Genomic DNA, 110806 nt, shown 5'->3' with positions numbered 1-110806 from the left:
GCGCGACCCTCTACATGGTCAACCACGGCATCTCGACGGCCGCGCTGATGCTGGTCGCCGGCTTCCTGATCTCCCGGCGCGGCTCCCGGCTCATCGCGGACTACGGCGGTGTGCAGAAGGTCGCCCCGGTGCTCGCCGGCACCTTCCTGATCGGCGGCCTGGCGACCCTGTCGCTGCCCGGACTCGCGCCGTTCGTCAGCGAGTTCCTGGTGCTGGTCGGCACGTTCAGCCGGTACCCGGTGATCGGGATCATCGCCACCGTCGGCATCGTGCTGGCCGCGCTGTACACGCTGGTGCTGTACCAGCGCACGATGACCGGGCCGGTGAAGCCGGAGGTCTCGGCGATGCCGGACCTGAAGGTGCGTGAGGTGCTGGTGGTCGCGCCGCTGATCGTGCTGCTGGTCCTCCTGGGTGTCTATCCCAAGCCCCTGACGGACATCGTCAACCCGGCGGTCAAGCAGACCATGTCCGACGTACATCAGAAGGACCCCAAGCCTGCGGTGGAGGCGGCCAAGTGAGCGCAGCAGCCGTCCACAGCCTGTGGACAACGGCGGCCGATCCGATCTCGAAGATCGACGCGCCGAAGATCGAATACGGACAATTGTCGCCGACGCTGATCGTCTTCGGCGCCGCCCTCATCGGGGTGCTCGTCGAGGCGTTCGTACCGCGCCGCTCCCGCTACTACGCCCAGGTGTTCGTCTCCGCCGTCGCGCTGTGCGCGGGCTTCGCCGCGGTCGTCGCGCTCGCGGCGGGCGGGTACGGCACCACCAAGGCGCACATCGCGGCCATGGGCGCGGTCGCGGTGGACGGACCGGCGCTGTTCCTCGAGGGCACGATCCTGCTGGCCGCACTGGTCGGCCTGTTCACCTTCGCCGAGCGGCGGCTCGACCCGGCGGCGCACGGCAACCGGGTCGACTCCTTCGCGGCGCAGGCCGCCTCCGTACCGGGCGGTGAGGGCGAACAGGCTGCGGTGAAGGCCGGGTTCACCACCACCGAGGTCTTCCCGCTGCTGCTCTTCGCGGTCGCGGGCATGCTGGTCTTCCCCGCGGCGAACGACCTGCTGACGCTGTTCGTCGCCCTGGAGGTGCTCTCCCTCCCGTTGTACCTGCTGTGCGCGCTGGCCCGCCGCAAGCGGCTGATGTCGCAGGAGGCCGCGGTCAAGTACTTCCTGCTGGGCGCGTTCGCCTCGGCGTTCACCCTGTTCGGCATCGCCCTGCTGTACGGCTACGCGGGCTCGGTGTCCTACGCGCGCATCGCGCAGGTCGTGGACGGCACGGTCAGCGGGGTCGACCCGGCGCTCGCGGACACCATGGGCAACGACGCGCTGCTGCTGATCGGCATGGCGCTGCTGGTGATGGGCCTGCTGTTCAAGGTGGGCGCGGTGCCGTTCCACATGTGGACCCCGGACGTGTACCAGGGCGCGCCGACCCCGGTGACCGGCTTCATGGCGGCCGCGACCAAGGTGGCCGCGTTCGGCGCGCTGCTGCGGCTGCTGTACGTGGTGCTGCCGGGGCTGCGCTGGGACTGGCGGCCGGTGATGTGGGGCGTGGCGATCGTCACCATGCTGGCCGGTGCGATCGTCGCCATCACCCAGACCGACATCAAGCGGCTGCTGGCGTACTCGTCCATCGCGCACGCGGGCTTCATCCTCGCCGGTGTGATCGCCACGACGGAGGACGGCGTCTCGGCGGTCCTCTTCTACCTCGCCGGGTACTCCTTCGTGACGATCGGCGCCTTCGCCGTGGTCACCCTGGTCCGCGACGCGGGCGGCGAGGCGACCCACCTCTCCCAGTGGGCCGGCCTCGGCCGCCGCTCACCCCTGGTCGCCGCGGTCTTCGCCGTCTTCCTGCTCGCCTTCGCCGGCATCCCGCTGACCAGCGGCTTCGCGGGCAAGTTCGCGGTCTTCCGGGCCGCGGCGGAAGGTGGCGCGGCTCCCCTGGTCGTGGTCGGCGTCATCTCCTCGGCCATCGCCGCCTTCTTCTACATCCGCGTCATCGTCCTCATGTTCTTCAGCGACCCCCAGCCCAACGGCCCCACGGTCGCCGTCCCGTCCCCCCTGACCATGACCGCCATCGCGGTGGGCGTGGCGGTAACGGTGGTCCTGGGCGTGGCTCCCCAGTACTTCCTGGACCTGGCGGGGCAGGCGGGGGTGTTCGTCCGCTGATTCGACCCCGGCTGCCCGGCACTCCTCTGGGGGTGCCGGGCAGTGCTGTGCAGGAGGTCCGGTCTGTCTGGGTTGTGGATAACTCGGGGGGCTGTCCGTGTGGGCGCCTATGGTGGAGGCGGTGGTCGAGGGACGGCGCACGGGGTATGGCGATGAGCGGGACAGGTGGATCAGCGAGATGACGACGGTGACCGAGGGGCCGGGCGCGGACCAGAGTGAGGCGCTTGCCACGCTGCATCGGGTGTTCGGGTATGACGCCTTCCGGGGTGAACAGGAAGCGATCATCGAGCATGTGGTGGCCGGCGGGGACGCGCTGGTGCTCATGCCGACCGGTGGTGGCAAGTCGCTGTGCTACCAGATCCCGGCGCTGGTCAGGCCCGGTACGGGCGTGGTGGTCTCGCCGCTGATCGCGCTGATGCAGGACCAGGTGGACGCGCTGCGCGCGCTCGGTGTGCGGGCGGGGTTCATCAACTCCACGCAGGACTTCGACGAGCGCCGCACGGTGGAGGCCGAGTTCCTCGCCGGCGAGCTGGACCTGCTCTACCTGGCCCCGGAGCGGCTGCGCGTGGACGCCACGCTCGACCTGCTCTCCCGCGGCAAGATCTCCGTCTTCGCCATCGACGAGGCGCACTGCGTCTCCCAGTGGGGCCACGACTTCCGCCCCGACTACCTGAACCTCTCGCTGCTCGGCGAGCGCTGGCCGGACGTGCCCCGGATCGCCCTGACCGCCACGGCCACCCGCGCCACCCACCAGGAGATCACCCAGCGGCTGAACCTCCCCGAGGCCCGCCACTTCGTCGCGAGCTTCGACCGCCCCAACATCCAGTACCGCATCGTCCCCAAGGCCGATCCCAAGAAGCAGCTCCTCGCCTTCCTCCGCGAGGAGCACGCGGGCGACGCCGGCATCGTCTACTGCCTCTCCCGCAACTCCGTCGAGCGCACCGCCGAGTTCCTCACCGCCAACGGCATCGCGGCCGTCCCGTACCACGCGGGTCTGGACGCGGCCACGCGTGCCCGCCACCAGTCCCGGTTCCTGCGCGAGGACGGCCTGGTGGTCGTCGCGACCATCGCCTTCGGCATGGGCATCGACAAGCCCGACGTCCGCTTCGTCGCCCACCTCGACCTGCCGAAGTCCCTCGAGGGCTACTACCAGGAGACCGGCCGCGCGGGCCGCGACGGACTGCCCTCCACGGCCTGGATGGCGTACGGCCTCAACGACGTCGTGCAGCAGCGCAAGCTGATCCAGTCCGGCGAGGGCGACGAGGCGTTCCGCCGCCGCGCCGCCTCCCACCTGGACGCGATGCTCGCCCTGTGCGAGACCGTCCGGTGCCGCCGGGGCCAGCTCCTCGCCTACTTCGGCCAGGACCCCACCGAGGCGGGCTGCGGCAACTGCGACACCTGCCTCACCGCCCCGGAGACCTGGGACGGCACGGTGGCCGCGCAGAAGGTGCTCTCCACCGTGGTCCGGCTCCAGCGCGAGCGCGGCCAGAAGTTCGGCACCGTGCAGATCGTGGACATCCTGCTCGGCAAGCGCACCGCCAAGGTCATCCAGTTCGACCACGACCAGCTCTCCGTCTTCGGCATCGGAGACGACCTCGCCGAGGGCGAATGGCGGGGCGTGGTACGGCAGTTGCTCGCCCAAGGGCTGCTGGCCGTCGAGGGGGAGTACGGCACACTGGTGCTCACCGAGGCCAGCGGCGAGGTGTTGCGCCGGGAGCGCGAGGTGCCGCTGCGCAAGGAGCCCAAGCGCCCGACCACCGCCCGAGCCGCCGGCCGGGGCGAACGCAAGGGCAAGACCGCCGCGGCCGAACTGCCCGCCGAGCTGGTCCCGGTCTTCGAGGCGCTGCGCGCCTGGCGCGCGGAGCAGGCGAAGGAGCAGGGCGTCCCGGCGTACGTCATCTTCCACGACGCCACGCTCCGCGAGATCGCCACCAGCCACCCCCGCTCGGTGGCCGAGCTGGGCACGCTCAACGGGGTCGGCGAGAAGAAGCTCGCCACGTACGGGGAGGGGGTGCTCGCGGTGCTGGAGGCCCAGTCCGCCCCGGCCGGCGCACCGGAAGCGGCACCGAAGGCCCCGGCCGCCACTCCTGCCCCCGTCTCGGCCCCCGCCGCCGATTCCCCCGACCTGCACTGGCCCGAGGGCGAGGAGGAGCCCGACTGGTCCTGACCGGCAGGCTTACGCCAGTGCCGTCAGCCCCGGCGCGAACGTGATCAGCAGCGGCAGCAACGGCACCAGCGCCGCCAGAGCCGTGGTCAGCGCCCGGTGTCCGCGCGGCAGCCGGGGCGGCGGCTCCAGCAGCCGGTCGACCCGCTCCCCGAGCAGGCGCCGGCTGGAGGCACAGGACAGCACGCCCCGGTGCTGGTTCAGCTCGATCAGGGCCAGCGCGGTGGTGACGTGCCCGCAGCGCCGGGAGGCGGTGTCGTCGGCGGCCAGCTCCACCAGCCGGTGCGTCTGGTCGCAGAAATGGGCGAAGAGCGGGATGCGCGGAAAGCCCGTGGCGAGCGCGCTGGACAGATGCAGCAGCCAGTCGTGGTGGGCGCGGGCGTGCCCGCGCTCATGGGTGAGGACCGCATCGACCTGATGCCCGGTGAGCCGGTGCAGCGCGCCTGTGGTCACCACCAGTTGGGCCGGGTGACCGGGCATCCACCAGGCGTCCGGGTACTCGTCCTCGAGCACCAGCAGCGGACCGCGCGCCGGGGGCAGGCCGCCGGGCAGGTCCGGCGCCCGCTCCCGCAGTTGCGCGCGGGCCACCCCGCGCCGCCGCCGTGCCTCGGTCCACTCGCGGCCCAGCATCGCCGTGGTCCAGGCCGCGCCGGCGGCCAGCAGCAGGGTGAGGGCGGCAGCCCAGGCGGGCGCGGCCGACAGATCGTAGGCGGCGGTGACGGCGGGCGGGGCCGGGGCGAAGACATGGTCGCGGACGGTGTGGAAGACGGCCGCCGCGCCGAGGACCAGCGCGGTCAGGCAGCACAGCAGCACCGTGGCGACCAGGCACTGCCACACCCACAGCGCCACCACCGGCTCCCGCTCCGGCCAGTCGGCACGGGTCAGCGCCCTGGGCGCCGGTACGGCGGCCGTCAGGGCGAGGACGGTCAGCAGGAGCAGGCAGACGATCATGCCGGGGCTCCGGTTCCTGTCGGACGTGCCTGGTCGGAAGGGGGGTACGGTCCGCTGGGCAGCGGGTGCGTGCCGCCCGGTTCGTATGCCGTCAGTATGACGGCCCGGGCCCGCCGAAGACAGACATACGGCACACCCGCACCCCGCCGTCCGCACCCGTCGCCCGGCCGGCTTCAGCCGCTGACGATCCGCCCCTCCACCTCCCCGAGCCCGATCCGCCCCCCGTCCTTCCCCGGCGCCCAGGCCGTGAAGGTCACCACGTCCCCGTCCTCCAGGAACGCTCGCTTGCCGTCGGGGAGTTCGAGTGGATCACGCCCGTTCCAGGTCAGCTCCAGCAGCGACCCCCGCTGCCCCTCCCCGGGCCCGCTGACCGTGCCGGAGGCGTAAAGATCGCCGGTGCGCAGCGAGGCCCCGTTCACCGTGAGGTGGGCGAGCTGCTGGGCGGCGGTCCAGTACATGGTGGAGAAGGGCGGCTCGGCCACCACCTGGCCGTTGATCGCGACCGAGATCCGCAGGTCGTAACCGCCGGGCTCGACACCGGGCGCGGAGTCGTCGAGGTAGGGCAGCAGCGGGTGGGTGCGCTCGGGCGGGGCCACCCGCGCGTCCTCCAGCGCGGCCAGCGGGGTGATCCACGCGGAGACCGAGGTGGCGAAGGACTTGCCCAGGAAGGGCCCGAGGGGAACGTACTCCCACGCCTGGATGTCCCGCGCCGACCAGTCGTTGAGCAGGCACAGCCCGAAGACGTGGTCCCGGAACCCGGTCAGCGGGACCGGGGTGCCCTGCGCGGAGGGCACGCCCACCACGAAGCCGACCTCCGCCTCGATGTCCAGCCGGATCGAGGGCCCGAAGACCGGGGCCGGGTCGGCTGGGGCCTTGCGCTGGCCGGAGGGGCGGACCACATCGGTTCCGGAGACCACGACCGTGCCCGCGCGGCCGTGGTAACCGATGGGCAGGTGCTTCCAGTTGGGGGTGAGCGGGTCGGGGGAGTCGGGGCGGAAGATCTGCCCGACGTTCCGGGCGTGGTGCTCGGAGGCGTAGAAGTCGACGTAGTCGGCCACCTCGAACGGCAGGTGCAGCGTGACCTGCGACAGCTCGTGGAAATGAGGCTCGACGGCCGCCCGGTGCGCGGGCAGCGTGACCCAGTCGGTGAGCGCCGCGCGCACCTCGGACCAGACGGCGGGCCCGGCGGCCAGCAGCGGATTGAGGTTCGGCGCCGTGAGCAGGTCCGCGTGCGGGAAGTCCAGCGCGCCGGCGGCGGCTCCCGCGTCCAGGACATGATCGCCGAGGCGTACGCCGACCCGGCGATCGGCGCCGGTGCTGCCGGAAGGCGAGAACACGCCGTAGGGAAGGTTGTGCGGACCGAAGGGGTCGCCCTCGGGAACGTCGAACGGTGGCACGGGGGGCATGGGGTGCTGCCTCACTCTCATCCGCGTCGGCCTGGGTTGATGATCCATAGCGTCGGGCCACACGTTACGGCCGTGAGCGGTGTGTTGGGCAGGGTGCGGCGGTCGATGGGGGTCGTGTCTAAAGAGTTCGCAATGTCCGAATAGCACTTGTCGGAGGGAAGTGTTCCGGCTTAGCGTCCTTCGGGGGACACGGACGGGGTGGGTCCGGTCCAAAGGGGGGACACGTGGGGGGACCCGTGGCCGGCAGACGCTTTGGCGCGCCCATCGAGGCGGACTGCGAAGTGCCCGGCCTGATAGTCAAGTTCGGCGGATATCCGCTGCACCACGGCGGTGTCGGCGCGATCCGCAGCCTGGGCCGGCTGGGCGTGCCGATGTACGCCATCACCGAGGACCCGTACACCCCGGCCGCCGCCTCCCGGTATCTCACGCGGGCGTTCGTCTGGCCGACGACCGGCGCGGAGGACCCGGAGCACCTGGTCGAGGGGCTGCGCAGGATCGGCCGCCGCATCGGCCGCCCGGCGGTCCTGATCCCGACCGACGAGGAAGCGGCCGTCCTCATCGCCGAGCACCAGGACGAGCTGTCCGGCGCCTTCCTCTTCCCGCCCGTCGACCCGGCCCTGCCGAGGCGGCTGGCCAGCAAGCAGGGGCTGCACGAGCTGTGCGAGGAGCACGGCGTCGCCAGCCCCACGACCGTCTTCCCGACCTCGTACGACCAGGTCGTGGCCTTCGCCGACCAGGCGCTGTTCCCGGTGGTGGCCAAGAACCGGGAGGCGTTCGTCCGGCGCAGCCGCCCCGCCGTGGGCGGCACCACCCGGATCGGCAGCCGCGCCGGTCTGCTGGCCCTGGCCCGCGACTGGGGCGACGACCCCGGCGTGATCCTCCAGGAGTACCTGCCGAGGGAGGCGGCCGAGGACTGGATCGTGCACGCCTGCTTCGACGCGGACGCGAACCCGCTCGCCGTCTTCACCGGCGTCAAGGTCCGCTCCTGGCCCCCGCACGCCGGCATGACGGCCCACGCGTACGTCGTCGACAACCCCGAACTCGCCGACCTGGCGACCCGGTTCGTCAAACAGCTCGGCTTCGCCGGGGTGGTCGACCTCGACCTGCGCTTCGACCGCCGCGACGGCCAGTACAAGCTGCTGGACTTCAACCCCCGCATGGGCGCACAGTTCCGGCTCTTCGAGAGCGAGTCGGGCGTGGACGTCGTACGGGCCCTGCACCTGAACCTCACCGGCCGGGCCGTCCCCGAGGGCGAGCAGCAGGCCGGGCGGCGGTTCGTCGTGGAGAACATCGACCTGCCCGCCCTGCTCGCCTACCGGCGCAGCGGCTACACCACGCCCTCCGCCCCCGCGCGGGCCGAGGGCACGGAGCTGGCCTGGCTGGCGGGCGACGACCCGATGCCGTTCCTCACGATGCTCGCGCGCTTCGGCCGCCCCGGCGCGAAGCACCTCTACCAGCTCTGGCGGACCAGCCGCCGGGGCGGCGGCACCTCGCACTCCACGAAGTAGGCAAGGCCACGCACGTGGCGCACCGCGTCCTGGGAGGGACTTCGTGATCCGACCGGTTGCAGTCATCGGGGCCGGGCCTTACGGCCTGTCCACCGCCGCCCATCTGCGGGCGCGCGGCATCCCCGTACGGGTCTTCGGCGACCCCATGGTGAGCTGGCGCGAGCACATGCCGGAGGGGATGCTGCTGAAATCCACTCCGGCCGCCTCGAGCCTCGACTGCCCGCAGCCCGGCCACACGCTCGCCGACTACTGCGACGCGGCGGGCGTGCGGCGCCTGGTCACCGACGAGGACATCATCCCGGCGGAGACCTTCATCGCCTACGGGGAGTGGTTCCAGCAGCGGCTGGTGCCGGACCTGGAGCAGGTCCGGGTGGTGTCGGTCGAGCGGGGGCGGCCCGGCGGGTTCGAGCTGAAGCTGGACTCGGGGGAGCAGTTCGCCGCCCGCGCGGTGGTCGTCGCCACCGGTCTCTCCGGCTTCGCCCACCTGCCCCCCGAGCTGGCCGGAGCGGCCCTCGGCGGGCCCGCGCTGGTCACGCACAGCTCCCTCCACCACGACCTCGGCCGGTTCGCGGGCAAGGAGCTGCTGGTCGTCGGCGCCGGCCAGTCCGCGCTGGAGACCGCCGCCCTCGCCGCCGAGGCGGGCGCGCACGTACGGGTCGTCTCGCGCGGCCGGGGAAAGGTCGCCTTCGGCGCGCCGCCCTGGAAGCAGCCGAGGTTCCGGCCCGAATCGCCGTTCGGCCGTGCCTGGTCGCTGTGGGCGCTCAGCTACTACGCCCAGCCCTACCGCTTCCTGCCCGAGGGCGCCCGGCACCATCTGGTCCGGCGGGTGCTCGGCCCGCTCGGCGCCTGGTGGCTGCGCGACCGCTTCGAGGGGCGGGTGCAGGTGAAGGAGGTGGCGCGGGTGGTGTCCGCCGAGGCGGTGGACGGCGCGCCGGTGCTCACCGTGCGCACCCACGGCGGCCGTACCGACCGGCTCACCGCCGACCACGTCATCGCGGCCACCGGCTACCGGGTCGACCTGGCCGCGCTGGACTTCCTCGGCCCCGGCCTGCGCACGGACCTGGCGGTCACCCGGGGCGCGCCGCGCCTCGGTCCCGGCTACGTCTCCTCCCTGCCCGGTCTCTACTTCACCGGCCTGCCCGCGGCCGCGTCGTACGGCCCGGTGATGCGCTTCGTGTGCGGCACCGAATTCGCCTCCCCGAGGCTGGCGAAACACCTGGCCGCGGCCCACGGCGCGCGGAGCTGAGCGACGCGCCAACTCCGGTGCGCGGGGGGTGAGTCGGGAGGACCGGTGATCCGTATTCTCTGATCATGGCCGCACCCTCCCCTCCTTCTCGTCCCGCCCGTCCCTCGCTCATCGCCACCGACCTGGACGGGACGCTGCTGCGCGGCGACGACACGGTCTCCGCGAGGTCGCTCGCCGCGCTCGCGGGGGCGGCACGTGCCGGGGCCCGGCACCTCGTGGTGACGGGCCGCCCCGCGCCCCGCGTACGCCCCCTGCTGGCCGCGCTCGGCGGCACGGGGCTCGCGGTGTGCGCGCAGGGCGCCCAGGTGTACGACGCCGCCACCGGCACCCTGCTGTGGTCGGTCCGGCTGGACCGGGAGCTGGCCGAGACCGCGCTCGGCAAGATCGAGGCCGAGGTCGGCCAGGTGTACGCGGCCGCCGACCAGGACGGCGTGGACGGGCTCACCCTGATCGAGTCCGGCTACCGGATGCCGCACCCGACCCTGCCCGCCGTACGGGTGGAGCGGCGCGAGCAGCTCTGGCGGGCGCCGATCAGCAAGGTGCTGCTGCGCCACGACCGGCTGTCCGACGACGAACTGGCGGCCACCGCCCGCTCGGTCGTCGGCTCGCTGGCCACGGTCACCATGTCGGGGCCCGGCACGGTCGAGCTGCAGCCGTGCGGGATCACCAAGGCGACCGGTCTCGCGCTGGCCGCCGAGCACCTGGGCCTCGGCCGCGCGGACACCGTGGCCTTCGGTGACATGCCGAACGACATCCCGATGTTCCAGTGGGCCGCCCACGGCGTCGCCATGGCCGGCGCCCACCCGGAACTGAAGGCGGTCGCCGACGAGGTGACCCTCTCCAACGAGGACGACGGGGTGGCCGTCGTCCTGGAGCGCCTGTTCGCCCCCTGACGCCGACGGCCCCCGCCGTACGCGCGAGGCGTGCGACGGGGGCGCGGTGCACAGGGACCGTGCGGGGGCTTAGTACGGGCCGTTGACGTTGTCGATCGAGCCGTAGCGGTGGTACGCGTAGTTGCAGGCGGCGGTGATGTTGGCGACCGGGTTGTACGGGTCGAAGGACGTGCCGGCGACGTGGTACGTCCGGAAGGTCGGGTCGATCACCTGGAGCAGGCCCTTGGACGGGGTGCCGTTGATGGCGTTGATGTCCCAGTTGTTGATGGCCAGCGGGTTGCCCGAGGACTCGCGCATCACGTTGCGGTGGATGCCGTTGTAGGTGCCCGGGATGCCCTTCTCGGCCATGATCGCCAGGGACTGGCGGATCCAGCCGTCCAGGTTGTTCGGGTACACGGTGGAGGCGGCGGCGGGCTTGGCGGCCGGGGCGGCGGAGGCGCTGGTGGCGCCGATGAGGGGGAGCGCGAACATCGCGGCACCGGTACCGGCGACGGTGAGCGTGCGGACGATGCGCTTGGTGCGGGCACGGCGCGGCTGAGCAGCAGCAGACATGTCGGTGTTTCCTCTCCGTCGCCTGCGAGGTGAGCTGTCGGGTTCGGGCGGGGAGGTGCCCGGCCGCGTCGTCCCCGGTGCCCGTCGGACACCGGGGACGAGTTGGCTTCACCCCGAGCCGTCCCGGCGCGACATCTGTCGTCCGGTCCGGCGGCTTACCTGGGTCCCCCGCTCCTGCCGTACGAATGAGTTCGTGAGTGGGTGTGCCAGGCGCGGCAGGATTCGGCGTTCGCCTGACAGGGCGGGAACGTATGCGACCGCACATGTCCGGAACAAGTAGTGGATTCACCCAAAGCGCTAGTTGACCTTGGTCTGTCCCAAATGGCCTACTTGATCCTTTGCGTCCGCCAATCCTCAACTTCCTTACCGGGCACGGTAAGAAGGGGGTGAGAGGGGGACTTGTGGGGGTACACGCGACAGGGCGGTCCGCGTGAGCCAACTCACGGAATCGCAAAATACGCAAAATCAGACATGGGGGATTATGTGGATTTGCGCCGTCTGTGGGTATTAGGGAGTGTCGGTCCCCCGCGGGCGGAACCTCGCGGCCCCTCCCGTTCGTTGGCCCGGTGTGACCCCCGGAGTGTCGGATCGTCCGACCGACTCCCCCTATACCGACCGTTGTCCACCCATCCGGTACATGCCGGACGAAATCTGATACCTCACGAGCTGGACCGGTGGGTGCGATCGGTGATCGAAAGAGGACCGGATACGCTGACTTGACTGATGGCAGCGACCTATCGACAAGCCGTGAAGTCGCCAGCAGACACCAGCAGACAGGAGAACCTCGTGACCGTCGTCGGGCCGTTCGGGCTGAGCGTGCGGGACCAGGCACTGGAAGCCGATGTCCAGGCCGGACTGGCGGCTGTCGAGGCGGGCCTGCTAGAGGCCACCAAGAGCGAGGTCCCCTTCATCACCGGGTCCGCCCAGCATCTGGTGCGGGCCGGCGGCAAGCGGTTCCGTCCGCTGCTCGTGCTGCTGTCCGCCCAGTTCGGCGACCGGCACGCCCCGCGCATCGTCCCCTCGGCCGTCGTCGTCGAGCTGACCCACCTGGCCACGCTCTACCACGACGACGTCATGGACGAGGCGGCCGTGCGGCGTGGCGTGGACAGCGCCAACACCCGCTGGGGCAACTCCGTCGCGGTGCTCACCGGCGACTTCCTCTTCGCCCGCGCCACGCAGATACTCGCCGATCTCGGCCCCGAGGCCGTCCGGGTGCAGGCCCTCGCCTTCGAGCGCCTCGTCACCGGCCAGATAATGGAGACCGCGGGTCCCCAGGACGGCCGCGACCCGGTCGAGCACTACCTCGACGTGCTCTCCGGCAAGACGGGCTCGCTGGTCGCCGTGTCCTGCCGGTTCGGCGCCATGATGTCCGGTGCCGAGGAGAGCGTGGTCGACGTGCTCACCCAGTACGGCGAGCGGCTCGGCGTCGCCTTCCAGCTCGCCGACGACGTGCTGGACATCGCCTCCGACTCCGACGAGTCCGGCAAGACCCCCGGCACCGACCTGCGCGAGGGCGTGCCCACGCTGCCCGTGCTGCGGCTGCGCGAGCGCGCCGCCCGGCTCGGCGAGCCCGCCGACCTCGCGCTGTGCGAGCTGCTGGACTCCGACCTCAGCGACGACGCCCGGCTCGCCGAGGCGCTCACCGCGCTGCGCGCCCACCCCGCGCTGGACCAGGCCCGCCGCGACGCGGTGCGGTACGCGGAGGAGGCCCGCGCGGCCCTCGCCCCGCTGAAGGACTGCACCGCGAAGACGGCGCTGATCGAGCTGTGCGACGCCGTGGTCCACCGGGCCGGCTAGGACGCCCCTGCCCGACCCCTACGGGTCGGTGCGGGTGCCCGGTCCGTACGTCATACCGCAGGTGTACGCCGAGTTGGCTCCGTGGGCTGACGCTTCAGGACTGCGGAATTGGTCTGATGGGAACCAGGGAAACCACCACTCCTCACCGATCCGGGTGAGAATGGCGGCTCAGGTGGACCCCATAGAGCGCAGCCGCCGCCGACGACGGAGGTAAGGCAGACATGGCACCGTACGAATCCGACCACGCGACCGGCACCGGCCCCGACGAGGACCCGAGTACCGGACGCCGCAAGGCCGCCCGGTACGTCGTGCCCGTCGCGGTGGTGGGTGTCGCGGCCGCCACCATCGGGCTGGTCCCGGCGCTCGCCGCCTCCGGCGACCCGGACCTGCCGAAGATCACCGCGCAGCAGCTCGTCGAGAAGATCGCCAAGTCCGACGTCCAGCGGATGTCCGGCACCGTCAAGGTCAGCACCGACCTCGGCCTGCCCGACCTCGGCAGCCTCCAGAGCGGCATGGGCTCCGCCCACGACGGCGACGGCTCCTCCGCCGACCCGCGGACCAAGCTCACGGAGCTGGCCTCCGGCACCCACACCCTGCGCGTGGCCGCCGACGGCCCGGAGAAGCAGAAGGTCTCGCTCCTGGAGCGCGACGCCGAGTACAGCCTCATCCACAACGACAAGAACGTGTGGGGCTACGACAGCGCGAGCAACGAGGTCTTCCACACCACCGCCCAGCACACCGGCGAACCGCGCGAGCACCGGCCCAGCGCCACGCCCGACGACTTCGCCGAGGAGGCACTGAAGTCGGTCGACTCCACCACCTCGGTCACCGTCGACGGCACCGCCCGGATCGCCGGCCGTGACGCCTACCAGCTCGTGATCAAGCCCAAGCAGTCCGGCTCCACGGTCCGTGACGTCACCATCGGCGTCGACGCCAAGACCGGCCTGCCGCTGAAGTTCACCCTCACCCCGAAGAGCGGCGGCGCCCCCGTCCTCGACGCGGGCTTCACCAAGGTCTCCTTCGCCGCTCCGCCCGCCTCCACCTTCGACTTCCGCCCGCCCAAGGGCGCGAAGGTGACCGAGGAGAAGCCGGGCAAGGACGGCCGGCGGGAGCACGCCCCCGACTTCGGCGAGCAGTTCGCACCGGGCGGCCTGAGCGGCGCCGACACCATCGGCGAGGGCTGGACCACCATCGCCAAGTTCGACACCGGCGCAAAGGGGGACAAGACCTCCGGCTCCGAGCAGGGCGGCGCGATGGGCGGCTTCCTCGGCTCGCTGGGCGACCAGGTCTCCGGCGACTTCGGCAAGGGCACCGTCTTCTCCACCCGCCTGGTCAACGCCCTGATCACCGACGACGGCAAGGTCTACGCGGGCGCGGTCACCAAGGACGCCCTGGTCAAGGCGGCCGACGCGGACAAGTGACCGCCCGCCGGAACCGCCCGACACACGAGGGGAACCGATGGAGCCACCGTCCGCCGCCGGGAACGAGGCCGCGCCGGTCATCGCCACGCGCGGCCTCACCAAGCGGTTCCGGGGCGGACAGCTCGCCGTGGACGGTCTGGACCTGACCGTCCCGGCGGGCAGCGTCTTCGGCTTCCTCGGCCCCAACGGCTCCGGCAAGACCACCACCATCCGCATGCTGATGGGCCTGATCGAACCGACCTCGGGCACCGCGCACGTCCTGGGCCGCCCCATGCCGGGCGCCACCCGCGCCGTACTGCCCGAGGTCGGCGCCCTCATCGAGGGCCCCGCGCTCTACGGCTTCCTCTCCGGCCGGGACAACCTGCTGCGCTACGACGCCGCCGACCCGGCCGCCGACCCCCGCACCCGGCGCGCCCGCACCGCCGCCGCGCTGGAGCGGGTGGGGCTCGCCGCCGCCGGGGGCAAGAAGGCGAGGGCGTACTCGCTCGGCATGAAGCAGCGCCTCGGCCTGGCCGCGGCCCTGCTCCGGCCGCGCCGCCTGCTCGTACTGGACGAGCCCACCAACGGGCTCGACCCGCAGGGGATGCGCGAGATCCGCGGTCTCATCCGGGAGCTGGCCGCCGACGGCACCACCGTCTTCCTCTCCTCCCACCTCCTCGACGAGATCGAGCAGGTCTGCACCCATGCGGCGGTGATGACCCGCGGCCGGCTCGTCATCCAGGGCGCGGTGGCCGACCTGTCCGCCGGGGCGCGCGGCCGGCTCGCCGTGGCCACCCCGGACCCGGCGGAGGCGGCCCGCGTGCTCAAGGAGCAGGGCGTCACCGACCTCACCGTGACCGGAGAGACGGTCACCGGGGAACCGCCCGCCCGCGACCTCGCCGAGCTGAACGCCGCCCTGGTCGCGGCGGGCGTGCGGGTACGGGGGTTCACGCTGGAACGGGCCTCGCTGGAGGACGCGTTCGTGGCACTGACCGGAGAGGGCTTCGATGTCGCGGGCTGAGACCACGTACCCCACGGCGCCCCGGCCGCTGTGGACCTTCGGGCTGCTGCGCAGCGAGCTGGTCACCACCCTGCGCCGCTGGCGCACCCTGGTGCTGCTCGCGGTGCTGGCCGCGGTGCCGGTGCTGATCGGGATCGCGGTGCGGGTCGAGACGGGGGGCGGCGGGGACGCGGACCGGGGCGGCGGGGGGCCGGCGTTCATCGCACAGGTCACCAACAACGGCCTGTTCCTGGTGTTCACCGCGCTCGCGGCGACCCTGCCGTTCTTCCTGCCGCTGGTGGTCGGGGTGATCGCCGGGGACGCGGTGGCGGGGGAGGCGGGCGCGGGCACGCTGCGCTATCTGCTGGTCGCCCCGGCGGGCCGTACCCGGCTGCTGCTGACCAAGTACGCGACCGTCCTGGCCTTCTGCCTGCTGGCCACCCTGGTCGTCGCGGTGTCCGCGCTGGCCGTGGGCGCGCTGCTGTTCCCGCTGGGGGAGGTCACCACGATCTCCGGCACCCGGATCGGCTTCGGCGAGGGCCTGCTCCGGGCGTTGCTGATCGCCCTGGCGGTGGCGGCCTCGCTGGTCGGGGTGGCGGCGCTCGGGCTGTTCGTGTCGACGCTGACCAACAGCGGGATCGCGGCGATGGCGACCACCGTGGGGTTGCTGATCACGGTCCAGATCCTCGACCAGATCCCGCAGCTCCACGCGATCCAGCCGTACCTGTTCTCCCACTACTGGCTGTCCTTCGCCGACCTCCTGCGCGACCCGGTCCTCTGGGACGACCTCCGCCGCAACCTGGTCCTCCAGGGTGTCTACGCGGCGGTGTTCGGCACGGCGGCGTGGGCGCGGTTCACGGCGAAGGACATCACGGCCTAGCGGCCCCGGAAGCGGGCGAGGGGTGTCTCACCCTCGAAGAAGGTCTTCGCGCGGGCCAGCGCCTCGGTGTCGTCGCGTACGTCTCCCGGGCCGCTGCCGTTGCCGAGCAGCACCCCGCCGAAGCGCATCCTCAGGTAGGCGGCGGAGTTGTTCAGGCTGCCGATCAGAGGCTCGGCGACGGAGGGGTCCCGGTCCGCGAGCGCCGTCACGCCCCACAGGGTCCGGCCCGCCATCGCGCCCTTGAAGCCGGTCTCCGGGATGCGGAGCCAGCCCGACCAGTGGTCCAGGTACCGCTTGGTGAGGCTGGAGAGGGAGTACCAGTACAGCGGCGAGGCGATCACCACGTCTGTGGCGGCGAGGGTGGCGTCCAGCAGCATCCCGGCGGGGGTGTCGGAGGCGGGGCGTACGTGGTCGCTGTCGTGCCGCAGGTCCTCCGCCTCGGGCAGCGGCAGCCCGGCCAGCCTGATCCACTCCTGCTCCACCCCCGCCGGCAACTGCTCGGCGGCGGTACGGGCGAGGAACTCGGTGTTGCCCTGGCTGCGGGCGCTGCCCAGGACGAAGAGGAAGCGACGGCTCATGGGGACCCCTGGGGCGAGAGAAGTTGAATCCACATGCATCTTATGCACATGCAAGTACTGTCCCGCAAGGGCGGCTGGTGCGAGGCTGTGACGTCGTGGTGACGCGCGGGAGCGCCGTGGGCGGCGAGACTGGTCGCAGGAGGCGTACGACCGGGCGCGGCGCCGGGGGGAATGAGGGAAAACGGATGTCTCGACTCAGCTTCGAGAAGCGGCGCGGGGACCGGCCGGTCGAGGTCCGCGTCTCGGCCACCGGCACGGCGTCGGTCGCGGGCACCCCCGTCCTCCGGGCCCCGGACGAGGACATCCACGACGCCGTCCTCAACCACCTCCACCACCTGGCCACGTCCCACGGCACCCCCATACGGGTCACCATCCACGACGACGCGGCGGGGTGCCTGGTCCCACTGGAGATCTCGCCGGACGGCACGACCCGGATGACGGGGGTTGCGACGAGGTTGCCTGCGGCGCCGGGGACTGTGCAGCCGCCTCGGGGGGTTTTCGGTCCGCCGCCGGTGATGGGGGGTCCGGAGGAGGAGCCCGTGGCCGCGGCCGGGCCGGCGCCGGAGCGGATACCCCGGGCCGCTTCCGGCACTGTCAACTTTGCCAAGCCCAGGCCCGGTTCGAAGCCCGAGGCCGCCCTCGGGCCGGGACCCGAACTCGTCCTCGGCCCCAAGCCCACCCCCGAAGCCGAGCCCGAGCCCATCCCGCCGAGCCGTTTCGACGCCATCGCGGAGGAGATGCTCGCGGAGGTGCCGGTGGGGGAGACGTCGGACGGGGCCCAGGTGTGGACGGCGGCGCTGGGACGCGTCGGGGACGCCGTACGGGACGGAGAGGTCGAGCGGGCGGCCGAGTTGGCGAGCCGGGCGGTGGCGAAGGCGTCCGGTGCGTTGGGTCCCCGGCACCCCGAGGTGCTGCATCTGCGCGAACTGTGCGCGTACATCGCGTACTTGACCGGCGACCCGGCGCGCGCCTTCGACCTCTCGCTGGACCTGGCCCGTAAGCGCGCCGAGTCGGGCGACCCGGCGGCGGCCTACAGCAACGTACGCAGCGCGGCGACCGCGTGGCGTGCGGTGGGCGAAGCGGAGCAGGCCCTCCGGATGGGCCGCGAGCTCATCGAGGTATGGACTGCGTTGGCCTCGAAGCCCGGCCCGGCCGCTGCGGACCCCCGCCCCCTGGAGTCGGCCCACACCCGCATGACCCGCCTGACCGCACGCGCGGCGGCGGCCGACGCGTGAGGTCACCTCACTTCAGGGCCGTACCCGCGCAGCTCTCCGCGACCCGCACCACGCCGAGGATCACCGGGTAGTCGGTGATCTGCTGGTTCGGCCCCGGCCGGGTGTGGCAGATCCTCCACTCGGCCGGGTCGTCCACCGAACGGCCCTTCCCGCTCACGTCCTTGAAGGCCACCTCGGTTTCGGGGCCCATCTGCTCGGCCGCACGTCCGGCGTTGCCGCCGATGATGTCCGGCATGGAGGCGGTGACCGGCTGGGGGTTCGCACTGGCGGACTTGGAAGCGGCGGGGCTGGCCACCGGGCGATCCGGCACGGACGCCCCGGCGCAGGCGCTGACCGAGGCCAGCAGGGCGACGGCGAGGGCGGGTCTCAGAAACTCACGGATGGTCATGCCCCTGTCTACTACTGGACGCAGAACTCGTTCCCCTCGGGGTCCGCCAGTACGGTCCACGCCCCCGCGGGCTCACTCACCTCACGCAGCACGGTGGCCCCCAGTGCGGTAAGCCGAGCCACCTCCTCGGCCCTTCGCTCCGGCCCGGCATGAAGGTCGAGATGAAGCCGGTTCTTGCCGCTCTTGGCCTCCGGCACCCGCTGAAAGAGCACCCGCCGCCCCAGCCCGGTCCCCGTCTCGGAGTCGTACGGATCATCGGGATGCCGCACAGCCACAAGATCCCGGAACGCCGGCCGCCCGTGATACTCCACCGTCGCCTCACCGGACAACGCCCCGAACGCCAACAGCCGCTCGATCAACGCACTGTTGTCCTCAGGCTCATAGTGCAACGCGGCCCCCCAGAAATCGGCCTGCGCATGCGGATCAACCGCATCCACCACAACCTTCCAATGCAACGGCTCAGCCCGCGATGAAGAAGTCACCATGCAGCCCTTTATATGGCCGACGACCGCCCCACATGGCGAGTTACACCACTTCCGCGCGCCTAGATGCGTTGCCCGACCACACGTACGTACCCCACACCCCGAGTGACCTCGCGGACATCGTCGATGGACGTCCCGGACCAAGAGGGGTCGTCGACCAAGTGGACGTGCTGGGGCAGCGTCGCCACCCAGGCCCGCCACGCTCGCTCGTCGGCGTAGTCGGTCCTGACGACCACCGCATCGAACTGCCCCCGTCCGACCAACCCCTCAGACATCCACCGCGTCCACCGCAGCCGCAGCCGGGTCCGTTCGGAGGGACATCGCCACCACCCGGGCCCGGTGCGCGGAGCGCATCGCGTCCCAGGTCAGCAACACCAACGCCAGCCAGACCAGGGCGAAGCCCGCCCAGCGTTCCGGGGGCATGGCCTCGTGGAAGTAGAGGATGCCGAGGAGGAACTGGAAGACGGGGGCCAGGTACTGGAGGAGGCCGAGGGTGGAGAGGGGGACTCGGATCGCGGCGGCGCCGAAGCAGACCAGGGGGAGGGCCGTGACGATGCCGGTGGAGGCGAGGAGGGTGGCGTGGGCGGGGCCCTGCGTGGCGAAGGTGAGGTCGCCCTGGGTACTGAGCCAGATCAGATAGGCCAGGGCGGGGAGGAACTGGATGGCCGTTTCCGCGGCCAGGGATTCCACGCCGCCCAGGCCGACCTTCTTCTTCACCAGGCCGTACGTCGCGAAGCTGACCGCGAGACAGAGGGAGATCCACGGGGGCTGGCCGTAGCCCACGGTCAGGACGACGACGGCGGCGAAGCCGACGGCGACCGCCGCCCACTGCACCGGCCGGAGCCGTTCCTTCAGCAGCAGCACGCCGAGCGCGATGGTCATCAGCGGGTTGATGAAGTACCCGAGCGACGCCTCCACCACGTGGCCGGAGTTCACGGCCCAGATGTAGACGCCCCAGTTCACCGTGATGACAGCGGCAGCCACCGCTATCAAGCCCAGCTTGCGCGGCTGCCGCAACAGCTCGCCCGCCCAGGCCCACCGCCGCACGAACACCAGCGCGACGGCGACGAAGACCAGGGACCACACCATCCGGTGGGCCAGGATCTCCATGGCCCCCGCCGGCTTCAGCAGCGGCCAGAAGAGGGGGACCAGCCCCCACATGCCGTACGCCGCGATGCCGTTCAGCAGCCCTATTCGGTGTTCACCCTTGGACGTCCCGGCCACGGGATCCTCCTTCTCGCAATCCGCCACGCGAGAACGAAGGTAACGCCGCCCCGCCCCGCCTGTCATGTCCGTATCGCCATACGGTCATGACCGGAGAAGAGGGGGCGGCGCACCCGGCCCGGCGCAGCCCCTCAGCTCGCCTCCGCCGCCTTCAGCCCCTCCTCCACCGCCACCGCCAGCGGCGTCGTCGGCCGGCCGATCAGCCGGGACAGCTCCCCGCCCGCCACGACCAGCTCCCCCTGCTCGATCGACGCGTCCACCCCGACCAGCATCTCCGCGAGCGCGTCCGGCAGCCCCGCGCCGGCCAGGATGCCCTTGAGGGTCTCCCCGGAGACGGGCTGGTAGCTGATCGTCCGCCCGGTCCGCGCGCTCAGCTCGGCCGCGTACTCGTCGAAGCCCCACGCCACGTCGCCGCCCAGCTCGTACGTGGTGTTCTCGTGGCCCTCGCCGGTCAGCACGGCGACCGCCGCGGCGGCGTAGTCGGCACGCGCGGCCGAGGAGACGCGGCCCTCGCCCGCCGCCGTGACCACCGCGTCGTGGGCGAGCACGGGGGCCAGGTTCTCGGTGTAGTTCTCGTGGTACCAGCCGTTGCGCAGCAGCGAGTACGGCAGCCCGGAGGCGAGCACCGCCTGCTCGGTGGCCCGGTGGTCGTCGGCCAGCGTCGCGGTCAGGGTGCCCGGCGCGCTGGTGTACGCGAGCAGCGCCACCCCCGCCGCCTTCGCCGCGTCGATGACGACCTGGTGCTGGGCCACCCGGCCCTTGTCGAACTCGTTGCCCGAGATCAGCAGCACCTTGTCGCCGGCCGAGAAGAGGCCGTCGAAGGTCTCGGGGGCGTTGTAGTCGGCGACGGCAAGCCGCACACCGCGCTCGGCGAACTCGGCGCCCTTGGCCTTGTCCCGCACGACGGCGGTGATCTGCTCGGCCGGGACCCGCTCCAGCAACTGGGCGACGACGTGGCGGCCGAGGTGTCCGGTGGCTCCGGTGACGACGATGCTCATGGGGTTCTCCTAGGGGAACGTCGGGGTATGTCGCTAACCCTAGGAGGGGCGCTAACCAAAAGACAGTACCCACTTTCAAGTAAGGTACTGCTATGACGGTAAGCAACGAAGTCCGCGACGCCCTGTGCCCGCAGAGGCTGGTGCTTGAGCATGTGACGAGCCGCTGGGGCGTGCTCGTCCTCATCGAGCTGCTGGACCGGTCCTACCGGTTCGGGGAGCTGCGGCGGGCGGTCGGCCGCTGGGGCGGGCGCGAGGTCAGCGAGAAGATGCTCACCCAGACCCTCCAGACCCTGGAGCGCGACGGCCTGGTCCACCGAGACGCCAAGCCGGTCATCCCGCCCCGCGTCGACTACTCCCTCACCGACCTCGGCCGCGAGGCCGCCGAGCAGGTCAGGGCGCTGGCCGTGTGGACCGAGGACCGCCTGGAGCAGGTGGAGAAGGCCCGCCGCACCTACGACGAGGTCCGGGAGGCGCGCTCCCGGACCTCGTGAAGAGGAACCTCAGCCGACGACCGTCCAGGTGTCCCCGCCCGCCAGCAGCGTGGCCAGGTCGCCCTTGCCCTGCTGCTCGATCGCGGTGTCCAACTGCTCGGACATCAGGCTGTCGTAGACCGGCCGGTCCACCGCCCGGAACACCCCGATCGGGGTGTGGTGCAGGGTGTCGGGGTCGGCCAGCCGGGACAGCGCGAACGCCGTGGTGGGGGAGGCCGCGTGCGCGTCGTGGACCAGGAGGTCCGCCTCGTTGTCCGGGGTCACGGTGACCACCGTCAGCTCACCGGTCCGGTCCCGGACCACCCCGCGCGAGCCGTCGGCGCCGAACCGCACCGGCTGCCCGTGCTCCAGCCGGATCAGCGCCTCCTCGGCCCGCTGCTTGTCCTTGAGGGCGTCGAAGGCACCGTCGTTGTAGATGTTGCAGTTCTGGTAGATCTCGATCAGCGCCGTGCCCGGATGGTCGGCGGCCGCCCGCAGCACCTCGGTCAGATGCTTGCGGTCGGAGTCGATGGTCCGGGCGACGAACGACGCCTCCGCGCCCAGTGCCAGGGAGACCGGGTTGAACGGCGCGTCCAGCGACCCCATCGGCGTCGACTTGGTGATCTTGCCGAGTTCGGAGGTCGGCGAGTACTGGCCCTTGGTGAGGCCGTAGATCCGGTTGTTGAACAGCAGGATCTTGAGGTTCACATTGCGGCGCAGCGCGTGGATCAGATGGTTGCCGCCGATCGACAGGGCGTCCCCGTCACCGGTGACCACCCACACCGACAGGTCCCGCCGTGAGGACGCGAGCCCGGTGGCGATGGCCGGCGCGCGGCCGTGGATGGAGTGCATCCCGTAGGTGTTCATGTAGTACGGGAAGCGGGACGAGCAGCCGATGCCCGAGACGAAGACGATGTTCTCCTTCGCCAGCCCCAGTTCCGGCATGAACCCCTGCACGGCCGCGAGGATCGCGTAGTCACCGCAGCCGGGGCACCAGCGGACCTCCTGGTCCGACTTGAAGTCCTTCATCGACTGCTTGCCCTCGGCCTTCGGGACAAGCTGCAGCAGCTCGCGTGCGGAGTCAGTCATCGATGGCCTCCTTGAGCGCGGTGGCGAGCTGTTCCGCCTTGAACGGCATGCCGTTGACCTGGTTGAACGAGCGGGCGTCGACCAGGTACTTCGCCCGGATCAGGGTGGCGAGCTGCCCCAGGTTCATCTCCGGGACCACCACCTTGTCGTAGCCGCGCAGCACCTCGCCGAGGTTGGCGGGGAAGGGGTTGAGGTGGCGCAGATGCGCCTGCGCGACGGACTCGCCGGCCGTGCGCAGCCGCCGTACGGCCGCCGTGATCGGCCCGTACGTCGAACCCCAGCCGAGCACCAGCGTCCGCGCGCCTTCGGGATCGTCCACCTCGATGTCGGGGACGTCGATGCCGTCGATCTTGGCCTGGCGGGTGCGGACCATCAGGTCGTGGTTGGCCGGGTCGTAGGAGATGTTGCCCGTGCCGTCCTGCTTCTCGATGCCGCCGATGCGGTGCTCCAGACCCGGTGTGCCCGGCACCGCCCAGGGGCGGGCCAGGGTGTGGGGGTCGCGTTTGTACGGCCAGAAGACCTCGGTGCCGTCCTCCAGCGTGTGGTTCGGGCCCTGCGCGAACTGGACCTGGAGATCAGGGAGTTCGTCGAGGTCGGGGATGCGCCACGGCTCCGAGCCGTTGGCCAGGTAGCCGTCGGAGAGCAGGAACACCGGGGTGCGGTAGGTCACCGCGATCCGGGCCGCCTCCAGCGCCGCGTCGAAGCAGTCGGCCGGGGTGCGCGGGGCCACCACCGGGACCGGTGCCTCGCCGTTGCGCCCGTACATCGCCTGGAGCAGGTCGGCCTGCTCGGTCTTGGTCGGCAGACCCGTCGACGGGCCGCCGCGCTGGATGTCGATCACCAGCAGCGGCAGCTCCAGCGAGACCGCGAGCCCGATCGTCTCGCTCTTGAGCGCCACCCCCGGCCCCGACGTCGTCGTCACCGCGAGCGAACCGCCGAACGCCGCGCCCAGCGCCGCGCCGATGCCCGCGATCTCGTCCTCGGCCTGGAAGGTCCGCACGCCGAAGTTCTTGTGCTTCGACAGCTCGTGCAGGATGTCGGAGGCCGGGGTGATCGGGTACGAGCCCAGGAACAGCGGGAGATCGGCCTGCCGGGAGGCGGCGATCAGCCCGTAGGCCAGGGCGAGGTTCCCGGAGATGTTGCGGTAGACGCCGGGCGGGAAGGCCCGCGCGGCCGGCGCCACCTCGTAGGAGACGGCGAAGTCCTCGGTCGTCTCGCCGAAGTTCCAGCCCGCCCGGAACGCGGCCACGTTGGCCGCCGCGATGTCCGGCTTCTTGGCGAACTTGGTGGTCAGGAACTTCTCGGTGGCCTCGGTGGGCCGGTGGTACATCCAGCTCAGCAGTCCCAGCGCGAACATGTTCTTGCTGCGCTCGGCCTCCTTGCGGGAGAGGTCGAACTCCTTCAGCGCCTCCACCGTGAGCGTGGTCAGCGGCACCGGATGCAGGTGATAACCATCGAGCGAGCCGTCGTCCAGCGGGGAGTCGGCGTACCCCACCTTCGCCAGCGCCCGCTGGGTGAACTCGTCCGTGTTGACGATGATCTCGGCGCCGCGCGGCAGATCGCCGACGTTGGCCTTCAGCGCGGCCGGGTTCATGGCGACCAGCACGTTCGGCGCGTCGCCCGGAGTGAGGATGTCGTGGTCGGCGAAGTGGAGCTGGAACGAGGAGACGCCGGGCAGGGTGCCGGCGGGCGCGCGGATCTCGGCGGGGAAGTTGGGAAGGGTGGAGAGGTCGTTGCCGAAGGACGCGGTCTGCGAGGTGAACCGGTCCCCGGTGAGCTGCATACCGTCACCGGAGTCCCCCGCGAACCGGATGATCACCCGGTCCAGGCGCCGTACGTCCTTCGCTCCGCCCGGTCTGCGCCGCTCTCCCGCGGCATTCTCGTCGGCCTGCTCCGCCGGGCTGCTGACCTGACTGGTCACTGAACTGGACCTCCTTCGAGGCGGCCGTCCGGGGGCGGTCTTCCCCCGGACCAATCCCAGGGTCAACCCTACGTCGCTCAGGGTCGGCTTCCGAGGATCGCTTGGGTATCTCCCGTTATGTGGACTCGCCACGCCGCCCAGTCTGGGTGCCGTCAGGAGTTCAGGTAGGTCAGTACCGCCAGAACACGCCGGTGGTCTCCGTCGCTCGGGGTCAGGCCCAGCTTCATGAAGATGTTGCTGACGTGCTTCTCCACCGCCCCGTCGCTCACCACGAGCTGCCGGGCCACGGCCGAGTTGGTCCGTCCCTCCGCCATCAGCCCCAGCACCTCGCGCTCGCGCGGGGTCAGCGCGGCCAGCACGTCCTGCTTGCGACTGCGGCCCAGCAACTGCGCCACGACCTCCGGGTCCAGCGCCGTACCGCCGCCGGCGACCCGCTCCACCGCGGCGACGAACTCGCGCACGTCCGCGACCCGGTCCTTGAGCAGATAGCCGACGCCCCGGCTGGAACCGGCCAGCAGTTCGGTGGCGTAGCGCTCCTCCACGTACTGCGACAGCACCAGCACCCCGAGGTCCGGGTGGCGGCCGCGCAGCTCCACGGCGGCCCGCACCCCTTCGTCGGTGTGCGTCGGCGGCATCCGCACGTCCGCCACCACCACGTCCGGCAGCTCATCCCGGCCGGCCAGCTCCGCGATGGTCGCGAGCAGCGCCTCCGCGTCCGCGACCCCGGCCACCACCTCATGGCCGAGGTCGGTCAGCAGCCGGGTCAGCCCCTCCCTGAGCAGCACCGAGTCCTCGGCGATGACCACACGCACCTTGTTCTCCACGATTCCCCGAGCCCCCACACGCCTGTCGACAAGGAGGCCCAGCATTCCAGCTTCCTCAGGCGCGCCACGGCAGTTCCGCGGTCACGACGGTCGGCCCGCCGGGCGGCGAGTCCACCACCAGGACCCCGTCGACCGCGCCGAGCCGCTCGGCCAGCCCCGCGAGGCCGGTGCCACGACTGGCGTCCGCTCCGCCGATTCCGTCGTCGCGGATTTGGAGCATGAGGTGGTGGGGGGTGTGCCAGAGGTCGAGGGTGGCGTGGTGGGCGTGGCTGTGTTTGCTGATGTTCTGGAGGAGTTCGCTGGCGGTGTAGTAGGTGATGCCTTCGATGGCGGGTGCGGGTCGGGTGGGGAGGTCGACGGTGAGGGTGACGGGGACGGTGCAGCGGGTGGCGATGGCGGAGAGGGCTGCGTCGAGTCCTCGGTCGGTGAGGACGGCGGGGTGGATGCCTCGGGCGAGGTCGCGGAGTTCTTTGAGGGCGGTTTTGACTTCGCCGTGGGCTTCTTCGACCATGCGGGCGGCTGTTTCGGGGTCGTGGTGGAGTTTTTCCTTGGCGAGTCCGAGTCCCATGGCGAGGTTGACCAGGCGTGCCTGTGCTCCGTCGTGGAGGTCGCGTTCGATACGGCGGAGATCGGCGGCGGCGGTGTCGACCACGACACCCCGGTCCGACTCCAGCTCCTCCACGCGTGCCGTCAGCCGGGAGGGGCCGAGCAGTCCGCGCACCAGCAGCCCGTCGACCGTGGTCAGACCCCGCAGCAGCCACGGCGTGACCAGCGTGAACACCAGCCCGATCAGGGCGGTCGCGGTGATCTCGAAGGGGTTGTCCAGGTAGACGCTGTGGTGGTCGTCCCCGTAGAGCTGGATGCCGCCCTGCCCGGCCCACATCGGGAACACCCAGAACCACAGCGGGTACGTCAGCAGCGCCCAGCCGTACGTCCAGAAGCTGATGGCCACCGAGAAGGAGAACACCGCCCAGGGGAAGTGGACCAGCGCGTACACCAGGTGCCGCCAGGACGAGCCGCTCTTGAGCACCGCGCCGAGCCAGGGCAGCAGCCCCGGTCCGCTGGGCCTGAGCGGCTCCGGCGCGGCCACCCGCACCCTGAGCAGCGCCCCGGCCCGCGCCCGCTCCAGCGCCCCGAAGCCCCGGCAGCCGACCAGGGCCAGCGCCAGCACCGGCACTCCGACGAAGGTCACCAGCAGGCCGGCGCCGAGCGAGATCATCGTGACCGCCCAGACGAACAGGGCGACGGCCACCGGCAGTCCGGTCAGTGCGTATCCCAGCTCCCGCCAGGTCCGCGCCTCCAGCGGTGCCCGCAGCGCGGCGGGGAGGCGGTGGCGGCCGGGCTCTTCCCGGTACGGCGTGTAGTGCGTGGCCATCGGTGTCTTCCCCGTTCTCCTCGTGTGGGCTTGCCTGCTCAGACTGCTCGTCCGCACCGGGTGCGGACCATGGCGTGTGTCCCCGTCTTGATCAGGGGGGTTTTCCCTACCGTCCGGCGCGGCGCTCGTCGTCACGGTCCCGCCAGGGCAGCTCGGCGGTGATGACGGTCGGGCCGCCGGGCGGGGAGTCCACGACGAACACCCCGTCGACCGCGCCGAGGCGTTCGGCGAGTCCCGCCAGCCCTGATCCGTGTGCGGGGTCGGCTCCGCCGATTCCGTCGTCGCGGATTTGGAGCATGAGGTGGTGGGGGGTGTGCCAGAGGTCGAGGGTGGCGTGGTGGGCGTGGCTGTGTTTGCTGATGTTCTGGAGGAGTTCGCTGGCGGTGTAGTAGGTGATGCCTTCGATGGCGGGTGCGGGTCGGGTGGGGAGGTCGACGGTGAGGGTGACGGGGACGGTGCAGCGGGTGGCGATGGCGGAGAGGGCTGCGTCGAGTCCTCGGTCGGTGAGGACGGCGGGGTGGATGCCTCGGGCGAGGTCGCGGAGTTCTTTGAGGGCGGTTTTGACTTCGCCGTGGGCTTCTTCGACCATGCGGGCGGCTGTTTCGGGGTCGTGGTGGAGTTTTTCCTTGGCGAGTCCGAGTCCCATGGCGAGGTTGACCAGGCGTGCCTGTGCTCCGTCGTGGAGGTCGCGTTCGATACGGCGGAGATCGGCGGCGGCGGTGTCGACGACGACACCCCGGTCCGACTCCAGCTCCGCTATCCGGCGCTCCAGCTCGTCCGACGGCGCCAGCAGGGCCCGCGCCAGCGCCCGGTCCACGTTCGCCAGACCCCGCGCCAGGTAGCCCAGCACCGGCCACAGCACGAAGAACGAGACCAGCATGGTGGAGAACGTCAGCACGCCCCAGGGCAACCGGATCAGGCAGTAGAGCAGCGACCGCCAGCCCACCGGGTCCCGCAGCGCCTGCCACAGCCGCCGCACCACCCCTTCGCCCCGGGCGAACGGCAGCGGCGACGGCTCCGGCACCCGCACCCCGAGCAGCACGCGCACCCGCGCCCGCTCCAGCCTGCCCAGCAGCCGGGCGCCCAGCAGGGAGCCCGCCAGCAGCGGCAGCCCGAGTACCGTGACGGTGAGGCCCCCGCTCACGGACAGCACGGTGACCGCGTACACGAAGCCGGCCACCGCCAGCGGCAGGTTCAGCAGGAGATGCGCGATCTCCTTCCAGGTGTGCGCGTCGAAGGCGAGCCGGGCGGACGGCGGACGGCCGGGGTCGCCGGCCGGTCCGGCGGCGGGAGCGGGAGCGGTCATGGCGGCCAGCCTGCCGTGCCCCAGGTCCCGTACGCCATGCGGTGGACCGCCTTCCGGACCCTGGGGAAAACCCCACCCCCGGCCTCGCTGGGCGTCACGGGCTGCTTACCGGCGCTTTATCAGGGCCTAGACTCCCGTGCGTACGCAAACCTCCCGTCACACGGTGCGCGGAGGTCACGGAGGACACCCGGTCAGGGAGCGAGGGACGGACGGTGCGGGAGACGTTGGGGGATACGACGGTCGCCGCGGGCGGCACCGCGTCGGACTACTTCGGGTCCTACTCGGTCGTCGGCCTGCTCGCCGTCGTCGGCGTGCTCTTCGTCGCGGCCGCCTTCGGCGCCGGCCGCCTGCTGCGGCCCGTGGTGCCCACCCCCGAGAAGCTCATGACCTACGAGTGCGGCGTCGACCCCGTCGGGGAGGGCTGGGCCCACACCCAGGTCCGGTACTACGTCTACGCCTTCCTGTACGTCATCTTCGCCGTCGACTCGATCTTCCTGTTCCCCTGGGCGACGGTCTTCGCCGCCCCCGGCTACGGCGCGGCCACCCTGGTGGAGATGTTCATCTTCCTGGGCTTCCTCGCCGTCGGCCTGCTGTACGCCTACAAGAAGGGCGTCCTGACATGGACGTGAACCCGGCCGTCCCCGAGCCGGTGCTGCTGCCCGAGCCGAAGCGTCTGGGCGCCCTCGCCCGGCTCGCCCCCGAGCCGATGAAGGTCGTCCTCAACTGGGGCCGCCGCTACTCGCTCTGGGTCTTCAACTTCGGCCTCGCCTGCTGCGCGATCGAGTTCATCGCCGCGTCGATGGCCCGCCACGACTTCATCCGGCTCGGTGTCATCCCCTTCGCGCCGGGCCCCCGCCAGGCCGACCTGATGGTCGTCTCCGGCACGGTCACCGACAAGATGGCGCCCGCCGTGAAGCGGCTGTACGAGCAGATGCCCGAGCCGAAGTACGTCATCTCCTTCGGCGCCTGCTCCAACTGCGGCGGGCCCTACTGGGACTCCTACTCCGTCACCAAGGGCGTCGACCAGATCATCCCGGTCGACGTGTACGTGCCGGGCTGCCCGCCGCGCCCCGAAGCCCTGCTCCAGGGCATCCTCAAGCTCCAGGAGAAGATCGCCCGCGAGTCCCTGGCGGAGCGGTACGGCAAGGGGGGCGCCGCCCGCCCGTCCGCCGCCGCGCTCCAGAGCGACCTGGTCCGGCCGCCGGCCGCTCCCTCTCCGGAGGGGGATGCGCGATGAGCACCGGCTGGCTGCCCACCTCCGTGGACGAACTCTTCGGCCCCGACGCCACCGCCGAGGAGTCGTACGACGTCCTCACCGTCGACGTGCCCCCCGCCGCCTGGCTCACCGCCCTTGAGACGGCTCGTACGACGCTGACCTGCACCTACTTCGACTGGCTGAGCGCGGTGGACGAACCCGGCACCGGGTTCCGGGTCTCCGCCCACGTCGTCGCCCTGCACCCGGTGCGCCGCCTGCTGGTGCGCACGACCGTCCCGCACGAGGCGCCGGTGCTGCCGAGCGCCGTCGGCGTGTACGCGGGCGCCGCCTGGCACGAGCGGGAGACCCACGAGATGTTCGGGGTCGACTTCACCGGCCACCCCGCGCTGGACCACCTGCTCCTGCCGGAGAACTTCGAGGGCCACCCCCTCCGCAAGGACTTCGTCCTCGCCGCCCGCGTCGCCAAGGCGTGGCCGGGGGCGAAGGAACCGGGGGAGTCGGAGCACGGCGGCCCCAAGCGGCGCCAGATGCTGCCGCCGGGGGTGCCTGATCCGAACGAGTGGGGTCCGCTGAAGGGCCAGTTGCCGCCCGCGCCTTCGCGTCCCGCGCGGGGTGTGGCGGGGGAGCGGCCGGCTCGGCGGACTCGGACCGCGGAGGAGCCGGGGGCCGGTGCGGAGACGGAGGCTGGTCGGTCGCGTCGGGCTCGGAGTGCGAGTGAGGGGTCGGCGAGTCAGGGTGCGGGGGAGCCGGATGCTGGTGCTCCGCCGCGCCGGATGCGGAGCGCGGGCGAGGGGTCGGCGAGCCAGGCGGCTCCGGAGTCGGGCGCGGCTGCGCCTCGGCGGATGCGGAGTGCGAGTCAGGGCTCGGCGAGTCAGAGTTCGCCGGAGCCGGGTGCTGGGGCTCCGCCGCGCCGGATGCGGAGTGCCTCGCAGGGGTCGGCCAGTCAGGGGGCCCCGGAGGGTGCGGAGGCTCCGGCCGAGGCGCCGAGCGGGCCGCGCAGGTCGCGTAGCGCCTCACAGGGATCGGCCTCGCAGCGGGCGGAGGCGCCGGAACCTGCTGAGCCTTCAGAACCGAGCGAGCCGACCGAGTCGACGGGGCCTGCCGAGCCCTCGGAGCCGACCGAGCCGGCCGAGCCGGCCGAGCGTAAAGCCGCCCCGCGTAGCGCCGACGCGCCCTGGCATCACGCCCGTCCGGCCTTCGAGGAGGCCGACGAGCCCCCCAGGACACCGCCCGCCACCGAGCCGGAACCCACCGACACTCCCGACGACCACGCAGGAGGCGCGCAGTGAACGACGTGCTGGACGTCGCCCTGCGACTCGTCGTCGTGTTCGTCGTGTTCCTGACGTTCCCGCTGGTCATCGGACAGACCGAGCACAAGGTGATGGCGCACATGCAGGGCCGCCTCGGCCCGATGTACGCGGGCGGCTTCCACGGCTGGGCACAACTCATCGCGGACGGCGTGAAGTTCGCGCAGAAGGAGGACGTGGTCCCGGCGGGCGCCGACCGCCGCGTCTTCCAACTGGCCCCCGCAGTCGCCCTGTTGCCGTACCTCCTCGTACTGTTCGCCATCCCGATCGGCCCGAGCGCCGGTGCCGTCGGCCAAGTGCTGGACGCGGGCATCTTCTTCGTGCTCGCGGTGATGGGCGTGGGCGTCCTCGGCTCGCTGATGGCGGGCTGGGCCAGCGCGAACAAGTTCTCCCTGCTGGGTGGCCTGCGCACCGCCGCCCAGTTGCTCGCCTACGAACTCCCGATGCTGCTCGCCGCCGCCTCCGTGGCGATGGCGGCCGGTACGGTCTCGCTGCCCGGCATCGTCAGTGCCTTCCACTGGTGGTGGCTGCCCTGGCAGATCACCGGCGCGGTGGTGTTCTTCGTGGCCGGTCTCGCCGAGCTGCAACGGCCGCCGTTCGACATGCCGGTGGCCGACTCGGAGATCATCTTCGGCGCGTACACCGAGTACACCGGTCTGCGCTTCGCCCTGTTCCTGCTCGCGGAGTACGCGGGGATCGTCGTCCTGTGCGGTCTGACCACCGTGCTCTTCCTGGGCGGCTGGCACGGCCCCTGGGGTGCCGACGGGCTCGGCTGGGTGTGGACCCTGGTGAAGACCGCGATCCTCGCCTTCCTGGTGATCTGGCTCCGCGTCACCTATCCCCGGCTGCGCGAGGACCAGCTCCAGAAGCTGTCCTGGACCGTCCTCGTCCCGCTCGCCCTCGCCCAGATCGCCCTCACCGGCGTCGTCAAGGTGGTGACCGCCTGATGGCTGAGCAGCTCCCGCCCACCCGGCCCAGAGTCCCCGGCTCCGGCCTGGCCAAGGGCCTCGCCGTCACCCTGCGCACGATGACGAGAAAGACCGTCACCGAGCGCTACCCGGACGTCCAGCCCGACCTCCCGCCCCGCACGCGCGGAGTGATCGGCCTGTTCGAGGAGAACTGCACGGTCTGCATGCTCTGCGCCCGTGAGTGCCCCGACTGGTGCATCTACATCGACTCCCACAAGGAGACCGTCCCGGCCGCCACCCCCGGCGGTCGCGAGCGCAGCCGGAACGTCCTCGACCGGTTCGCCATCGACTTCTCCCTCTGCATGTACTGCGGCATCTGCATCGAGGTCTGCCCCTTCGACGCGCTGTTCTGGTCCCCGGAGTTCGAGTACGCCGAGACGGACATCCGCGAACTGACCCACGAGCGCGACAAGCTCCGCGAGTGGATGTGGACCGTCCCGGCCCCGCCCGCGCTGGACCCGCACGCGGAGGAGCCGAAGGAGATCGCCGCCGCCCGCAAGAGCGCCGACAAACTGGCCGCCGCCCAGGCCGCCGAGGAGGCCCAGGTCGCCGAGCAGGCGGAGCGGACCGCAGACCAGGACGAGAACCAGGAGGGAGAGCAGTGAGCCTCGCCGCCACCGCCCCGCACGGCTTCCTGTCCCCGACCGGCGTCGAGATCGCGTTCCTCCTCGTCGGCCTGGTCACCCTCGGCGCCGCGCTGATCACCGTCACCACCCGCCAACTGGTGCACGCCGCCCTGTGGCTGGTGGTCACCCTCGGCGGACTGGCCGTCGAATACCTCCTGCTCACGGCCGAGTTCATCGCCTGGGTGCAGGTCCTCATCTACGTCGGCTCCGTCGTCGTCCTCCTCCTCTTCGGGCTGATGCTCACCAGGGCCCCCATCGGCCGCTCCCCGGACGCCGATTCGGGCAACCGGCTGCCCGCACTCGTCGTCGCCGTGGCCTCGGCGGGCGCCCTGGTCTGGGTGGTGACGGACGCGTTCCGCGCCACCTGGATCGACCTGGACGGCCCGGCCGCCGGTACCACCCGCGTCACCGGCGAGAGCCTCTTCCGGCACTGGGTCCTGCCCTTCGAGGCGCTGTCCGTCCTGCTCCTCGCGGCCCTGGTCGGCGCGATCGTGCTGTCCCGCAAGACCAAGGCCGAGCAGGCGGCCGACGCCCCGAGCCTGACCAAGACCCCCGGCGAGAAGGAAGGCGCCCGCTGATGCACCTCGCCTACCCCGCCGTACTCGCCGCCCTCCTCTTCTGCACCGGCCTCTACGGCGTCCTCGCCCGCCGCAACGCGATCCTGGTCCTGATGTCGGTCGAGCTGATGCTCAACGCCGTCAACCTCAACCTCGTCGCCTTCGACGTCTGGCTCAGCCGGGCCGCGAAGGACACCCTGCACTCCGGCCAGGCGCTGACCCTGTTCACCATCGCCATCGCGGCCGCCGAGATCGGCATCGGCCTGGCGATCGTCCTCGCCGTGTACCGCGACCGGGGCACCGCCGACATCGACAAGCTCCGCGACACCGCCGAGACCCCCGGCGACGACCCCGACCACCCCGACGCCTTTGGGGCCGAGAAGGCTGAGGCCACCGCGTGACCACCACCACCCTCGCCGCCCTCGTCCCCCTCCTGCCCTTCCTCGGCGCCGTCGCCGGACTCCTGCTGGGCCGCACCGCGCCCGGCTTCGTCCGCCCGCTCGCCGTACTGCCGCCGCTGGCCTCGCTCGTACTGGCCGCGCTGGTCGCGGCCCGCCAGGGCGGCGGCCGGGTCATCGACGCGTACACCCTGCTGACGCCCACCGGCTCGGTCCCCGTCGACCTGGCGCTGTACGTCGACGGCTTCGCCGCGCTCGTCGCGATCCTGGTGGCCTTCGTGGCGACCTGCGTGCAGATCTACTCCACCGGCTACCTGCGCGACGACCCCCGTTACCCCTCCTACGCGGCCCTCGTCTCCCTCTTCACCTCCGCGATGCTCCTCGTCGTCTACTCCGGCGACCTGATCGTGCTGCTGGTCGGCTGGGAAGTCATGGGCATCTGCTCCTACTTCCTGGTCGGCCACTACTGGGGTACTCCCGAGGCCCGCGCCGCCTCCCTCAAGGCGTTCCTGGTCACCAAGCTCGGTGACGTGCCGTTCCTGATCGGCCTGTTCGCGCTCGGCACCGACGCCGGGTCGTTCCGCATCACCCGCGTCCTCGGTGCCGTGGCGAGCGGCGGACTGGACCACCCCACCCTGATCGCGCTGCTGCTCCTCGCGGGCGTGGCGGGCAAGTCGGCGCAGTTCCCGCTGCACACCTGGCTCCCCGACGCGATGGCGGGCCCCACGCCCGTCTCGGCGCTGATCCACGCGGCCACGATGGTCGCCGCCGGTGTCTACTTCGTCGCCCGTCTCCTCCCCGTGTTCGAGGCGTCCGCCGCCGCGATGACGGTCCTCGCCGTGATGGCCGCCGTCACCATGCTGGGCTCCGGCCTCGCCGCGCTCGCCCAGGACGACATCAAGCGCGTCCTCGCCTACTCGACCATCGGCCAGCTCGGGTACATGACCGGTGCCCTCGCCGTCGGCGACCGCGGTGCCGCCGTCTTCCACCTCCTCGCCCACGGCGCCTTCAAGGCGCTGCTGTTCCTCGCCGCCGGAGCCGTCATCCACGCCGCCGGCACCAACTCGCTGGCCGCCATGTCCCGGATGAGCCACCTGCGCGACCGCGTCCCGGACGCCTTCTGGACGATGACCGTGGCCCTGCTCGCGCTGGCCGCGATCCCGCCGTTCAGCGGGTTCTTCTCCAAGGAGTCCGTCCTCGGCGCCGCCGAGCGCCTCGCCACCGGCCACCCCGGCCCGGCACCGGGCGCCGCCGGCTGGATCGTGCTCGTCGCCGCGCTCGCCACGGCCCTGCTCACCGCCGCCTACGCCACCCGGCTCTGGCTGCTGGCCTTCCGGGGCCGGGGCGCCGAGGCCCCCGAACACGGCCGCCAGCCGCTGACCATGACCGTGGTGCTCTGGGTGCTGGCCGTGCCCTCGCTCGCCTTCGGCGCGCTCGCCTACCGCACGCTGCCCGAATGGTTCGACGGCGGGAGCCTCGCGCCCACCCTGCTCACCTCCATCCTCGGCACCGGTCTCGCCGTGGTCGGCGGCCTGCTGGTCTACGGCGCCTGGCAGCGCGCCGCCGCCCGGACGCCCCGTGTCCCGCTGGGCGCCGTCGCCGCGCATCCGGAGGGCGACGCGGGCCTGGTCGAGGCCGAGGCCATCGCCGCCCACGAACCGGCGTACGGCGACATCGCGGAGGCCCCCGACCCGGCCGACCCCGGCCGCCTGCTCCTCGGCCCGCTGTACGGGCCCGCCGCCGCGGGCTTCCACCTGGACGCCGTGTACTCGGCGCTGTTCGTCCGCCCGGTGCTGGGCGCGGCGAGCCTGGTCCGCTTCCTGGACCGCGAGGTCGTCGACACCTACGTACGCGGCGCCGCCGCCCTGCCCCGGCTGCTCGGCGCGGCCGTACGGCGGGCGCAGACCGGCAATGTGCAGACCTATGTGAGCGCGCTGCTCGCCGGCACCGTCGTCCTGACGGTCGCCGTCCTCCTCGTCGCCTCGGGAGCGTGAGCGGGCGTGATCGGTATCAGCGAATCAGTGATGCAGTTCCTTCTGGCGTTCGTCGTCGCCGTGCCGCTCCTCGGCGCGGCCGCCGCCCTTCTGCCCTCCCGCCCGTCACCCGACCACCGCCCCTCAACGAGCCGCTCCGCGGCGCCCCTTCCAGTCACCGGACTGAAGGGGAAGTCCCCCGGCCAGGCCGTGCTCCGGCACGGCGTGACCGTGACCGGTGTGGTCCTCATCGCCGCGATCGTCCTGGCGCTCGGCTTCGACCACGACCACCCCTCGAAGATGCAGGCCACGACCGACATCAGTTGGATTCCCGCACTCCATGTGCGCATCCACCTCGGCATCGACGGCATCTCCCTCCCCCTTCTCCTCCTGACCGCGCTGCTGACCTTCCTCTGCGCGCTCTACTCCTACTTCAAGCCGCCCGCGGGGCCCTCCCCGAAGGCGTTCACCGCCCTGGTCCTGCTGCTCGAAGGGGGCACCCTCGCCTCCTTCGCCGTGCTCGACCTCGTCCTCTTCTTCCTGGCCTTCGAGACCGTGCTGGTCCCGATGTACTTCCTCATCGCCCGATGGGGCGGCGAGGGCCGGACCCGGGCCGCGTGGAAGTTCATCCTGTACACGCTGCTCGGTTCGGTGATCATGCTGCTCGGCCTGCTCCTGATCGGGATCAAAGCGGGCACTTTCGACATGGTGGCACTCGCCACTGACAACGGCCGGTCCCTGACCACATCCGTGCAGGTCGTCGCCGTTCTGGCGATCGGCATCGGGCTCGCCGTGAAGGCCCCGATGTGGCCCCTGCACAGTTGGCTGCCGGACGCCCACACCGCCGCCCCGACCGTCGGCTCGGTACTGCTCGCCGGCGTCCTGCTGAAGATGGGCACGTACGGGTTCGTCCGCATCCTGCTCCCGGTCGCGCCCGACGGTTTCCGGGTCTTCGCGCCCTACCTCGCCGCGTTCGCCGTGGTCGGGATCATCTACGGGTCCCTGGCCTGCCTCTCGCTGGCCAGGCGGGGCGCCAAGGGCGACCTGAAGCGGCTGATCGCCTACTCCTCGGTCGGCCACATGGGTTTCGTGCTGCTCGGCATCTCCACCATGACCCCGACCGGCGTCAACGGCGCCCTGTTCGCCAACATCGCCCACGGCCTCATCACCGGCCTGCTGTTCTTCCTGGTCGGTGCCCTGAAGGACCGCACCGGCAGCACCGACCTCGACACCCTGGCCGCGCACAGCGGCGGCGCCCTCTACGGAAGGGCCCCGCGCCTCGGCGGGCTGCTCGCCTTCGGCGCCGTCGCCTCGCTGGGGCTGCCCGGACTCGCCGGATTCTGGGGCGAGATGCTCGCCCTGTTCGGCGCGTTCCAGCCCGCCGCCGGGCTCAACCGGGCCGCCTACCTGGTCTTCCTGGCCATCGGCGCCTTCGGCACCCTGCTGACCGCCGCGTACCTGCTGGTCGTGGTCCGCCGCGTCTGCATGGGCGACCCGCGCCAGGACCTGCCCGAACTCGCCGACGTACGGGGCTACGAGTTCGCCGCCTGGACCCCGCTCGTCGTCCTCACCGTCCTCGCCGGACTCTGGCCCAGGGCCCTGCTCGGCCTCAGCGACCCGGCCGTGCAGCAGCTCCTCGCAGGAGGCACCCGATGACCGCCCTGCCCCAGTTCCCCGGCGGCCACCCGGCCGAGTACGCGCTGCACACGGCGTCCCAGGCCGCCGTGGAGCACTTGGCCGCACCGGCGGTGAACGCGCTGATCCAGTCCGTCGACTGGCTGGCCATCGCCCCGCCCGTCATCGTCGCCGTCATGGCCCTCGCCGTGCTCGTCACCGATCTGTTCCTGCCCGAGGGCCGCAAGCCGCTCCTGGGCTGGCTCTCCGTCGCCGGCCTGGCCGCGGCCGCGCTCATGCTGCTGCCGCTCCTGGACGGCGACCGCGCCACCTTCTGCCTGACCGGCTCCACGCGCGCGTGCAGCTACACCGCCGACCACTTCACGATCGTCATCCAGTTCCTCGTCCTCGGCGGCGCCCTGCTCGCGGCCCTGCTGTCCGTGACCGGCGTCCAGGACGACCGGCGGCGCGTCCCGGCCGGGGAGTTCTGGTTCCTGCTGCTCTCCTCGGCGGCCGGCGCCGCCCTGCTCCCCGCCTCCCGCGACCTCGCCACCCTGATCGTCGCCCTGGAGGTCGCCTCCCTGCCCGCCTTCGCCCTGGTCGGCATCCGGCACGGCGAGGCGCGCTCGGCCGAGGCCGCCCTGAAGTTCTTCCTCTCCTCGGTCACCGCCACCGCCGTGAGCCTGATGGGCGTCAGCTTCGTCTACGCCGCCACCGGCACCCTGCACCTCACCGAGATCGCCCGGCGCCTGCCCCAGGTCGACGGCCAGCTCCACACCCTCGTCCAGACCGGCGTCGTCCTCACCCTGGTCGGCTTCGCCTTCAAGACCGCCGCCGTGCCCTTCCACTTCTGGGTCCCCGAGACCTATGTGGGCGCGCCGCTCCCGGTCGCCGCCTACCTCTCGGTCGTCGGCAAGGCGGTCGGCTTCTCCGGCCTGATCCTCGTCACCGTGATCGCCTTCCCGTCCTACGCCGACGTCTGGGGCCCCGCCCTCGCCGTCCTGGCCGCGCTCACCATGACCGCGGGCAACGCCGGTGCCCTCCGGCAGCGGGCCACGCGCGCGTACAGCGCCGTACGCCTCCTCGCCTGGTCCTCCATCGGCCAGGCCGGCTACCTCCTGGTGCCGATCGCCGCCGCCGGGTACACGCGGGACGGCCAGAAGGCGATCGGCTCCACCGTCGCCTACGCCCTGATGTACGCCGCCGTGAACCTCGGCGCCTTCGCGGTGGCCGCCCTGGTGGGCCGTACGAAGCGGCTCAACCGGATCAGCGACTACCGGGGCCTGTACGCCACCAACCCCGTCACCGCCGTCCTCCTGGCCTTCTTCCTGCTGTGCCTGGCCGGCCTCCCGCCGGGCGTGATCGGGCTGTTCGCCAAGGTCACGGTGTTCTCGGCGGCCGTGGACGCCGGGCTCGGCTGGCTCGCCGTGGTCATGGCCGTCAACGTCGTGGTCGCGCTCTACTACTACCTCCGGTGGACGGCCCTGCTGTTCCGCGCCCCCGAGGGCGAGCCCGTACGGCACCGCGTCCCCGCCCCCCTCACCGTCGCGCTCGCCCTCACCGCGGCCGTCGGCGTGATTCTCTCGGGCGCCCCCCAGCTGGTGCTGCGCTTCGCCGCCACGACCCTCTTCTGACGGGCGCGGCCGGCCCCCCTCACTCGTACGGGTGTCCGCGCCACCGCGCCCACCTGGGAACTCGCGGCCTTCGCCTGGCGTTGTCCTGAGCGGGAGGGTCCACTGGACCGAAGGGTTCCCGCGCCGCACGATTTGGAGGGCCAGGGTGCACCGCCGGCACAACGGGCTCAGGACCGCAGTACTCCTCGGGGCACTGTCGGCGATCATCATCGTCATCGGCAGCCTCTTCGGCCGGACAGGGCTGATCATCGCGATCCTGGTGGCGCTCGGCACGAACGCGTACGCGTACTGGAACAGCGACAAGCTGGCCCTGCGCGCGATGCGGGCGCGACCGGTGAGCGAGTTCGAGGCGCCAGAGCTGTACCGGATCGTGCGCGAGCTCTCCACGCAGGCCCGCCAGCCCATGCCCCGGCTGTACATCTCGCCGACGGAGGCGCCCAACGCCTTCGCCACCGGCCGCAACCCGCGCCACGCGGCCGTCTGCTGCACCGAGGGCATCCTGCGCCTGCTCGACCCGCGCGAGCTGCGCGGTGTCCTCGGCCACGAGCTGAGCCACGTCTACAACCGGGACATCCTCATCTCGTCCGTGGCCGGCGCCCTCGCCTCAGTGATCATGTTCTTGGTCAACTTCGCGTGGCTGATCCCGGTCGGCCGCTCGGACGACGACGAGGGTCCGGGCCTGATCGGCATGCTGCTGACCATGCTCCTCGGCCCGATCGCGGCCACCCTCATCCAGATGGCCGTCAGCCGCTCCCGGGAGTACGAGGCGGACGCGTCCGGCGCCCAGCTCACCGGCGACCCGCTGGCCCTCGCGTCGGCGCTGCACAAGCTGGAGAGCGGCACCCAGCAGCTCCCGCTGCCCCCGGAGCCGCGCATCGAGACCGCCAGCCACATGATGATCGCCAACCCGTTCCGGCCCGGCCAGGGACTGTCGCGGATGTTCTCCACGCACCCGCCCATGGCCGAGCGGATCGCCCGACTGGAGAAGATGGCAGGTCGAAACCGGTGAAGACCCTACTGAACATCATCTGGCTCGTCCTGAGCGGCTTCTGGCTGTTCCTCGGCTACCTGCTCGCCGGCGTGCTGCTGTGCGTCACGATCATCGGCATCCCCTTCGGGGTGGCCGCCTTCCGCATCGGCGTCTACGCCCTGTGGCCCTTCGGGTACACCACCGTCGAGCGCCGGGAGGCGGGCGCGCCGTCGTGCGTCGGCAATGTGCTCTGGCTGGTGCTGGCGGGATGGTGGCTGGCGCTGGCCCACATCACCACGGGCATCGCGCTGTGCCTGACGATCATCGGTATCCCGTTCGGCATCGCCAACTTCAAACTGATCCCGGTCTCGCTGCTCCCGCTGGGCCGCGAGATCGTCCGCACGGACGAGCCGTTCGGCGCGCGCGTCGCCTGAGGCAACCGGAACCCGCCCGAGCGGCGTCCTGGCAGGGGACAAGGCACACCGGCTTCTTACGCGGCCAGGGTGTGCGGACGGGGCGCGGAAGGGCAGGTTCCTGGCATGAGCATTCTCGGTTGGATCATCCTGGGCCTGCTGGCCGGAGCCATTGCCAAGCTGCTGCTGCCGGGGCGTGACCCGGGAGGCTTCATCGGCACGACCCTGATCGGCGTCGCGGGCGCGTTCCTCGGCGGCTGGATCTCCTCACGCTGGCTGGACCACCCGGTCTCGAAGCACTTCTACGACGGCGCGACGTGGGCGGCCGCGATCGGCGGCTCGCTGGTGCTGCTGATCCTTTACCGGGTGATCTTCGGCAACTCGCGGGACTGAGCGCTTTTCCGAAGGTCAGTCCTCGGAGCGCCGCTCACTGCGATGCGTGCCGCGGGCCAGCTCCTGGAGGATCTCGTGCTCGGACCGCCGCGTCGTACGGGCCAGCGTGTGCAGCAGCGCCGCGCACAGGGCCGCCGTACCGTCCAGCAGCGTGTCCGTCGCCCCGGGGTCCTCCTGCCGCCGCTCCTCCAGATACTCCGTCAGGAGCTCGTCCCCGGAGACATAGGCAGTCATGAACTCGATACCGGTGCGCACACGGTCGTAGTCACTGCTCATGCGGGAACGATCGCACATGCCGAGCCCCGCCGCCGGGGAAGCCGGGGCGGGGCGGGGTGCGCTGCCGGTACTACCGGTAGTTCACGAACTGGAGCGCGAAGTCGAAGTCCTTGCCCTTGAGCAGGGCGATGATGGCCTGGAGGTCGTCGCGGCTCTTGGAGCTGACGCGCAGCTCCTCGCCCTGGACCTGCGCCTTGACGCCCTTGGGGCCCTCGTCGCGGATGATCTTCGCCACCTTCTTGGCGTTGTCCTGGGAGATGCCCTCCTCGATGGACGCGAAGATCTTGTACTCCTTGCCGGACAGCTGGGGCTCGCCCGCGTCCAGCGCCTTCAGCGAGATGCCGCGCTTGATCAGCTTGGACTCGAAGACGTCGAGCACGGCCTTCACCCGGTCCTCGGAGTTGGCCTCCATGAGGATCTTCTCGCCGGACCACGAGATCGAGGCGCCCACGCCCTTGAAGTCGTAGCGCTGCGAGATCTCCTTGGCGGTCTGGTTGAGGGCGTTGTCGACCTCCTGCCGCTCGACCTTCGAGACGATGTCGAAACTGGAGTCGGCCATGTCCTGTGGCTCCTTGCATCGGGGGCGGAACGGGGTGCGGACCGTCCGGCCGCACCGCATCCGCCCCAGCCTAGCCACCCCCGGCCCCCGAGGACGGCGATCAACCGGGTGGCGGAGCACCCCCGCGCATCAGGTATTGTTTACGTCGTTGCCAGGGAGCACCGCCAAGGCGGACCCCCTTCCAACAACCCCCGGCGGTGTGCCCGAGCGGCCAAAGGGAGCAGACTGTAAATCTGCCGGCTCAGCCTTCCCAGGTTCGAATCCTGGCGCCGCCACACGGGAAACTCAGGGCCCGTGACCTGCTAACTCAGCAGGTCACGGGCCCTTGGTCATGTTCCAGGGCTGTCCGCAGCCGTTCCGCGAAGGCGGACAGGGGCTCTTCCGAGGCCGGAACCACGTCTCGCAGCGTCAGCATCACCGTGTGGAGTTCGTGGAGCTCCCCGCGGTTCGGGTGGGCGTGCAGGAACGCGGTGAGGTGCGTCTCGGCGTCCGTCCATGCGGACAGCAGACAGTGGACGAGGACCAGGTTGCCCCGAGCCGCGACCCGATGGCGGTCATCCTCGCCGGCATCGGAGGAGCAGAGCTCTGTCGAACGCCGGCACTCGTTCTCGTGCCCCTGGTCACCGGAGAGGAAGAGTACGACCGCCTTCTCGTAGTGCGCCCAGCCGTCCTCCGGGCGGATCTCGATCGCGCGGGTGAGATCCGCCAGAGCCTCTTCGATGTGCCCCAGCAGTCGGTGGGTGACGCCACGGTTGGTGAGGGAGAAGGGACTCGCGGGCGCGAGTTCGAGGGCTCGGTCGAAGTGGGTGAGTGCCTCGTGGTGCCGACCCGACAGGCGCAGGACGTAGCCGCGTTCCGCGTGGAGCATCGCGGTGGCCGGGTCCAGGTCGATCGCCCGGGCAAGGTCCGCGATGGCCTCGTCCCATCGCGCAAGCGCGCGGTGCGAGCGGCCGCGGGAGAGGAAGTACCACGCCTTGGGGCTGATCTCGATGACGTGCGTGTAGTCGGCCACGGCGTCCTCGTAGCGACCCATCGCGTGCCGGGTCTGAGCCCGGTTGACGCGAGGCCATGTGTCCTCCGGGCCGAGTTCGATGGCGCGACCGTAATCGGTCAATGCCTTCTCGTACTCCTTGAGGTCCCGGTGGAGGTTCCCCCGGTTGGTCAGGGCCCACGCGTACGCGGGGTCGATCTCCAGGGCGCGCGTGTAGTCGGCCAGCGCTTCCTGGTGCTGCCTCGTCGCGTGGTACGTCTGGCCGCGGTTGACGTACGCCCACTTGTAGTCCGGGTCGATCTCGACGGCCCGGTGGTGGTCGGCCAGTGCCTCCTCGTACCTCTTCAGGTTTCGGTAGATGATTCCGCGATTCGTCAAAGCCCATGTGTACGTGGGGTCGATCTCGATGGCCCGCGTGTAGTCGGCCAGTGCCTCTTGGTCCATTCCCATCTGGTCATGCGTCTGGCCGCGGCTCGCCAAGGACCACGCGTCGTCGGGGTCGAGTTCTATGGCCCGACCGAACTCACTGAGCGCTTCCTCGTACCGCTTGGCCATACGGAAGGTCTCGCCGCGGTACTTGATGCTCCATTTGTTGCCGGGCTCGATCTCGATGGCGCGGTCGAATTCGGTGAGCGCCGCCTCGTACCGGCCCATGGCCAGATAGGTCTGGCCGCGGCTGCGGAGGGCCCAGGGCACCGTGGGCTCCAGTTCGATGGCCCGGTCGAGGTCGGCGAGCGCCTCCTCGTACCGCCGCGCACGGCGAAAGGCCTCGCCGCGCCCCCGGATGGCTCGGGGCGTCGGATCGAGTTCGATCGCCCTGGTGTACTCGGTGGCTGATTGCTCGTAGTCGCCGTCCCGGCGGCTCTCCCAGCCCCGGATCGTGTGCACGAGGCTCTGGCCCGAGGCGTCCAGGTTGCCTCGGGAGAGGAGCAACGCCAGCACGGCCGCGCCGGGTTGAGGCTCCTCCAGGGCGGCAGCGATGTCCCGGCCCCACTTCCGTACGAGCGGCGCGTCCGCGTCCTGGCCGGCCCGCGACAGGGTCTGGGTCCACCGGCGCAACGTGGTGATGTCGTGGTCGTAGGCGTCGACCAGTTCACGAAGGGCGGCGGGCAGGGCGGCGTGATGGTCCCCGCACAGCCGGTGGTAGGTCTCCTGGAGCTTGTGGCCGCGCCAGCGCTCGTCCTCCCACGGGTCGTCGGTGGACGAAAGGTCCCCCTCCAGTTCGCGGCACCGCTGCCGAAACGCCTCCGCCAGGGCGCTGTGCTGCTCCTTCCAGCGCTGCGGGGACTGCTGACGCTGGAGGCGGAGCATCGCCGAGCGCACCACGTCGTGGTAGTGCCCGCGGCCGGCGCGGTGGATGAAGAAGGGGCGGGTGCGGAGCCAACTGAACTCCTCCCGGGCCTGCTCGTCCTCCACCACCGTGCGGTAGACGTCCTCGTCCACCTCCTGCGGCAGCGCACACGCCAGAGCGGCGGCACGACGGGCCGGGTTCGTCTCCCACTTGAGGAATCGCTCCACGGCCGTGTCGCTGGGGTCGCCCACTTCCGTGACGCTGGAGGGATGGGCGTCCGCCAGGGTCGAGACCAGGACGGGCAGCCTCCCCGAGAGCTCCAGGATCGCCTCGACGACCTTGGCGTCGGTGATCTCCTTGGCGGCCAGGAGTTGACGGGCCTCCGTGTCGGTGAACACCTCCAGTGGCAGGTCGGTGACCAGGTCGAGCCAGTCGCCCCAGCACTGGGCGTCCAGTTGGGGCTGCCCCGCCAGCACGACCAGCACGTTGGCGGGCATCTGCCCGTACCGCTCGGTCACCAGGATGTCGCGTAACCACGCGTCCAGCAGCGGCCCGGTGCGTTCGTAGGTGTCGAAGAAGAGCACGAGCCACGGCCGCCGCGCGGCGGCCTCTGTCAGGCCCTTCAGGAAGACCGGGGTGAGCACTTGAAGGGGCGACAGGACCAGTTGGACGTCTTCAGGGCTGCGGAGACGGTTGCTCAGCAGCGCCTTGAACCGGTCGGCCCTCGCGGCGACCTGATTCGGGTCGACGGCACCGGTGAAGGCCCCCACGCCGGGAATCATGCCCAGCCCCACGAGCGCCAGTTGCGAGCCGATCATGCTGGACGGGGACGGCGCCGGCGGCTCGTTGCCCTGGCCGGGCTCCGCCGCGCCGGCAAGCATCTCGCCCGCGCTCGTACTGGCCTCGTGCCGACGCTGGCGATAGGTGGACAGCAGTTTGTCGAAAGCCTTGAGTTCTCCGCCCTGTTGCGAGACCTGGGCACTGATCGACTCCATGGCCTCGATGGCATCGGCCACCGACTCGTCGACGTAGGCGGTGACGGCCGACGTCTCGCGGGCCGCCGATTCCAACTGCCTGACCAGCGTGGACTTCCCCACACCGGCCGGGCCATGGATGTGGAAGAGGAAGTTGGCCGCCTCGTCGGGCGGCTGGCGCAGGGCCTCATCGAAGGCGGCCTGCTCCTGCCGGCGCCCCACCAGGCTGCTCCGACGGCGCCTGCGGATCAGCTCCTGTCGGGAAATCCCCCGCCCCGTCACCGGCAACCCCCTCGCAGTGGCCCGACGCGTCGTCCGCACCATGCTCTCCCAAGCCAGGCCCGCTGTCTCCAGGACGGACCACGACAACAACCGGCGCGGACCCCCCAGAAGGGTCCGCGCCGGTCGTGGTGAGTCCGGGCCCGCCCGTCAGGGCGCCGGATCAGCGGCGGTGGTGACCCCAGCCGTCGTGACCGCGGCCGTCGTGGCCGCGGTTGTCGTGGCCCCGGCCCTCGTGGCCCCGGTTGTCGTCGTCGCGGTGGTTGCGCTCGCCCCACGTCACGCTGTCCACCACGCGGCGGAAGTCGTTGCGGAGGGTCGCGGTGTCGCGGCGGTTGTCCCAGACGTAGTTGCGGCGGTCCTGGAAGAGGTCGCGGGCGGTGTCGCGGCCGACGCCCGTGTGGACGCGGACGGTCTGGTGGCCGCCGAGGCTGAAGTGGCGGAAGGTGTAGGAGACCCCGCGCTGGTCCTCCGTCAGCCTCCAGCCGTCGAGGTTCACGCGGTGGCGGGAGTTGTTGGTGACCTCAACCCACTCGTTGTTGAGGGAGCGGTTGGAGCCGTTGTCCCAGCCGGGGGAGTCGTACTGCACGCGGCTGATCTCGACGTTCTCGCGGTGAGAGCGGTCCGCGGCGGTGGCCGGCAGGGCCGCCGCTCCGACCAGCGCCCCGGCAGCGAGAGCGGCGGCGGCCAGGCGACGGGCGGTCACGGAAGACGATGTCACAGGGTCTCCTGCAAGGTGCGGGCACCCGCCCACGGGACAACCTGGGCGGAAAGCGTGCGGTGTGCGGATGGCGACCTGCTGGCCGCGCAGACACCACTTTGGCGGGATGCGGAGGAGATGTGGTGGAAACGTGAACCGTGTTACCGATCGACCATGTTTCCGTGACTCTTGGCTGTAACGTCCATTCATAGGAAGAATGCACCAAGTTGACGCCCCGAAACGGGCACGACCCTTGTGATCACTGAGCAGAAGCGTTCTTTCGCCAGGTCACGCCACCCCGGCCACGCCGGACGCGTCACCCGAAAGTGAGTAACAGCCCTGGCAGACCCTCGGAGCCCCGCCAGACCCGCAGGGCCTTGTCAGACCCGCAGGGCACACTGGTGCCATGTCCGCGCGCCGCAGAACCTGTCCCGTGTGCCACCGCGAGATCGCCGTCGTCGCCGGCCGCTTCGCGCGCCACGACCCGCCGGGCGCGCGGGAGAACCAGGAGATGGTCTCCTGCGCGGGCTCCCGGCAGCACGCCCAGATCGGCGCGGCCCAGCCCACGCTGGACGGTTACGTCGTCCCCGACTTCCCTGGCCAGCTCCCGCTGTTCTGAGCCACCCAGGGCGCCGGAAAGCCCCGCTGCGAGCCCCTTCAGTTCCCCGCGACCGCCTTCACCGCCACCGCGACCGGCACCGACCCCTCGATCAGCTCCAGCGTCAGCCCCGCCGTCGACGAGGTTTCCACCAGCTCCGCCAGCACCGCCGCCACGTCGTCCCGCGGGACCGACCCCCGCCCGGTGTGCGCCGCCAGCTTGACCAGCCCCGTGCCCGGCTCGTCCGTCAGTGAACCGGGGCGCAGGATCGTCCAGTCGAGGGCGTCCTGCGCGGTGACGTACGCGTCCGCCTCGCCCTTGGCCCGCAGGTACACGTCGAAGACCTCGGTACCGGTGTGCGCGGGGTCCGCGCCCATCGAGGACACCACCACGAACCGGCGCACCCCGGCCCGCACCGCCGCGTCGGCGAACAGCATCGCCGCGCCCTTGTCCACCGTCTCCTTGCGCTCCGTACCGCTGCCCGGACCGGCGCCGGCCGCGAACACGGCGGCGTCGGCGCCCCGCAGCGCCTCCGCGACCTCCTCCACCGACGCGGACTCCAGGTCCAGCAGGACCGGGTCGGCACCGGCCGCCCGCAGATCCGCCGCCTGTTCCGGCTTGCGGATGATGCCCGCGACCTCGTCCCCACGCGCCGAGAGCAGCCGCTCCAGCCGCAGCGCGATCTGACCATGACCTCCAGCTATGACAATGCGCATGGCTACGACCGTACGCCCGCCGCGACCCATCCGCCCCACGAGCCCGCCCCGCCCCGAGAACGTCCCCCCGAGGGACCACGGCGCACGACGGCAACCGGGGGCGCACACGGCACCCACCCGTGCCACCAGTGGGACAACTCCCGGTGGATAAAACGCTGTTACGACAGCCTCTTGCGCCCCTGCCGGGGCAGGCCCAGCTCCGCCTCGGCCGCCGAGTTGCAGTACTCCCGCACCGCACTGGTCCGGGCCACCACCCGCCCCCGGTGCACGACGATCCTGCTGTACGCCAGCGACAGCGCCCCCGCCAGCTCGTCCCCGCGCACCGCCAGCAGCTCCGCCGGGAACCCGGCCTCCACCCGCACCTCCGGCAGACCCAGCATCGCCCGCGCCGACGCGCTCACCGTGTCGTAGGCGTCGGCCGGGCGCATCCCGTGGCTGGACGCGAGGAGGTACGCCGCCTCCAGGGGGTCGCCCCGGCCCACCGGGTTGGCCGTGTCCCGCAGCGCGCCGCTGCCCGCCGCGACGCGCACCCCGGCCGCGCGCAGCAGCCGTACCGGGGCGGTGCCCCGGCGGTCGGTGCCGGCGCAGCCGCCCTGGGGGAGGCAGACCACCGCGATCCCGGCGGCCGCGAGCCGGTCCGCGACGCGGTGCGCGGTCTCGGCCGGCAGCCGGGTGAGGGCCGCGCACGGGCCGAGGGTCACACCGGGACGCAGGCCCCCCGCCATCGCCGCGAGCCGGGACAGCCGCGCCGAGTCCGCCGCGTCGGTGTGCAGGTCGACCGGGCAGCCCTGCTCGGTGGCCACCTCCAGCACCGCCTCCACATAGCCGGTGGGGTCGGGGTCCAGGTCGGGGCAGCCACCCACCGCGGAGGCGCCCATCTTCACCGCGTCCCGCAGCATCGCCAGCCCGTCCGCACCGGCCACCCCGGTCAGCAGTCTGGGCATCGCCACCGTGGTCAGCTCCGCGAGCCCGCGCAGCGAACGGCGGGCCTGGAGCACCGCCTCCAGCGCGCCGAGCCCCTGCACGTCGCCGATCCGCACGTGGGCCCGTACCGCCGTCGCGCCGTGGCCGAGCTGGAGCAGGGTCGCCTCGGTCACTCTGCGTTGCACCTCCTCGGGAGCGGGGGAGGGCGGCCCGGGGAGTTCGGCGGTGAGGCAGGTGTCGCCATGGGCGTGCGGCTCGGCGGGGGCCGGGAGCAGCAGGTAGCCGCGCAGGTCGACCCGGGGGGCGCCGGCGCGGGCCGGGCCGCGTGCCAGGGTGCCTGCCGTGCCGACCGCCTCGATGCGGCCGCCGCCCAGCCGTACGTCCACCGTCCGCCCGTCGGTGAGCCGCGCCCCGCACAGCACGAGGGCGCCCTGGTCGGGGGCGGGAGGAGGCTGTTGCCGGCTGTCGGGCATCGGGCGCTCGGACTCCAGAGGCGGGGGGACACGGAGCAAGATCACGCAGAGTGTCCGAGCGTAGGGTCGGCGGCCGTGCGGACGGCGTAGGAGGGCAATAGTCGTACCGGCGTGGCACGGGGCTTCCGGGGGTGCCGGAGCGGCCTCAGAGGCCCGGGAGACGGCCCGCGATGGGCGCCCGGATACGGATTTGGGCGATCGGCGGCGGACCGTGTAATGTCTTCCTCGCTCGCCCCAATAGCTCAGTCGGCAGAGCGTCTCCATGGTAAGGAGAAGGTCAACGGTTCGATTCCGTTTTGGGGCTCTGGTGTGAGAGGTACCCGTCGCAAGGCGGGTTCCGATCTCATCAAAGCGGTGTAGCTCAGTCGGTAGAGCAAGCGGCTCATAATCGCTGTGTCACCGGTTCAAGTCCGGTCACCGCTACTGACAGTAGCCGATTGCGGGGTCGGTCCTTCGATCGGCTACTCTTACATGCGTTGAACTAGCCCATCCGTTCGTCCTAGGAGCACTCACGTGGCTGCCACCGACGTCCGCCCGAAGATCACGCTGGCCTGCGTGGAGTGCAAGGAGCGGAACTACATCACCAAGAAGAACCGGCGTAACAACCCGGATCGTCTGGAGATGAAGAAGCACTGCCCGCGTTGCAATGCGCACACCGCGCACCGCGAAACGCGATAATTTCAGGCTCGTACTTGAGGTCGCCCCCGGCACTATGGGGGGCGGCCTCAAGTCGTTTTCTCAAGCGTTGTTCCGCTAGACCAGGAGGTACCGGGCCCATGGCGCTCGACCAGTCCTTCGTGGGGCGTACCTACCCGCCCACCGAGCCCTACGAGGTGGGCCGGGAGAAGATCCGCGAGTTCGCCGAGGCCGTCGGCGACACCAACCCGGCGTACCGCGACCCGGAAGCCGCCAAGGCGTACGGGCACGCCGATGTGATCGCCCCGCCGACCTTCGTGTTCTCCATCACCTTCCGCGCCGCCGGACAGGTCGTCGAGGACCCCCAGCTCGGCCTGGACTACAGCCGCGTGGTGCACGGCGACCAGAAGTTCGCCTACACCCGCCCGGTGCGCGCCGGTGACCGGCTCACCGTCACCTCCACCATCGAGGCCATCAAGTCCATGGCGGGCAACGACATCCTGGACATCCGGGGTGAGGTGCACGACGCGTCCGGCGAGCACGTGGTGACCGCCTGGACCAAGCTGGTGGCCCGCGCGGCCGAGGAGGTCTGAGCAGCGATGACCGCGAAGATCGCGTACGACGACGTCGAGGTCGGCACCGAACTGCCGGCGCAGACCTTCCCCGTGACCCGCGCCACCCTCGTGCGTTACGCGGGTGCCTCCGGGGACTTCAACCCCATCCACTGGAACGAGCGGTTCGCCAAGGAGGTGGGCCTGCCGGACGTCATCGCGCACGGCATGTTCACCATGGCCGAGGCCGTTCGCGTCGTCACCGACTGGACCGGTGACCCGGCCGCCGTCGTGGAGTACGGCGTCCGCTTCACCAAGCCGGTCGTCGTGCCCGACGACGACAAGGGCGCGCTGATCGAGGTCTCGGCCAAGGTCGCGGCCAAGCTGGACGACAACACCGTCCGCGTCGACCTCACCGCGACGAGCGCCGGCCAGAAGGTGCTGGGCATGTCCCGGGCGGTCGTCCGGCTGGCCTGACCCGAGCGTCTGACCCGGAGCGGCAGAAGTAAGGGGCGTCCGGCAATGGCGGGCGCCCCTTACCGTTTCCCGCGTCTCGTAGTCTTGCCCCCGTGCACGTACTCCACGACGCCCCCCTGGCCCCGCTGACCACCTTCCGGCTGGGCGGTCCCGCGACCCGGCTGGTCACCGCCACCACCGACGCCGAGGTGATCGACGCCGTCCGCGAGGCCGACGACAGCGGCACCCCGCTGCTCGTCATCGGCGGCGGCTCCAACCTGGTCATCGGCGACAAGGGCTTCGACGGCACCGCCCTGCGCATCGCCACCCGTGGCGTCGAACTGCGCGGCACCACCCTGGAGCTGGCCGCCGGCGAGGTCTGGACCGATGCCGTCGCCCGCACCGTCGAGGCCGGGCTCGCCGGGATCGAGTGCCTGGCCGGCATCCCCGGCTCGGCGGGCGCCACCCCGATCCAGAACGTCGGCGCGTACGGCCAGGAGGTCTCCTCCACCATCACCGAGGTGACCGCCTACGACCGCCGGGCGGCCGAGACCGTCACGCTCACCGGCGAGGAGTGCGCCTTCTCCTACCGCCACAGCCGCTTCAAGGCCGACCCCGAGCGCTACGTGGTGCTCCGCGTCCGCTTCGAGCTTCAGGACGCGGGCGGGCTGTCGGCACCGGTCCGGTACGCGGAGACCGCGCGCGTCCTCGGCGTCGAGCCCGGCGACCGGGTGCCGCTGGCCGCCGCCCGCGAGACCGTGCTCAAGCTGCGCGCGGGCAAGGGCATGGTCCTCGACCCCGAGGACCACGACACCTGGTCAGCCGGGTCCTTCTTCACCAACCCGATCCTGGACGCGGAGCGCTTCGCCGCCTTCCAGGACCGGGTGCGCGAGCACCTCGGCGCGGACGCGGTACCGCCCGCCTACCCGGCCGGGGAGGGGCTCACGAAGACCTCCGCGGCCTGGCTGATCGACAAGGCCGGCTTCACCAAGGGGTACGGCACCGGTCCCGCCCGCATCTCCACCAAGCACACCCTGGCCCTCACCAACCGGGGCGAGGCCACCACCGAGGACCTGCTGGCGCTGGCCCGCGAGGTCGTCGCCGGGGTCCGGGAGGTCTTCGGTGTGACGCTGGTCAACGAGCCGGTGACGGTCGGCGTGAGCCTCTAGTACGCCACCCCGACGCCCTGCCGGACCGTCGCCGGGTCGCCGGTCGTCGCCAGCATCGCGTGCGCCACGTCCGCGCGGCCGATGGTCCGGCCGGCGCGCGGGAAGCCGCCCACCACCGTGCGGTAGCGCCCGGTCAGGGGCCGGTCCAGCAGGCGCGGCGGGCGTACCGACGTCCACTCGACGGCGCTGCGGGCCAGCTCCGCCTCCGTCTCGCGCAGGTCGGCGTAGACGTCCTTGAAGACGGCCGACACCACGGACCGCAGCGCACGGTCCAGCGGACCGTCGTCCTCGGGGGCCGGGCCCACCGGGGCGGCGCTGACGATCACCAGCCGGCGCACGCCCTCCGCCTCCATCGCTGCCAGGACCGCGCGGGTCAGCCGGGCCGTCACCCCTGCGGCCTTGCGGGACCGTGCCCCCAGCCCCGACAGGACCGCGTCCCGGCCCGCGACGGCGCCACGCAGCGTCTCCGGGTCGGAAAGGTCGGCTCGGACCACGTGCAGCCGCTCCCCGGTGGCGGTGAGCCGGGCGGGGTCCCGGACGACGGCCGTCACCTCGTGCCCCGCGGCCAGGGCCTGCCGGACGATCTCGCCGCCCACGCCGCCGGTGGCGCCGAACACGGTCAGCCTCATGCGCTCACCGGCTTGGTCAGCCACTCGTCCACGCCCGCCAGCAGACGCTCCTTCGTCTCGGCGGGCGCCGCCGAGCCGCGTACCGACTGCCGTGCCAGTTCGGCGAGTTCGGCGTCGGTGAAGGCGTGGTGGTGGCGGGCGATCTCGTACTGGGCGGCCAGCCGGGAGCCGAAGAGGAGGGGGTCGTCGGCGCCGAGGGCCAGCGGGACACCGCTCTCGAACAGAGTGCGCAGGGGGACGTCCTCGGGCTTCTCGTAGACGCCGAGCGCCACGTTGGAGGCCGGGCAGACCTCGCAGGTGATGCCCCGGTCCGCCAGCCGCTTCAGCAGGCGCGGGTCCTCCGCCGCGCGCACCCCGTGCCCGATCCGGGTGGCGTGCAGGTCGTCCAGGCAGTCCCGTACCGACGCCGGGCCGGTCAGCTCACCGCCGTGCGGCGCCGACAGCAGGCCGCCCTCGCGGGCGATGTGGAAGGCCCGGTCGAAGTCGCGGGCCATGCCGCGCCGCTCGTCGTTGGAGAGGCCGAAGCCGACGATGCCCCGGTCCGCGTACCGCACCGCCAGCCGGGCCAGGGTGCGGGCGTCCAGCGGGTGCTTCATCCGGTTCGCGGCCACCAGCACCCGCATCCCGAGCCCGGTCTCGCGGGAGGCGGTCTCCACCGCGTCCAGGATGATCTCCAGCGCCGGGATCAGCCCGCCCAGCCGGGGGGCGTACGAGGTCGGGTCCACCTGGATCTCCAGCCAGCCCGAGCCGTCCCGGACGTCCTCCTCGGCGGCCTCCCGGACCAGCCGCTGGATGTCCTCGGGTTCCCTGAGGCACGAGCGCGCGGCGTCGTACAGCCGCTGGAAGCGGAACCAGCCGCGCTCGTCGGTGGCCCGCAGTTTCGGCGGCTCGCCGCTGGTCAGGGCCTCGGTCAGGCTGTCGGGCAGCCGGACGCCGTGCTTGTCGGCCAGCTCCAGGACGGTGCCGGGGCGCATCGAGCCGGTGAAGTGCAGATGCAGATGGGCCTTGGGAAGCTCCGAGAGATCACGTACACGCTCCATCCAGAGATCCTGCCGCACCGGGAGGCCACACCGGTAGCCGGTTCCCCTTTAGTGGCCTTGCTCGCACACAGAAGCGGGCCGCCTCCCTTTCGGGAAGACGGCCCGCGTGGAGAAGGGGGAAACCTCAGTCCCGCGCCTCCGCCAGCAGCTTCTGCATCCGGCTGACGCCCTCGATCAGGTCCTCGTCACCCAGCGCGTACGACAGCCGCAGGTAACCCGGCGTGCCGAACGCCTCGCCCGGGACGACCGCGACCTCGGCCTCCTCCAGGATCAGCGCGGCCAGCTCGACCGTGGTCCCGGGGCGCTTGCCCCGGATCTCCTTGCCCAGCAGGTCCTTCACCGACGGGTAGACGTAGAAGGCGCCCTCGGGCTCCGGGCACAGCACGCCGTCGATCTCGTTCAGCATCCGCACGATCGTCCGGCGGCGCCGGTCGAACGCCTCGCGCATCTCAGCCACGGCCTTCAGGTCACCGGAGACGGCGGCCAGCGCGGCGGCCTGCGCCACGTTGGAGACGTTGGAGGTGGCGTGCGACTGGAGGTTGGTCGCGGCCTTGACCACGTCCTTCGGGCCGATCACCCAGCCCACCCGCCAGCCGGTCATCGCGTACGTCTTGGCGACACCGTTGACCACGATGCACTTGTCCCGCAGCTCGGGCAGGATCGCGGGCAGCGAGGTGAAGGTGGCGTCGCCGTAGACCAGGTGCTCGTAGATCTCGTCGGTCAGCACCCACAGGCCGTGCTCGACGGCCCAGCGGCCGATGGCCTCCGCCTCGGCCTCGCTGTAGACCGCGCCGGTCGGGTTGGACGGCGAGACGAAGAGGACGACCTTCGTCTTCTCCGTGCGGGCCGCCTCCAACTGCTCGACGGTGACGCGGTAGCCGGTCGTCTCGTCGGCCACGACCTCCACCGGGACACCGTCCGCGAGCCGGATCGACTCCGGGTAGGTGGTCCAGTACGGGGCCGGGACGATGACCTCGTCGCCCGGGTCGAGGATCGCGGCGAACGCCTCGTAGATGGCCTGCTTGCCGCCGTTGGTCACCAGGATCTGCGAGGCGTCGACCTCGTAGCCCGAGTCCCGCAGGGTCTTCGCGGCGATGGCCGCCTTCAGCTCGGGCAGGCCGCCGGCCGGGGTGTAGCGGTGGAACTTCGGGTTCCGGCAGGCCTCTACGGCCGCCTCGACGATGTAGTCCGGGGTCGGGAAGTCGGGTTCACCGGCGCCGAAGCCGATCACCGGACGCCCGGCGGCCTTGAGGGCCTTGGCCTTGGCGTCCACGGCGAGGGTGGCGGACTCGGAGATCGCGCCGACTCGGGCGGAGACCCGGCGCTCGGTGGGAGGGGTTGCAGCGCTCATACGCCCATCGTTCCAGACCGGAAACACGGCGGGCACACGGGTTTCACAGACTGAACAGCACCGGGCGGCCGGCGGAACAAGGGTCCGAATCCCGGGCGCGGCCAGGACGATCTTCCACTCCGGGCGCCCGGCCGGGCACTTTCTGTTCGACGCCGGGCCGTGGAGCACGTACACTCTCACCTCGTTGGCTTCCAGCAGCCACCGCGTGAGTGCTCCACACCGGGCGTTCGGGCGGATGCGGTAGGTTGGGGGACACCAAAGGGTCGTAGCTCAATTGGTAGAGCACCGGTCTCCAAAACCGGCGGTTGGGGGTTCAAGTCCCTCCGGCCCTGCTACACACACCGCCAGGATGTGTGCGCATGTACGTACAGCAATGCACCGCCGTGCGGCTCTGAATTCACCGGGCGCGGCACGGCCACGATTCCGGGATCAGGTGAGGACGCATGACGGACGCCGTGGGCTCCATCGACACGCCTGACGCCCAGGACGAGCTGTCGGATGCCAAGAAGCCCCGCAAGGGCGGCAAGCGAGCCAAGAAGGGCCCGCTGAAGCGTCTTGCCACCTTCTATCGCCAGATCATCGCGGAACTCCGCAAGGTCGTCTGGCCGACCCGCAATCAGCTGACGTCGTACACGACCGTCGTGATCGTCTTCGTCGTCATCATGATTGGCTTGGTCACCGTGATTGACTATGGCCTCAACCACGCGGCCAAGTACGTCTTCGGCTGAGCCAAGAGCGAAGGGCGCCGTGGTACCGGCGCCTTTTTTCGCATGTTCCACCCCTATGTATCCAGGAAGAAGCAGCCATCGTGTCTGACCCGAACCTGAACGACGCCACCGAGCCTCGCCGAGACACCGTCGAGGCGGTGGACGCCGAGCTCGACATCGTCGAGGGCGCGGACGAGCAGGACGAGTTCGAGGCTGCCGAGGCCGCTGCGGGCGAGCCCGCCGAAGCGGTCACCGAGGTCGAAGAGGACGTCGTCGAGACCGACGAGACGGACGAGGCCGGCGACGTCGTCGAGGCCGAGGAAGCCGTCGAGGTGGTCGAGGAAGAGCCCGCCGAGCCGGTCGACCCCGTCGCCGCGCTCCGCGAGGAGCTGCGCACGCTGCCCGGCGAGTGGTACGTCATCCACACCTACGCGGGTTACGAGAACCGCGTGAAGACGAACCTGGAGCAGCGCGCCGTCTCGCTGAACGTCGAGGACTACATCTTCCAGGCCGAGGTGCCGCAGGAAGAGGTCGTCCAGATCAAGAACGGCGACCGCAAGACGATCAAGCAGAACAAGCTGCCGGGTTACGTCCTGGTCCGCATGGACCTGACGAACGAGTCCTGGGGCGTCGTCCGCAACACCCCCGGCGTCACCGGCTTCGTCGGCAACGCCTACGACCCCTACCCGCTGACCCTGGACGAGATCGTCAAGATGCTCGCCCCGGAGGCCGAGGAGAAGGCCGCCCGCGAGGCCGCCGAGGCCGAGGGCAAGCCCGCCCCGCAGCGCAAGGTCGAGGTCCAGGTGCTGGACTTCGAGGTCGGCGACTCGGTCACCGTCACCGACGGCCCCTTCGCCACCCTCCAGGCCACGATCAACGAGATCAACGCCGACTCGAAGAAGGTCAAGGGCCTCGTCGAGATCTTCGGCCGCGAGACCCCGGTCGAGCTGAGCTTCGACCAGATCCAGAAGAACTAGTTTTTCTGGTCACACGCTTCCGTGCAGGTCAGACCGGCTCTCGTAGCCGGTCTGACCTGCACGGTTTTTAGCCGCACATCTATACCCGCTATCGTTGTGCGGTATGCCTGCGTCCGGGTTGGTCCCCTTACGCGGGCAGGACCCGAATCGAAAGGACCCGGAGAGCTATGCCTCCCAAGAAGAAGAAGGTCACGGGGCTCATCAAGCTCCAGATCAACGCCGGTGCGGCGAACCCGGCCCCGCCGGTCGGCCCCGCGCTCGGTCAGCACGGCGTCAACATCATGGAGTTCTGCAAGGCCTACAACGCCGCGACCGAGTCGCAGCGTGGCTGGGTCATCCCGGTGGAGATCACGGTCTACGAGGACCGTTCCTTCACCTTCGTGACCAAGACTCCGCCGGCCGCGAAGATGATCCTCAAGGCCGCTGGTGTCGAGAAGGGCTCCGGCGAGCCGCACAAGACCAAGGTCGCGAAGATCACCGACGCGCAGGTCCGCGAGATCGCCACGACGAAGATGCCCGACCTCAACGCCAATGACCTGGACGCCGCGGCGAAGATCATCGCCGGCACCGCGCGCTCCATGGGCATCACGGTCGAGGGCTGAGCCCCACCTTCGTAGATCCATGCGGCTGCCGAACGCGCAGTCGCACGTGGTAGGGCCTGCTCGGCCCGTACACCACGACTCCTTTTTGAGAACACACAGGAGCAAGTTGTGAGCAAGCGCAGCAAGGCTCTCCGCGCTGCGGACGCCAAGGTCGACCGGGAGAAGCTCTACGCCCCGCTCGAGGCCGTCCGTCTCGCCAAGGAGACCTCCACGACCAAGTTCGACGGCACCGTCGAGGTCGCCTTCCGCCTGGGTGTCGACCCGCGCAAGGCCGACCAGATGGTCCGTGGCACCGTGAACCTCCCGCACGGCACTGGTAAGACCGCTCGGGTCCTGGTCTTCGCGACCGGTGACCGTGCCGAGGCCGCGCGTGCCGCCGGCGCCGACATCGTCGGTGCCGACGAGCTGATCGACGAGGTGGCGAAGGGCCGTCTGGACTTCGACGCCGTCGTCGCCACCCCGGACCTCATGGGCAAGGTCGGCCGCCTCGGCCGCGTCCTCGGCCCGCGTGGTCTGATGCCGAACCCGAAGACCGGCACCGTGACCCCGGACGTGGCCAAGGCCGTGACCGAGATCAAGGGCGGCAAGATCGAGTTCCGCGTCGACAAGCACTCGAACCTGCACTTCATCATCGGCAAGACGTCGTTCGACGACGACAAGCTGGTGGAGAACTACGGCGCCGCGCTGGAGGAGATCCTCCGCCTGAAGCCGTCCGCCGCCAAGGGTCGCTACATCAAGAAGGCCGCCATCAGCACCACGATGGGCCCCGGCATCCTGGTGGACCAGAACCGCACCCGCAACCTCCTCGTCGAGGAGGACCCGGCCGCCGTCTGAGCCTTCGCTCACCGGTAGCCGCGTCTGCGACGCGTGACGCAGGTCGAGGACCCCGCACCCCCTCCGGGTGCGGGGTCCTCCCCTTTTGCCCTTCCTCTCCCGGCCACGAGTGCCCTGGGTTACGGTGCGGGCAGGCGCGTACAGGGGTGGGGGACCGGATGAGGAGCACGACCGTCCGCCGGGCGGGGTTCGCGGCGATGGCGCTGGCACTGTCCACCCCGGCCGCCTGCGGCGACGCCCACGACGACGGAAACGCCCGCTCGCTGGCCGCCCTGCGCTCCGCCGAGCACTCAACCGACCGCGCCGAGTCGGTCCGGGTGCGCTCCACGCTCAGCTACGGCCATGCCCTCTCCCTGTCCTCCGACGGCGCCCTGCGCTGGCACGACGGGGTCACCGGCCACCTCACCATCCGCTACACCGGCGGCGCCCTCGCGGCGGCGATGCGCAAGGCCGGCACCCCGTCCCTGCGGGCCCGCTATCTCCCGGACGCCTACTACGCGCGCATGAGCGACGCCTTCGCCAAGCGGGCCGGCGGCAAGCACTGGATCAAGTACGGGTACGCCGACCTGGCGCGCGGCGGCGACGGCTTCGGGATGTACCTGAAGGACCAGATGCGCAACACCACCCCCAACCAGTCGGTGAAGATGCTGCTGGCCTCCGGGGACGTGCGCCGGGTCGGCGCCGAATCGGTCCGGGGCGTGCAGGCCACGCACTACCGGGGCCGGGTCCGTGTCGCCGACCTCGCGGGCCGGGACAGCGGGCTCGGCGCGCGCGAGCTGGCCGGGCTGAAGAGGCAGCTCGACCAGGCCGGGGTGAGCTCGGAGACCGTCGACCTGTGGATCGACCACCGGAACCTGCTGGTCAAGAAGGTGGAGCGGGCCGACACCGCCCAGGGCAGCCTGGTCAGCACCGCCTACTACCGCGACTACGGCGTCCGCATCACCGCCGAGGCGCCCCCGGCCTCCGACACCCGGGACTTCACGGAGCTGGCCCGCTCCGGGGGCGTCGCCGAAGGCCGCTGAGCACCGGATTTGCCCGTCGGTGCCCGAGTCCCGTACTCTCATCGAGAAGCCAAAGACCGCTGGTCGTTGCCGCACGCTCACCTGAGGGTGTGGTGGCCGAAGGACCTACTGCAAAGTGGGCGACCCGCGCAGGTGTCAGAGGAAGAACTCCCGGAGCATACGCGCTCACGCGTAAGCGCCCGGTCGAGTCCGCCCCGAGCGCCTGCGCCGGGGCGTTTCGTTTTTCCCAGTCTCCTCCTTCGGGTCCGCGCGGTCAGAATCACCCGGAAGGAGGCCGAGGCTCTATGGCGAGGCCCGACAAGGCTGCCGCAGTGTCCGAGTTGACGGAGCAGTTCCGCAACTCCACCGCTGCCGTGCTTACCGAGTACCGCGGTCTCACCGTGGCGCAGATCAAGACCCTGCGCCGGTCGCTCGGTGAGAACGCCAAGTACGCCGTGGTGAAGAACACGCTGACCAAGATTGCGGCCAACGAGGCCGGGATCACCACGCTGGACGACCTGTTCAACGGTCCGACGGCTGTCGCCTTCGTCACCGGTGACCCGGTGGAGTCGGCGAAGGGTCTCCGTGACTTCGCCAAGGACAACCCGAATCTCGTCATCAAGGGCGGTGTCCTTGACGGTAAGGCGCTGTCCGCCGACGAGATCAAGAAGCTTGCGGACCTCGAGTCCCGCGAGGTTCTGCTCAGCAAGCTGGCCGGTGCCTTCAAGGGCAAGCAGTCCCAGGCTGCTCAGCTCTTCCAGGCGCTGCCCTCGAAGCTCGTCCGCACCGTGGACGCGCTCCGTGCCAAGCAGGCCGAGCAGGGCGGTGCCGAGTAATTCGGCTCGCTTTCTGACTCTTGCCGCATGAGGCGGCCGGAGTCGCAGCGGGCCGACGTACGCCCGCCACATCCAGTACATACGGCACCCGCCGATCGAGTGGAAGGACCGCCATCATGGCGAAGCTCACCCAGGACGAGCTGCTTGCCCAGTTCGAGGAGATGACCCTCATCGAGCTCTCCGAGTTCGTGAAGGCCTTCGAGGAGAAGTTCGACGTCACCGCCGCCGCCGCGGTCGCCGTGGCCGGCCCGGCCGCCCCCGGCGCCCCGGTCGAGGCTGCCGAGGAGCAGGACGAGTTCGACGTCGTCCTCACCGGCGCCGGCGAGAAGAAGATCCAGGTCATCAAGGTCGTGCGCGAGCTGACCTCCCTGGGTCTGAAGGAGGCCAAGGACCTCGTCGACGGCACCCCGAAGCCGGTCCTCGAGAAGGTCACCAAGGAGGCCGCGGAGAAGGCTGCCGAGTCCCTCAAGGCCGCCGGCGCCTCCGTCGAGGTCAAGTAACACCTCACGGGGTTCCGCGAACCTCACCCGCGTGACCGCGGCCTGAAAAGGCTGTAACGCGAACGCACCGAAGAGCGATCATCCATCCGGGTGGTCGCTCTTCGGCGTATCCGCGGGGGGACCACGGTTGCCTTGCACTCGTCGTGGCGAGGGGTATGGTGATCTTCGTTGTGTCTCCGGAAGGCGCCGTTCCGGCTGGGGGGCCTTGACGAACCGCACGCAGCGCGCAATTCTCAGGACGCGTCGTCACAACGATCCGAATCCGAGGCATGGATCGGCGGCGAAGCGGGCAGGATCATCCTGCGTCGAGGGCAAAGGGCCGAGGGCGTCGAAGACGAGGGCGTTGAGAAAAACGAGGGTCTCCGAAACCGGGACTGGACATCAGTGTGCCAAGTGGCTACACTGACCCTTTGCGCTGCCTGTTAGCTGCCCCCTGCCCGTCACCAGGGGTCTGCCCCCACTCGAGCACCGACGCCGAACTTCCCTGACCTGGGGTTTCCCGTCGTGAGCCTGAGAGAGGGACCGGTACGCGCGTAGTGAGTCCGAGCCCTCGGAAGGACCCCCTCTTGGCCGCCTCGCGCACTGCCTCGACCGCGAATACGAACAACGGCGCCAGCACTGCCCCGCTGCGCATCTCCTTTGCAAAGATCAAGGAGCCCCTCGAGGTTCCGAACCTTCTTGCGCTCCAGACCGAGAGCTTCGACTGGCTGCTCGGCAACGACGCCTGGAAGGCTCGCGTCGAGAAGGCTCTCGAGAACGGTCAGGACGTTCCCACCAAGTCCGGTCTGGAGGAGATCTTCGAGGAGATCTCCCCGATCGAGGACTTCTCCGGGTCGATGTCGCTGACGTTCCGCGACCACCGCTTCGAGCCGCCGAAGAACTCCATCGACGAGTGCAAGGACCGCGACTTCACGTACGCCGCGCCGCTCTTCGTCACCGCCGAGTTCACCAACAACGAGACCGGCGAGATCAAGTCCCAGACCGTCTTCATGGGCGACTTCCCGCTCATGACGAACAAGGGCACCTTCGTCATCAACGGCACCGAGCGTGTCGTGGTGTCGCAGCTCGTCCGCTCGCCGGGTGTCTACTTCGACTCCTCCATCGACAAGACGTCCGACAAGGACATCTTCTCCGCCAAGATCATCCCGTCCCGGGGTGCCTGGCTGGAGATGGAGATCGACAAGCGCGACATGGTCGGTGTCCGCATCGACCGCAAGCGCAAGCAGTCGGTCACCGTTCTGCTCAAGGCGCTCGGTTGGACGACCGAGCAGATCCTCGAGGAGTTCGGCGAGTACGAGTCCATGCGCGCCACCCTGGAGAAGGACCACACCCAGGGCCAGGACGACGCGCTGCTCGACATCTACCGCAAGCTGCGTCCGGGCGAGCCGCCCACGCGTGAGGCCGCGCAGACGCTGCTCGAGAACCTCTACTTCAACCCCAAGCGCTACGACCTCGCCAAGGTCGGCCGCTACAAGGTCAACAAGAAGCTCGGTGCCGACGCCCCGCTCAACGCGGGTGTGCTGACCACCGAGGACGTCATCTCGACGATCAAGTACCTGGTCAAGCTGCACGCCGGTGAGACCGAGACGGTCGGCGACAGCGGTCAGTCGATCGTCGTCGAGACCGACGACATCGACCACTTCGGCAACCGCCGCCTGCGTAGCGTCGGTGAGCTGATCCAGAACCAGGTCCGTACGGGTCTCGCCCGTATGGAGCGGGTCGTGCGTGAGCGCATGACCACCCAGGACGTCGAGGCGATCACGCCGCAGACCCTGATCAACATCCGGCCGGTCGTCGCCTCCATCAAGGAGTTCTTCGGCACCAGCCAGTTGTCGCAGTTCATGGACCAGAACAACCCGCTGTCGGGTCTCACCCACAAGCGCCGTCTGTCGGCTCTTGGCCCGGGTGGTCTCTCCCGTGAGCGGGCCGGCTTCGAGGTCCGCGACGTGCACCCCTCGCACTACGGCCGCATGTGCCCGATCGAGACGCCCGAAGGCCCGAACATCGGTCTGATCGGCTCGCTCGCCTCCTACGGCCGGGTCAACGCGTTCGGTTTCGTCGAGACGCCGTACCGCAAGGTCGTCGAGGGCCAGGTCACCGACGAGGTGGACTACCTGACCGCCGACGAGGAGGACCGCTTCGTCATCGCGCAGGCCAACGCCACGCTCAATGACGACATGCGGTTCGAGGAGGCCCGCGTCCTGGTCCGCCGTCGTGGCGGAGAGGTCGACTACGTCCCCGGTGACGACGTCGACTACATGGACGTGTCGCCGCGCCAGATGGTGTCGGTCGCCACCGCCATGATCCCGTTCCTCGAGCACGACGACGCCAACCGTGCCCTCATGGGCGCGAACATGATGCGCCAGGCCGTGCCGCTCATCAAGAGCGAGGCCCCGCTCGTCGGCACCGGCATGGAGTACCGCTCCGCCGTCGACGCCGGCGACGTGGTCAAGGCCGAGAAGGCGGGTGTGGTCCAGGAGGTCTCCGCGGACTACGTCACCACCGCCAACGACGACGGCACGTACATCACGTACCGCCTGCACAAGTTCTCGCGCTCCAACCAGGGCACGTCGGTCAACCAGAAGGTCATCGTCAACGAGGGCGACCGGATCGTCGAAGGCCAGGTCCTGGCCGACGGTCCGGCCACCGAGAACGGCGAGATGGCCCTCGGCAAGAACCTGCTCGTGGCGTTCATGCCGTGGGAGGGTCACAACTACGAGGACGCGATCATCCTGTCGCAGCGCCTCGTGCAGGACGACGTCCTCTCCTCGATCCACATCGAGGAGCACGAGGTCGACGCCCGTGACACCAAGCTCGGCCCCGAGGAGATCACCCGGGACATCCCGAACGTCTCCGAGGAGGTCCTGGCCGACCTCGACGAGCGCGGCATCATCCGCATCGGCGCCGAGGTCACCGCGGGCGACATCCTCGTCGGCAAGGTCACGCCCAAGGGTGAGACCGAGCTGACGCCGGAGGAGCGCCTGCTGCGCGCGATCTTCGGTGAGAAGGCCCGTGAGGTCCGCGACACCTCCCTGAAGGTGCCGCACGGCGAGACCGGCAAGATCATCGGTGTCCGCGTCTTCGACCGCGAGGAGGGCGACGAGCTGCCCCCGGGCGTGAACCAGCTCGTCCGCGTCTACGTCGCGCAGAAGCGCAAGATCACCGACGGTGACAAGCTCGCCGGCCGCCACGGCAACAAGGGTGTCATCTCCAAGATCCTGCCGATCGAGGACATGCCGTTCCTGGAGGACGGCACCCCGGTCGACATCATCCTGAACCCGCTGGGTGTCCCGTCCCGAATGAACCCGGGACAGGTCCTGGAGATCCACCTCGGCTGGCTCGCCAGCCGCGGCTGGGACGTCTCCGGGCTCGGCGAGGACTGGGCGCAGCGCCTGCAGGTCATCGGCGCCGACCAGGTCGACCCCGGCACCAACGTCGCCACCCCGGTGTTCGACGGCGCGCGCGAGGACGAGCTGGCGGGTCTGCTGCAGCACACCATCCCGAACCGCGACGGCGAGCGGATGGTGCAGCCGACCGGCAAGGCGAGGCTGTTCGACGGCCGCTCCGGTGAGCCGTTCCCGGACCCGATCTCCATCGGGTACATGTACATCCTCAAGCTGCACCACCTGGTCGACGACAAGCTGCACGCCCGCTCGACCGGTCCGTACTCGATGATCACCCAGCAGCCGCTGGGTGGTAAGGCCCAGTTCGGTGGCCAGCGCTTCGGTGAGATGGAGGTGTGGGCGCTGGAGGCTTACGGCGCCGCCTACGCCCTCCAGGAGCTGCTGACCATCAAGTCCGACGACGTGACCGGCCGCGTGAAGGTCTACGAGGCCATCGTCAAGGGCGAGAACATTCCCGAGCCCGGCATCCCCGAGTCCTTCAAGGTGCTCATCAAGGAGATGCAGTCGCTCTGCCTCAACGTGGAGGTGCTGTCCAGCGACGGCATGTCCATCGAGATGCGCGACACCGACGAGGACGTCTTCCGCGCTGCGGAGGAGCTCGGCATCGACCTGTCCCGGCGCGAGCCGAGCAGCGTCGAAGAGGTCTGACGGGAGTCCGGCGGGGTCCTCTCTCCGAGGACCCCGCCGACCCCCAGGCCCCCGTTTCAGACCACAGACTTACGACACTGAGAGGGATTGACGCATAGTGCTCGACGTCAACTTCTTCGACGAGCTCCGGATCGGCCTGGCCACCGCGGATGACATCCGCCAGTGGAGCCACGGCGAGGTCAAGAAGCCCGAGACGATCAACTACCGCACGCTCAAGCCCGAGAAGGACGGACTCTTCTGCGAGAAGATCTTCGGTCCGACCCGGGACTGGGAGTGCTACTGCGGCAAGTACAAGCGTGTCCGCTTCAAGGGCATCATCTGTGAGCGCTGTGGCGTCGAGGTCACGCGCGCCAAGGTGCGCCGTGAGCGGATGGGCCACATCGAGCTCGCCGCTCCCGTCACCCACATCTGGTACTTCAAGGGCGTTCCGTCGCGGTTGGGCTACCTGCTCGACCTCGCCCCGAAGGACCTCGAGAAGGTCATCTACTTCGCCGCGTACATGATCACGTACGTCGACGAGGAGCGCCGTCAGCGCGACCTGCCGTCGCTGGAGGCTCACGTCTCCGTCGAGCGTCAGCAGATCGAGAACCGCCGCGACTCCGACCTGGAGGCCCGCGCCAAGAAGCTCGAGACCGACCTGGCCGAGCTGGAGGCCGAGGGCGCCAAGGCGGACGTGCGCCGCAAGGTGCGCGAGGGCGCCGAGCGCGAGATGAAGCAGCTCCGTGACCGCGCGCAGCGCGAGATCGACCGCCTCGACGAGGTGTGGAACCGCTTCAAGAACCTCAAGGTCCAGGACCTCGAGGGCGACGAGCTGCTCTACCGCGAGCTGCGTGACCGCTTCGGCACGTACTTCGACGGTTCGATGGGTGCCGCGGCGCTGCAGAAGCGCCTGGAGTCCTTCGACCTGGAGGAGGAGGCCGAGCGCCTCCGCGAGATCATCCGGACCGGCAAGGGCCAGAAGAAGACCCGTGCGCTCAAGCGCCTCAAGGTCGTCTCCGCGTTCCTGCAGACCTCCAACAGCCCCAAGGGCATGGTCCTGGACTGCGTCCCGGTCATCCCGCCGGACCTGCGTCCGATGGTGCAGCTCGACGGTGGCCGCTTCGCGACCTCCGACCTGAACGACCTGTACCGCCGTGTCATCAACCGCAACAACCGACTGAAGCGGCTTCTCGACCTCGGTGCGCCCGAGATCATCGTGAACAACGAGAAGCGCATGCTCCAGGAGGCCGTGGACGCCCTCTTCGACAACGGTCGTCGTGGTCGCCCGGTCACCGGTCCCGGCAACCGCCCGCTGAAGTCCCTGAGCGACATGCTCAAGGGCAAGCAGGGTCGTTTCCGTCAGAACCTGCTCGGCAAGCGAGTCGACTACTCGGCGCGTTCCGTCATCGTCGTCGGCCCGCAGCTCAAGCTGCACCAGTGCGGTCTGCCCAAGGCGATGGCGCTGGAGCTGTTCAAGCCGTTCGTGATGAAGCGCCTGGTCGACCTGAACCACGCGCAGAACATCAAGAGCGCCAAGCGCATGGTGGAGCGCGGCCGCACGGTCGTGTACGACGTCCTCGAAGAGGTCATCGCCGAGCACCCGGTTCTGCTGAACCGTGCTCCCACCCTGCACCGCCTCGGCATCCAGGCCTTCGAGCCGCAGCTCGTCGAGGGCAAGGCCATCCAGATCCACCCGCTCGTCTGCACCGCGTTCAACGCGGACTTCGACGGTGACCAGATGGCCGTGCACCTGCCGCTCTCCGCGGAGGCGCAGGCCGAGGCCCGCATCCTGATGCTGTCCTCGAACAACATCCTCAAGCCCGCCGACGGCCGTCCGGTGACGATGCCGACCCAGGACATGGTCCTCGGTCTGTTCTTCCTCACCACCGACGGCGAACTCCGTGACACCAAGGGCGAGGGCCGCGCGTTCGGCTCCACGGCCGAGGCGACCATGGCGTTCGACGCCGGCGAGCTGGCCCTGCAGTCGCCGATCGACATCCGCTTCCCGGTGGGCACCATCCCGCCGCGTGGCTGGACGCCGCCGGCGCGCGAGGAGGGCGAGCCCGAGTGGCAGCAGGGGGACTCGTTCCGCCTGCGCACCACGCTGGGCCGCGCGCTCTTCAACGAGCTGCTGCCCGAGGACTACCCGTTCGTCGACTACTCGGTGGGCAAGAAGCAGCTCTCCGAGATCGTCAACGACCTGGCCGAGCGCTACCCCAAGGTCATCGTGGCGGCGACGCTCGACAACCTGAAGGCGGCGGGCTTCTACTGGGCGACCCGTTCCGGCGTCACCGTGGCCATCTCCGACGTCGTCGTTCCCGAGGCGAAGAAGGAGATCGTCAAGGGCTACGAGGCGCAGGACGAGAAGGTCCAGAAGCAGTACGAGCGTGGTCTGATCACCAAGGAAGAGCGCACTCAGGAGCTCATCGCGATCTGGACCAAGGCGACCAACGAGGTCGCCGAGGCGATGAACGCGAACTTCCCCAAGACGAACCCCATCTTCATGATGGTTGACTCGGGTGCCCGAGGAAACATGATGCAGATGCGGCAGATCGCCGGTATGCGTGGTCTGGTGTCGAACGCCAAGAACGAGACCATCCCGCGGCCCATCAAGGCGTCGTTCCGTGAGGGTCTCTCCGTGCTGGAGTACTTCATCTCCACCCACGGTGCCCGTAAGGGTCTGGCGGACACCGCCCTGCGTACCGCCGACTCGGGTTACCTCACCCGTCGTCTGGTGGACGTCTCGCAGGACGTCATCATCCGCGAGGAGGACTGCGGCACCGAGCGCGGCCTCAAGCTGTCGATCGCCGAGCGCGGCGCCGACGGTGTGCTGCGCAAGGCGGACAACGTCGAGACGTCCGTGTACGCGCGCTGCCTGGCCGAGGACATCGTCGTCGACGGCAAGGTGCTCGCCCCGGCGGGCGTCGACCTCGGTGACGTCCTCATCGACCAGTTGGTCAAGGCCGGCGTCGAGGAGGTCAAGACCCGCTCGGTCCTGACCTGCGAGTCCGCCGTCGGCACCTGCGCGATGTGCTACGGCCGTTCGCTGGCCACCGGCAAGCTGGTCGACATCGGTGAGGCGGTCGGCATCATCGCCGCCCAGTCCATCGGTGAGCCCGGTACCCAGCTCACGATGCGTACCTTCCACACCGGTGGTGTGGCCGGTGACGACATCACCCAGGGTCTGCCCCGTGTGGTCGAGCTCTTCGAGGCCCGTACCCCGAAGGGTGTCGCCCCGATCTCCGAGGCCTCCGGCCGCGTGCGGATCGAGGAGACCGAGAAGACCAAGAAGCTCGTCGTGACCCCGGACGACGGCAGCGACGAGACGGCGTTCCCGATCTCCAAGCGCGCCAAGGTCCTGGTCCGCGACGGCGAGCACGTCGAGGTGGGCCAGCAGCTCACCGTGGGTGCCACCAACCCGCACGACGTGCTGCGCATCCTGGGTCAGCGTGCCGTCCAGGTCCACCTGGTCGGCGAGGTCCAGAAGGTCTACAACTCGCAGGGTGTGTCGATCCACGACAAGCACATCGAGATCATCATCCGGCAGATGCTCCGCCGTGTGACGATCATCGAGTCCGGCGACGCCGAGCTGCTGCCCGGCGAGCTGGTCGAGCGCTCGAAGTTCGAGACCGAGAACCGTCGTGTGGTCCAGGAGAACGGACACCCGGCCTCCGGCCGTCCGCAGCTCATGGGTATCACCAAGGCGTCGCTGGCGACCGAGTCGTGGCTGTCCGCGGCCTCCTTCCAGGAGACGACCAGGGTCCTGACGGACGCGGCGATCAACGCCAAGTCCGACTCCCTGATCGGCCTCAAGGAGAACGTCATCATCGGTAAGCTCATCCCGGCCGGTACGGGTCTGTCCCGCTACCGCAACATCCGGGTCGAGCCGACCGAGGAGGCCAAGGCCGCGATGTACTCGGCCGTCGGCTACGACGACATCGACTACTCGCCGTTCGGCGCCGGCTCCGGCCAGGCCGTTCCGCTGGAGGACTACGACTACGGTCCGTACAACCAGTAGGCGAGCAGCCGTAAGGCACGCTTGATCTGAAGGGCGGCATCCTCACGGGGGTGCCGCCCTTCGGCGTTTCCCCCCGCCCCGCGGACATTTGGGCGCATCATGGAAGGACCCCGGTCGGGGGTTCGGGAGGTGCTCCGTGTCGCATCCGTCGTCGCAACCGTCGTGGCAGCCGCCGCGCCCGCAGAACTGGCCCGCGGCGCCCTTCCCCGGCGCCTTTCCCGCCCCCTTCCAGCCGCAGCCTCCCGCGTACTGGCCGACGCCGCCCCAAGGTCAGGGCGGGGGAGCGGCGTTCATGCTGGCTTCGCACGCCGACCGGGAGCGGGCGGTGGACGTGCTGCGCGCCGGGTTCACGGAAGGGCGGCTGGACAAGGACGAGTTCGACCGCCGGGTCAGCCGGGTCTACGCGGCCCGTACGGTGGGGGAGCTGGCCCTGGTGGTGGCCGACCTGCCGCAGGGCCCGGCGCCCCATCCGGGGCCCGTGGCGGCCGTCCCGCAGGTGTTCCTGGCCACACCGCGGCCGGCGCAGAACGGCAGGGCGGTCGGGTCCGCGGTGTGCGGGCTGCTGTGCCTGCTGACCGCGGGACTCACCGGAATCCCGGCCGTGGTGCTGGGGCACACCGCCCGCGCGGAGATCCGCCGCACCGGCGAGGACGGCGACGCACTGGCTCTGACCGGCCTCGTTCTGGGCTGGCTGTCCGTCGGCGGCTGGGCGTTGTTCTGGCTACTGCTGATCGCGGTGGACGTGCTGGACTGATGGCAGCGCGATGACGCAGGCGTGGCGCGGTGTGTGCGCTACGTGAAATCGAAGATCGTTGACGGCGTTGGGACTTGACATGCCCTGTCCGTCACGGGGGGCCGCCTCGCATTTGTTTTGACCGAAGTCCGTGCGATAGGTACGCTCAGACCTTGTGCCTGGGGTGTGCCCTGGCTCCTGTGTGTGCCTCTCACCGCACGGCGAGCCGTCAGCGGCCACCGAAATCCGCGCTCTTCCCTTTGCGGCGGGAGTCCGCGGGTTCGACACACCCGACCGCGTGGGTCGGAAGTCGTTCCAGGTTAGCTTCACCATTCGGCACACAGAAACCGGAGAAGTAGTGCCTACGATCCAGCAGCTGGTCCGTAAGGGCCGGCAGGACAAGGTCGAGAAGAACAAGACGCCCGCACTCGAGGGTTCGCCCCAGCGTCGTGGCGTCTGCACGCGTGTGTTCACGACCACCCCGAAGAAGCCGAACTCGGCCCTGCGTAAGGTCGCGCGTGTGCGTCTGACCAGCGGCATCGAGGTCACGGCCTACATTCCGGGTGAGGGACACAACCTGCAGGAGCACTCCATCGTGCTCGTGCGCGGCGGCCGTGTGAAGGACCTGCCGGGTGTTCGTTACAAGATCATCCGCGGTTCGCTCGACACCCAGGGTGTCAAGAACCGCAAGCAGGCCCGCAGCCGCTACGGCGCCAAGAAGGAGAAGTAAGAATGCCTCGTAAGGGCCCCGCCCCGAAGCGCCCGGTCATCATCGACCCGGTCTACGGTTCTCCTCTGGTGACCTCCCTCATCAACAAGGTGCTGCTGAACGGCAAGCGCTCCACCGCCGAGCGCATCGTCTACGGCGCCATGGAGGGTCTGCGTGAGAAGACGGGCAACGACCCGATCATCACGCTGAAGCGCGCGCTGGAGAACATCAAGCCGACCCTCGAGGTCAAGTCCCGCCGCGTCGGCGGTGCGACGTACCAGGTGCCGATCGAGGTCAAGCCCGGTCGCGCCAACACGCTCGCGCTGCGCTGGCTCGTCGGTTACTCCCGCGCCCGTCGCGAGAAGACGATGACCGAGCGTCTGCTCAACGAGCTTCTCGACGCTTCGAACGGCCTCGGTGCGGCCGTCAAGAAGCGCGAGGACACGCACAAGATGGCCGAGTCCAACAAGGCCTTCGCGCACTACCGCTGGTAGTCGCTACCCACATCGAGACCGAGAGAAGACCGAAGCCTTATGGCTACCACTTCACTTGACCTGGCCAAGGTCCGCAACATCGGGATCATGGCCCACATCGACGCGGGCAAGACGACCACCACCGAGCGGATCCTGTTCTACACCGGTGTGTCGTACAAGATCGGTGAGGTCCACGACGGCGCCGCCACGATGGACTGGATGGAGCAGGAGCAGGAGCGTGGCATCACGATCACGTCTGCTGCGACCACCTGCCACTGGCCCCTCGAGGGCAGTGACTACACCATCAACATCATCGACACCCCGGGTCACGTCGACTTCACCGTCGAGGTGGAGCGTTCGCTCCGCGTGCTCGACGGCGCCGTGACGGTGTTCGACGGTGTGGCCGGTGTCGAGCCGCAGTCCGAGACGGTGTGGCGTCAGGCCGACCGTTACGGCGTGCCGCGCATCTGCTTCGTCAACAAGCTGGACCGTACCGGCGCCGAGTTCCACCGCTGCGTGGACATGATCAAGGACCGCCTCGGCGCTGTTCCGATCATCATGCAGCTCCCGATCGGTGCCGAGATGGACTTCCAGGGCGTTGTGGACCTCGTCCGCATGAAGGCGCTCGTGTGGTCCGCCGAGGCGGCCAAGGGCGAGATGTACGACGTCGTCGACATCCCGGCCACGCACGTCGAGGCGGCCGAGGAGTACCGCGGCAAGCTGGTCGAGACCGTCGCCGAGCACGACGACGAGATCATGGAGCTGTTCCTGGAGGGCCAGGAGCCCACCGAGGAGCAGCTCTACGCCGCGATTCGTCGCATCACCATCGCGTCCGGCAAGTCCGAGGGCGTCACGGTCACCCCGGTGTTCTGTGGCACCGCGTTCAAGAACAAGGGCGTCCAGCCCCTGCTCGACGCGGTCGTGCGCTACCTGCCGACCCCGCTCGACGTCGAGGCCATCGAGGGCCACGACGTCAAGGACCCCGAGGTCGTCGTCAAGCGCAAGCCGTCCGAGGACGAGCCGCTGTCGGCGCTGGCGTTCAAGATCATGAGCGACCCGCACCTCGGCAAGCTCACCTTCGTCCGGGTCTACTCGGGCCGCCTGGAGTCCGGCACCTCGGTGCTGAACTCCGTCAAGGGCAAGAAGGAGCGCATCGGCAAGATCTACCGCATGCACGCGAACAAGCGTGAGGAGATCGAGTCGGTGGGCGCCGGCGACATCGTCGCCGTCATGGGCCTGAAGCAGACCACCACCGGTGAGACGCTGTCCGACGACAAGAACCCGGTCATCCTGGAGTCCATGGACTTCCCGGCGCCGGTCATCCAGGTCGCCATCGAGCCCAAGTCGAAGGGTGACCAGGAGAAGCTGGGCGTCGCGATCCAGCGCCTGGCCGAGGAGGACCCGTCCTTCCAGGTCCACTCGGACGAGGAGACCGGCCAGACCATCATCGGTGGCATGGGCGAGCTGCACCTCGAGGTGCTGGTCGACCGTATGCGCCGTGAGTTCAAGGTCGAGGCCAACGTCGGCAAGCCGCAGGTCGCGTACCGCGAGACGATCCGCAAGGCCGTCGAGCGACTCGACTACACGCACAAGAAGCAGACCGGTGGTACCGGTCAGTTCGCCAAGGTGCAGATCGCGATCGAGCCGATCGAGGGCGGCGACTCGTCCTACGAGTTCGTGAACAAGGTCACCGGTGGCCGTATCCCGAAGGAGTACATCCCTTCGGTGGACGCCGGTGCGCAGGAGGCCATGCAGTTCGGCATCCTGGCCGGCTACGAGATGACTGGCGTCCGCGTCATCCTTCTCGACGGTGGCTACCACGAGGTCGACTCCTCCGAGCTCGCCTTCAAGATCGCCGGTTCGCAGGCCTTCAAGGAGGCCGCGCGCAAGGCTTCGCCCGTACTGCTCGAGCCGATGATGGCCGTCGAGGTCACCACGCCCGAGGACTACATGGGTGAGGTCATCGGCGACATCAACTCCCGCCGTGGCCAGATCCAGGCCATGGAGGAGCGGGCCGGTGCCCGCGTCGTGAAGGGCCTCGTGCCCCTCTCGGAGATGTTCGGCTACGTCGGAGACCTCCGCAGCAAGACCTCGGGTCGCGCAAGCTACTCGATGCAGTTCGACTCCTACGCCGAGGTTCCCCGGAACGTCGCCGAGGAGATCATCGCGAAGGCCAAGGGCGAGTAACGCACCCCGTTTACACGCTTTAGGCTTGACACCGAACGCCGGGGTCGGACCACTCGGAAAGACCCCGGCGGGCGGCATCCCAGCAAAGATCACCTGGCGCCGATGAGTAAGGCGTACCAGAACCACTCCACAGGAGGACCCAGTGGCGAAGGCGAAGTTCGAGCGGACTAAGCCGCACGTCAACATCGGCACCATCGGTCACATCGACCACGGTAAGACGACCCTCACGGCCGCCATTACCAAGGTGCTGCACGACGCGTACCCCGACCTGAACGAGGCCTCGGCCTTCGACCAGATCGACAAGGCTCCCGAGGAGCGCCAGCGCGGTATCACGATCTCGATCGCGCACGTCGAGTACCAGACCGAGACGCGTCACTACGCCCACGTCGACTGCCCCGGTCACGCGGACTACATCAAGAACATGATCACCGGTGCCGCGCAGATGGACGGCGCGATCCTCGTGGTCGCCGCCACCGACGGCCCGATGCCGCAGACCAAGGAGCACGTGCTCCTGGCCCGCCAGGTCGGTGTTCCGTACATCGTCGTCGCCCTGAACAAGGCCGACATGGTGGACGACGAGGAGATCCTGGAGCTCGTCGAGCTCGAGGTCCGTGAGCTCCTCTCCGAGTACGAGTTCCCGGGCGACGACCTGCCGGTCGTCAAGGTCTCGGCGCTCAAGGCGCTCGAGGGCGACAAGGAGTGGGGCAACACCGTCCTCGACCTGATGAAGGCCGTCGACGAGAACATCCCGCAGCCCGAGCGTGACGTCGACAAGCCGTTCCTGATGCCGATCGAGGACGTCTTCACGATCACCGGTCGTGGCACCGTCGTCACCGGTCGTATCGAGCGTGGTGTCCTCAAGGTCAACGAGACCGTCGACATCGTGGGCATCAAGCCGGAGAAGACCACCACCACGGTCACCGGCATCGAGATGTTCCGCAAGCTGCTCGACGAGGGCCAGGCCGGTGAGAACGTCGGTCTGCTGCTCCGCGGCATCAAGCGCGAGGACGTCGAGCGCGGCCAGGTCATCATCAAGCCCGGTTCGGTCACCCCGCACACCGAGTTCGAGGCCCAGGCCTACATCCTGTCCAAGGACGAGGGTGGCCGCCACACGCCGTTCTTCAACAACTACCGCCCGCAGTTCTACTTCCGCACCACGGACGTGACCGGCGTCGTGACCCTCCCCGAGGGCACCGAGATGGTCATGCCGGGCGACAACACTGAGATGACCGTTTCGCTCATCCAGCCCGTCGCCATGGAAGAGGGCCTGAAGTTCGCCATCCGCGAGGGTGGCCGCACGGTGGGCGCCGGCCAGGTCACCAAGATCGTCAAGTAAGTACCTCTTGCTTGAGGGTCGTTGACTGACCCAGAGAGGCCCGCACGACTCAGGTCGTGCGGGCCTCTTTGCTGTTGCCGGTGTCGTGCCGGGCCGGCAGCGCTGACGGATCTGGTGGCGCCTGTGGCGCGGGGGAGTCCGGGGGAGGGGCCTCGCATGCCCGGCCGCCTCACAGGGCGTTGAGCGGGCGCGAGGGGCGTTTTCGACCGTTTCCCCTACCTCGCGCGGGAGTTGATGTGAGCCCTTGGCGCGGAGGGAGTTTGACCTGCGTCACTATCGGGGTAATCTACTCGGCTCGATTGGCCAGGGGGGTAGGCCATATGGCAGACTGTCGGAGTTGCTCGGTCGAGTGTTGATGCTGCGCGCCTCCCGCCGGGAGGACCGGAAGCGAGTCCCACAGTACTCGTCAACCCCCTGGGGTTGGACGTACGGGAATCTTCCGGGAAGCGTGGGCGCAATACCGACCAGGCGCCCGGTGGGCCTTCCGCCCCCGGCCCGCGGTTCCGGTAGGGCCGTGTGCATTCCCTGGAGGGATGTTCCAGTGATGGGCATCCGCGTCAGCGGCAGTGCGACACGCCCGACCGCGTGGGTCGGAGAGAAGGCAGTGTGAAACTGCCGGGTTCCAGAGCGTGAGAGAAGACAGGACTACTGAGTAGCCATGGCGGGACAGAAGATCCGCATCCGGCTCAAGGCCTACGACCACGAGGTCATCGACTCCTCGGCGAAGAAGATCGTCGAGACGGTGACCCGCACTGGTGCGTCGGTCGCGGGCCCGGTGCCGCTGCCCACTGAGAAGAACGTGTACTGCGTCATCAAGTCGCCGCACAAGTACAAGGACTCGCGCGAGCACTTCGAGATGCGCACGCACAAGCGCCTGATCGACATCCTCGACCCGACGCCCAAGACCGTTGACTCCCTGATGCGACTCGACCTCCCGGCCGGTGTCGACATCGAGATCAAGCTCTAAGGGTCGGTGATCTGAGAATGGCTAAGCAGATCAAGGGCATCCTGGGCGAGAAGCTCGGCATGACGCAGGTGTGGGACGAGAACAACCGTGTTGTTCCGGTCACCGTCGTCAAGGCCGGCCCCAACGTCGTCACCCAGGTCCGTACGAACGACGTCGACGGCTACGAGTCGGTCCAGATCGCCTTCGGCGAGATCGACCCGCGCAAGGTGAACAAGCCCCTCAAGGGCCACTTCGCCAAGGCCGACGTCACCCCGCGCCGCCACCTGGTGGAGCTCCGCACCTCCGACGCCAGCGACTACACGCTGGGTCAGGAGATCACTGCCGAGGTCTTCGAGTCGGGCGTCAAGGTCGACGTCACCGCGAAGAGCAAGGGCAAGGGCTTCGCGGGTGTCATGAAGCGCCACAACTTCAAGGGTGGCAAGGCGTCCCACGGTGCCCACCGTGTGCACCGCATGCCCGGTTCCATCGGTGGCTGTGCCACCCCCGGTCGTGTCTTCAAGGGCATGCGCATGGCGGGTCGCATGGGCAACGAGCGGGTCACCACCCAGAACCTGACCGTTCACGCCGTTGACGCGGAGAAGGGCCTGCTCCTCATCAAGGGCGCGGTTCCTGGTCCGAACGGCGGCCTCGTCCTGGTCCGCACCGCGGCCAAGGGGGCCTGAGGACTATGAGCACCATTGACATTCTGTCGCCCTCTGGCGACAACGCCGGGACCGTCGAGCTCCCGGCCGAGATCTTCGACGTGGAGAAGATCAGCGTTCCGCTGCTTCACCAGGTCGTCGTCGCGCAGCTTGCTGCCGCCCGTCAGGGCACGCACAAGGTCAAGCGTCGTGGCGAGGTCCGCGGTGGCGGTAGGAAGCCCTACCGTCAGAAGGGCACCGGCCGCGCGCGCCAGGGTTCGACCCGTGCGCCGCAGTTCGCCGGCGGTGGCGTCGTCCACGGCCCCACGCCGCGTGACTACTCGCAGCGGACCCCGAAGAAGATGAAGGCCGCGGCCCTGCGCCACGCCCTCACCGACCGGGCCCGCAACGCTCGTATCCACGTCATCACCGGCGTGGTCGAGGGCGACACCCCCTCCACCAAGGCCGCGAAGAGCTTCCTCGGCAAGGTCAGCGAGCGCAAGAACGTGCTCCTGGTCATCGAGCGCTCCGACGAGGCCGCGCTGCTTTCCGCGCGCAACCTGCCCCAGGTCCACATCCTGGAGCCGGGCCAGCTGAACACGTACGACGTTCTCGTCTCGGACGACGTGGTCTTCACCCAGGCCGCTTTCGAGTCCTTCGTGTCCGGCCCGAAGGCCAATGACACCGAAGGGAGCGAAGCCTGATGGCTACGCGCCACCCGAGCATCGCCTCGAAGGCCGCCAAGGCCGCCAAGGCCGCGCGCGTCGCCAAGGCGAAGCGTCACGCCACCGAGGGCAAGAACACGGTCGAGACCCCGCTGAGCAAGTCCTTCACGGACCCCCGTGACGTGCTGCTCAAGCCGGTCGTCTCGGAGAAGAGCTACGCGCTCCTCGACGAGGGCAAGTACACGTTCATCGTCGCCCCGAACGCCAACAAGACCCAGATCAAGCAGGCCGTCCAGGCGGTCTTCGACGTCAAGGTCACCGGGGTCAACACGATCAACCGCCAGGGCAAGCGCAAGCGCACGAAGACCGGTTTCGGTCAGCGTGCCGGCAGCAAGCGTGCGATCGTGACCCTCGCCGAGGGCGACCGTATCGACATCTTCGGCGGTCCGACCGCCTGACGGCGGTCTGGATCGTCCGATATCGGACGAGGACTGAGAAATGGGAATCCGCAAGTACAAGCCGACTACGCCGGGCCGTCGTGGCGCCAGCGTCGCCGACTTCGTCGAGGTCACGCGGTCCACGCCGGAGAAGTCGCTGGTCCGCCCGCTGCACAGCAAGGGCGGCCGTAACAACGCCGGTCGTGTGACCGTTCGCCACCAGGGTGGCGGACACAAGCGCGCCTACCGAGTGATCGACTTCCGTCGTCACGACAAGGACGGCGTGCCGGCGAAGGTCGCGCACATCGAGTACGACCCCAACCGCACCGCGCGCATCGCGCTGCTGCACTACGCGGACGGCGAGAAGCGCTACATCCTCGCCCCGCGCAACCTGCAGCAGGGCGACCGCGTCGAGAACGGTCCGGGCGCCGACATCAAGCCGGGCAACAACCTGGCGCTCCGCAACATCCCGGTCGGTACCACGATCCACGCGATCGAGCTCCGTCCCGGTGGCGGTGCCAAGTTCGCCCGCTCCGCCGGTGCGTCCGTGCAGCTCCTTGCGAAGGAGGGCTCCATGGCCCACCTCCGCATGCCGTCCGGCGAGATCCGTCTCGTCGACGTGCGCTGCCGCGCCACCGTCGGTGAGGTCGGCAACGCCGAGCAGAGCAACATCAACTGGGGTAAGGCCGGCCGTAAGCGGTGGCTGGGCGTTCGCCCGACCGTCCGTGGTGTGGTCATGAACCCGGTCGACCACCCGCACGGTGGTGGTGAGGGCCGGACCTCCGGTGGTCGCCACCCTGTGTCCCCGTGGGGCAAGAAGGAAGGCCGTACTCGTTCGCCCAAGAAGGCGTCGAACAAGTACATCGTCCGCCGCCGCAAGACGAACAAGAAGCGCTAAGGACGGGTTGAGATGCCTCGTAGCTTGAAGAAGGGACCCTTCGTCGACGACCACCTGCTCAAGAAGGTGGACGTCCAGAACGAAGCCGGTTCCAAGAACGTCATCAAGACCTGGTCCCGTCGCTCGATGATCGTCCCGGCCATGCTCGGCCACACGATCGCGGTGCACAACGGCAAGACCCACATCCCGGTGTTCGTCACCGAGTCGATGGTCGGCCACAAGCTCGGCGAGTTCTCGCCGACGCGCACCTTCCGCGGCCACGTCAAGGACGACCGGAAGTCGAAGCGCCGCTAGTAGCGGATCGCATTCAGACACGTAAGTAACTGAGAGGGACAACCATGGAAGCCAGGGCCCAGGCGCGGTACATCCGCGTTACGCCCATGAAGGCCCGCCGCGTGGTGGACCTTATCCGTGGCATGGATGCCACGGAGGCTCAGGCTGTTCTGCGATTCGCTCCGCAGGCAGCCTCCGTGCCGGTCGGCAAGGTGCTCGACAGCGCCATCGCCAACGCCGCGCACAACTACGACCACACCGACGCCGACAGCCTCTTCATTTCCGAGGCCTACGTCGACGAGGGCCCGACCCTGAAGCGGTTCCGGCCGCGCGCCCAGGGCCGTGCCTACCGGATCCGCAAGCGGACCAGCCACATCACCGTGGTCGTCAGCAGCAAGGAAGGAACCCGGTAATGGGCCAGAAGGTAAACCCGCACGGGTTCCGGCTCGGTGTCACGACCGACTTCAAGTCGCGTTGGTACGCCGACAAGCTCTACAAGGACTACGTCAAGGAAGACGTGGCCATCCGTCGCATGCTGACGCAGGGCATGGAGCGCGCGGGCATCTCCAAGGTGGAGATCGAGCGCACCCGTGACCGTGTCCGCGTCGACATCCACACCGCGCGTCCGGGCATCGTCATCGGCCGCCGCGGTGCGGAGGCCGACAAGATCCGCGGTCAGCTCGAGAAGCTGACGGGCAAGCAGGTCCAGCTGAACATCCTCGAGGTCAAGAACCCCGAGACGGATGCCCAGCTCGTGGCCCAGGCCGTCGCCGAGCAGCTTTCCTCGCGTGTCTCCTTCCGTCGTGCCATGCGTAAGAGCATGCAGTCGGCGATGAAGGCGGGCGCCAAGGGCATCAAGATCCAGTGCGGTGGCCGCCTCGGTGGCGCCGAGATGTCCCGCTCGGAGTTCTACCGCGAGGGCCGTGTGCCCCTGCACACGCTCCGCGCGAACGTGGACTACGGCTTCTTCGAGGCCAAGACGACCTTCGGCCGCATCGGCGTGAAGGTCTGGATCTACAAGGGCGACGTCAAGAACATCGCCGAGGTCCGCGCCGAGAACGCTGCGGCCCGTGCGGGTAACCGCCCGGCCCGTGGCGGCGCCGACCGCCCGGCCCGTGGTGGCCGTGGTGGCGAGCGTGGTGGGCGCGGTCGCAAGCCGCAGCAGGCTGCTGGCGCCGAGGCCCCCAAGGCCGAGGCTCCCGCTGCCGCCGCTCCGGCTGAGAGCACCGGAACGGAGGCCTGACCGTCATGCTGATCCCCCGTAGGGTCAAGCACCGCAAGCAGCACCACCCGAAGCGCAGTGGTATGGCCAAGGGTGGCACGCAGGTCGCGTTCGGCGAGTACGGCATCCAGGCGCTGACCCCGGCGTATGTGACGAACCGTCAGATCGAAGCGGCTCGTATCGCCATGACCCGCCACATCAAGCGTGGCGGCAAGGTCTGGATCAACATCTACCCGGACCGTCCCCTCACCAAGAAGCCTGCCGAGACCCGCATGGGTTCCGGTAAGGGTTCGCCGGAGTGGTGGATCGCCAACGTCAAGCCCGGACGCGTCATGTTCGAGCTGTCGTACCCCAACGAGAAGATTGCGCGTGAGGCCCTCACTCGTGCGGCTCACAAGCTGCCGATGAAGTGCCGGATCGTCAAGCGCGAGGCAGGTGAAGCGTGATGTCGGCCGGTACCAAGGCGTCCGAGCTGCGCGAGCTGGGCAACGAGGAGCTTCTTGCGAAGCTCCGCGAGGCCAAGGAAGAGCTGTTCAATCTCCGCTTCCAGGCGGCGACTGGTCAGCTCGAGAACCACGGCCGTCTGAAGGCGGTCCGCAAGGACATCGCGCGGATCTACACCCTGATGCGCGAGCGTGAGCTGGGCATCGAGACGGTGGAGAACGCATGAGCGAGAAGAACGTGACTGAGAACGCAGAGGCCCGCGGCTTCCGCAAGACCCGCGAGGGTCTCGTCGTCAGCGACAAGATGGACAAGACCGTCGTCGTCGCTGTCGAGGACCGCGTGAAGCACGCGCTGTACGGCAAGGTCATCCGCCGTACGAACAAGCTCAAGGCTCACGACGAGCAGAACGCCGCCGGCGTCGGCGACCGTGTCCTCCTCGCGGAGACCCGGCCGCTGTCCTCGACGAAGCGCTGGCGCATCGTCGAGATCCTCGAGAAGGCCAAGTAATTCCTGCGAGGAAAACTCGCAGGACAGTTCCGCCAGGCTCGGTCGGGGTCTCTGACAGGACCCCGGCCGGGAACCGGCAGACAAACAGGAGATAGACGTGATCCAGCAGGAGTCGCGGCTGCGTGTCGCCGACAACACTGGTGCGAAGGAGATCCTTTGCATCCGTGTGCTCGGTGGCTCCGGTCGCCGCTACGCGGGCATCGGTGACGTCATCGTCGCCACCGTCAAGGACGCGATCCCCGGCGGCAACGTGAAGAAGGGTGACGTCATCAAGGCGGTCATCGTTCGCACCGTCAAGGAGCGCCGCCGTCCGGACGGCTCGTACATCCGCTTCGACGAGAACGCCGCTGTCATTCTCAAGAACGACGGCGACCCTCGCGGCACCCGTATCTTCGGCCCCGTCGGCCGTGAGCTGCGCGAGAAGAAGTTCATGAAGATCATCTCGCTCGCGCCGGAGGTGCTGTAAGCATGAAGATCAAGAAGGGCGACCTGGTCCAGGTCATCACCGGTAAGGACAAGGGCAAGCAGGGCAAGGTCATTGCCGCTTACCCGCGCGACGAGCGTGTCCTGGTCGAGGGTGTCAACCGGGTCAAGAAGCACACCAAGGCCGGCCCCACCGCCAGCGGTTCGCAGGCGGGCGGCATCGTCACGACCGAGGCGCCCATCCACGTCTCCAACGTCCAGCTGGTCGTTGAGAAGGATGGCAACAAGGTCGTCACGCGTGTCGGCTACCGCTTCGACGACGAAGGCAACAAGATCCGCGTTGCCAAGCGGACGGGTGAGGACATCTGATGGCTACCACCACCACTCCGCGTCTGAAGACGAAGTACCGCGAGGAGATCGCGGGCAAGCTGCGTGACGAGTTCAAGTACGAGAACGTCATGCAGATCCCCGGCCTCGTCAAGATTGTGGTCAACATGGGTGTGGGCGACGCCGCCCGCGACTCCAAGCTGATCGAGGGCGCCATCCGCGACCTCACCACGATCACCGGTCAGAAGCCGGCCGTCACCAAGGCCCGCAAGTCCATCGCGCAGTTCAAGCTGCGCGAGGGTCAGCCGATCGGTGCCCACGTCACGCTCCGTGGCGACCGCATGTGGGAGTTCCTGGACCGCACCCTGTCGCTGGCGCTCCCGCGCATCCGCGACTTCCGCGGCCTGTCCCCCAAGCAGTTCGACGGCCGTGGCAACTACACCTTCGGTCTCACGGAGCAGGTCATGTTCCACGAGATCGACCAGGACAAGATCGACCGCGTCCGGGGTATGGACATCACCGTGGTCACCACGGCGACCAACGACGCTGAGGGCCGCGCGCTCCTTCGTCACCTCGGCTTCCCGTTCAAGGAGGCGTGAGCGAGATGGCGAAGAAGGCTCTTATCGCTAAGGCTGCTCGCAAGCCCAAGTTCGGGGTGCGTGGCTACACGCGCTGCCAGCGCTGCGGCCGTCCGCACTCCGTGTACCGCAAGTTCGGCCTCTGCCGCGTGTGCCTTCGTGAGATGGCTCACCGTGGCGAGCTGCCGGGCGTGACCAAGAGCTCCTGGTAATCCCCTTAACAGGGATTCCTGAAGCTCTCGGTAAGCAACTGGGTCGACAGGGGCCCGCCCCCACATGCCGTAGGCTTGCGGGGTCGGGCGTCTGTCGCGCCCGTACGACTTACTACGCCGTAGGTCCACCGCGCCGCACCCGTCCCGTCCCGGATCGGGGAGAGGGATGGCGCACCAGGAAACCCCGGCGAGAGAGGCCGAAGGCCAATTCATGACCATGACTGATCCGATCGCAGACATGCTTACGCGTCTGCGGAACGCGAACTCGGCATACCACGACTCCGTGACGATGCCGTCCTCGAAGATCAAGTCTCACATCGCAGAGATCCTCCAGCAGGAGGGCTTCATCACGGGCTGGAAGGTCGAGGACGCCGAGGTCGGCAAGAACCTCGTCCTGGAGCTGAAGTTCGGCCCCAACCGTGAGCGCTCCATCGCGGGGATCAAGCGCATCTCCAAGCCCGGTCTCCGGGTTTACGCGAAGTCCACCAACCTGCCGAAGGTGCTCGGCGGCCTGGGCGTGGCGATCATCTCCACGTCGCACGGTCTCCTCACCGACAAGCAGGCCGGCAAGAAGGGCGTGGGTGGGGAAGTCCTCGCCTACGTCTGGTAACGGAAGGGAACGGAGGAAACAGCTATGTCGCGTATTGGCAAGCTCCCCATCACGGTTCCCGCCGGCGTGGACGTCACCATCGACGGCCGTACGGTCGCGGTCAAGGGCCCCAAGGGCTCGCTGACCCACACCGTCGTCGCGCCGATCGACATCGTCAGGGATGAGGACGGCACCCTCGCGGTGACCCGTCCCAACGACGAGCGTCAGAACAAGGCCCTGCACGGCCTGTCCCGCACGCTGGTGGCGAACATGATCACCGGCGTGACCCAGGGTTACGTGAAGAAGCTCGAGATCAGCGGTGTCGGTTACCGCGTCACGGCCAAGGGCTCGAACCTCGAGTTCGCGCTCGGCTACAGCCACCCGATCGTCGTCGAGGCGCCCGAGGGCATCACCTTCAAGGTGGAGAGCCCGACCCGCTTCCAGGTCGAGGGCATCGACAAGCAGAAGGTCGGCGAGGTTGCGGCCAACATCCGCAAGCTGCGCAAGCCTGACCCGTACAAGGCCAAGGGTGTCAAGTACGAGGGCGAAGTCATCCGCCGCAAGGTCGGAAAGGCGGGTAAGTAAGCCATGGCATACGGACAGAAGATCCTCAAGGGCGACGCCTACAAGCGCGCCGCGATCAAGCGCCGCCACATCCGGATTCGCAAGAACATCTCCGGTACGGCGGAGCGTCCGCGTCTGGTCGTGACCCGCTCCAACCGTCACATCGTGGCGCAGGTGATCGACGACCTCAAGGGCCACACCCTGGCCTCCGCGTCCACGCTGGACGCGTCGGTCCGGAGCGGCGAGGGCGACAAGTCCGCGCAGGCCAAGCAGGTCGGCGCCCTGGTCGCCGAGCGTGCCAAGGCCGCCGGTGTCGAGGCTGTCGTGTTCGACCGTGGTGGCAACCAGTACGCCGGGCGCATCGCCGCCCTGGCGGACGCCGCCCGCGAAGCCGGCCTGAAGTTCTGAGCCGGTTCCGTAGCTAGCGGAAACAGAGAGAGGTAATTCCAATGGCTGGACCCCAGCGCCGCGGTGGCGGTGCCGGTGGCGGCGAGCGGCGGGACCGGAAGGGCCGTGACGGCGGCGCAGCCGCCGCCGAGAAGACCGCTTACGTTGAGCGCGTTGTCGCGATCAACCGTGTCGCCAAGGTTGTGAAGGGTGGTCGTCGCTTCAGCTTTACCGCGCTGGTCGTGGTGGGCGATGGTGACGGCACCGTGGGTGTCGGTTACGGCAAGGCCAAGGAGGTGCCGGCCGCCATCGCCAAGGGTGTTGAGGAGGCCAAGAAGCACTTCTTCAAGGTCCCCCGTATCCAGGGCACCATCCCGCACCCCATCCAGGGTGAGAAGGCTGCCGGCGTCGTGCTGCTCAAGCCCGCGTCTCCGGGTACCGGTGTTATCGCCGGTGGTCCGGTGCGTGCCGTGCTCGAGTGCGCCGGTATCCACGACATCCTGTCGAAGTCCCTGGGCTCCGACAACGCGATCAACATCGTGCACGCGACCGTGGCGGCCCTCAAGGGCCTGCAGCGTCCCGAGGAGGTCGCGGCCCGCCGTGGCCTGCCGCTCGAGGACGTCGCCCCCGCGGCTCTGCTGCGTGCGCGTGCCGGGGCTGGTGCGTAATGGCGCAGCTCAAGATCACGCAGGTCAAGTCCTACATCGGCAGCAAGCAGAACCACCGCGACACCCTGCGTTCCCTTGGTCTCAAGGGGATCAACACGCAGGTCGTCAAGGAGGACCGCCCCGAGTTCCGCGGCATGGTGCACACCGTCCGCCACCTCGTGACGGTCGAGGAGGTCGACTGATCATGGCGGAGCAGAACCCGCTCAAGATCCACAACCTCCGTCCGGCCCCCGGCGCCAAGACCGCCAAGACCCGTGTTGGTCGTGGTGAGGCGTCGAAGGGTAAGACGGCCGGTCGTGGTACCAAGGGCACGAAGGCCCGTTACCAGGTTCCGGAGCGCTTCGAGGGTGGCCAGATGCCCCTCCACATGCGTCTTCCGAAGCTGAAGGGCTTCAAGAACCCGTTCAAGACCGAGTTCCAGGTCGTGAACCTCGACAAGCTGGCCGCGCTCTACCCCGAGGGTGGCGAGGTCACCGTCGAGGGTCTGGTGGCCAAGGGTGCCGTTCGCAAGAACAGCCTCGTCAAGGTCCTGGGCCAGGGCGAGATCTCCGTGGCGCTGCAGGTGACGGTCGACGCCGTCTCCGGTTCCGCCAAGGAGAAGATCGCCGCTGCCGGCGGTACGGTCACCGAGCTGGTCTGAGGCCCTCAAGGGTCCCTCAAGGTCACTCGATGACGTAGACGATCCCGACCGGGGATACCCCACAATGGGGTATCCCCGGTTGGTCGTTCCTAGGGGGGCGGTGTCGCCGGTAAGGTGGCCAGCGCTGTTCCCTTCCACTTATTCGTCGAACCTCTAGACCGTCACCCTTGACGCAGTTGCGCGGGGGTCGCAGGAGGCACCGTGCTCACCGCGTTCGCCCGGGCGTTCAGGACGCCCGACCTGCGCAAGAAGCTGCTCTTCACGCTGGGCATCATCGTGGTCTACCGGGTCGGTACCCACATCCCGATCCCCGGCGTCAATTACAAGGCCGTCCAGACCTGCGTGACCGAGGCCTCCGGCAACCAGGGCCTCTTCGGCCTGGTCAACATGTTCAGTGGTGGAGCGCTGCTCCAGATCACGATCTTCGCCCTCGGCATCATGCCGTACATCACGGCGAGCATCATCCTTCAGCTCCTCACCGTGGTGATCCCGCGTCTGGAGGCCCTCAAGAAGGAGGGTCAGTCCGGTACGGCGAAGATCACGCAGTACACGCGCTACCTGACCGTGGCGCTCGCCATCCTGCAGGGCACCGGCCTGGTGGCCACCGCCCGCAGCGGCGCGCTGTTCAGTGGCTGCACGGTCGCCGGGAACATCGTCCCGGACCAGGCGATCTTCACCACGATCACCATGGTGATCTGCATGACCGCCGGTACGGCGCTGGTGATGTGGCTCGGTGAGCTGATCACCGACCGCGGTATCGGCAACGGCATGTCGATCCTGATGTTCATCTCGATCGCCGCGACCTTCCCGTCCGCGCTGTGGGCCATCAAGAAGCAGGGCACGCTGGCCGGCGGCTGGATCGAGTTCGGCACCGTCATCCTGGTCGGCCTGGTCATGGTCGCGCTCGTGGTCTTCGTGGAGCAGGCCCAGCGCCGCATCCCGGTGCAGTACGCGAAGCGCATGATCGGCCGCCGGTCCTACGGGGGTACGTCGACGTACATCCCGCTGAAGGTCAACCAGGCCGGTGTGATCCCGGTCATCTTCGCCTCGTCGCTGCTCTACATCCCGGCACTGATCGCGCAGTTCGCGGGCGGGGACTCGGGCTGGAAGCGCTGGGTCACGGCGAACCTGACCAAGGGCGACCACCCGATCTACATCACGATGTACTTCCTTCTCATCGTGTTCTTCGCGTTCTTCTACGTGGCGATCTCCTTCAACCCCGAGGAAGTCGCCGACAACATGAAGAAGTATGGTGGCTTCATTCCGGGTATCCGGGCAGGCCGGCCGACCGCTGAGTACCTGAGTTACGTACTCAATCGGATCACCTGGCCGGGCTCGCTGTATCTGGGTCTGATCGCTCTCGTACCGACGATGGCGTTGGTGGGCTTCGGAGCAAGTCAGAACTTCCCCTTCGGCGGGACCAGCATCCTGATCATCGTGGGTGTCGGACTCGAGACGGTGAAGCAGATCGAGAGCCAGCTCCAGCAGCGCAATTACGAAGGGTTCCTCCGCTGATGCGTATCGTCCTCGTCGGGCCGCCGGGTGCCGGTAAGGGAACGCAAGCCGTCCGTCTCGCCGAGAAGCTGGGCGTCCCGCACATCTCCACGGGCGACCTGTTCCGCGCCAACATCTCTCGGCAGACGGAGCTGGGCAAGCTGGCCAAGTCCTACATGGACGCGGGAAACCTCGTCCCGGACGAGGTCACCATCGCCATGGCCAAGGACCGCATGGAGCAGCCGGACGCCGAGAACGGCTTCCTGCTCGACGGCTTCCCGCGCAACGTCTCCCAGGCCCAGGCGCTGGACGAGCTGCTTCAGAGCGAGGGCATCAAGCTGGACGCCGTCCTGGACCTGGAGGTCCCGGAGGAAGAGGTCGTCAAGCGGATCGCCGGCCGGCGCATCTGCCGCAAGGACTCCTCGCACGTGTTCCACGTGACGTACAGCGGGCCGAAGAACGAGGGCGTCTGCGACGTCTGCGGCGGCGAGCTGTACCAGCGGGACGACGACTCCGAGGACACCGTCCGCAAGCGGCTCGAGGTCTACCACACGCAGACCGAGCCGATCATCGACTACTACAAGTCGCAGGGGCTCGTCGTGACGATCCCCGCGCTGGGCCCGGTGGACGAGATCACCAAGCGGGCGCTGGAGGCTCTCAAGCGCGAGAAGGCCGGCAGCGAGTAAGACCCCCGGTCCTTCCGGCCGCGGTGCCCGCCCAGGGCGCCGCGGCCGTAGTGTTGTGCAGGTAACCCAGTCGGTCCGAGTGACGGAGAGCGCAGGCCCCCATGGTGCAGATCAAGACCCCCGAGCAGATCGCGAAGATGCGGGCGGCGGGCCTGGTCGTCGCCGCGATCCACGCGGCCACCCGCGAGGCGGCGGTGCCCGGCGCGACCACCAAGGACCTGGACGACGTGGCGCGCAAGGTGCTGGACGAGCACGGCGCGAAGTCGAACTTCCTCGGGTACGGCGGCTTCCCCGCGACCATCTGCACGTCGGTGAACGACGTCGTGGTGCACGGCATCCCCTCCGAGAACGTCGTCCTGGGCGACGGCGACATCATCTCCATCGACTGCGGCGCGATCGTGGACGGCTGGCACGGTGACGCGGCCTACACCGCCTTCGTCGGCTCGGGGCACGCCCCGGAGCTGGTCGAGCTGTCCCGTGTGACCGAGGAATCGATGTGGGCGGGGATCGCCGCGATGAAGCTGGGCAACCGGCTGGTCGACATCTCCCGCGCGATCGAGACCTACATCCGCCGGCAGCCGAAGCCGGGCGGCGGCAAGTACGGCATCGTCGAGGACTACGGCGGCCACGGCATCGGCACCGAGATGCACATGGACCCGCACCTGCTGAACTACGTCGAGCGGCGCCGCGGCAAGGGCCCCAAGCTGGTCCCCGGCTTCTGCCTCGCCATCGAGCCCATGGTCTCCCTCGGCACCCCCCGTACGAAGGTCCTCGAGGACGACTGGACCGTCATCACCACCGACGGCACCTGGTCCTCCCACTGGGAACACTCGGTGGCTCTGACCGACCAGGGCCCCTTGGTCCTTACGGCCCCGGACGGCGGTAAGGCGAAGCTGGCGGAATACGGTGTCACCGCGGCACCGGACCCGCTCGCCTAGGGCAGTGATGGGGCGGGCCGCCGACGGCGGCCGCGGGTGCGGCTGTGCCCACCCGTTCCGCCCTGCCGAACGATTGCCCACAGCCGTGCGGCCGTGCCGCGCCCTGAGATGCATGATGATCTCGGGGGTGGGGCAGAATTCTTCGATTCGTTTTTCCGGGTGTGCTGACGTAGACTGACTCGTCGGCTCTCGTGCACCCGCATGTCCGCATGCGCCCGTAAGGGAAAAGTGTGGGAGTCGATCAAGGTAGTCGATTCGAAGGGCGAAGCGTGGCCAAGAAGCAAGGTGCCATCGAGATCGAGGGCACTGTCGTCGAGTCTCTTCCGAACGCCATGTTCAAGGTCGAGCTCCAGAACGGCCACCAGGTCCTGGCACACATCAGCGGCAAGATGCGTATGCACTACATCCGCATCCTCCCTGACGACCGGGTCGTGGTGGAGCTGTCTCCGTACGACCTGACGCGTGGCCGGATCGTCTACCGGTACAAGTAGATCTTGCCCGCATCCCGGCTCGCGCCGGGGTGATGGCACTGACCCGGAGAACCTCACCCCATGAAGGTCAAGCCGAGCGTCAAGAAGATCTGCGACAAGTGCAGGGTGATCCGCCGTCACGGCCGGGTCATGGTCATCTGCGACAACCCGCGCCACAAGCAGCGCCAGGGCTGACGCACGGCCGAACCCTCTGCACTCATCGCAGAGTTTCGCGCGACGCAAGCTGAATTTGTTCATACGCAGAGCCCGAGCCAACCAGCTCGACACCCTCGGTCGGAGGCCGAGGACCCGGTTCGTACCTCGTACGGCGGCCGGGAACCGGTTCTGTGGAAGACCTCCGAAGGATCACCAGGAGCCATTGAATGGCACGCGTTTCCGGTGTTGACATCCCGCGCGAAAAGCGCGTGGAGGTCGCCCTCACCTACGTGTTCGGCATCGGCCGGACCCTCTCCCAGGAGACGCTGGCTGCGACCGGCGTCGACCCGAACACCCGCGTCCGCGACCTGAGCGAAGAGCAGCTCGTCGCGATCCGCGAGTACGTGGACAACAACATCAAGACCGAGGGTGACCTCCGTCGCGAGATCCAGGCCGACATCCGCCGCAAGGTCGAGATCGGTTGCTACCAGGGTCTCCGTCACCGTCGCGGCCTGCCCGTCCGCGGTCAGCGCACCAGCACCAACGCCCGCACCCGCAAGGGCCCGCGTCGCGCCATCGCCGGCAAGAAGAAGCCGGGCAAGAAGTAGTCCTCAGCGGACAACGCTTCATCAGCGGTCTTCGCTGTAGGACCGACCACCTCCCCGTAGGAGTTTGTAGATGCCCCCCAAGGGACGTCAGGGCGCTGCCAAGAAGGTGCGCCGCAAGGAAAAGAAGAACGTCGCTCACGGCCACGCGCACATCAAGAGCACGTTCAACAACACGATCGTCTCGATCACGGACCCGTCCGGCAACGTGATCTCCTGGGCCTCCGCCGGCCACGTCGGCTTCAAGGGTTCCCGGAAGTCGACGCCGTTCGCCGCGCAGATGGCCGCCGAGTCGGCTGCCCGCCGCGCCCAGGAGCACGGCATGCGCAAGGTCGACGTGTTCGTCAAGGGTCCGGGTTCCGGTCGTGAGACCGCCATCCGCTCCCTGCAGGCCACGGGCCTCGAGGTCGGTTCCATCCAGGACGTGACCCCGACCCCGCACAACGGCTGCCGCCCGCCGAAGCGCCGCCGCGTCTGACGCACAGCGCTCCGCTGCTGGTTTAGCGGTTCCGGGCGGTACGGCTCCTCACGGGGCCGTGCCGCCCGTACCCTTGCAGTACCAAGTCGGGCGTCAAATAGCGGGCGCCCCTGACTGAAGGATTCACACATGCTGATCGCTCAGCGTCCCTCGTTGACCGAAGAGGTCGTCGACGAGTTCCGCTCCCGGTTCGTGATCGAGCCGCTGGAGCCGGGCTTCGGTTACACCCTCGGCAACTCCCTCCGCCGTACCCTCCTCTCCTCGATCCCCGGTGCCGCTGTCACCAGCATCCGGGTCGACGGTGTCCTGCACGAGTTCACCACCGTGCCGGGCGTCAAGGAGGACGTCACCGACCTGATCCTCAACATCAAGCAGCTCGTGGTCTCCTCGGAGCACGACGAGCCGGTCGTGATGTACCTGCGCAAGCAGGGCCCGGGTCTGGTCACCGCCGCCGACATCGCGCCCCCGGCCGGTGTCGAGGTGCACAACCCCGACCTCGTCCTCGCCACGCTCAACGGCAAGGGCAAGCTGGAGATGGAGCTGACCGTCGAGCGCGGTCGCGGCTACGTCTCCGCCGTGCAGAACAAGCAGGTGGGCCAGGAGATCGGCCGTATCCCGGTCGACTCCATCTACTCGCCGGTTCTCAAGGTCACCTATAAGGTCGAGGCCACGCGTGTCGAGCAGCGCACCGACTTCGACAAGCTGATCGTCGACGTCGAGACCAAGCAGGCGATGCGTCCGCGTGACGCCATGGCCTCCGCCGGTAAGACGCTGGTCGAGCTGTTCGGTCTCGCCCGCGAGCTGAACATCGACGCCGAGGGCATCGACATGGGTCCGTCCCCGACGGACGCCGCGCTGGCGGCTGATCTTGCGCTGCCGATCGAGGAGCTCGAGCTCACCGTTCGGTCGTACAACTGCCTCAAGCGTGAGGGCATCCACTCCGTGGGTGAGCTGGTCGCCCGCTCCGAGGCCGATCTGCTCGACATCCGCAACTTCGGTGCGAAGTCGATCGACGAGGTCAAGGCGAAGCTGGCCGGCATGGGCCTCGCGCTCAAGGACTCGCCTCCCGGGTTCGACCCGACCGCCGCCGCCGACGCCTTCGGCGCGGACGACGACGCGGACGCGGGTTTCGTGGAGACCGAGCAGTACTAAGCGCTCCGCGGGGAGGCCGTACTGCGTCTGCGGGCCGGCTGTGGCCGGTCGCGCAGTTCCCCGCGCCCCTTCCGAGCGGGCCCCTTCGGGGCCGGCTCGGATCTCCGACGAGCAACCGCTCGCTCGGATACTGACTCCGGTACCTGACACGGCCGGGGCAGACACTGAGGAGAAACATCATGCCGAAGCCTTCCAAGGGCGCCCGTCTGGGCGGCAGTGCCGCGCACGAGAAGCTGCTGCTCGCGAACCTCGCGAAGAGCCTCTTCGAGCACGGCCGCATCACCACCACCGAGGCGAAGGCGCGCCGTCTGCGCCCGTACGCCGAGCGTCTGGTCACCAAGGCGAAGAAGGGCGACCTTCACAACCGCCGTCAGGTGCTCCAGGTGATCACGGACAAGAGCGTCGTCCACACGCTCTTCGCCGAGATCGGCCCGCGCTACGAGAACCGTCCCGGTGGTTACACCCGCATCACCAAGATCGGTAACCGTCGTGGCGACAACGCGCCCATGGCTGTCATCGAGCTGGTCGAGGCGCTGACGGTCGCGCAGCAGGCCACCGGCGAGGCCGAGGCCGCCACCAAGCGTGCGGTCAAGGAGTCCGAGGAGGCGAAGGTCGAGCAGACCGAGGCCACCGAGGCTCCCGCCGAGGAGTCCAAGGACGCCTGAGGCTGACGCCTGAGAAGCGGGTCCGTCCCTGTGGGGGCGGGCCCGCTTTCGTGTTTTGAGAGGATTCCCGCGTGAGTGACGAAGCACAGCCCGGCCATGTCCGTATCCGCCTCGACCTGTCCTACGACGGCACCGACTTCCACGGGTGGGCCAAGCAGGCCGGCGGCCGGCGGACCGTGCAGGGCGAGATCGAGGACGCCCTGCGCACGGTGACCCGGTCGAAGGAGACGTACGAGCTGACGGTGGCCGGGCGGACGGACGCCGGGGTGCACGCGCGCGGCCAGGTCGCCCATGTCGACCTGCCGGAGCCGGTGTGGGCCGAACACCGGGAGAAGCTGCTGAAGCGGCTGGCCGGCCGGCTGCCCAAGGACGTACGGATCTGGTCCCTGACCGAGGCCCCGCCCGGCTTCAACGCCCGTTTCTCCGCTGTCTGGCGGCGCTACGCGTACCGCGTCACCGACAACCCCGGCGGTGTCGACCCGCTGCTGCGCAACCATGTCCTCTGGCACGACTGGCCGTTGGACGTGGACGCGATGAACGAGGCGGCCCGCGCCCTGCTCGGCGAGCACGACTTCGCCGCGTACTGCAAGAAGCGTGAGGGCGCGACCACCATCCGCACCCTCCAGGAGCTGAGCCTGGTGCGCGGGGCGGACGGTGTGATCACGGCCACCGTGCGCGCGGACGCCTTCTGCCACAACATGGTGCGCTCGCTGATCGGTGCCCTGCTGTTCACCGGTGACGGGCACCGGGGGCCCGAGTGGCCCGGGAAGGTGCTGGCGGCCGGGGTGCGGGACTCCGCCGTGCATGTGGTGCGGCCGCACGGGCTGACGCTGGAGGAGGTCGGCTACCCCGCCGACGAGCTGCTGGCCGCCCGGAACAAGGAGGCGCGCAACCGGCGCTCGCTGCCGTCGGCGGGCTGCTGCTGAGGCGAGCGGGGGAGTGCGGGCGGCCGCTACTGGTCGGCGGCCGCCGACGCCTGGGCCTCGCCGCGCCGCCGGATCTGGCGGAAGGAGAACTGGGCCAGGTCGTTGCCCGCCGCGAACACCTTGGTGTCCTTGGTCGTCACGTCCTTGCCGTTCGTGAACCCGGCGATGGTGAAGTAGGCGTACCGGCCGAGGGTGTTGGTGGTGGAACGGCAGATCGCGGCGTCGCAGAACGCCTTGACGCCCTTGCCGGGCAGGGCGGCGACGATGCTCTTCTTGTCGGCGCCGTCCTTGAAGCGCTGGGCGTCGGTGTCGTTGTCGAAGACGGCGACGCCCACGGTGACGGCCACGCCGTCCTTCACATAGCTGACCCGCATCAGCCGGGTGCACTTGCCCGCGGCGAGCGCCTTGGCCAGGGTGCCGCCCGCGCCGGACGCGCAGTTCTTGCTGTCGCTGGTGGCGCCCTTCTTGTACACCGTCTCGCCCATGGTGAGCTGGGTGCCGGGGAACAGGGTCTCCGGGCTCAGCGGGGCGGTGTCCTTGTTGGCGCTGGCTATGAAGTCCTTCGGGTCCAGCGGCGGTGGCGCGCTGGTCGGGGCGAAGGACGGGGCCGTGGTCGCCGTGCCGCCCGGCAGGGACGCGGTCGCGGGCAGGCTGGAGGGACCGCCGGCCCGGCTGTCACCGCCCGCGTTCGACACGGCCATGGCGACGGCGGTGCCGATCGCGCCCGTGGCGAGCACGCCGCCCGCGATGAGCAGCACCTTGCGACGCTTCTTACGGTTCTCCGAGGCGTCCGCGAGCGCGGCCCAGTCCGGGGTTCCGTCGTCGTCGCCGCTCTTCCACGGCTGCTGGGATTGAGGTGTCCAAGGGTCCCACTGAGACTGGGGACCCCCCTGCCCGTAACTCATGGGGCGCATCTTAGAGGGGGTCGCGAGGTCCCGGCGCGCCCGAGGGGAGCGGGCGCCGAGGCGATACGGGGACCTTCGGCGCACGGGGGAACATTGCGGCCGGGTGGATTTCCGGCAAGCTCGTTTTGACCCGTCCGGGGGCGGGCCGGTAACCTAGCTCCTCGTTGTGTATTGGCTTGCTCATTCTCACGGGACGGGCCCTTACACCGGTCCACCGGGCCGATGACCAGCGATCAGCACGCGGTTGCGTCACCGCAGTGCGATCGAGGCTGTCGTGATCGTTTCGGTGACCTGTTCAGGACCATTCACTCGAAGCGAAGGCTACGAACCGTGCGTACGTACAGCCCCAAGCCCGGCGATGTGACGCGCCAGTGGTACGTCATCGACGCTCAGGACATCGTCCTGGGTCGTCTCGCCACCACCGCCGCGACCCTTCTCCGGGGCAAGCACAAGCCGATCTACGCGCCGCATGTCGACACCGGTGACTTCGTCATCGTCGTCAACGCCGACAAGGTGCACCTGTCCGGCAACAAGCGGACCCAGAAGATGGCTTACCGCCACTCCGGCTACCCGGGTGGTCTGCGCTCCGTCCGTTACGACGAGCTGCTGGACAAGAACCCCGAGAAGGCCGTCGAGAAGGCCGTCAAGGGCATGCTCCCCAAGAACTCCCTTGGCCGTCAGATGCTCTCGAAGCTGAAGGTCTACAAGGGTGACCAGCACCCGCACGCTGCCCAGCAGCCGGTGCCGTTCGAGATCACCCAGGTCGCGCAGTAATTCCGGCCACCCTTTAAGACTGAAGAGAATCTGAGGAGAATCGTGGCCGAGACCACCCCCGAGCAGCCTGTCGAAGAGACTGAGCTCGTCGACATCGAGAGCTACACCACCGAGACCGAGCTCCCCGTCGAGGGCGAGTACACGTCGGAGTCCCTCGCGTCCCGCTTCGGCGAGCCCCAGCCGGCCGCCGGCCTGGGCCGTCGCAAGAACGCCATCGCCCGCGTCCGGATCGTTCCGGGCACCGGCAAGTGGAAGATCAACGGTCGCACCCTCGAGGACTACTTCCCGAACAAGGTGCACCAGCAGGAAGTCAACGAGCCCTTCAAGGTGCTCGAGCTCGACGGCCGTTACGACGTCGTCGCCCGCATCGCGGGTGGCGGTGTCTCCGGTCAGGCCGGTGCGCTCCGTCTCGGTGTCGCCCGTGCGCTGAACGAGGCGGACGTCGACAACAACCGCGGCGCCCTGAAGAAGGCCGGGTTCCTCAAGCGCGACGACCGTGCGGTCGAGCGCAAGAAGGCCGGTCTCAAGAAGGCCCGCAAGGCTCCGCAGTACAGCAAGCGCTAAACAGCGGCGCTTCGCGCGTACTCCGAACGCCCCGGCGGCACGCCCTGTGTGCCGCCGGGGCGTTCGTTTATCTCCGCCAAGGGCGTATAACGACACAAGACGCTCAAAGTCTTGTGTGATCGGATGCTCGGGCGCATGCCATGATTCCTGGCAGCAGTGACGCTTCCTCGGGAGGACAAGTGGGACGACTCTTCGGTACCGACGGCGTGCGTGGCGTCGCCAACGCGGACCTGACGGCCGAGATGGCGCTCGGCCTGTCCGTCGCGGCGGCGCACGTGCTGGCCGAGGCGGGCACGTTCGAGGGCCATCGGCCGACCGCCGTGGTGGGCCGTGACCCGCGCGCGTCCGGGGAGTTCCTGGAGGCCGCCGTGGTCGCGGGCCTCGCCAGCGCGGGCGTGGACGTGCTCCGCGTCGGTGTGCTGCCCACGCCCGCCGTCGCCCACCTGACCGGCGCGCTCGGCGCCGACCTCGGTGTGATGCTGTCCGCCAGCCACAACGCGATGCCGGACAACGGCATCAAGTTCTTCGCCCGCGGCGGCCACAAGCTCGCGGACGAGCTGGAGGGCCGTATCGAGGCCGTCTACGACTCGCACCGCCACGGCGAGCCCTGGCAGCGCCCCACCGGCGCCGGGGTCGGCCGGGTCCGGGACTACGAGGCGGGCTTCGAGACCTACGTCACCCACCTGCTGTCGGTGCTGCCCAACCGGCTCGAAGGGCTGAAGATCGTCCTGGACGAGGCGCACGGCGCGGCCGCCGGCGTCTCCCCGGAGGCGTTCTCCCGCGCCGGTGCCACCATCGTCACCATCGGTGCCGAGCCGGACGGCCTCAACATCAACGACGGCTGCGGCTCGACCCACCTGGGCCTGCTGAAGGCTGCGGTGCTGGAGCACGGCGCGGACCTCGGCATCGCGCACGACGGTGACGCCGACCGCTGCCTGGCCGTGGACCACACCGGCGAGGAGGTCGACGGCGACCAGATCCTCGCCGTGCTCGCGCTGGCGATGCGGGAGCGCTCCACGCTGTCCGCCGACACCGTCGTGGCCACCGTCATGTCCAACCTGGGCTTCAAGCTCGCCATGGAGCGGGCCGGCATCCACCTGGTGCAGACGGCCGTGGGCGACCGGTACGTGCTGGAGGAGATGAAGGAGCACGGCTACGCCCTCGGCGGCGAGCAGTCCGGGCACGTCATCATCCTGGACCACGCCACCACCGGTGACGGCACGCTGACCGGCCTGCTGCTGGCGGCGCGGGTCGCCGAGACCGGCCGGGCGCTGCGTGAGCTGGCCTCGGTGATGGACCGGCTGCCGCAGGTGCTGGTCAACGTCCCGGACGTGGACCGCTCGCGGGTGGGCACCTCGGCCGACCTCGCGGCCGCCGTGGGCGAGGCCGAGCGTGAACTCGGCCGGACCGGCCGGGTGTTGCTGCGCCCCTCGGGCACCGAGCCGCTGGTCCGGGTCATGGTGGAGGCGGCCGACATCGACCAGGCCCGCACGATCGCCGGGCGGCTGGCGGACGCGGTCAAGTCGGCGCTGGGTTAAGCGGCTTCGGCCTTCGCGCCGTTCGTACCCTTCCCGCCCGTCCCGCCCGTCCCGCTCTTCCTGCCCTTCCTGGCCCAGAACGCCTTCTGGGCCAGGAGGGTCAGCACGCCCGCCACCACGATGCCGAACAGGTTCAGCAGCAGTTGCTCGCTGGAGCCGACGGTCTGCGCGGTGTCCCCGTAGGCGAGGGCCACGGCCGCGTTCGCGGCGGCCGGGACGGTGGTGACCGAGATGGCCACGCCGACCAGGGCGCCGGACTTGGCCGAGGTCAGGGAGAGCGTCCCTGCCGCCCCCGCGAGCAGCGCCACGACGAACGAGAACGCGTCCGGCGCGTACACGAACCCGGTGTTGGGCCGGTCGCCCTCCAGTTTGGCCTCGCTGAACAGCCCGGCGGCGTCCATCAGCACGCTGAAGCCGACCGTCAGTGCCATCGCGACGGCGAAGCCCACCACCAGGGCGAGCAGTGAGCGGGCCGCCAGCCGGGGCTTGCGGCGCACCAGCGCGGTGCTGATCCCGGCCAGCGGGCCGAACTCCGGGCCCACCGCCATCGCGCCCACGATCAGCACCGCGTTGTCCAGCACCACACCGCAGGCAGCGATCATCGTGGCGATGGTGAGGAAGGCGACGTAGGTCACCGACAGCGTCGACTCCTCGTGCGTCGCCTCGACCAGGTGCTCCCACAGCACGGCGTCCGCGCCCTCGCCTGGCGCCTCCTCCTCGGCGCGGTCGGCACGCCGGGACAGCGACAGGCCGATGTCGTCCACGGCGATGGAGCCGGAGTGGTCGATGCCGAGCTCCTGGAGCCGGGAGAGCAGGCCGTCGCCCGCCTCCCGTGCCACGTCGCACGTGACCACGTCCCCGGCCGGGTCGCGGGCGGCGCCGGGCAGGACCACGAGGTGGGTGGTGCCGACCGTGGACTCGATCAGGCGCACCACCTCGTCCGTGCGGTCGGACGGGACGATCAGACGCAGATGCAGCATGCGCCCATCCAACCTCTCCCGCTACAGCTTGCGAAGGCGCAGCCGCTGCACGGTGTGGTCGGGGCCCTTGCGGAGCTGGAGGGTGGCCCGGCCGCGGGTGGGGGCGATGTTCTCGGTCAGGTTGGGCTTGTTGATGGTCCGCCACAGCCCGCGCGCGTAGTCCACCGCCTCCTGCTCGGAGACCTGGGTGTACTTGCGGAAGTACGAGGACGGGTTCTGGAACGCGGTCTGGCGCAGCTTCTTGAACCGCTCCAGGTACCAGCGCTCGATGTCCTCGCCGCTCGCGTCGACGTACACGCTGAAGTCGAAGTAGTCGGCGAGACCGACCCGGGTGCGGCCGTCGCTGCCGGGCAGGGCGGGCTGGAGGACGTTCAGGCCCTCGACGATGAGGATGTCCGGGCGGCGCACGGTGAGGCGCTCGCCGGGGACGATGTCGTAGATGAGGTGGGAGTAGACCGGTGCGGTGACCTCGTCCTTGCCGGCCTTGATGTCGGCGACGAAGCGGGTCAGGGCGCGGCGGTCGTAGGACTCGGGGAAGCCCTTCCGGGACATCAGTCCGCGGGCCTGCAGCTCCTTGGTGGGCAGCAGGAAGCCGTCGGTGGTGACCAGCTCCACGCGGGGATGCTCGGGCCAGCGGGAGAGCAGGGCCTGGAGCAGGCGGGCCACGGTGGACTTGCCGACGGCCACCGAACCGGCCACGCCTATGACGAAGGGGGTCCCGGACTGGGAGCCCTTCTCGCCCAGGAAGGTGTTCAGGGCGCCTCTGAGGCCGTCGGTGGCGCCGACGTAGAGATTGAGCAGGCGGGAGAGCGGGAGGTAGATGTCCCGCACCTCGTCGAGGTCGATGACGTCGCCGAGGCCGCGCAGCTTCTCCACCTCCTCGGCGGTGAGTGGCTGCGGCGTCTTGTCGCGCAGCGCGCTCCATTCGGCGCGGGTGAGGTCGACGTAGGGAGTCGCCTCCGGCCTGTGCCGGTGGGCGCTCCGGGGAATCGCGGAGACCGGTGAGATCACAGTCCATTGTTAACGCTGTTTGAACGGGCGTGGAGGTGGGGTCGGTCACGTCCGGGCGATGAAAGGTGTGAGCGTCGTGTGTGGCAGGGTCGAAAGTTGTCCGGAGACGTGGGGGCAACCGTTCTTACTGCTCAGTCGTCGTGTGAACGTGAGTTCGTACGGCACGGACACAGAGACTGGCGCTGAAATGGTGGATGGATGACCCTGAGGGAAGACACGGCGGTGGCGGACAAGGCCGAAGAGGGGCACGCCGGGGAGTTGGCCACCGCACATGTCCGGGTGACACAGGCGCCCTCCGAGCCGAAGGAGGCCGCCCCGAGCATGCGGGGCAAGGGGCAGCGGCTGGCCGCGCTGGACGGGCTGCGGTTCCTGGCCGCCGTCGCGGTGGTGGTCTTCCACTTCACCGGGCAGACCCCGGACACGATGGAGCACATCTGGGGGCGCCCGTACCAGGCGATCTTCCCGGACTCGCACCGCTATCTGGCCTTCGGCCGGCTCGGTGTCGACCTGTTCTTCCTGATCAGCGGCTTCGTGATCTGCATGAGCGCCTGGGGCCGCTCGCCGCGGGACTTCTTTATCTCCCGCGTGACCCGGCTGTACCCGATGTACTGGATCGGCGTGCTGGTGTCGGCGGCCGTCATCTACCTCTTCGACACCCCGATGGGGCACCCGAACCCGCGGGTCGTCTTCGCCAACCTCACGATGCTCCAGAAGCCGCTCGGCGTGGACAACCTGGACTCGGTGTACTGGACGCTCTGGCCGGAGCTGTGCTTCTACCTGACGTTCTCCATCGTGGTGTGGAAGGGCCTCACCTACACCCGCGTCGCCGTCTTCGCCGGTATCTGGACGGTCGCCGCGGTGCTGGCCCCGGCCGCGCACCTGCCGCTGCTGACGGTGCTGGTCAACCCGGTCTCCGCACCGTTCTTCATCGCGGGCATGGCGTTCTACCTGATGTACCGGTTCCGGGCGACCCCGCTGCTGTGGGGGATCGTGCTGATGTCGTGGCTGCTGGCGATGCACTTCATCCTCACCCCGCACGGCGGCCGGCTCGACTGGGACACCTGGCACCCGTGGCGCGGCTGGCTGGTGCTGACGATCACCGGCTTCTTCGCGCTGATCGCCGCCATCGCGCTCGGCTGGACCAGCCGCATCCAGTGGCGGTGGCTGAGCGTGGCGGGAACGATGACCTTCCCGCTGTACCTGCTGCACGACGTGATCGGCCTGACCGTCGCCCACCACTTCGGTGACCGGATGGACCCCCGCCTGCTGGTGGTGTCCACGGTGGCCGCGCTGGTCCTGCTCGCCTACGTGGTGCACCGGCTCGTGGAGCGCCCGATCGCGCGGTACATGCGCCGCTGGCTCAACAGCGCCTCCTTCGGCCTGGAGGCCCCGGCGGTACGCCGCGGCTGAGCCGGGAAGAGGGGCACCGCGTGGACGACGTTCATGCGGTGCCCCCTTTTTTTGTCCCTTCGGGCCTTCGTACACGAGTGAAAATTTCCGAATCCGGGCACGCGGAAGCGGTTTTCGATCGCTGACGGACCGTAGGCTGCGGCACATGTGCGGAATCGTGGGATACGTAGGGGCGCAGTCGGCGCTCGATGTGGTGATGGCCGGGCTGAAGCGGCTGGAGTACCGGGGCTACGACTCCGCCGGTGTCGCGGTGCTGGCGGACGGCGGGCTGGCCATGGCGAAGCGGGCCGGGAAGCTGGTCAACCTGGAGAAGGAGCTGGCCGAACACCCGCTCCCGGCCGGCACCACCGGCATCGGGCACACCCGCTGGGCCACCCACGGCGGCCCGACGGACGCCAACGCCCACCCGCACCTGGACAACGCGGGCCGGGTCGCGGTCGTGCACAACGGCATCATCGAGAACTTCGCCGTGCTGCGCGCCGAACTGGCCGAGCGGGGACACGACTTGCTCTCAGAGACGGACACCGAGGTGGTCGCGCACCTGCTGGCGGAGGAGTTCTCCGCGGGCGCCGGCCTCGCGGAGGCGATGCGGCTGGTGTGCCGCCGCCTGGAGGGCGCGTTCACCCTGGTCGCGGTGCACGCCGACGAGCCGGACGTGGTCGTGGGCGCCCGCCGCAACTCCCCGCTCGTGGTGGGCGTCGGCGAGGGCGAGACGTTCCTCGCCTCCGACGTGGCCGCGTTCATCGCGCACACCCGCGAGGCCGTCGAGCTGGGCCAGGACCAGGTGGTCGAGCTGCGCCGCGACGGCGTCACGGTGACCGGCTTCGACGGCAGCCCGGCCGAGGTCCACGCCTACCACGTCGACTGGGACGCCTCGGCCGCCGAGAAGGGCGGCTACGACTACTTCATGCTCAAGGAGATCGCCGAGCAGCCGAAGGCCGTCGCGGACACCCTCCTCGGCCGCATCGACCCCTCCGGCTCGCTCACCCTGGACGAGGTGCGGATCGGCGCCGCCGAGCTGCGCGAGGTGGACAAGGTCGTCATCGTCGCCTGCGGCACCGCCTTCCACGCCGGGCTGATCGCCAAGTACGCCATCGAGCACTGGACCCGCATCCCCTGCGAGGTCGAGCTGGCCAGCGAGTTCCGCTATCGGGACCCGATCCTGGACGGACGTTCGCTGGTCATCGCCATCTCCCAGTCCGGCGAGACCATGGACACCCTGATGGCGCTGAGGCACGCCCGCGAGCAGGGCTCCAAGGTGCTGGCGATCTGCAACACCAACGGCTCGACCATCCCGCGTGAGTCCGACGCCGTGCTCTACACGCACGCCGGCCCCGAGGTCGCCGTCGCCTCCACCAAGGCGTTCCTGACCCAGTTGGTCGCCTGCTACCTCGTCGCCCTCTATCTGGGCCAGGTGCGCGGCACCAAGTGGGGCGACGAGATCCGGGACGTCATCCGCGACCTCTCCCACATCTCGGGCGCGGTCGACCGGGTGCTGGAGACCATGGAGCCGGTACGGACGCTCGCCCGCTCACTGGCGGAGAAGAACACGGTGCTCTTCCTCGGCCGCCACGTGGGCTACCCCGTCGCCCTGGAGGGCGCGCTCAAGCTCAAGGAACTCGCCTACATGCACGCCGAGGGCTTCGCGGCGGGCGAGCTGAAGCACGGCCCGATCGCGCTGATCGAGCAGGACGTGCCGGTCGTCGTCATCGTGCCCTCGCCGCGCGGCCGTTCCGTGCTGCACGACAAGATCGTCTCCAACATCCAGGAGATCCGCGCCCGCGGCGCCCGCACCATCGTCATCGCCGAGGAGGGTGACGAGGCGGTCGTCCCGTACGCCGACCACCTGATCCGCATCCCGGCCACGCCGACGCTCCTCCAGCCGTTGGTCTCCGCGGTGCCGCTCCAGGTGTTCGCCTGCGAACTGGCCACCGCGCGCGGCAACGAGGTGGACCAGCCGAGGAACCTGGCGAAGTCGGTGACGGTGGAGTAGGGCTCCGGGAGACGGGCCGGAGTCCGCGCTTGCCTTGGAGCGGACTCCAGCCCGTAGGGTCGCGCCCGTCCCAACAGGGCTACGACCTAGGAGAGTTGTATGCGCAACCGGGTTCTGGGCGGCTCCGGCATCGAGGTCAGCCCTTACTGCCTGGGCACGATGATGTTCGGCGCCGTCGGCAATCCCGATCACGAGGAGTGTGTCCGGATCGTCCACGCCGCCCTCGACGCCGGGATCAACTTCGTCGACACCGCCGACATGTACTCCTCGGGGGAGTCCGAGACGATCGTCGGCAAGGCGCTGAAAGGCCGGCGCGACGACGTGGTGCTGGCGACGAAGGTGCACTTCCCCGTGGGGGAGGGGCCGGGCCGGGGCGGCAACTCGCGGCGCTGGATCGTCCGGGCGGTGGAGGACAGCCTGCGCCGGCTCGGCACGGACTGGATCGACCTCTACCAGGTGCACCGCCCGGACCACACGACCGACGTCGAGGAGACGCTGTCCGCGCTCACCGATCTGGTGCGCCAGGGCAAGATCAGGGCGTTCGGCTGCTCCACGTTCCCCGCCGACGAGATCGTGGAGGCCCACCATGTGGCCGAGCGCCGGGGACTGCACCGCTTCCGCACCGAGCAGCCGCCGTACTCGCTGCTGGCCCGGGGCGTCGAGCGGCATGTGCTGCCGGTGGCGCGGCGGCTCGGCATGGGGGTGCTGACCTGGAGCCCGCTGGCCTCGGGGTTCCTGACGGGGCGTTATCGCAAGGGCAGGCCGCTCGACCTGAGCAGCGGCCGCCCCACGCTGCACCCCGGCCGCTTCGATCCGTCGGCGCCGCGCACGGCCGCCAAGCTGGAGGCGGTGGAGGGACTGGTCGGCGTGGCGGAGGAGTTGGGCTGCTCGCTGCCGGAACTGGCCGTCGCCTTCCCGCTCGCGCACCCGGCGGTCACCTCGGTGATCATCGGCCCGCGCACCATGGAGCAACTGCGCGACACCCTCAAGGGGGCGTCCGTCGCGCTGGACGACGCGGCCCTGGACCGCATAGACGCGATCGTCCCGCCCGGCACCGACGTCTACCCGCCCGACGGCGTCTGGGCGCCGCCGTCCCTCACGACCCCGTCCGAGCGCAGGCGGCCGGCCACGGCCAGGGGGGCGGTCTGAGGGTGCGGTCTGAGGGGCGCGGTCCGACGGCTGCGGTCTGAGGGGCGCGGTCGGGGGTCCTCGCCGTGGTCGTCCGGGCGGGAGCCGCCGTACGAGGGCCGTGACGGCGGCCGGTGACGGAGCGACGGGCGGCGCCGGCGCCGGTGGTCGCGTCGGTCCGGCCGGTGGCGGCCGTAAGGTGCTCGGCATGAGCATCATCGGTGTCGGGATCGACGTGGCCGAGATCGAGCGGTTCGGAGCCGCGCTGGAGCGTACGCCGGGACTGGCCGACCGGCTCTTCGTGGAGCGGGAGTTGCTGCTGCCCAGCGGGGAGCGGCGGGGCATCGCGTCGCTCGCCGCGCGGTTCGCGGCCAAGGAGGCGCTCGCCAAGGCGCTGGGCGCGCCGCCCGGGCTGCTCTGGGTCGACGCCGAGGTGTACGTCGAGGACAGCGGGCAGCCCCGGCTGCGGGTCAAGGGCACCGTCGCCTCCCGGGCCGCCGAGCTGGGGGTGCGGTCCTGGCACGTGTCGCTGAGCCATGACGCGGGCGTGGCGTCGGCCGTGGTGGTCGCCGAGGGGTGAGCGGGCCGGAGCGGGCCTGACGCTCCGGGCCGGGCGGGACGCGCCAGGTCGGCCGAGCGGCCGGAGCCGGGCCGGACGGACCGACCGAGCCGCCGAAGCCGGACCCGCCGTCCGAGCCGCCGTACATGCCGTGCGAGCCGCCGGTGCCGCCGGACGGGATTCCGGGGCAGACTCGGTGACATGCGTACTGCGTACAGCGTGGAGACGGTACGGGCCGCCGAGCGCGCCCTGATGGCCCGGCTGCCCGAGGGCACCCTGATGCAGCGGGCGGCCGCCGGACTGGCCGCCGCCTCGGCCGAGTTGCTCGGGCGGGTGTACGGCAGCCGGGTGGTGCTGCTGGTCGGCAGCGGCGACAACGGCGGCGACGCGCTGTACGCCGGGGCCCGGCTGCGGCGGCGCGGCGCCGGGGTCACCGCCGTCCTCCTCTCACCCGACCGCGCCCACGAGGGCGGCCTCGCCGCGCTGCGCCAGGCCGGCGGCGCCGTCATCGGCCCCGAGCGGGCGCTCGGCGCGATCGAGCGGGCCGACCTCGTGGTGGACGGAATCGTGGGCATCGGCGGCAAGGGGGGTCTGAGGCCCGACGCCGCCCGGCTCGCCTCCGCCGCCGAGCGGGCGCGGGCCGCGATCGTCGCCGTGGACCTGCCCAGCGGGGTCGACGCGGACACCGGCGAGGTGTCCGGCGCCGCCGTACGAGCCGACCTCACCGTCACCTTCGGCGCCTACAAGCCCGGCCTGCTGATCGACCCCGGCCGGGAGTACGCCGGGACGGTACGGCTCGTCGAGATCGGCCTCGAACTGCCCCCGGACCCCGTGCTGGAGGCCCTCCAGCACGAGGACGTGGCCCGGCTGCTGCCCCGGCCCGGCGCCGAGAGCGACAAGTACCGGCGCGGGGTGCTCGGCATCGCCGCCGGGTCCGCGCGCTATCCGGGCGCCGCCGTCCTCGCCGTCTCCGGCGCGCTGCGCGGCGGCGCGGGCGCCGTACGGTACGTCGGCCCCGCCGGGGACGCGGTCATCGCCCGCTTCCCCGAGACCCTCGTCTCCGACCAGGGACCCGACCACGCGGGCCGGGTGCAGGCGTGGGTGGTGGGACCGGGCGCCGGGGACGACGCGGCGACCGTGGCCGAGGTGCTCGGCGCGGACGTACCCGTACTGCTGGACGCCGACGGGCTGCGCCTGGCCGACCGCGACCTCGTACGCGGCCGTACCGCACCGACCCTGATGACCCCTCATGCCGGGGAGGCCGCAGCCCTGCTGGGCGTGCGCCGGGAGGAGGTCGAGGCGGCCCGGCTGACCTCGGTGCGCGAACTGGCCGCCACCTACCGGGCGACGGTGCTGCTGAAGGGCTCCACCACGCTGGTCGCCGACCCCGGCGGCGGCCCAGTACGGGTCAACTCCACCGGCACCGGCTGGCTGGCCACCGCGGGCAGTGGTGACGTGCTGTCAGGGCTCGCCGGATCGCTGCTCGCCTCCCACCTGTCGGCGCTGGACGCGGGCAGCGTCGCCGCCTACCTGCACGGCCTCGCCGGCCGCCTGGCCTCGCGCGGCGCCCCCATCGCCGCGCTGGACATCACCGAGCACCTCCCCGAGGCGTGGCGGGACGTCGTACGGGACTGAGCGGGTGGACCGCCGAGGAGTGCGGCCGGGGGCCGCCGACGCCCTCTGAGAGACTGGGGGCGCCATGAGTGAGACTTCTGCTGTGCCGACCGCGCCCCTGCGCGCCCGCGCCGAGATCGATCTGGGTGCCCTGCGCGCCAACGTCCGGGCGCTGCGCGCCCGTGCCGAGGGCGCGCACCTGATGGCCGTCGTCAAGTCGGACGCGTACGGCCACGGTGCCGTACCGTGCGCCCGCGCGGCCCTGGAGGCCGGGGCGACCTGGCTGGGCACGGCCACCCCGGAGGAGGCCCTCGCGCTGCGCGCGGCCGGGCTGCCGGGCCGGATCATGTGCTGGCTCTGGGTGCCCGGCGGGCCCTGGCGGCAGGCGATCGAGGCCGATCTCGACGTCGCCGTCAGCGGCATGTGGGCGCTGCGCGAGGTCACGGACGCCGCCCGCGAGGCGGGCCGGCCCGCGCGGGTGCAGCTCAAGGCCGACACCGGGCTCGGCCGCAACGGCTGCCAGCCCGAGGACTGGCCCGAACTGGTCGGCACGGCCCTGGAGGCCGAGGCCGCCGGGCTGATCGAGGTCACCGGACTGTGGTCCCACTTCGCCTGCGCCGACGAGCCCGGCCACCCATCCATCGCCGCCCAGCTCACCCGGTTCCGGGAGATGGTGGCGTACGCCGAGGAGCGGGGCGTGGAGCCCGAGGTGCGGCACATCGCCAACTCCCCGGCCACGCTGACCCTTCCGGAGACCCACTTCGACCTGGTCCGCACCGGCATCGCCATGTACGGCATCTCGCCCAGCCCCGAGCTGGGCACCCCGGCCGACTTCGGGCTGCGCCCGGTGATGACGCTGAGCGCGTCGCTGGCGCTGGTCAAGCGGGTGCCGGGCGGGCACGGTGTCAGCTACGGCCACCACTACGTCACTCCCGGCGAGACCACCCTCGGCCTGGTGCCGCTGGGTTACGCCGACGGCATCCCCCGGCACGCCTCGGGCGGCGGGCCGGTGCTGATCGACGGCAAGCTGCGGACCGTCGCCGGGCGGGTGGCGATGGACCAGTTCGTGGTCGACCTCGGCGGCGACGAGCCCCGACCGGGCACGCGGGCCGTGCTGTTCGGGCCGGGCGACGGGGGCGAGCCCACCGCCGAGGACTGGGCGCAGGTGTGCGGCACGATCGCGTACGAGATCGTCACCCGGATCGGCACCCGCGTGCCCCGCGTCCATGTGAACGGATGACCCCCGCGGGTACCGGGCACGCTACTGTCCGGTAGCCCCGGCGCGCACCGGCCCGGCGGACGGCAGTACGGCGAGGAGGAACGGCACGTGAGCGAGAGCAGTGCGGAGGCCGTGGTGGACGCGGTGGCCGCGACGGCCGCGTCCGGCGGCTGGCGCAAGGCGACCGGTCTCGCCGGCGCCGCGATAGGCGTCCTCGCCGCGGGCGCGGCGGCCGGGGTCGCCATAGAGCGGATGACGGTCGGGCGCGGCATACGCCGCAAGGCCGCGCTGGCGCTGGACTCCACCGGCCCCTACGGCACCCTGCGCGGCACGCCGGGCAAGGCCGTCGCCGACGACGGCACCGAGCTGCACTACGAGGTCGACGACGTCGAGCCCGACCCCGGCCCGAACGTCTCCCCGCGCCGCCGCAGGCTCTTCGGCCGCAAGGCGCCGGCCCCCGTGACCGTCGTCTTCTGCCACGGCTACTGCCTCGGCCAGGACTCCTGGCACTTCCAGCGGGCCGCCCTGCGCGGCGTCGTCCGCACCGTGCACTGGGACCAGCGCAGCCACGGGGAGTCCGGGCGGGGCGTGGCCCAGACCCGTGACGGGCTGCCCGTCACCATCGACCAGCTCGGCCGGGACCTCAAGGCGGTGCTGGACGCGGCGGTGCCCGAGGGGCCCGTGGTGCTGGTGGGGCACTCGATGGGCGGGATGACGATCATGGCGCTGGCCGCGCACTACCCGGAGTACGTCCGGGACCGGGTCGTCGCCACGGCGTTCGTCGGCACCTCCTCCGGGCGGCTCGGCGAGGTCAACTTCGGGCTGCCGGTGGCCGGGGTCAACGCGGTGCGCCGGTTCCTGCCGGGCGTGCTGAAGGCGCTGGGGCAGCAGGCGGAACTGGTGGAGAAGGGGCGCCGGGCCACCGCGGAGCTGTTCGCCGGGGTGATCAAGCGGTACTCCTTCGCGGGGCGGGACATCGACCCGGCGGTCGCGCGGTTCGCGGAGCGGATGATCGAGTCCACGCCGATCGACGTGGTCGCGGAGTTCTACCCCGCCTTCACCGACCACGACAAGACCGAGGCGCTGGCCTGCTTCCAGGACATGCCGGTGCTGGTGCTGGCCGGGGTGCGGGACCTGGTCACCCCGAGCGAGCACAGCGAGGCCATCGCGGACCTGCTTCCCGACGCCGAGCTGGTGCTCGTGCCGGACGCCGGGCACCTGGTCATGCTGGAGCACCCGGAGGTCGTCACCGACCGGCTCGCGGACCTGCTGACCCGCGCGGGAGCCGTACCGGCAGGGGCTACCGTTAGCGGCTATGGAAGAGGCAGTAGCACCGCACAACCCGGCTGAGACCCGGCTCACCGTCACCTCCCCCGAGCAGATGCGGGAGCTGGGCCTGAGACTGGCCGGGCTGCTGCGCGCGGGCGACCTGGTGATGCTCACCGGCGAGCTGGGCGCGGGCAAGACGACGCTGACCCGGGGGCTCGGCGAGGGGCTCGGGGTGCGCGGCGCGGTCACCTCGCCGACCTTCGTGATCGCGCGGGTCCACCCGTCCCTGGTCGACGGGCCGCCCCTGGTCCATGTCGACGCCTACCGGCTCTCGGGCGGGCTGGACGACATGGAGGACCTCGATCTCGACGTGTCCCTGCCCGAGTCGGTCATCGTCGTGGAGTGGGGCGAGGGCAAGGTCGAGGACCTGACCGACGAGCGGCTGGAGGTCCTCATCCACCGCGCGGTCGGCGACACCACCGACGAGGTCCGCCACGTCACCCTGACCGGACTCGGGGACCGCTGGGCGAAGGCGGATCTGGACTCGCTCGCGGGCTGAGGGCGCCGATATCCCGACAGGCTGTCGGAAACGTATTGCGCGGGACGTACCGGGCGTGGTCACATGGTATCCAGCCCGTGGTTAGGCATGCCTAACTCCGCCCGCCCCCGCAGCTCAGGAGGCGCCCCATGCCCACCCCGCATCCCCCGGCCCGCCCCGAGCGCACCCCGCTCGCTCCGGCCACCCCGCAGTTCTCCATGCGCGGCCTGCTGGCATCCTGCGCGGCGGCCAAGGCGATCTCCACCCCACCCCCGGCCCCGGCCTCGGTCGAACGCACGCCGGCCCACCGCGAGGCGGCCTGAACCGGCGCGCACGCGTCAGCGGATCACCACCACCGGCACCCCGATCGTGGCGAACTGCCACATCGCCTCGCCGTCGGGGCGGGTTTCGCGGATGGCGCCGGTGCGGGGGGAGCCGGGTTCGGCGGCCTGGTTGCGGGTGGCGGCGCTGAAGCCGACCGTGACGCCGTCGACCGTGGTGAAGCGGACGACGTGTTCGACCGGGAGGCCGTCGCTGCCGGTGATGGCGTTGGAGCGGGAGGTCACCCAGTAGGAGCCGGGGGCCGGGTCGACGCCGCCGGGGTGGACGCCGAAGGTGCGGCGGACGCGCCCGTGGTCGTCCACCAGCCAGACGCGGTCGTCGTCGACCGAGTACACGACCCGCTCGCCCTTGCCGGAGTCGGCCGGCAGGGCCGTGGGGTGGCGGCGGTCGCGCGGGGCCTTGGTGACGGCCACCGAGGGGGAGGCGCTCGCCGAAGGGGTTCGCAGGCTCGCCGGGACGGTCGCGTCGGCCTGGTAGGCGAGGAGGCCGACGGTGCCGACGGACACCGCGACGAGTCCGGCCACGATCCCCGAGCTGGTCCCTGCCACGTGCGCCACCTCTGCCTCGTACCGAACCGTTACGGTTCGCGGGATATGTCGTACTTCATACAGACCGTAGCAGTCAGTGACGGTCCGACCGGGACGGGCGTGCGCGAGCCGTCGGCGCCGTAGGCTGTTCGCGTGCTTCTGCTCGCTCTGGATACCGCCACCCCCGCCGTCACCGTCGCCCTGCACGACGGGACGGACGTCGTCGCCTCGTCGAGCCAGGTGGACGCCCGCCGCCACGGCGAGCTGCTGCTGCCCGCCGTGGACCGCGTGCTCGCCGCCGCCGGGGTCAAGCTGGACGCCGTCACCGGCATCGTCGTCGGCACCGGGCCCGGCCCCTACACCGGGCTGCGGGTCGGCCTGATGACCGCCGACACCTTCGGGCTCGCCCTCGGCGTCCCCGTGCACGGTGTGTGCACCCTGGACGGTCTGGCCTACGCGGCCGACATCACCAAGGGCCCCTTCGTCGTGGCGACCGACGCCCGGCGCAAGGAGGTCTACTGGGCGACCTACGCCGACTCCCGCACCCGGCTCACCGGCCCGGCCGTGGACCGCCCGGCCGACATCGCCGAGCGCGTCGCGGGGCTGCCCGCCGTGGGCGCGGGCGCGCTGCTCTACCCGGACACCTTCCCCGACGTCCACGAGCCCGAGCACGTGTCCGCCGCCGCGCTCGCCTCGCTGGCCGCCGCGAAGCTGGCCGCGGGGCAGGAGCTGGACGAGCCCCGCCCGCTGTACCTGCGCAGGCCCGACGCCCAGGTGCCGAAGAACTACAAGGTGGTCACCCCCAAGTGACCGCGAAGCTGCGCGAGATGCGCTGGTGGGACATCGACCGGGTCCTGGAGCTGGAGAAGGACCTGTTCCCCGAGGACGCCTGGTCGCGGGGCATGTTCTGGTCCGAGCTGGCCCACGCCCGCGGGGACGGCGCCACCCGCCGCTACCTCGTCGCGGAGGACGGCGGCCGGCTCGTCGGGTACGCCGGACTCGCCTCCGCCGGCGACCTCGGCGACGTCCAGACCATCGCCGTCGCCCGCGACCAGCAGGGCACCGGCCTCGGCGCCCGGCTGCTGACGGAGCTGCTGCGGGCCGCGACCGCCTTCGAGTGCGCCGAGGTGATGCTGGAGTGCCGGGTGGACAACACCCGCGCCCAGAAGCTCTACGAGCGCTTCGGCTTCGCCCCCATCGGCTTCCGGCGCGGCTACTACCAGCCGGGCAACGTGGACGCCCTGGTGATGCGCCTGACCGACCCCTCTTCCTCCCTGGAAGACGTACAAGGAACCGAGATCAATGGCTGACGAACCTCTCGTCCTCGGCATCGAGACCTCCTGCGACGAGACCGGCGTCGGCATCGTGCGCGGCACCACCCTGCTCGCCGACGCGGTCGCCTCAAGCGTCGACGAGCACGCCCGCTTCGGCGGTGTCGTGCCCGAGGTGGCGTCCCGCGCGCACCTGGAGGCGATGGTCCCGACCATCGACCGCGCCCTGAAGGAGGCGGGCATCACCGCCCGCGACCTCGACGGCATCGCGGTGACCGCCGGTCCCGGCCTCGCGGGCGCCCTCCTGGTCGGCGTCTCGGCCGCCAAGGCGTACGCCTACGCCCTCGGCAAGCCGCTCTACGGCGTCAACCACCTCGCCTCGCACATCTGCGTGGACCAGTTGGAGCACGGCCCGCTGCCCGAGCCGACCATGGCCCTGCTGGTCTCCGGCGGCCACTCCTCGCTGCTGCTCTCCTCGGACATCACCTCTGATGTCCGGCCGATGGGCGCCACCATCGACGACGCGGCCGGTGAGGCGTTCGACAAGATCGCCCGCGTGCTCAACCTGGGCTTCCCCGGCGGCCCGGTCATCGACCGCTACGCCCGCGAGGGCGACCCGGCGGCCATCGCCTTCCCGCGCGGCCTGAGCGGCCCCCGTGACCCCGCCTACGACTTCTCCTTCTCCGGCCTGAAGACCGCCGTGGCCCGCTGGATCGAGGCCAAGCGCGCGGCCGGCGAGGAGGTGCCGGTGCGCGACGTGGCCGCGTCCTTCCAGGAGGCCGTGGTGGACGTGCTGACCCGCAAGGCGGTGCGCGCCTGCAAGGACGAGGGTGTGGACCACCTGATGATCGGCGGCGGGGTCGCGGCCAACTCCCGGCTGCGGGCGCTGGCCCAGGAGCGCTGCGAGGCGGCCGGCATCCGGCTGCGCGTGCCGCGCCCCAAGCTGTGCACGGACAACGGTGCGATGGTCGCGGCCCTCGGCGCCGAGATGGTCGCCCGCAACCGGGCCGCCTCGGACTGGGACCTGTCCGCCGACTCCTCCCTGCCGGTCACCGACCCGCACGTGCCGGGCAACGGGCACAGCCACGACCACGTGCACGAGGTCAGCAACGAGAACCTCTACTCATGACCGTCGCCCTGATGTGGGAGGCGCGGGCCGCCGAGGGCCGGGGCGGGGAACTCCTCGCCTGGGCCCGCGCGCAGCGGCTCGACGGAAGCCCGCTGCGCCGCGAGACCTTCCGCGCGCCGGGCGACCGGGTGCTGGTCATCACCTGGTGGGACGCGGCCTACGACGCGGACGTGCCGGAACTCCCGGCGCCGGACGCGGAGCTGGTGTCCCGGCCGGTGCACCGGTGGCGGTTCGAGCCGGTCGAGGACTGAGCCGGCTCGGATGACGCGGACGCGGACGGCTCGGGTGGCGCACCAGGGCGATCACCCGCTATGATCATCACACAGCGAACGGCCGGAACAACTCCGGTACGAACGCCGCGCGTTGGTGGTCCAAGTCAAGACGCCCCGCTTCCTGCGGGGAAATGCAGGTGCAATCCCTGCCCAGCGCTCAGATCAGAAGGCCGCTCCGGTTCCGACCGGGGCGGCCTTCGCCGTTCCCGGCTCAGTCGGCCGGTGCCACCGAGGTCCCGCAGCGCAGCACCCGGTCCGGCCCGGCCTCCCGTACCGGCCCGGTCAGCCGCAGCCGGGTGGTGTGCCGGACCTCGGCGCTGGACGGGCCGAGCCGCAGCTCCAGCAGCCCCGGCTCGACCACGCGTACCCCCGAGACTCCGGTGAAGGACGCCAGGTCGGCGTGGAAGGCGAAGGTGATCCGGCGGGCCTCGCCGGGCGCCAGCTCGATCCGCCGGTAGCCGACCAGCCGTACGTCCGGCCGGGTCACGGAGGCCACCGGGTCGTGCAGATAGAGCTGCACCACCTCCGCGCCCGCCCGCGCCCCGGTGTTGCGCACGGTCACCGTCACCTCGCACGAGCCGTCCGTGCCGGTCTCCGCCTCCGGCGGGCCGAAGTCCGTCCAGGCGAAGGCGGTGTACGACAGGCCGTGGCCGAAGGGGTGCAACGGGGTCGGGTCCAGGCTGCTGACCTCGCTCGCCAGGCCCAGCGGCGGTTGGAGGTAGGTCCACGGCTGGCCGCCCGGCGTACGCGGCACGCTCACCGGCAGGCGCCCGGAGGGATTCACCCGGCCCGCCAGGACCCCGGCCAGCGCCGGGCCGCCCTCCTCGCCGGGGAAGAACGCCTGCACCACCGCGCCGAGCCGCCCCGACCAGCGGCCCAGCGCGTAGGGGCGCCCGGTGAGCAGCACCAGCACCACCGGCGTGCCGGTCGCCACCAGCGCGTCCAGCAAGTCGCCCTGGACGCCCGGCAGCCGCAGGTCGGCCGCGTCGCAGCCCTCGCCGGAGGTGCCGCGCCCGAACAGCCCGGCCCGGTCGCCGAGCACCGCCACGCACACGTCGGCCTCCGCCGCACTGGCCACCGCCCCGGCGAACCCGGAGGAGTCCGCGTCCGAGACCCCGCACCCCTGCGTGAACGTGACCTCCACGTCCGGGAGTTCGGCCTGCAGCGCCTCCAGCACGGTCGGGATCGCGATGCCCGGCGCGACACCGGGGTGGTGGGGGAGGACGTGGGCCGGGAAGGAGTAGCAGCCGAGCATGGCCAGCGGGTCCGCCGCGCGCGGGCCGACCACCGCGATC

General features: G+C 70.1%; 119 protein-coding genes, 4 tRNA genes and 1 riboswitch (2 of these 124 cut by a window edge). Of the genes, 95 read left to right on the top strand and 28 right to left on the bottom strand.

The window, feature by feature from the left end:
• The 3 genes from OG448_RS12755 to recQ form a co-directional block, all read left to right on the top strand.
• Window positions 1-518, top strand: the 3' end of a protein-coding gene (locus OG448_RS12755; protein ID WP_405553611.1) for an NADH-quinone oxidoreductase subunit M. It extends 1054 nt beyond the left edge of the window; 518 of the gene's 1572 nt are visible here — the last part of the coding sequence; the start codon falls outside the window, past its left edge; its stop codon occupies window positions 516-518.
• The gene (gene nuoN / locus OG448_RS12750) at window positions 515-2164 is read left to right on the top strand and encodes an NADH-quinone oxidoreductase subunit NuoN (RefSeq protein ID WP_391295441.1); all 1650 of its coding nucleotides are present in this window, start codon (window positions 515-517) and stop codon (window positions 2162-2164) included. The genes OG448_RS12755 and nuoN overlap by 4 nt, the downstream gene beginning before the upstream one ends.
• 178 nt (window positions 2165-2342) lie before the next feature.
• On the top strand, window positions 2343-4331 hold the full coding sequence (gene recQ / locus OG448_RS12745; protein ID WP_405553609.1) for a DNA helicase RecQ: 1989 nt from the start codon (window positions 2343-2345) through the stop codon (window positions 4329-4331).
• A 9-nt stretch (window positions 4332-4340) separates the two neighbouring features.
• Here recQ and OG448_RS12740 read toward each other — a convergent pair whose 3' ends face one another.
• Together OG448_RS12740 and fahA are read right to left on the bottom strand one after the other, a co-directional pair.
• A complete protein-coding gene (locus OG448_RS12740; protein ID WP_405553607.1) occupies window positions 4341-5279 on the bottom strand; it encodes a M56 family metallopeptidase in 939 nt (312 codons plus the stop codon).
• Between the two features lie 173 nt (window positions 5280-5452).
• Window positions 5453-6676: a fumarylacetoacetase gene (fahA, locus tag OG448_RS12735; protein WP_405558785.1), complete on the bottom strand. Its 1224-nt coding sequence runs from the start codon at window positions 6674-6676 to the stop codon at window positions 5453-5455.
• A 290-nt stretch (window positions 6677-6966) separates the two neighbouring features.
• Here fahA and OG448_RS12730 point away from each other — a divergent pair, with 290 nt between their 5' ends.
• From OG448_RS12730 to OG448_RS12720, 3 genes are all read left to right on the top strand, one after another.
• Complete coding sequence (locus OG448_RS12730) at window positions 6967-8193, top strand: ATP-grasp domain-containing protein (protein WP_405553605.1); 1227 nt, start codon at window positions 6967-6969, stop codon at window positions 8191-8193.
• 43 nt (window positions 8194-8236) lie between these two features.
• Window positions 8237-9439, top strand: coding sequence for an FAD-dependent oxidoreductase (locus OG448_RS12725; RefSeq protein ID WP_405553603.1), 1203 nt, complete (start codon window positions 8237-8239; stop codon window positions 9437-9439).
• Window positions 9440-9504: 65 nt separating this feature from the next.
• Window positions 9505-10332, top strand: coding sequence for an HAD family hydrolase (locus OG448_RS12720; protein ID WP_405553602.1), 828 nt, complete (start codon window positions 9505-9507; stop codon window positions 10330-10332).
• A gap of 69 nt (window positions 10333-10401) precedes the next feature.
• Here OG448_RS12720 and OG448_RS12715 read toward each other — a convergent pair whose 3' ends face one another.
• The gene (locus tag OG448_RS12715; RefSeq protein ID WP_405553600.1) at window positions 10402-10884 is read right to left on the bottom strand and encodes a transglycosylase SLT domain-containing protein; all 483 of its coding nucleotides are present in this window, start codon (window positions 10882-10884) and stop codon (window positions 10402-10404) included.
• Between the two features lie 4 nt (window positions 10885-10888).
• Window positions 10889-11122, bottom strand: a riboswitch (cyclic di-AMP (ydaO/yuaA leader).
• Between the two features lie 548 nt (window positions 11123-11670).
• Between OG448_RS12715 and OG448_RS12710 the strand changes: the two genes are divergently transcribed.
• The 4 genes from OG448_RS12710 to OG448_RS12695 all read left to right on the top strand — a co-directional run bounded on the left by OG448_RS12710 (window position 11671) and on the right by OG448_RS12695 (window position 15961).
• Window positions 11671-12681, top strand: a complete 1011-nt coding sequence (locus OG448_RS12710; RefSeq protein WP_391295424.1) for a polyprenyl synthetase family protein — start codon at window positions 11671-11673, stop codon at window positions 12679-12681.
• A gap of 221 nt (window positions 12682-12902) precedes the next feature.
• A complete protein-coding gene (locus tag OG448_RS12705) occupies window positions 12903-14102 on the top strand; it encodes a LolA family protein (RefSeq protein ID WP_405553598.1) in 1200 nt (399 codons plus the stop codon).
• A 37-nt stretch (window positions 14103-14139) separates the two neighbouring features.
• The gene (locus tag OG448_RS12700) at window positions 14140-15102 is read left to right on the top strand and encodes an ABC transporter ATP-binding protein (RefSeq protein WP_405553595.1); all 963 of its coding nucleotides are present in this window, start codon (window positions 14140-14142) and stop codon (window positions 15100-15102) included.
• Entirely contained in the window at window positions 15089-15961 is an 873-nt protein-coding gene (locus OG448_RS12695; protein ID WP_405553594.1) for an ABC transporter permease, read from the top strand. Before OG448_RS12700 ends, OG448_RS12695 begins: the two co-directional genes overlap by 14 nt.
• On the opposite strand, the gene OG448_RS12690 is transcribed toward OG448_RS12695, so the two are convergent.
• On the bottom strand, window positions 15958-16539 hold the full coding sequence (locus OG448_RS12690) for a flavodoxin family protein (RefSeq protein WP_405553592.1): 582 nt from the start codon (window positions 16537-16539) through the stop codon (window positions 15958-15960). The two genes, OG448_RS12695 and OG448_RS12690, sit on opposite strands and share 4 nt — an antisense overlap.
• A 185-nt stretch (window positions 16540-16724) precedes the next feature.
• Between OG448_RS12690 and OG448_RS12685 the strand changes: the two genes are divergently transcribed.
• A complete protein-coding gene (locus OG448_RS12685) occupies window positions 16725-17774 on the top strand; it encodes a hypothetical protein (RefSeq protein ID WP_405553590.1) in 1050 nt (349 codons plus the stop codon).
• Window positions 17775-17781: 7 nt separating this feature from the next.
• On the opposite strand, the gene OG448_RS12680 is transcribed toward OG448_RS12685, so the two are convergent.
• The 5 genes from OG448_RS12680 to OG448_RS12660 all read right to left on the bottom strand — a co-directional run bounded on the left by OG448_RS12680 (window position 17782) and on the right by OG448_RS12660 (window position 20866).
• The gene (locus tag OG448_RS12680; RefSeq protein WP_405553588.1) at window positions 17782-18162 is read right to left on the bottom strand and encodes a hypothetical protein; all 381 of its coding nucleotides are present in this window, start codon (window positions 18160-18162) and stop codon (window positions 17782-17784) included.
• 11 nt (window positions 18163-18173) lie between these two features.
• Window positions 18174-18647 carry a VOC family protein gene (locus OG448_RS12675; protein WP_405553586.1) on the bottom strand — a complete coding sequence of 158 codons (474 nt, stop codon included), beginning with the start codon at window positions 18645-18647 and terminating at the stop codon, window positions 18174-18176.
• A 59-nt stretch (window positions 18648-18706) separates the two neighbouring features.
• The gene (locus OG448_RS12670) at window positions 18707-18919 is read right to left on the bottom strand and encodes a DUF6924 domain-containing protein (RefSeq protein WP_405553584.1); all 213 of its coding nucleotides are present in this window, start codon (window positions 18917-18919) and stop codon (window positions 18707-18709) included.
• Complete coding sequence (rarD, locus tag OG448_RS12665) at window positions 18912-19868, bottom strand: EamA family transporter RarD (RefSeq protein ID WP_405553582.1); 957 nt, start codon at window positions 19866-19868, stop codon at window positions 18912-18914. The genes OG448_RS12670 and rarD overlap by 8 nt, the downstream gene beginning before the upstream one ends.
• A gap of 131 nt (window positions 19869-19999) precedes the next feature.
• On the bottom strand, window positions 20000-20866 hold the full coding sequence (locus OG448_RS12660) for an SDR family oxidoreductase (protein WP_405553580.1): 867 nt from the start codon (window positions 20864-20866) through the stop codon (window positions 20000-20002).
• 92 nt (window positions 20867-20958) lie between these two features.
• Between OG448_RS12660 and OG448_RS12655 the strand changes: the two genes are divergently transcribed.
• On the top strand, window positions 20959-21357 hold the full coding sequence (locus tag OG448_RS12655; RefSeq protein WP_405553578.1) for a winged helix-turn-helix transcriptional regulator: 399 nt from the start codon (window positions 20959-20961) through the stop codon (window positions 21355-21357).
• A gap of 9 nt (window positions 21358-21366) precedes the next feature.
• Here OG448_RS12655 and OG448_RS12650 read toward each other — a convergent pair whose 3' ends face one another.
• The 5 genes from OG448_RS12650 to OG448_RS12630 all read right to left on the bottom strand — a co-directional run bounded on the left by OG448_RS12650 (window position 21367) and on the right by OG448_RS12630 (window position 27851).
• The gene (locus tag OG448_RS12650) at window positions 21367-22425 is read right to left on the bottom strand and encodes a 2-oxoacid:ferredoxin oxidoreductase subunit beta (protein ID WP_405553577.1); all 1059 of its coding nucleotides are present in this window, start codon (window positions 22423-22425) and stop codon (window positions 21367-21369) included.
• Window positions 22418-24346: a 2-oxoacid:acceptor oxidoreductase subunit alpha gene (locus OG448_RS12645; protein WP_405553575.1), complete on the bottom strand. Its 1929-nt coding sequence runs from the start codon at window positions 24344-24346 to the stop codon at window positions 22418-22420. Before OG448_RS12645 ends, OG448_RS12650 begins: the two co-directional genes overlap by 8 nt.
• Window positions 24347-24498: 152 nt before the next feature.
• Window positions 24499-25158, bottom strand: coding sequence for a LuxR C-terminal-related transcriptional regulator (locus tag OG448_RS12640; protein ID WP_391295649.1), 660 nt, complete (start codon window positions 25156-25158; stop codon window positions 24499-24501).
• Window positions 25159-25225: 67 nt separating this feature from the next.
• Window positions 25226-26545 (bottom strand): sensor histidine kinase, encoded by a 1320-nt coding sequence (locus OG448_RS12635; protein WP_405553573.1) that lies wholly within the window; start codon window positions 26543-26545, stop codon window positions 25226-25228.
• Window positions 26546-26651: 106 nt separating this feature from the next.
• The gene (locus OG448_RS12630; protein WP_405553572.1) at window positions 26652-27851 is read right to left on the bottom strand and encodes a sensor histidine kinase; all 1200 of its coding nucleotides are present in this window, start codon (window positions 27849-27851) and stop codon (window positions 26652-26654) included.
• Between the two features lie 212 nt (window positions 27852-28063).
• On the opposite strand from OG448_RS12630, the gene OG448_RS12625 reads away from it, so the two are divergent.
• The 13 genes from OG448_RS12625 (at window position 28064) to OG448_RS12565 (ending at window position 39920) form a co-directional block, all read left to right on the top strand.
• A complete protein-coding gene (locus OG448_RS12625) occupies window positions 28064-28480 on the top strand; it encodes an NADH-quinone oxidoreductase subunit A (protein ID WP_405553570.1) in 417 nt (138 codons plus the stop codon).
• Window positions 28471-29088: an NADH-quinone oxidoreductase subunit B gene (locus OG448_RS12620; RefSeq protein ID WP_405553569.1), complete on the top strand. Its 618-nt coding sequence runs from the start codon at window positions 28471-28473 to the stop codon at window positions 29086-29088. Before OG448_RS12625 ends, OG448_RS12620 begins: the two co-directional genes overlap by 10 nt.
• Complete coding sequence (locus tag OG448_RS12615; RefSeq protein WP_405553567.1) at window positions 29085-30356, top strand: NADH-quinone oxidoreductase subunit C; 1272 nt, start codon at window positions 29085-29087, stop codon at window positions 30354-30356. Before OG448_RS12620 ends, OG448_RS12615 begins: the two co-directional genes overlap by 4 nt.
• Window positions 30353-31321, top strand: coding sequence for an NADH-quinone oxidoreductase subunit H (locus OG448_RS12610; protein ID WP_405553565.1), 969 nt, complete (start codon window positions 30353-30355; stop codon window positions 31319-31321). Before OG448_RS12615 ends, OG448_RS12610 begins: the two co-directional genes overlap by 4 nt.
• On the top strand, window positions 31321-31947 hold the full coding sequence (locus OG448_RS12605; RefSeq protein ID WP_405553563.1) for a NuoI/complex I 23 kDa subunit family protein: 627 nt from the start codon (window positions 31321-31323) through the stop codon (window positions 31945-31947). Before OG448_RS12610 ends, OG448_RS12605 begins: the two co-directional genes overlap by 1 nt.
• Window positions 31944-32546 carry an NADH-quinone oxidoreductase subunit J gene (locus tag OG448_RS12600; RefSeq protein ID WP_405553561.1) on the top strand — a complete coding sequence of 201 codons (603 nt, stop codon included), beginning with the start codon at window positions 31944-31946 and terminating at the stop codon, window positions 32544-32546. Before OG448_RS12605 ends, OG448_RS12600 begins: the two co-directional genes overlap by 4 nt.
• Window positions 32546-32926 carry an NADH-quinone oxidoreductase subunit NuoK gene (nuoK, locus tag OG448_RS12595; RefSeq protein WP_405553559.1) on the top strand — a complete coding sequence of 127 codons (381 nt, stop codon included), beginning with the start codon at window positions 32546-32548 and terminating at the stop codon, window positions 32924-32926. The genes OG448_RS12600 and nuoK overlap by 1 nt, the downstream gene beginning before the upstream one ends.
• Complete coding sequence (locus tag OG448_RS12590; protein WP_405553557.1) at window positions 32923-34917, top strand: NADH-quinone oxidoreductase subunit L; 1995 nt, start codon at window positions 32923-32925, stop codon at window positions 34915-34917. Before nuoK ends, OG448_RS12590 begins: the two co-directional genes overlap by 4 nt.
• A gap of 6 nt (window positions 34918-34923) precedes the next feature.
• Window positions 34924-36552 carry a NuoM family protein gene (locus tag OG448_RS12585; protein WP_405553555.1) on the top strand — a complete coding sequence of 543 codons (1629 nt, stop codon included), beginning with the start codon at window positions 34924-34926 and terminating at the stop codon, window positions 36550-36552.
• A 92-nt stretch (window positions 36553-36644) separates the two neighbouring features.
• Window positions 36645-38144: an NADH-quinone oxidoreductase subunit N gene (locus tag OG448_RS12580; RefSeq protein WP_405558783.1), complete on the top strand. Its 1500-nt coding sequence runs from the start codon at window positions 36645-36647 to the stop codon at window positions 38142-38144.
• Between the two features lie 145 nt (window positions 38145-38289).
• Window positions 38290-39153, top strand: a complete 864-nt coding sequence (gene htpX / locus OG448_RS12575) for a zinc metalloprotease HtpX (protein WP_405553554.1) — start codon at window positions 38290-38292, stop codon at window positions 39151-39153.
• On the top strand, window positions 39150-39548 hold the full coding sequence (locus OG448_RS12570; RefSeq protein ID WP_391295374.1) for a YccF domain-containing protein: 399 nt from the start codon (window positions 39150-39152) through the stop codon (window positions 39546-39548). Before htpX ends, OG448_RS12570 begins: the two co-directional genes overlap by 4 nt.
• A 105-nt stretch (window positions 39549-39653) precedes the next feature.
• Window positions 39654-39920 carry a GlsB/YeaQ/YmgE family stress response membrane protein gene (locus tag OG448_RS12565; protein ID WP_391295372.1) on the top strand — a complete coding sequence of 89 codons (267 nt, stop codon included), beginning with the start codon at window positions 39654-39656 and terminating at the stop codon, window positions 39918-39920.
• Window positions 39921-39935: 15 nt separating this feature from the next.
• Here OG448_RS12565 and OG448_RS12560 read toward each other — a convergent pair whose 3' ends face one another.
• Complete coding sequence (locus tag OG448_RS12560; RefSeq protein WP_030811588.1) at window positions 39936-40196, bottom strand: hypothetical protein; 261 nt, start codon at window positions 40194-40196, stop codon at window positions 39936-39938.
• A 70-nt stretch (window positions 40197-40266) separates the two neighbouring features.
• Window positions 40267-40755 (bottom strand): YajQ family cyclic di-GMP-binding protein, encoded by a 489-nt coding sequence (locus tag OG448_RS12555; protein ID WP_135783670.1) that lies wholly within the window; start codon window positions 40753-40755, stop codon window positions 40267-40269.
• Window positions 40756-40948: 193 nt separating this feature from the next.
• On the opposite strand from OG448_RS12555, the gene OG448_RS12550 reads away from it, so the two are divergent.
• Window positions 40949-41030, top strand: a tRNA-Tyr gene (locus OG448_RS12550).
• A gap of 32 nt (window positions 41031-41062) precedes the next feature.
• On the opposite strand, the gene OG448_RS12545 is transcribed toward OG448_RS12550, so the two are convergent.
• On the bottom strand, window positions 41063-44233 hold the full coding sequence (locus tag OG448_RS12545; RefSeq protein WP_405553551.1) for a tetratricopeptide repeat protein: 3171 nt from the start codon (window positions 44231-44233) through the stop codon (window positions 41063-41065).
• Between the two features lie 220 nt (window positions 44234-44453).
• On the bottom strand, window positions 44454-45011 hold the full coding sequence (locus OG448_RS12540) for a lamin tail domain-containing protein (protein WP_405553549.1): 558 nt from the start codon (window positions 45009-45011) through the stop codon (window positions 44454-44456).
• Window positions 45012-45396: 385 nt separating this feature from the next.
• On the opposite strand from OG448_RS12540, the gene OG448_RS12535 reads away from it, so the two are divergent.
• On the top strand, window positions 45397-45609 hold the full coding sequence (locus OG448_RS12535) for a hypothetical protein (RefSeq protein WP_405553547.1): 213 nt from the start codon (window positions 45397-45399) through the stop codon (window positions 45607-45609).
• Between the two features lie 38 nt (window positions 45610-45647).
• Here the strand turns inward: OG448_RS12535 and OG448_RS12530 are convergent, their stop codons facing one another.
• Together OG448_RS12530 and OG448_RS12525 are read right to left on the bottom strand one after the other, a co-directional pair.
• On the bottom strand, window positions 45648-46304 hold the full coding sequence (locus OG448_RS12530) for an SDR family oxidoreductase (protein WP_405553545.1): 657 nt from the start codon (window positions 46302-46304) through the stop codon (window positions 45648-45650).
• A gap of 158 nt (window positions 46305-46462) precedes the next feature.
• Window positions 46463-47701, bottom strand: a complete 1239-nt coding sequence (locus OG448_RS12525) for an amidohydrolase family protein (protein WP_405553543.1) — start codon at window positions 47699-47701, stop codon at window positions 46463-46465.
• A gap of 231 nt (window positions 47702-47932) precedes the next feature.
• Here OG448_RS12525 and OG448_RS12520 point away from each other — a divergent pair.
• The 6 genes from OG448_RS12520 to OG448_RS12495 all read left to right on the top strand — a co-directional run bounded on the left by OG448_RS12520 (window position 47933) and on the right by OG448_RS12495 (window position 50513).
• A tRNA-Thr gene (locus OG448_RS12520) sits at window positions 47933-48005 on the top strand.
• A 46-nt stretch (window positions 48006-48051) separates the two neighbouring features.
• Window positions 48052-48124: transfer RNA gene (locus OG448_RS12515), tRNA-Met, on the top strand.
• Window positions 48125-48214: 90 nt separating this feature from the next.
• Entirely contained in the window at window positions 48215-48379 is a 165-nt protein-coding gene (gene rpmG / locus OG448_RS12510; RefSeq protein ID WP_003948671.1) for a 50S ribosomal protein L33, read from the top strand.
• Between the two features lie 98 nt (window positions 48380-48477).
• On the top strand, window positions 48478-48930 hold the full coding sequence (locus OG448_RS12505) for a MaoC family dehydratase N-terminal domain-containing protein (protein ID WP_135789383.1): 453 nt from the start codon (window positions 48478-48480) through the stop codon (window positions 48928-48930).
• Between the two features lie 6 nt (window positions 48931-48936).
• The gene (locus tag OG448_RS12500; RefSeq protein WP_391295330.1) at window positions 48937-49365 is read left to right on the top strand and encodes a MaoC/PaaZ C-terminal domain-containing protein; all 429 of its coding nucleotides are present in this window, start codon (window positions 48937-48939) and stop codon (window positions 49363-49365) included.
• Between the two features lie 92 nt (window positions 49366-49457).
• Window positions 49458-50513: a UDP-N-acetylmuramate dehydrogenase gene (locus OG448_RS12495; protein ID WP_405553540.1), complete on the top strand. Its 1056-nt coding sequence runs from the start codon at window positions 49458-49460 to the stop codon at window positions 50511-50513.
• On the opposite strand, the gene OG448_RS12490 is transcribed toward OG448_RS12495, so the two are convergent.
• The 3 genes from OG448_RS12490 to OG448_RS12480 form a co-directional block, all read right to left on the bottom strand.
• Window positions 50510-51142, bottom strand: coding sequence for an NAD(P)-dependent oxidoreductase (locus tag OG448_RS12490; protein WP_405553538.1), 633 nt, complete (start codon window positions 51140-51142; stop codon window positions 50510-50512). The genes OG448_RS12495 and OG448_RS12490 overlap by 4 nt on opposite strands.
• Window positions 51139-52182 carry an adenosine deaminase gene (locus OG448_RS12485; RefSeq protein WP_405553536.1) on the bottom strand — a complete coding sequence of 348 codons (1044 nt, stop codon included), beginning with the start codon at window positions 52180-52182 and terminating at the stop codon, window positions 51139-51141. Before OG448_RS12485 ends, OG448_RS12490 begins: the two co-directional genes overlap by 4 nt.
• Before the next feature lie 124 nt (window positions 52183-52306).
• On the bottom strand, window positions 52307-53533 hold the full coding sequence (locus OG448_RS12480) for a pyridoxal phosphate-dependent aminotransferase (protein WP_405553534.1): 1227 nt from the start codon (window positions 53531-53533) through the stop codon (window positions 52307-52309).
• Window positions 53534-53792: 259 nt separating this feature from the next.
• Between OG448_RS12480 and OG448_RS12475 the strand changes: the two genes are divergently transcribed.
• The 46 genes from OG448_RS12475 (at window position 53793) to truA (ending at window position 90468) form a co-directional block, all read left to right on the top strand.
• Window positions 53793-53865 (top strand) — tRNA-Trp (locus OG448_RS12475).
• 111 nt (window positions 53866-53976) lie between these two features.
• Window positions 53977-54261, top strand: a complete 285-nt coding sequence (secE, locus tag OG448_RS12470) for a preprotein translocase subunit SecE (RefSeq protein ID WP_030811625.1) — start codon at window positions 53977-53979, stop codon at window positions 54259-54261.
• A gap of 80 nt (window positions 54262-54341) precedes the next feature.
• On the top strand, window positions 54342-55217 hold the full coding sequence (gene nusG, locus OG448_RS12465; protein ID WP_405553531.1) for a transcription termination/antitermination protein NusG: 876 nt from the start codon (window positions 54342-54344) through the stop codon (window positions 55215-55217).
• 167 nt (window positions 55218-55384) lie between these two features.
• Complete coding sequence (rplK, locus tag OG448_RS12460; RefSeq protein WP_030811629.1) at window positions 55385-55819, top strand: 50S ribosomal protein L11; 435 nt, start codon at window positions 55385-55387, stop codon at window positions 55817-55819.
• Between the two features lie 108 nt (window positions 55820-55927).
• Window positions 55928-56653: a 50S ribosomal protein L1 gene (gene rplA, locus OG448_RS12455; RefSeq protein WP_030811632.1), complete on the top strand. Its 726-nt coding sequence runs from the start codon at window positions 55928-55930 to the stop codon at window positions 56651-56653.
• Between the two features lie 158 nt (window positions 56654-56811).
• Complete coding sequence (locus tag OG448_RS12450) at window positions 56812-57675, top strand: hypothetical protein (RefSeq protein ID WP_405553529.1); 864 nt, start codon at window positions 56812-56814, stop codon at window positions 57673-57675.
• 284 nt (window positions 57676-57959) lie between these two features.
• Window positions 57960-58490, top strand: a complete 531-nt coding sequence (gene rplJ, locus OG448_RS12445; RefSeq protein ID WP_391295315.1) for a 50S ribosomal protein L10 — start codon at window positions 57960-57962, stop codon at window positions 58488-58490.
• Window positions 58491-58606: 116 nt separating this feature from the next.
• Window positions 58607-58990, top strand: coding sequence for a 50S ribosomal protein L7/L12 (rplL, locus tag OG448_RS12440; protein ID WP_350905685.1), 384 nt, complete (start codon window positions 58607-58609; stop codon window positions 58988-58990).
• 566 nt (window positions 58991-59556) lie between these two features.
• Entirely contained in the window at window positions 59557-63042 is a 3486-nt protein-coding gene (gene rpoB, locus OG448_RS12435; RefSeq protein WP_405553526.1) for a DNA-directed RNA polymerase subunit beta, read from the top strand.
• Between the two features lie 97 nt (window positions 63043-63139).
• Window positions 63140-67039, top strand: a complete 3900-nt coding sequence (locus tag OG448_RS12430) for a DNA-directed RNA polymerase subunit beta' (RefSeq protein ID WP_405553524.1) — start codon at window positions 63140-63142, stop codon at window positions 67037-67039.
• A gap of 292 nt (window positions 67040-67331) precedes the next feature.
• Window positions 67332-67793: a DUF1707 and DUF4190 domain-containing protein gene (locus OG448_RS12425; protein WP_405553522.1), complete on the top strand. Its 462-nt coding sequence runs from the start codon at window positions 67332-67334 to the stop codon at window positions 67791-67793.
• 337 nt (window positions 67794-68130) lie between these two features.
• Entirely contained in the window at window positions 68131-68502 is a 372-nt protein-coding gene (rpsL, locus tag OG448_RS12420; protein WP_003948652.1) for a 30S ribosomal protein S12, read from the top strand.
• Window positions 68503-68504: 2 nt separating this feature from the next.
• Entirely contained in the window at window positions 68505-68975 is a 471-nt protein-coding gene (rpsG, locus tag OG448_RS12415) for a 30S ribosomal protein S7 (protein ID WP_003992340.1), read from the top strand.
• A 39-nt stretch (window positions 68976-69014) separates the two neighbouring features.
• Window positions 69015-71141 carry an elongation factor G gene (gene fusA, locus OG448_RS12410; protein WP_405553518.1) on the top strand — a complete coding sequence of 709 codons (2127 nt, stop codon included), beginning with the start codon at window positions 69015-69017 and terminating at the stop codon, window positions 71139-71141.
• Window positions 71142-71283: 142 nt separating this feature from the next.
• The gene (gene tuf / locus OG448_RS12405; protein WP_391295305.1) at window positions 71284-72477 is read left to right on the top strand and encodes an elongation factor Tu; all 1194 of its coding nucleotides are present in this window, start codon (window positions 71284-71286) and stop codon (window positions 72475-72477) included.
• Between the two features lie 658 nt (window positions 72478-73135).
• Window positions 73136-73444 (top strand): 30S ribosomal protein S10, encoded by a 309-nt coding sequence (rpsJ, locus tag OG448_RS12400; protein WP_003948644.1) that lies wholly within the window; start codon window positions 73136-73138, stop codon window positions 73442-73444.
• Between the two features lie 17 nt (window positions 73445-73461).
• Window positions 73462-74106, top strand: coding sequence for a 50S ribosomal protein L3 (gene rplC, locus OG448_RS12395; RefSeq protein ID WP_030811658.1), 645 nt, complete (start codon window positions 73462-73464; stop codon window positions 74104-74106).
• Between the two features lie 5 nt (window positions 74107-74111).
• Window positions 74112-74768 (top strand): 50S ribosomal protein L4, encoded by a 657-nt coding sequence (gene rplD / locus OG448_RS12390; protein WP_030811662.1) that lies wholly within the window; start codon window positions 74112-74114, stop codon window positions 74766-74768.
• Window positions 74768-75187 (top strand): 50S ribosomal protein L23, encoded by a 420-nt coding sequence (rplW, locus tag OG448_RS12385; RefSeq protein ID WP_030811665.1) that lies wholly within the window; start codon window positions 74768-74770, stop codon window positions 75185-75187. The genes rplD and rplW overlap by 1 nt, the downstream gene beginning before the upstream one ends.
• A gap of 40 nt (window positions 75188-75227) precedes the next feature.
• Entirely contained in the window at window positions 75228-76064 is an 837-nt protein-coding gene (gene rplB / locus OG448_RS12380; protein WP_030811669.1) for a 50S ribosomal protein L2, read from the top strand.
• Window positions 76065-76076: 12 nt separating this feature from the next.
• Window positions 76077-76358, top strand: coding sequence for a 30S ribosomal protein S19 (gene rpsS, locus OG448_RS12375; protein ID WP_030811672.1), 282 nt, complete (start codon window positions 76077-76079; stop codon window positions 76356-76358).
• Window positions 76359-76402: 44 nt separating this feature from the next.
• Complete coding sequence (gene rplV / locus OG448_RS12370) at window positions 76403-76750, top strand: 50S ribosomal protein L22 (RefSeq protein WP_003974262.1); 348 nt, start codon at window positions 76403-76405, stop codon at window positions 76748-76750.
• Entirely contained in the window at window positions 76750-77580 is an 831-nt protein-coding gene (gene rpsC, locus OG448_RS12365) for a 30S ribosomal protein S3 (RefSeq protein WP_030811675.1), read from the top strand. The genes rplV and rpsC overlap by 1 nt, the downstream gene beginning before the upstream one ends.
• Before the next feature lie 5 nt (window positions 77581-77585).
• The gene (gene rplP, locus OG448_RS12360) at window positions 77586-78005 is read left to right on the top strand and encodes a 50S ribosomal protein L16 (RefSeq protein WP_030811678.1); all 420 of its coding nucleotides are present in this window, start codon (window positions 77586-77588) and stop codon (window positions 78003-78005) included.
• Entirely contained in the window at window positions 78005-78229 is a 225-nt protein-coding gene (gene rpmC, locus OG448_RS12355; protein ID WP_007494763.1) for a 50S ribosomal protein L29, read from the top strand. The genes rplP and rpmC overlap by 1 nt, the downstream gene beginning before the upstream one ends.
• The gene (rpsQ, locus tag OG448_RS12350; RefSeq protein WP_030811683.1) at window positions 78226-78510 is read left to right on the top strand and encodes a 30S ribosomal protein S17; all 285 of its coding nucleotides are present in this window, start codon (window positions 78226-78228) and stop codon (window positions 78508-78510) included. Before rpmC ends, rpsQ begins: the two co-directional genes overlap by 4 nt.
• Before the next feature lie 97 nt (window positions 78511-78607).
• Window positions 78608-78976, top strand: coding sequence for a 50S ribosomal protein L14 (gene rplN / locus OG448_RS12345; protein ID WP_003992364.1), 369 nt, complete (start codon window positions 78608-78610; stop codon window positions 78974-78976).
• A gap of 2 nt (window positions 78977-78978) precedes the next feature.
• The gene (rplX, locus tag OG448_RS12340; protein WP_018543913.1) at window positions 78979-79302 is read left to right on the top strand and encodes a 50S ribosomal protein L24; all 324 of its coding nucleotides are present in this window, start codon (window positions 78979-78981) and stop codon (window positions 79300-79302) included.
• Complete coding sequence (gene rplE / locus OG448_RS12335) at window positions 79302-79859, top strand: 50S ribosomal protein L5 (RefSeq protein ID WP_007494758.1); 558 nt, start codon at window positions 79302-79304, stop codon at window positions 79857-79859. The genes rplX and rplE overlap by 1 nt, the downstream gene beginning before the upstream one ends.
• A 5-nt stretch (window positions 79860-79864) precedes the next feature.
• Entirely contained in the window at window positions 79865-80050 is a 186-nt protein-coding gene (locus OG448_RS12330) for a type Z 30S ribosomal protein S14 (RefSeq protein WP_003948630.1), read from the top strand.
• 211 nt (window positions 80051-80261) lie between these two features.
• Window positions 80262-80660, top strand: a complete 399-nt coding sequence (gene rpsH / locus OG448_RS12325; RefSeq protein WP_030811690.1) for a 30S ribosomal protein S8 — start codon at window positions 80262-80264, stop codon at window positions 80658-80660.
• Between the two features lie 24 nt (window positions 80661-80684).
• The gene (gene rplF, locus OG448_RS12320) at window positions 80685-81224 is read left to right on the top strand and encodes a 50S ribosomal protein L6 (protein ID WP_030811694.1); all 540 of its coding nucleotides are present in this window, start codon (window positions 80685-80687) and stop codon (window positions 81222-81224) included.
• Window positions 81225-81227: 3 nt separating this feature from the next.
• Complete coding sequence (gene rplR / locus OG448_RS12315) at window positions 81228-81611, top strand: 50S ribosomal protein L18 (protein ID WP_030811697.1); 384 nt, start codon at window positions 81228-81230, stop codon at window positions 81609-81611.
• Between the two features lie 41 nt (window positions 81612-81652).
• Window positions 81653-82258: a 30S ribosomal protein S5 gene (gene rpsE, locus OG448_RS12310; RefSeq protein WP_007494753.1), complete on the top strand. Its 606-nt coding sequence runs from the start codon at window positions 81653-81655 to the stop codon at window positions 82256-82258.
• Entirely contained in the window at window positions 82258-82440 is a 183-nt protein-coding gene (gene rpmD, locus OG448_RS12305; RefSeq protein ID WP_003974250.1) for a 50S ribosomal protein L30, read from the top strand. Before rpsE ends, rpmD begins: the two co-directional genes overlap by 1 nt.
• A 2-nt stretch (window positions 82441-82442) precedes the next feature.
• Window positions 82443-82898, top strand: a complete 456-nt coding sequence (rplO, locus tag OG448_RS12300; protein WP_405553511.1) for a 50S ribosomal protein L15 — start codon at window positions 82443-82445, stop codon at window positions 82896-82898.
• Between the two features lie 201 nt (window positions 82899-83099).
• On the top strand, window positions 83100-84413 hold the full coding sequence (secY, locus tag OG448_RS12295; protein WP_405553509.1) for a preprotein translocase subunit SecY: 1314 nt from the start codon (window positions 83100-83102) through the stop codon (window positions 84411-84413).
• Window positions 84413-85078 (top strand): adenylate kinase, encoded by a 666-nt coding sequence (locus tag OG448_RS12290; protein ID WP_405553507.1) that lies wholly within the window; start codon window positions 84413-84415, stop codon window positions 85076-85078. Before secY ends, OG448_RS12290 begins: the two co-directional genes overlap by 1 nt.
• A 101-nt stretch (window positions 85079-85179) precedes the next feature.
• Entirely contained in the window at window positions 85180-86016 is an 837-nt protein-coding gene (gene map, locus OG448_RS12285) for a type I methionyl aminopeptidase (RefSeq protein ID WP_405553505.1), read from the top strand.
• 269 nt (window positions 86017-86285) lie between these two features.
• Window positions 86286-86507 carry a translation initiation factor IF-1 gene (gene infA, locus OG448_RS12280; protein ID WP_003948620.1) on the top strand — a complete coding sequence of 74 codons (222 nt, stop codon included), beginning with the start codon at window positions 86286-86288 and terminating at the stop codon, window positions 86505-86507.
• Between the two features lie 60 nt (window positions 86508-86567).
• Window positions 86568-86681, top strand: a complete 114-nt coding sequence (gene rpmJ / locus OG448_RS12275; protein WP_003974245.1) for a 50S ribosomal protein L36 — start codon at window positions 86568-86570, stop codon at window positions 86679-86681.
• 188 nt (window positions 86682-86869) lie between these two features.
• The gene (gene rpsM / locus OG448_RS12270; RefSeq protein WP_030811707.1) at window positions 86870-87250 is read left to right on the top strand and encodes a 30S ribosomal protein S13; all 381 of its coding nucleotides are present in this window, start codon (window positions 86870-86872) and stop codon (window positions 87248-87250) included.
• A gap of 70 nt (window positions 87251-87320) precedes the next feature.
• Window positions 87321-87725 (top strand): 30S ribosomal protein S11, encoded by a 405-nt coding sequence (gene rpsK / locus OG448_RS12265; protein WP_003956432.1) that lies wholly within the window; start codon window positions 87321-87323, stop codon window positions 87723-87725.
• Between the two features lie 129 nt (window positions 87726-87854).
• On the top strand, window positions 87855-88877 hold the full coding sequence (locus OG448_RS12260; RefSeq protein WP_053661878.1) for a DNA-directed RNA polymerase subunit alpha: 1023 nt from the start codon (window positions 87855-87857) through the stop codon (window positions 88875-88877).
• A gap of 179 nt (window positions 88878-89056) precedes the next feature.
• Entirely contained in the window at window positions 89057-89542 is a 486-nt protein-coding gene (gene rplQ, locus OG448_RS12255) for a 50S ribosomal protein L17 (RefSeq protein WP_030811710.1), read from the top strand.
• A gap of 71 nt (window positions 89543-89613) precedes the next feature.
• Window positions 89614-90468, top strand: a complete 855-nt coding sequence (gene truA, locus OG448_RS12250; protein ID WP_391295292.1) for a tRNA pseudouridine(38-40) synthase TruA — start codon at window positions 89614-89616, stop codon at window positions 90466-90468.
• A gap of 26 nt (window positions 90469-90494) precedes the next feature.
• On the opposite strand, the gene OG448_RS12245 is transcribed toward truA, so the two are convergent.
• Window positions 90495-91373 (bottom strand): hypothetical protein, encoded by an 879-nt coding sequence (locus tag OG448_RS12245; RefSeq protein ID WP_405553501.1) that lies wholly within the window; start codon window positions 91371-91373, stop codon window positions 90495-90497.
• 330 nt (window positions 91374-91703) lie between these two features.
• Here OG448_RS12245 and rplM point away from each other — a divergent pair, with 330 nt between their 5' ends.
• The 3 genes from rplM (at window position 91704) to glmM (ending at window position 94249) form a co-directional block, all read left to right on the top strand.
• Window positions 91704-92147: a 50S ribosomal protein L13 gene (gene rplM / locus OG448_RS12240; RefSeq protein WP_030811719.1), complete on the top strand. Its 444-nt coding sequence runs from the start codon at window positions 91704-91706 to the stop codon at window positions 92145-92147.
• Between the two features lie 42 nt (window positions 92148-92189).
• Window positions 92190-92711: a 30S ribosomal protein S9 gene (rpsI, locus tag OG448_RS12235; RefSeq protein WP_391295287.1), complete on the top strand. Its 522-nt coding sequence runs from the start codon at window positions 92190-92192 to the stop codon at window positions 92709-92711.
• Between the two features lie 179 nt (window positions 92712-92890).
• Window positions 92891-94249, top strand: coding sequence for a phosphoglucosamine mutase (glmM, locus tag OG448_RS12230; RefSeq protein WP_405553498.1), 1359 nt, complete (start codon window positions 92891-92893; stop codon window positions 94247-94249).
• Here glmM and OG448_RS12225 read toward each other — a convergent pair.
• Complete coding sequence (locus OG448_RS12225) at window positions 94246-95229, bottom strand: DUF389 domain-containing protein (RefSeq protein WP_405553496.1); 984 nt, start codon at window positions 95227-95229, stop codon at window positions 94246-94248. The genes glmM and OG448_RS12225 overlap by 4 nt on opposite strands.
• A 21-nt stretch (window positions 95230-95250) precedes the next feature.
• Window positions 95251-96240 (bottom strand): type I pantothenate kinase, encoded by a 990-nt coding sequence (gene coaA / locus OG448_RS12220; RefSeq protein WP_391295280.1) that lies wholly within the window; start codon window positions 96238-96240, stop codon window positions 95251-95253.
• Between the two features lie 198 nt (window positions 96241-96438).
• Here coaA and OG448_RS12215 point away from each other — a divergent pair, with 198 nt between their 5' ends.
• The 9 genes from OG448_RS12215 (at window position 96439) to OG448_RS12175 (ending at window position 106293) form a co-directional block, all read left to right on the top strand.
• On the top strand, window positions 96439-97650 hold the full coding sequence (locus tag OG448_RS12215) for an acyltransferase family protein (RefSeq protein WP_405553495.1): 1212 nt from the start codon (window positions 96439-96441) through the stop codon (window positions 97648-97650).
• Window positions 97651-97795: 145 nt separating this feature from the next.
• A complete protein-coding gene (glmS, locus tag OG448_RS12210) occupies window positions 97796-99643 on the top strand; it encodes a glutamine--fructose-6-phosphate transaminase (isomerizing) (protein WP_405553493.1) in 1848 nt (615 codons plus the stop codon).
• 99 nt (window positions 99644-99742) lie between these two features.
• Window positions 99743-100792 carry an aldo/keto reductase gene (locus OG448_RS12205; RefSeq protein WP_405553491.1) on the top strand — a complete coding sequence of 350 codons (1050 nt, stop codon included), beginning with the start codon at window positions 99743-99745 and terminating at the stop codon, window positions 100790-100792.
• A gap of 187 nt (window positions 100793-100979) precedes the next feature.
• The gene (locus tag OG448_RS12200; protein ID WP_405553489.1) at window positions 100980-101351 is read left to right on the top strand and encodes a holo-ACP synthase; all 372 of its coding nucleotides are present in this window, start codon (window positions 100980-100982) and stop codon (window positions 101349-101351) included.
• Between the two features lie 180 nt (window positions 101352-101531).
• A complete protein-coding gene (locus tag OG448_RS12195) occupies window positions 101532-102965 on the top strand; it encodes an NAD(P)H-hydrate dehydratase (RefSeq protein WP_405553487.1) in 1434 nt (477 codons plus the stop codon).
• Between the two features lie 64 nt (window positions 102966-103029).
• Window positions 103030-104184, top strand: a complete 1155-nt coding sequence (alr, locus tag OG448_RS12190; RefSeq protein WP_405553486.1) for an alanine racemase — start codon at window positions 103030-103032, stop codon at window positions 104182-104184.
• Window positions 104185-104271: 87 nt separating this feature from the next.
• Window positions 104272-105513 carry an alpha/beta fold hydrolase gene (locus OG448_RS12185; RefSeq protein ID WP_405553485.1) on the top strand — a complete coding sequence of 414 codons (1242 nt, stop codon included), beginning with the start codon at window positions 104272-104274 and terminating at the stop codon, window positions 105511-105513.
• Window positions 105479-105991, top strand: coding sequence for a tRNA (adenosine(37)-N6)-threonylcarbamoyltransferase complex ATPase subunit type 1 TsaE (gene tsaE / locus OG448_RS12180; RefSeq protein ID WP_405553483.1), 513 nt, complete (start codon window positions 105479-105481; stop codon window positions 105989-105991). Before OG448_RS12185 ends, tsaE begins: the two co-directional genes overlap by 35 nt.
• Window positions 105992-106119: 128 nt before the next feature.
• Complete coding sequence (locus tag OG448_RS12175; RefSeq protein ID WP_405553482.1) at window positions 106120-106293, top strand: hypothetical protein; 174 nt, start codon at window positions 106120-106122, stop codon at window positions 106291-106293.
• A 15-nt stretch (window positions 106294-106308) separates the two neighbouring features.
• On the opposite strand, the gene OG448_RS12170 is transcribed toward OG448_RS12175, so the two are convergent.
• Complete coding sequence (locus OG448_RS12170) at window positions 106309-106860, bottom strand: hypothetical protein (RefSeq protein WP_405553481.1); 552 nt, start codon at window positions 106858-106860, stop codon at window positions 106309-106311.
• A 132-nt stretch (window positions 106861-106992) separates the two neighbouring features.
• Between OG448_RS12170 and tsaB the strand changes: the two genes are divergently transcribed.
• From tsaB to OG448_RS12150, 4 genes are read left to right on the top strand one after another with little or no spacing between them, the layout of a single operon-like run.
• The gene (tsaB, locus tag OG448_RS12165) at window positions 106993-107649 is read left to right on the top strand and encodes a tRNA (adenosine(37)-N6)-threonylcarbamoyltransferase complex dimerization subunit type 1 TsaB (protein WP_391295260.1); all 657 of its coding nucleotides are present in this window, start codon (window positions 106993-106995) and stop codon (window positions 107647-107649) included.
• A 17-nt stretch (window positions 107650-107666) separates the two neighbouring features.
• Window positions 107667-108149 carry a ribosomal protein S18-alanine N-acetyltransferase gene (gene rimI / locus OG448_RS12160; RefSeq protein WP_405558780.1) on the top strand — a complete coding sequence of 161 codons (483 nt, stop codon included), beginning with the start codon at window positions 107667-107669 and terminating at the stop codon, window positions 108147-108149.
• Window positions 108142-109239: a tRNA (adenosine(37)-N6)-threonylcarbamoyltransferase complex transferase subunit TsaD gene (tsaD, locus tag OG448_RS12155; RefSeq protein WP_405553480.1), complete on the top strand. Its 1098-nt coding sequence runs from the start codon at window positions 108142-108144 to the stop codon at window positions 109237-109239. Before rimI ends, tsaD begins: the two co-directional genes overlap by 8 nt.
• The gene (locus OG448_RS12150) at window positions 109236-109490 is read left to right on the top strand and encodes a hypothetical protein (protein WP_405553478.1); all 255 of its coding nucleotides are present in this window, start codon (window positions 109236-109238) and stop codon (window positions 109488-109490) included. The genes tsaD and OG448_RS12150 overlap by 4 nt, the downstream gene beginning before the upstream one ends.
• Before the next feature lie 232 nt (window positions 109491-109722).
• Here OG448_RS12150 and OG448_RS12145 read toward each other — a convergent pair whose 3' ends face one another.
• Window positions 109723-110806, bottom strand: the 3' portion of a protein-coding gene (locus OG448_RS12145; RefSeq protein WP_405553477.1) for a glycoside hydrolase family 3 N-terminal domain-containing protein. Its footprint extends 1223 nt past the window's final position; 1084 of the gene's 2307 nt are visible here — the last part of the coding sequence; the start codon falls outside the window, past its right edge — the gene reads right to left on this strand; it ends in the stop codon at window positions 109723-109725.

Origin of the sequence: Streptomyces sp. NBC_01171, assembly GCF_045039805.1 — a bacterium.
In the GTDB taxonomy this organism is placed as follows: Bacteria; Actinomycetota; Actinomycetes; order Streptomycetales; family Streptomycetaceae; genus Streptomyces.
Note: the sequence above shows the minus strand (reverse complement) of the source record. Positions and strands in the feature narration are given on the sequence as shown.

Coding starts and splice junctions, on each gene's coding strand:
- OG448_RS12245 (WP_405553501.1), bottom strand. CDS start 91,373: ATGAGTTACGGGCAGGGGGGTCCCCAGTCTCAGTGGGACCCTTGGACA.
- rpmC (WP_007494763.1), top strand. CDS start 78,005: ATGTCGGCCGGTACCAAGGCGTCCGAGCTGCGCGAGCTGGGCAACGAG.
- OG448_RS12740 (WP_405553607.1), bottom strand. CDS start 5,279: ATGATCGTCTGCCTGCTCCTGCTGACCGTCCTCGCCCTGACGGCCGCC.
- rpmJ (WP_003974245.1), top strand. CDS start 86,568: ATGAAGGTCAAGCCGAGCGTCAAGAAGATCTGCGACAAGTGCAGGGTG.
- OG448_RS12705 (WP_405553598.1), top strand. CDS start 12,903: ATGGCACCGTACGAATCCGACCACGCGACCGGCACCGGCCCCGACGAG.
- OG448_RS12535 (WP_405553547.1), top strand. CDS start 45,397: ATGTCCGCGCGCCGCAGAACCTGTCCCGTGTGCCACCGCGAGATCGCC.
- rpsQ (WP_030811683.1), top strand. CDS start 78,226: ATGAGCGAGAAGAACGTGACTGAGAACGCAGAGGCCCGCGGCTTCCGC.
- rpsK (WP_003956432.1), top strand. CDS start 87,321: ATGCCCCCCAAGGGACGTCAGGGCGCTGCCAAGAAGGTGCGCCGCAAG.
- rplF (WP_030811694.1), top strand. CDS start 80,685: ATGTCGCGTATTGGCAAGCTCCCCATCACGGTTCCCGCCGGCGTGGAC.
- OG448_RS12560 (WP_030811588.1), bottom strand. CDS start 40,196: ATGAGCAGTGACTACGACCGTGTGCGCACCGGTATCGAGTTCATGACT.
- OG448_RS12635 (WP_405553573.1), bottom strand. CDS start 26,545: ATGGCCACGCACTACACGCCGTACCGGGAAGAGCCCGGCCGCCACCGC.
- OG448_RS12685 (WP_405553590.1), top strand. CDS start 16,725: ATGTCTCGACTCAGCTTCGAGAAGCGGCGCGGGGACCGGCCGGTCGAG.
- rplR (WP_030811697.1), top strand. CDS start 81,228: ATGGCATACGGACAGAAGATCCTCAAGGGCGACGCCTACAAGCGCGCC.
- OG448_RS12675 (WP_405553586.1), bottom strand. CDS start 18,647: ATGGTGACTTCTTCATCGCGGGCTGAGCCGTTGCATTGGAAGGTTGTG.
- nuoK (WP_405553559.1), top strand. CDS start 32,546: ATGCACCTCGCCTACCCCGCCGTACTCGCCGCCCTCCTCTTCTGCACC.
- OG448_RS12425 (WP_405553522.1), top strand. CDS start 67,332: ATGCTGGCTTCGCACGCCGACCGGGAGCGGGCGGTGGACGTGCTGCGC.
- OG448_RS12715 (WP_405553600.1), bottom strand. CDS start 10,884: ATGTCTGCTGCTGCTCAGCCGCGCCGTGCCCGCACCAAGCGCATCGTC.
- OG448_RS12225 (WP_405553496.1), bottom strand. CDS start 95,229: ATGCTGCATCTGCGTCTGATCGTCCCGTCCGACCGCACGGACGAGGTG.
- OG448_RS12485 (WP_405553536.1), bottom strand. CDS start 52,182: ATGGAGCGTGTACGTGATCTCTCGGAGCTTCCCAAGGCCCATCTGCAT.
- rpsJ (WP_003948644.1), top strand. CDS start 73,136: ATGGCGGGACAGAAGATCCGCATCCGGCTCAAGGCCTACGACCACGAG.
- OG448_RS12205 (WP_405553491.1), top strand. CDS start 99,743: ATGCGCAACCGGGTTCTGGGCGGCTCCGGCATCGAGGTCAGCCCTTAC.
- OG448_RS12290 (WP_405553507.1), top strand. CDS start 84,413: ATGCGTATCGTCCTCGTCGGGCCGCCGGGTGCCGGTAAGGGAACGCAA.
- OG448_RS12680 (WP_405553588.1), bottom strand. CDS start 18,162: ATGACCATCCGTGAGTTTCTGAGACCCGCCCTCGCCGTCGCCCTGCTG.
- OG448_RS12200 (WP_405553489.1), top strand. CDS start 100,980: ATGAGCATCATCGGTGTCGGGATCGACGTGGCCGAGATCGAGCGGTTC.
- OG448_RS12695 (WP_405553594.1), top strand. CDS start 15,089: ATGTCGCGGGCTGAGACCACGTACCCCACGGCGCCCCGGCCGCTGTGG.
- rplP (WP_030811678.1), top strand. CDS start 77,586: ATGCTGATCCCCCGTAGGGTCAAGCACCGCAAGCAGCACCACCCGAAG.
- OG448_RS12525 (WP_405553543.1), bottom strand. CDS start 47,701: ATGCCCGACAGCCGGCAACAGCCTCCTCCCGCCCCCGACCAGGGCGCC.
- OG448_RS12480 (WP_405553534.1), bottom strand. CDS start 53,533: ATGAGCGCTGCAACCCCTCCCACCGAGCGCCGGGTCTCCGCCCGAGTC.
- rplO (WP_405553511.1), top strand. CDS start 82,443: ATGGCGGAGCAGAACCCGCTCAAGATCCACAACCTCCGTCCGGCCCCC.
- rplB (WP_030811669.1), top strand. CDS start 75,228: ATGGGAATCCGCAAGTACAAGCCGACTACGCCGGGCCGTCGTGGCGCC.
- secE (WP_030811625.1), top strand. CDS start 53,977: ATGACGGACGCCGTGGGCTCCATCGACACGCCTGACGCCCAGGACGAG.
- rplX (WP_018543913.1), top strand. CDS start 78,979: ATGAAGATCAAGAAGGGCGACCTGGTCCAGGTCATCACCGGTAAGGAC.
- OG448_RS12615 (WP_405553567.1), top strand. CDS start 29,085: ATGAGCACCGGCTGGCTGCCCACCTCCGTGGACGAACTCTTCGGCCCC.
- rpmD (WP_003974250.1), top strand. CDS start 82,258: ATGGCGCAGCTCAAGATCACGCAGGTCAAGTCCTACATCGGCAGCAAG.
- rpsE (WP_007494753.1), top strand. CDS start 81,653: ATGGCTGGACCCCAGCGCCGCGGTGGCGGTGCCGGTGGCGGCGAGCGG.
- rplD (WP_030811662.1), top strand. CDS start 74,112: ATGAGCACCATTGACATTCTGTCGCCCTCTGGCGACAACGCCGGGACC.
- rpsS (WP_030811672.1), top strand. CDS start 76,077: ATGCCTCGTAGCTTGAAGAAGGGACCCTTCGTCGACGACCACCTGCTC.
- OG448_RS12555 (WP_135783670.1), bottom strand. CDS start 40,755: ATGGCCGACTCCAGTTTCGACATCGTCTCGAAGGTCGAGCGGCAGGAG.
- rplL (WP_350905685.1), top strand. CDS start 58,607: ATGGCGAAGCTCACCCAGGACGAGCTGCTTGCCCAGTTCGAGGAGATG.
- alr (WP_405553486.1), top strand. CDS start 103,030: ATGAGTGAGACTTCTGCTGTGCCGACCGCGCCCCTGCGCGCCCGCGCC.
- OG448_RS12215 (WP_405553495.1), top strand. CDS start 96,439: ATGACCCTGAGGGAAGACACGGCGGTGGCGGACAAGGCCGAAGAGGGG.
- OG448_RS12690 (WP_405553592.1), bottom strand. CDS start 16,539: ATGAGCCGTCGCTTCCTCTTCGTCCTGGGCAGCGCCCGCAGCCAGGGC.
- OG448_RS12530 (WP_405553545.1), bottom strand. CDS start 46,304: ATGCGCATTGTCATAGCTGGAGGTCATGGTCAGATCGCGCTGCGGCTG.
- OG448_RS12490 (WP_405553538.1), bottom strand. CDS start 51,142: ATGAGGCTGACCGTGTTCGGCGCCACCGGCGGCGTGGGCGGCGAGATC.
- rpsH (WP_030811690.1), top strand. CDS start 80,262: ATGACCATGACTGATCCGATCGCAGACATGCTTACGCGTCTGCGGAAC.
- OG448_RS12720 (WP_405553602.1), top strand. CDS start 9,505: ATGGCCGCACCCTCCCCTCCTTCTCGTCCCGCCCGTCCCTCGCTCATC.
- OG448_RS12500 (WP_391295330.1), top strand. CDS start 48,937: ATGACCGCGAAGATCGCGTACGACGACGTCGAGGTCGGCACCGAACTG.
- rpsG (WP_003992340.1), top strand. CDS start 68,505: ATGCCTCGTAAGGGCCCCGCCCCGAAGCGCCCGGTCATCATCGACCCG.
- tsaD (WP_405553480.1), top strand. CDS start 108,142: ATGGCTGACGAACCTCTCGTCCTCGGCATCGAGACCTCCTGCGACGAG.
- OG448_RS12670 (WP_405553584.1), bottom strand. CDS start 18,919: ATGTCTGAGGGGTTGGTCGGACGGGGGCAGTTCGATGCGGTGGTCGTC.
- OG448_RS12650 (WP_405553577.1), bottom strand. CDS start 22,425: ATGACTGACTCCGCACGCGAGCTGCTGCAGCTTGTCCCGAAGGCCGAG.
- glmS (WP_405553493.1), top strand. CDS start 97,796: ATGTGCGGAATCGTGGGATACGTAGGGGCGCAGTCGGCGCTCGATGTG.
- OG448_RS12630 (WP_405553572.1), bottom strand. CDS start 27,851: ATGACCGCTCCCGCTCCCGCCGCCGGACCGGCCGGCGACCCCGGCCGT.
- OG448_RS12330 (WP_003948630.1), top strand. CDS start 79,865: ATGGCGAAGAAGGCTCTTATCGCTAAGGCTGCTCGCAAGCCCAAGTTC.
- rplV (WP_003974262.1), top strand. CDS start 76,403: ATGGAAGCCAGGGCCCAGGCGCGGTACATCCGCGTTACGCCCATGAAG.
- rplK (WP_030811629.1), top strand. CDS start 55,385: ATGCCTCCCAAGAAGAAGAAGGTCACGGGGCTCATCAAGCTCCAGATC.
- OG448_RS12505 (WP_135789383.1), top strand. CDS start 48,478: ATGGCGCTCGACCAGTCCTTCGTGGGGCGTACCTACCCGCCCACCGAG.
- rimI (WP_405558780.1), top strand. CDS start 107,667: ATGCGCTGGTGGGACATCGACCGGGTCCTGGAGCTGGAGAAGGACCTG.
- rpsC (WP_030811675.1), top strand. CDS start 76,750: ATGGGCCAGAAGGTAAACCCGCACGGGTTCCGGCTCGGTGTCACGACC.
- rpsM (WP_030811707.1), top strand. CDS start 86,870: ATGGCACGCGTTTCCGGTGTTGACATCCCGCGCGAAAAGCGCGTGGAG.
- OG448_RS12620 (WP_405553569.1), top strand. CDS start 28,471: ATGGACGTGAACCCGGCCGTCCCCGAGCCGGTGCTGCTGCCCGAGCCG.
- OG448_RS12260 (WP_053661878.1), top strand. CDS start 87,855: ATGCTGATCGCTCAGCGTCCCTCGTTGACCGAAGAGGTCGTCGACGAG.
- OG448_RS12450 (WP_405553529.1), top strand. CDS start 56,812: ATGAGGAGCACGACCGTCCGCCGGGCGGGGTTCGCGGCGATGGCGCTG.
- OG448_RS12175 (WP_405553482.1), top strand. CDS start 106,120: ATGCCCACCCCGCATCCCCCGGCCCGCCCCGAGCGCACCCCGCTCGCT.
- OG448_RS12150 (WP_405553478.1), top strand. CDS start 109,236: ATGACCGTCGCCCTGATGTGGGAGGCGCGGGCCGCCGAGGGCCGGGGC.
- OG448_RS12565 (WP_391295372.1), top strand. CDS start 39,654: ATGAGCATTCTCGGTTGGATCATCCTGGGCCTGCTGGCCGGAGCCATT.
- OG448_RS12700 (WP_405553595.1), top strand. CDS start 14,140: ATGGAGCCACCGTCCGCCGCCGGGAACGAGGCCGCGCCGGTCATCGCC.
- tsaE (WP_405553483.1), top strand. CDS start 105,479: ATGGAAGAGGCAGTAGCACCGCACAACCCGGCTGAGACCCGGCTCACC.
- OG448_RS12660 (WP_405553580.1), bottom strand. CDS start 20,866: ATGAGCATCGTCGTCACCGGAGCCACCGGACACCTCGGCCGCCACGTC.
- OG448_RS12605 (WP_405553563.1), top strand. CDS start 31,321: ATGGCTGAGCAGCTCCCGCCCACCCGGCCCAGAGTCCCCGGCTCCGGC.
- recQ (WP_405553609.1), top strand. CDS start 2,343: ATGACGACGGTGACCGAGGGGCCGGGCGCGGACCAGAGTGAGGCGCTT.
- OG448_RS12655 (WP_405553578.1), top strand. CDS start 20,959: ATGACGGTAAGCAACGAAGTCCGCGACGCCCTGTGCCCGCAGAGGCTG.
- rplJ (WP_391295315.1), top strand. CDS start 57,960: ATGGCGAGGCCCGACAAGGCTGCCGCAGTGTCCGAGTTGACGGAGCAG.
- fusA (WP_405553518.1), top strand. CDS start 69,015: ATGGCTACCACTTCACTTGACCTGGCCAAGGTCCGCAACATCGGGATC.
- map (WP_405553505.1), top strand. CDS start 85,180: ATGGTGCAGATCAAGACCCCCGAGCAGATCGCGAAGATGCGGGCGGCG.
- rplE (WP_007494758.1), top strand. CDS start 79,302: ATGGCTACCACCACCACTCCGCGTCTGAAGACGAAGTACCGCGAGGAG.
- rplC (WP_030811658.1), top strand. CDS start 73,462: ATGGCTAAGCAGATCAAGGGCATCCTGGGCGAGAAGCTCGGCATGACG.
- rplW (WP_030811665.1), top strand. CDS start 74,768: ATGGCTACGCGCCACCCGAGCATCGCCTCGAAGGCCGCCAAGGCCGCC.
- OG448_RS12195 (WP_405553487.1), top strand. CDS start 101,532: ATGCGTACTGCGTACAGCGTGGAGACGGTACGGGCCGCCGAGCGCGCC.
- rplQ (WP_030811710.1), top strand. CDS start 89,057: ATGCCGAAGCCTTCCAAGGGCGCCCGTCTGGGCGGCAGTGCCGCGCAC.